This is a genomic window from Streptomyces sp. NBC_00554 (assembly GCF_041431135.1).
In the GTDB taxonomy this organism is placed as follows: domain Bacteria; phylum Actinomycetota; class Actinomycetes; order Streptomycetales; family Streptomycetaceae; genus Streptomyces.
The window spans coordinates 4,875,416-4,986,158 of the sequence record NZ_CP107799.1 but is presented as its reverse complement, the minus strand read 5'-3'; the positions used below and the strand labels follow the sequence as shown (position 1 = coordinate 4,986,158).

Here is a 110,743-nt window from a genome sequence, read left to right as displayed (position 1 = left end):
AAGGACCCGATCCTGCGCATGCGCACGTATCTCGAGGCCTCAAACCACGCGGACGAGGGATTTTTCGCGGAACTCGAAGCCGAGAGCGAGGCGTTGGGCAAACGAGTACGCGAAGTCGTACGGGCCATGCCGGACCCGGACCACTTCGCCATCTTCGAGAACGTGTACGCGGACGGGCACGCGCTCGTCGACGAGGAGCGGGCCCAGTTCGCCGCCTACCAGGCGTCGTTCGCGGACGAAGGGGAGGACAAGTAGCGATGACCGCGGAAAAGATGGCGCTGGCCAAGGCGATCAACGAGTCGCTGCGCAAAGCCCTGGAAACCGACCCCAAGGTCCTGATCATGGGCGAGGACGTCGGCAAGCTCGGCGGAGTCTTCCGGGTCACCGACGGACTCCAGAAGGACTTCGGCGAGGACCGGGTCATCGACACCCCGCTCGCCGAGTCGGGCATCGTCGGCACGGCGATCGGTCTCGCACTGCGCGGCTACCGCCCTGTGGTGGAGATCCAGTTCGACGGTTTCGTCTTCCCCGCCTACGACCAGATCGTCACGCAGCTGGCGAAGATGCACGCGCGGGCGCTCGGCAAGATCAAGCTCCCCGTCGTCATCCGCATTCCGTACGGCGGTGGCATCGGCGCGGTCGAGCACCACTCGGAGTCGCCGGAGGCGCTGTTCGCGCACGTGTCGGGCCTGAAGGTGGTCTCCCCGTCGACCGCGTCCGACGCCTACTGGATGATGCAGCAGGCCATCCAGAGCAACGACCCGGTGATCTTCTTCGAGCCGAAGCGGCGCTACTGGGACAAGTCCGAGGTCAACACGGAGGCGATCCCCGGACCCCTGCACAAGGCGCGCGTGGTGCGCGAGGGCACCGACCTGACCCTCGTCGCGTACGGCCCGATGGTGAAGGTGTGCCTGGAGGCCGCGGCGGCCGCCCAGGAGGAGGGCAAGTCGATCGAGGTCCTGGACCTGCGCTCGATGTCCCCGCTCGACTTCGACTCCGTCCAGACCTCGGTGGAGAAGACCCGCCACCTGGTCGTGGTGCACGAGGCACCGGTGTTCCTCGGCACGGGCGCGGAGATCGCCGCCCGCATCACGGAGCGGTGCTTCTACCACCTGGAGGCACCCGTCCTGCGGGTCGGCGGCTACCACGCCCCCTACCCGCCGGCACGCCTGGAGGACGAGTACCTTCCGGGCCTGGACCGGGTGCTCGACGCCGTCGACCGCTCGCTTGCGTACTGAGGAGAGGGTCGTGACGACGATGACCGAGAACGCGTCGGGACTCCGCGAGTTCAAGATGCCCGATGTGGGCGAAGGGCTCACCGAGGCGGAGATCCTCAAGTGGTACGTCCAGCCGGGCGACCAGGTCACCGACGGCCAGGTGGTCTGCGAGGTCGAGACCGCCAAGGCCGCCGTGGAACTGCCCATCCCGTACGACGGTGTGGTGCGCGAACTCCGCTTCCCCGAGGGGACGACGGTGGACGTGGGCCAGGTGATCATCGCCGTGGAGGTGGCCGGAGCGGCCGGTTCGCCCGTGGTCGAGGTCACCGCGGCCCCTGTCGAAGCGCCCGCCGCCGAGAAGCCGAAGTCCGAAGGCCGCACCCCGGTCCTCGTCGGCTACGGCGTCGCCGAGTCCTCCACCAAGCGCCGTGCCCGCAAGGGGACCGAGGTCCCCGCCCAGGCGCCCGAGCCGGTCTACGCGGCTTCGGCGATCCAGGCAATCCAGGGCGAGCTGAACGGCCACGGGCACTCCGCCTCCGGCACGGCCCGTCCGCTGGCCAAGCCCCCGGTCCGCAAGCTCGCCAAGGACCTCGGCGTCGACCTGGCGACGATCGTCCCGTCCGGCCCGGACGGCATCATCACGCGCGAGGACGTGCACGCGGCGGTGGCACCCGTACCAGCCGCCCCGGAGCCGGTCGTCCAGCGGACGCCGGCCGCCCCCGTCCAGGCCGCCGCCCCGGTCGCCTCGTACGACACGGCACGCGAGACCCGTATCCCGGTCAAGGGTGTCCGCAAGGCCACGGCGGCCGCGATGGTCGGTTCGGCGTTCACCGCTCCGCATGTGACCGAGTTCGTGACGGTCGACGTGACGCGCACGATGAAGCTCGTCGAGGAGCTCAAGCAGGACAAGGAGATGCAGGGCCTGCGGGTGAACCCGCTGCTCCTCATCGCCAAGGCCCTGCTGGTCGCCATCAAGCGCAACCCGGACGTCAACGCGTCCTGGGACGAGGCCGCCCAGGAGATCGTCCTCAAGCACTATGTGAACCTGGGCATCGCCGCGGCGACCCCGCGCGGCCTGCTCGTCCCGAACATCAAGGACGCGCACAGCAAGACCCTGCCGCAACTGGCTCAGTCTCTCGGCGAGTTGGTCTCCACTGCCCGTGAGGGCAAGACCTCCCCGGCCGCGATGCAGGGCGGCACGGTCACCATCACCAACGTCGGCGTCTTCGGCGTCGACACCGGCACGCCGATCCTCAACCCCGGCGAGTCCGCGATCCTCGCCGTCGGCGCGATCAAGCTCCAGCCCTGGGTCCACAAGGGCAAGGTCAAGCCCCGCCAGGTCACCACCCTCGCGCTGAGCTTCGACCACCGCCTGGTGGACGGGGAGCTGGGCTCCAAAGTGCTCGCCGATGTGGCGGCCGTCCTGGAGCAGCCGAAGCGGCTGATCACCTGGGCGTAGGGAACGAACGAGAAGGGGGCCCGCCGCACAAGTGCGGCGGGCCCCCTTCTCGTGTGCGACGGGACTGCGGGCCCGTACGCTCGCGAGCTACTTCTACGCCTGGGACCTACTTGGCGAAGGCGTAGTTCATCAGCTTCTTGGCGTCCGACTCACGGGCGGTGATGGACGTGGAGGCGAGAACCGTGCCGATGACGGTCTTGCCGTTGCGGGTGGCGGCGAAGACGAGGCAGTACTTGGCCTGGGCGCCGGAGCCGGTCTTCACGCCGATCGTGCCGCTGTAGGTGCCGAGCAGACCGTTTGTGTTGGTCCACGCGGCCATGGTGCGGGTGGAGCCGGTCTTCGTGACGGTCTTCGCCGTGTACGACTTCGTCTTCACGATCGTCTTGAACGTGGAGCTCAGCATCGTGCTGCTGGCGAGCTTCGTCAGGTCCTTCGGCGTCGAGTAGTTGGAGCCGTTGCTGATGCCGTCGAACGAGTCGAAGTGCGTGTTCGTCAGGCCGAGCTGGCTGGCCTTGCTGTTCATCTTGGCGATGAACGACTTCACGCGGGCGGAGCGCGTCGTGCCCGTGCCGAACTTGTCGGCGAGCGCGTACGCGGCGTCGCAGCCGGACGGCAGCATCAGCCCGTACAGGAGCTGGCGGACGGTGACCTTGTCGCCGACGATCAGGCGGGCCGAGGAGGCGTTGTTGGCGACGATGTAGTCGCTGTACGCCTTCTGGATGGTGACCTTGGCGTCCAGGTTGAGGTTCGCCTGCGTGAGCACGACCTTGGCGGTCATGATCTTGGTGGTGGAGCCGGTGGGGAGCTTGGTGTTCCCGGCCTTCGAGTAGAGGGCCGTGCCCGTGCCGTTGTTCATCACGTAGCCGCCCTTGGCGGCGATCGTGGGCGTGGTGAGGGCTTGTGCGGGAGCCGCGCCGAGGGCTCCGGTCGCGATCATGGCGCCGGTCGTGACGACTACGGCGGCAGCTCTGCGGACGCGCGTGCCCTTAATGCCGGTTATCAAGTTTCCTACCCCGATTACGTTAAATGCCCAAGGAGCGCGGCCACATGGGAGAGCCGCCTCTCGTGTGACACGTAAGTAGCACGAAAGGTTGTGCGCTTAATTGGAGAGACGTTCGATCGCGAATCCGGGCGTCCGCATTCTGGAATGACGCGACCATGCGTACGTGTTGTATCTATGCTGTGCCCATGTCCTCCGCCCCGTCCCCCGCGGCAACCCGGCCCGCGTCCGCGAAACAACCCCCCGCCGCCGAGCGCGTCTACGCGCACGTCAAGCAGGGTGTCCTGGAACGCCGTTACGAAGGCGGGACGCTGCTCACCGAGGGCGAGCTCGCCGAGGCCGTGGGGGTCTCCCGCACGCCGGTCCGCGAGGCGCTGCTCCGGCTCGAGGTCGAAGGGCTGATCAAGCTCTACCCGAAGAAGGGCGCGCTGGTCCTGCCGGTCTCCGCCCAGGAGATCGCGGACGTCGTCGAGACGCGGCAGCTCGTCGAGGGACACGCGGCGCGCAAGGCCGTACCGGCCTCGCCGCGGCTCCTCGCCCGCCTCGAGGAACTCCTCGCCAGGCAGAAGGAGCAGGCCGCCGCCGGGGATCTGGCCGGCGCCGCCGTCACCGACCGCTGTTTCCACGCCGAGATCGTCCGCAGTGGCGGCAACGAGATCCTCTCCCGGCTCTACGACCAGCTCCGCGACCGGCAGTTGAGGATGGGGGTGGCCGTGATGCACGCCCACCCCGACCGGATCACCAAGACGCTCTCCGAGCACGAGCAGATCCTGGAGGCGCTGCGCGCCGGTGACGCGGAGGCGGTCGTCGGCCTCATCCACGGGCACGTCAGCTGGTTCTCCAACCTGGCGCGGGGCGAGGTCCGATGAGTTCGTCAGCCACGCTGCCCGGGGATCCGCCCGGCGGGCGGCGCGCCCTCGCCGTCTGGGGCGTCGGCGTCTCCGTCTACTTCGTCGCCGTCATCTTCCGTACGTCCCTGGGCGTGGCCGGCCTGGACGCGGCGGACCGCTTCCACGTCAACGCCTCCGCCCTCTCCACCTTCTCGATCCTCCAGCTCCTGGTCTACGCGGGCATGCAGATACCGGTGGGCCTGCTGGTCGACAGTCTCGGCACCAAGAAGGTGCTGACCATCGGCGCGGTGCTGTTCACGGCAGGGCAGTTGGGCTTCGCGTTCTCCCCCTCGTACGGGATGGCGCTCGCCTCGCGCGCGCTGCTTGGCTGCGGCGACGCGATGACCTTCATCAGCATCCTGCGGCTCGGTACCCGGTGGTTCCCCGCCCGGCGCGGGCCGCTCGTCGCGCAGCTCGCGGGGCTTGTCGGGATGGCGGGCAACCTCGTCTCGACGCTGGTGATCGCCCGGCTGCTGCACGGAGTGGGCTGGACGGCGGCGTTCGCGGGCAGTGCGGGCGCCGGTGTCGTCGTCCTCGTCCTCATGCTGCTGTTCCTGAAGGACCACCCCGAGGGGCACGAGCCTGAGCCGTTCCCGCACCAGGGGGCCGCCTACGTACGGCGCCAGATCGCGGCGTCCTGGCGGGAGCCCGGGACCCGGCTCGGGATGTGGGTGCACTTCACCACGCAGTTCCCGGCGATGGTGTTCCTGCTGCTGTGGGGCTTGCCGTTCCTGGTCGAGGCGGAGGGGCTTTCGCGGGCCACCGCCGGTGAACTGCTGACGCTCGTCGTGCTGTCCAACATGGTCGTCGGACTTGTGTACGGGCAGGTCGTGGCCCGGCATCATGCGGCGCGGCTGCCGCTGGCGCTCGGCACGGTGGCCGCGACGGCGGTCGTCTGGGCGGGGGTGCTGGTGTACCCCGGTGTGTACGCGCCGATGTGGGTGCTGGTGGTGCTGTGTGTGGTGCTGGGTGCCTGTGGGCCGGCTTCCATGCTGGGGTTCGACTTCGCCCGGCCCGCCAATCCGCCCGAGCGGCAGGGGACCGCGTCCGGGATCACCAACATGGGGGGCTTCGTCGCCTCCATGACCACGCTGTTGGCGATCGGGGTGCTGTTGGACGCGACCGGGGACAACTACCGGGTCGCCTTCTCCGCCGTGTTCGTTCTTCAGGCGGTTGGGCTGAGCCAGGTCTTCCGGTTGCGGAAGCAGGCGGCTCGGAGGGAGCGGGAGCGGTTGGTTGCTAGTCGGGTAGAGACGGTGCACGTTCCGGCGTAGGGGGGTGGGGGTTGGGGGGTTGGGGGATTTTTCGCCCCCTCCGCCCCTACCCGTCCCGTTTCTGGGGCTCCGCCCCAGGCCCCGCTCCTCAAACGCCGGAGGGGCTGAAAACTACTTGGTGACCGTGAAGTTCCTCAGGATTGCCGTCGTCAGTTCCGGGTCGCCCTCCGTCTTGATGCGGTCGGCTACCGCCTCGGGGGTCACGCGGCCGCAGGCCAGGCGGTAGAACGTCTCCCAGTCGAGGGTGAGGGTGGCGGCCGGGCCCAGGGAGGGTGCGCCGTCCACCTTGCCGTTGCCCTCGGCGTCGACGCGGACCGTCCGGAGGAACTCGACAGGACCGTGTATGTCGAAGACCACCGCCGAATTCGCAGGCGCCCCCGCTTCCTTGGCGACGACTCTCGGGAGTGCGGCGAGCAGCCCGTCGCGGACGATGTATGCGCCCGGGGAGTCGAGGTTGCCCGGCCGTCCGAGGGCGGCGCGGAGGTCCTGCTCGTGCACCCACACGTCGAACGCCCGGTTCCGCATGGCGTGTTCGAGGGTGACCTCGGTGCCGAGGGGGCCGCGCACCTTGGTGTCGGGCTGCCGGTTCTCGTTCCGCAGCTGGCGGTTGCGGCGGATGATCGTGTACTCCAGCTCGGAGGTCATCTCCGGGGCGGTGTGGTGACGGCGTACGTCGACCTGCATCTCCATGTACCGCTGGTGTTCGTTCGTCACGTGGTACAGGTCGCGCGGGAGCGTGTGGATCGGGCGCGGATCGCCGAGCATCTCGCAGTCGAGACCGATGACGTGCGAGACGAGGTCGCGCACCGACCAGCCCGGGCATGGCGTCCGCCTGTTCCACTCGCCTTCCACAAGCGGGGACACCAGCTCGGATATCGCTTCCACGGAATGGGTCCAGGCGTCGGCGTAGGACTGAAGGCTGGGATGCAGACTCACGGAACGGGACCCCTCGGGCGGTTGGACGCGGGCAGTGCAGAGGCAGCGGGTGTCTTGGGACGCTAAGTTACGCTGCTGTGAGGCACCCCGGCAGTGCTTTGGTGTGACGATCGTAGGCCCGTATCAACGGCTCGAATGCCAGGACGGTGGTAGTGTGCGCGCCTCTCTCCTCCAGATCGACGTAAACGAGACCGAATCCGTCGATTCGCGGCGTGTACGTGTGGCGTCTCTGGTACGGGAGCAGGCCGGTGCCGATCTCGTGGTGCTGCCCGAGCTGTGGACCACGGGGGCGTTCGCGTACGAGGGGTTCGGCGCGGAGGCCGAGCCGCTGGAGGGGCCCACGTACGAGGTGATGGCCAAGGCTGCGAGTGACGCGGGTGTCTGGCTGCACGCGGGCTCGATTCCCGAGCGGGACCCCGAGGGGGCTCTCTACAACACCTCCCTCGTCTTCTCGCCCTCCGGTGAGCTGGCCGGCGCCTATCGCAAGATCCATCGGTTCGGCTTCGACAAGGGTGAGGCCGTGTTGATGGGGGCGGGGGCCGAGCTGGTCACCGTCCGGCTGCCGGAGACCACTCTCGGGCTTGCCACCTGCTACGACCTTCGCTTTCCCGAGCTCTTCCGTGGGCTTGTCGATGCGGGTGCCGAGACTCTTGTCCTGGCGGCCGGGTGGCCCGAGCGGCGTCGTTCGCACTGGACGCTGCTTGCTCAGGCGCGTGCGGTTGAGAACCAGGCGTACGTTCTTGCCTGTGGAACTGCCGGTACGCATGCGGGGGTTCCCCAGGCCGGGCACTCCATCGTGGTCGACCCTTGGGGTGAGGTTCTCGCGGAGGCGGGCTCTGGTGAGGAGGTCCTCACTGTGGAGTTCGACCCGGGGAGGGTCGGGGTGACCCGGGAACAGTTCCCGGCGCTGAAGGATCGGGTGCTGGGGCTGGAGACTCCTCGGCGCTGATTGCCTTGGCACCCGGGGTGGGGGCTGGGGTCGGAGTGGGTGCGCTTGCCTGCGCTTGCAGGGTGCCCGCTGTGCCCACCCGTGCCGCCCCTAGCGGCACGCATGCCCACAGCTAAGCCTCGCCCCGTTCCTTCTCCGCCAAGTGGATCACGCATACCGCCACCGCGATCATCAGTGCCGGGTCCGCGTCCTCGCGTACGACGTCGACGCCGTACGTCTCGCGGATGTGGAGCCAGCGGCGGGAGATCTGGGCGAGGAGTTCGTTGTCGTAGTCGACGGCGAACTCGCGGTCGAGGATCTTGCCGCTGACGTCGAGTTCGGTGCCGTCCACCAGGGACACGCGGTAGTGGTTGCGCAGCAGCGACAGCCGCTTGCGCTTGATCGTGGCGAGCGGGTCGCCGTCGCGTTCGATGATCATCGTGTCGCGCAGGGCGAGCATCTTCTGATGGATGTCGATGAGGACACGCCCCCGCGTGTCCTTCAGCTCGAAGGTGTCCCGCAGCCGCATGGCCTTGCCGTCGACGAGGAAGACCTTGTTGCCGTGGTCGTCCTCGATCCAGTAGTCGTCACCGAAGCCGAGCAGCCGGTCGCGTACGAGGTATCTCATGCCATCACCGCTTCCCCGGCGGGCGGTCCGAAACGCCGCCGATAGGCCGACGGGCTGAGTCCGGTCGCGCGCCGCACCCGTTCCCGCAGGTTCGCGGCGCTCCCGAGACCGCTGCGTTCGGCGACGACGTCGAGCCGTTCCTCCCCGCGCTCGATGAGCCGGCAGGCCAGCGCGACCCGCTCCCCGGTGAGCCACGCCAGCGGGGTCGTGCCGAGCTGCGCTCGGAAGCGCCGGTGCAGTGTCGCCGGGCTGACCGCCGCGCGGGCCGCCAGGCCCGCCACCGTGAGCGGTTCGCCGATCCGCCCTTGCGCCCACGCCAGCAGCGGGGCGAGCGACTCGTCCGGTACGTCGGGCACCGGCCGCTCGACGAACTGCCGCTGCCCGCCGTCGCGGTGAGCGGCGAACACGAGCCGCCGGGACACCGCGTTGGCGATCTCGGCGCCGTGGTCGCGCCGGATGAGGTGCAGCCCGAGATCCAGTGCGGCCGCGCTGCCGGCCGCCGTCAGCACGTCGCCCTCGTCCACGAAGAGCACGTCGGGCTCCAGCAGGACCTTCGGATGGAGCTCGCGGAAGGAGTCCGCCCAGCGCCAGTGCGTGGTGGCCCGGCGCCCGTCGAGCAGCCCCGCCTCGGCGAGCGCGAAGGTGCCGGTGCAGAAGCTCACGACACGGGCGCCGCGTGCATGGGTGCGCCGGATGGCCTCGCGCACGGTGCTGTCACGCGGGACGACGTTGTCGGGGCGGCCCGGGACGATCAGGGTGTCCGCGGCGTCCACCGCCTCCAGCCCCGGCACTCCGGTCAGGGTGAAGAACCCGTGGTTCATCCGGACCCCGGGCGTGGGCGTGCACAGGGTCAGGTCGTACAGCGGCTGAGGCAGCCCGAGTTCGGGGCGCGGCAGCCCGAACAGCTCCGTCGAGACGCCTACCTCGAAGGGGTTCGTGCTCTCGTCGACGATCACGGCGACCCGGTGCGGCCGGGTCGCGGGTACGTGCTGCGAGGATCCTTGCGGCATGTGCGATTTCTAGCACTCACCGGGATGCCGGGCCACCGCCGAGGATGACGGCATGGCCAACGAACCGATCGCCCTCCCCACCGCCCTCGCCTCCTTCACCGACCTGTGGAGCCCCCGCATCGTCACCTCCGTCAACGACTACGACGTACGCGTCGCGAAGGTCGAAGGGGAGCACGTCTGGCACGTGCACGACCACACGGACGAGTTCTTCCTGGTGGTCGAGGGCGAACTGCACATCGCGCTCCGGGAAACGGCCGGCGAGCGGACCGTCGTACTCCCGAAAGGCTCCCTCTTCACCGTCCCCCGAGGCACCGAACACAGGCCGTACGCGCCACAGCCCACCTCGATCCTGATGTTCGAGCCCACCGGCACCCTCACCGTCGGCGACCGCCACGACGAGGTCCCGGACCACGTGGACGCGACGACGGGGCACGCACTCGCGTAGGGGCAAGCTCTCGCGTAGGGCCCGGTCCGCCTCACCGAAGGCGGGACGGACCGGCTGCCGCCCGTGCTTGCGGGGATGTACGCCCGACAGGGACGGACCTCGGGCTTACGAGCCCTGCCCGTCGCGGTAGCTGCCCCGGTGCGGGCGTTCCTCGTCGATCACCGGGGTGCCGGCCCCCATGACCACGCGCCTTCGCCTGGCGACGCTGCTGAACGTCGCCACACCGATCAGTCCGACGATCATGAAGATGATGCCGACCAGGTCGAGGTTGACACCTTGCATGTCCCAGTCGGTCGCGAACGTGAGGATCGCTCCTGCGGCGATCAGAATGATGCACCCGCCCAGGCCCATGGGTTTCGCCTCCTTGTGTTCGACTCGGCGTCGTTCTGGCCAACTCCGGGTACCCGACCCGGCCCTGGACATGCGGACGCACGCGGAGGCATCCGGTGGGCTATCCCTCCAGGAAGGCGACCATCGCGTTCGCCAGCAGGAACGGGTCGTCCGCGCCGCACAGTTCACGCGCGCTGTGCATGGACAGGATGGCGACCCCGATGTCGACGGTCTTGATGCCGTGGCGGGCCGCGGTGATCGGGCCGATGGTGGTGCCGCAGGGCATCGAGTTGTTGGAGACGAAGGACTGGAAGGGCACGCCGGCCTTCTCGCAGGCGGCGGCGAAGACCGCGCGGCCCGAACCGTCCGTGGCGTAGCGGTTGTTGACGTTCACCTTGAGGATGGGGCCGCCGCCCGCGCGCGGGTGGTGCGTCGGGTCGTGCCGCTCCGCGTAGTTGGGGTGGATGGCGTGGCCGGTGTCCGAGGACAGACAGACGGTGCCGGCGAAGGCGCGCGCCCGGTCCTCGTACGAGCCCCCGCGCGCGAACACCGAGCGTTCCAGGACGCTGCCGAGGAGCGGCCCGTCCGCGCCGGTGTCGCTCTGCGAGCCGTTCTCCTCGTGGTCGAAGGCGGCGAGGACGGGGATGTACGGGAGGTACGGCTGACCGGCGTCGGCCGTCGCGACCGCCGCGAGGGCCGCAGTACCGGCGTGCACGGACAGCAGGTTGTCCATGCGCGGTCCTGCCAGCAGCTCCCTGTCGCGGCCCAGGTAGGACGGCGGCTCGACGGAGTGGGTCATCAGGTCCCAGCCGGTCACCTCGCCGGCGGCCAGGCCCGACTCCTCCTCCAGGAAGGCGATCAGGTCGCCGTCGCCTACCTCCTCGCCCAGGCCCCAAATGGGCTGCAGATGACGCTGCTTGTCCAGCTTCAGGCCCTCCGTGGACACGGAACGGTCCAGGTGGACGGCGAGTTGGGGCACCCGCAGCAGCGCGCGGTCGATGTTCACCAGGCGCGTCGAGCCGTCCCGCAGCGAGAGGCGCCCCGCCAGGCCCAGGTCCCGGTCCAGCCAGGAGTTCAGCAGCGGCCCGCCGTAGATCTCCACGGCCACCTGCCGCCAGCCGTGCGCCCCGCTGTCCGGGCGCGGCTTCACCCGCAGGTTGGGGGAGTCGGTGTGCGCGCCCACGATCCGGAACGGGGTGTGCGGCTCGGCGCCCTCAGGGACGTACCAGGCGACGAGCGCACCCCCGCGCAGCACGTACTTCCCGCCGCTCGTCCCCTCCCACGCGTCGGTCTCGGCGACCTGACGGAATCCGGCCTTCTCCAGCCGCTCGGCGGCGTTCGCCACGGCGTGGTACGGCGTCGGACTCGCCGCCAGGAAGGGCATGAGGTCGTCGGTGTGGCCGCGGTCGAAGCGGGAGGGAGTGCTCATGGGGTTCACCTTAACGACGCCCGAGGGCCCGCTCCCGGGGATGGGAACGGGCCCTCGTAACGGGGTTGTGAAGGGCGGACACCTGACTGGAAGGACAGGTTCCAGTCAGGTGTCCGCCCTGTCCCGGAGTGCGCCGCGGCGCGGCTTTGGTGCGACGCGGCAAGACTCTGGAGGACTTAGAAGGCCGCCTCGTCCAGCTCCATCAGGTCGAGGTCCACGCCCTCGGCGAGCTTGCGCGCGCCCGTGACACCCGGCAGGACGGTGGCGGCGAAGAACTTCGCGGCCGCGATCTTGCCGCTGTAGAAGGGCTTGTCCTTCGCCGAGGCCGTCTCCAGCTTCTCGGCGGCGACCGCGGCACCGCGCAGCAGCAGGTAACCGACGACCACGTCACCGGAGGCCATCAGCAGACGGGTCGTGTTGAGGCCCACCTTGTAGATGTTCTTGACGTCCTGCTCGGTCGCCGCGAGGTCGGTCAGCATCAGGCCGACGATGGCCTCCAGCTCGACGGCGGCCTTGGCGAGCTGCTCGCGGGCCGCGGAGAGCTCCTCGCCGCCCGTGCCGAGGGCGAGGAACTTCTTGATGTCCTCGGCGAGGGAGTTCAGCGCCGCGCCCTGGTTGCGGACGATCTTCCGGAAGAAGAAGTCCTGGCCCTGGATCGCGGTCGTTCCCTCGTACAGGGTGTCGATCTTGGCGTCGCGGATGTACTGCTCGATCGGGTACTCCTGGAGGAACCCGGAGCCGCCGAAGGTCTGCAGGGACTGCGCGAGCTGCTCGTAGCCCTTCTCGGAGCCGTACCCCTTCACGATCGGCAGGAGCAGGTCGTTGAGGGCGTGCAGCTGCGAGGTGTCCTCGCCCGCCGCCGTCTGGACCGCGATCTCGTCCTGGACGGCCGCGGTGTGCAGCACCAGGGCGCGCATGCCCTCGGCGTACGCCTTCTGCGTGATGAGGGCGCGGCGCACGTCCGGGTGGTGCGTGATGGTGACCTTGGGCGCGGCCTTGTCCATGAAGTTCGCGAGGTCGGGACCCTGGACGCGCTCCTTGGCGTACTCGAGGGCGTTCAGGTAACCCGTCGACAGCGTCGAGATCGCCTTCGTACCGACCATCATGCGAGCGAACTCGATGATCCGGAACATCTGGCGGATGCCGTCGTGCTTGTCGCCGATCAGCCAGCCCTTGGCGGGGTGCCGGTCGCCGAAGGTCATCTCGCAGGTGTTGGAGGCCTTGAGGCCCATCTTGTGCTCGACGTTCGTGGCGTAGGCGCCGTTGCGCTCGCCCAGCTCGCCGGTCTCGAAGTCGAACAGGTACTTCGGGACCATGAAGAGGGAGAGCCCCTTGGTGCCGGGACCGGAGCCCTCGGGACGGGCCAGCACGTAGTGAAGGATGTTCTCCTCCATGTCGTGCTCACCGGAGGTGATGAACCGCTTCACACCCTCGATGTGCCAGGAGCCGTCCTCCTGCTCGATCGCCTTGGTACGGCCGGCGCCCACGTCGGAGCCCGCGTCGGGCTCGGTGAGGACCATGGTCGAACCCCAGGTGCGGTCCACCGCGATCTGGGCGATCTTCTTCTGTACGTCATTGCCCTCGTCGAAGAGGATCCCCGCGAAGGCCGGGCCCGACGAGTACATCCAGACAGCCGGGTTCGCGCCCAGGATCAGTTCCGCGAACCCCCAGATCAGGGACGCGGGGGCGGTCGTACCGCCGATCTCCTCGGGCAGGCCCAGACGCCAGTACTCGGAGTCCATGAAGGCTTTGTACGATTTTTTGAAGGACGCCGGTACGGGAGCGGTGTTGGTCTCCGGGTCGAAGACCGGCGGGTTGCGGTCGGCGTCCGCGAAGGACTCGGCGAGCTCGTTCTCCGAGAGCCTGGTCAGCTCCCCGAGGATGCTCTTGGCGGTATCGACGTCCATCTCCGCGAACGGGCCGGTGCCGTACACCTTGTCGCGCCCGAGCACCTCGAAGAGGTTGAACTCGATGTCGCGGAGATTCGACTTGTAGTGCCCCATGGCGACGGCTCCGTAAGGGATCGGGGAGGCCGAAGCACTTCGGAGAACTCGCAGCCTCGTTTCACGTACCAGCAAGTAGCTACGATGATGCTACCCGTCGGTAATAAGACGCAACCCCGAACGGGCATCTGTGACGAGTCCGACCGCGAGCCGCACGACGCGCGGGGTCGTGCGCCGGGCCCTACACCGGAACCGTGAGAGTGGCCGTGTAGCCCTTCTCGACGCTACCCGCCATGGTCGCCAGCTGCTGGTCGTAGCCGTCGCTGAAGATGCCGTCCGTCTCCAGCGAGAGCTGGCTCAGGTTGGACACGCTCTTGCTGTAGCCGTCCGTCGCGTACACCGTGTCGCAGACGTCCTTCGGGAACGCGAGCTGTGAGGTGTTCGTGATGGACGTCGCCGCCGTGGCGTCCGCCAGGCTGCCGTAGACCTCGAAGTGGATGTGCGGCCAGCGACCCGAGTAGCAGGCGGGGAAGATGCTGGTGAAGGTGACCTGGCCCTTGTCGTCCGTCTCCTGGACCCCGCGCAGGTAGTTCTCCTCGGTGACGCCCTCGGAGTACAGGGAGTAGTTCCCCTCCCGGTCGCAGTGCCACAGATAGACGGCCGCGCCCTCCTTGGCCGTGCCGCAGCCGGAGGCGGCGTCGACGACCGTGAGCGTGATCGTCAGGGGCACACCCTCGGCGGTGCCGCCCGCCGAGTCGCCGAAGCTCGCCCTGATGTCGCTCCGCACGACACCGCTCTCCTTCAGGACGTTCACGCCGTTCGAGCCGTCACCGGGGTACGGGCCGGCCGTCTCGTTCGGGATCGTCGCGCACTCGGCGGACGAGGAGGAGGAAGACGAGGACGAGGACGAGCTGCTGGAGGAGGAAGCAGATGAGGTGGAGGTCTCGTCGTCGGCCGAGCAGCCGACCAGCGGTATCAGGCTCGCCCCCGCCATCAGCCGGATCATCCGGCGCCGGGCGAGGACGGGGAGGTCGTAGGAGAGACCCCTGTCGTGCTCGTGGACTTCGTCGTCGTGGTGTCCGTGTCCGTGCATGGCCCTGCCCCCTGTTGCTGGTTGCCCGATCTTTGCCGGTGCGTGGTGCGTTCTTTGATGAGGCAGAAGCTATGAGCGCCCGCTGTGGGAAACCAGGGCGGTGTCTGTGAACTCCCCATGGGTGTGCCGGGTTCCCGGGCGTCCCGTGCGCGCCCTGTACCGGCCGGCCCGGTCGGTCACCCCGTACCGGCACGCCGGGGCGGTCGCCTCGGTACGCTTGCGCGCATGTACGGCTATGACCAGAACGCGGGTGCACAGCAGGGGTACGCCGCGCCCCAGCAGCAGATGCCCGGGCAGATGCCGGGCGGCCAGATGCCCGGTGGGTACGGGCAGCAGCCGCCGCTCTACCCCGAGCCGTCCCCGCCGTCCCTCGCGGACGCGGTCCGCGCGTTCACCACGGGATCGATGGCCGCCGAGGACTTTCAGCAGGTCTTCGCGACCTCGAAGGTCTACTGCCCGCGCGGCGACAACCCCGGATTCCTGGCGCTGCACAACACCCAGCAGCCGGTCATCCCCATGTTCACCTCGCTCAAGGAGCTCCGCCGGTACGCCGGCAAGGAGTCCAAGTACTTCGTGATCACCGGCGCCGAGGTGATCGACCTGCTTCCCACCGGCTACGGCTTCGTGGTCGACATGGAGGGCGAGCACCGCATGGTCTTCGACGCCAAGGCGGTGGAGCAGATGGTGGACTTCGCGATGCGCCGTATGTACGGCTGAGGCTCACCTGCGCCTGTACTCATCCCGGACGCCCGGAGGGAATGCCCTCCGGGCGTCCGTCGTTACGGGTAGCAGAAAGTTCAACAATCAACTAAACTGAACGCACAAGGAGGTACCGACATGCCTGCAGTGACCGTCGAGAACCCGCTGACCCTGCCCCGCGTAGCCGCGTCCGCCGACGCCGTGGCCCGCCCGGTGCTCACCGTGACGACCGCGCCCAGCGGCTTCGAGGGCGAGGGCTTCCCGGTCCGCCGTGCGTTCGCCGGGATCAACTACCGCCACCTCGACCCGTTCATCATGATGGACCAGATGGGCGAGGTGGAGTATGCGCCCGGGGAGCCGAAGGGCACCCCCTGGCACCCCCACCGCGGCTTCGAGACCGTGACCTACATCCTCGACGGCATCTTCGACCACCAGGACTCCAACGGTGGCGGTGGCACCATCACCAACGGTGACACTCAGTGGATGACCGCGGGCTCGGGCCTCCTGCACATCGAGGCTCCGCCGGAGTCGCTCGTCATGTCGGGCGGTCTCTTCCACGGCCTGCAGCTGTGGGTGAACCTGCCTGCCAAGGACAAGATGATGGCCCCGCGCTACCAGGACATCCGTGGTGGCCAGGTGCAGCTGCTGACCACCCCCGACGGCGGCGCGCTGCTTCGCGTCATCGCCGGTGAGCTCGACGGCCACCAGGGCCCGGGCGTCACGCACACGCCGATCACGATGGTCCACGCGACCGTCGCGCCCGGCGCCGAGGTCACGCTGCCGTGGCGCGAGGACTTCAACGGTCTCGCGTACGTGCTGGCCGGCCGCGGGTCCGTCGGTGCGGACCGCCGTCCGGTGCACCTCGGACAGACGGCCGTCTTCGGCGCGGGTTCCTCGCTGACCGTCCGCGCGGACGAGCAGCAGGACGCCAACACCCCGGACATGGAGGTCGTGATCCTCGGCGGCCAGCCCATCCGCGAGCCGATGGCCCACTACGGCCCCTTCGTCATGAACACCCGCGAGGAACTCCAGCAGGCGTTCGAGGACTTCCAGAAGGGCCGCCTGGGCACGGTTCCGGCGGTACACGGCATGACCGAGGGCGGGCTGTAACCACTCCCGGTCCGGTACGGCACGACTCCGGTACGGCACGACAAAGGCCCGAAGCCGCGACTACACGTCGCGGCTTCGGGCCTTTTTCGCATTGCCGGTTGACGCTACTTGCGCCCCCGGAGCCGCACCCGCGCCGGCCCCGTCGCCTGGAGGGTGATTCCGGCGGCGAGGGGGACCTCGGTGTCCACCGCCTCCAGCTCGTACGACCGTAGAAGCACGGCCAGGGCCAGGACGGACTCCAGCATCGAGAAGTGCTGGCCGATGCAGGCGCGGGGGCCGCCGCCGAAGGGGAACCAGGCGTAGCGGTGTCGGGAGGCTTCCTGTCCGGGGGTGAAGCGGCCGGGGTCGAAGTGGTCCGGGTCGGGCCAGAGGCCGGGGTGGCGGTGGGTGACCCAGGGGGCGATCAGGACGTCGGCACCGGCGGGGATGAGGTGGCCGTCGATCTCGGCGGCCTCGACGGAGCGGCGGCCGATGACCGGAGCGGCCGGGAACAGGCGCATGGCCTCCTTCAACACCGCTGTCAGGTACGGGAGTCGGTCGAGGTCGGTGGCCGTGAGGGGGCGGTCCGGCGGCAGGGCGTCGGCCTCCTGGCGGGCCTTTGCCTGTTCCTCGGGGTGCAGGGCGAGGAGGTGGAGGGCGAAGGCCATGGAGGTGGCGGTCGTCTCGTGGCCCGCCAGCAGGAAGATCAGGACCTGGTCACGGATCTCGGCGGGGTCCAGGGTGCCGTCCTGCTCGCTGCCCGCCCTGGAGAGGAGGGAGAGGAGGTCGTCGCCGTCGTCCTCGCCCTTGGCGCGGCGCTCGGCGATGATCCGGTCGCAGACCGCGTACACCTCGCCCGTCGCGGCCCCGGCCCGCCGGTTGGCCGGGGTGGGCCAGTTGCGCGGCGGGTTGGCGGGTGAAAAGCCGCGCTGTGTCACGTAGTTGTTGATGACGGGGAAGTTGCGGTCGATGACGTCGACGGCGGCCTCGACGTCGGCGCCGAAGAGGATGCGCGAGACGGTGCGCAGCGCGAGGTGGTTCATCTCCTGTACGACGTCCACCTCGGCGGTGTCGCGCCAGCTCTCGGCGGTGGCGGTGGCCTCCAGGGTCACCGCGTTGGCGTAGCCGTCCACTCTGCGCTTGGTGAACATCGGCTGGATCAGGCGGCGTTGGCGCAGGTAGTCGGCGTCCTGGCTGGTGAGCAGGCCGTTGCCGGCGGAGAGCCGCAGCTCCTCGTAGAACTGGTTGTCCTTGCGGAAGTTGGCCGCCTGCGAGGCCAGGATCTGCTGTGCGCCTTCCGCGGAGAAGACGCAGTGCAGCACGGTACGGAGTCCGGGCGGGCCGGCGGAGACGCGGACGACGTCGCCGTACTCCTGCCGTATGCGGAGGAAGGTTCCCAGCGTGTCGCGCCGCAGATCGAGTATGGAGCCCAGTACGGGAAGGCCCTTGGGGCCAGGTATCTCGGTGATGACCGCCATGGCCCCCATCATCCCGCAGCCCAGGCGAATTCACCGTTCCCCCTTTCGGACCTCCCCATGTGACGCCCCGCCTGACGCATGATCAGCTGGGGCGCGTGCAGCTACTTCCCGAAGGTGCCCGGCGGCTGGCCGGCTGGTGTGCCGTCATTCTGCTGGCCGCCGCCGTCGGCTGGGTCGGGATCGAGCTGTGCTCCCAGGTCAGGACGGCGGTCGTGCCGGTGCTGCTCGCGCTGCTCGGTACGGCGTTGCTGGGGCCGCTGTTCCAGCGGCTGGTGAAGGCCGGGGTGAACCGGTCGGTCGCGGCCGGGCTGACCTGTGTCGCGGTGGTGGCGGTGGTCGGCGGGACCGTGTACATCGTCGTCGCCGCGCTCGTCGGCACCGGTGACGAGATCGTGGCCTCGCTCAAGCAGGCCTCCGAGTCGGTCGCCGAGCACTTCGGCGCGGCGGGCACCTCGCTCGACGACATCGCGACCAACTCCAAGGACCTGCTCGCCAAGTTCGGCGGTACGGCGGCCTCAGGGGTCATCAGCGGGATCAGCGTCGTCGGCGAGGTGATCGCCATGGCCGTGCTCGCCCTGCTGCTCGTCTTCTTCTTCCTCCGGGACTCCCACCGGGCCACGGGAGCCCTCCGGTCGCTCGCCCCGCGCGGCACCGCCGACACGGTCGAGGCCATGGCCCGCCGTGCCTTCGAGGCCGTCGAAGGCTTCATGCGCGGGACGACGATCATCGCGCTCATCGACGCCACGTGCATCACCGTCGGGCTGCTGATCCTCGATGTTCCGGGCGCGGTGGGCCTGGGAGCGCTGGTCTTCGTGGGGGCGTACATCCCGTATCTCGGCGCGTTCCTCTCCGGAGCGGTGGCCGTGCTGGTCGCCCTCGCGGACCGTGGGGCCGTCATCGCGACGTGGGCGCTCGGAGTCGTCGTCGCAGTGCAGGTGCTCGACGGGCATGTGCTGCAGCCGATGGTGCAGAGCAGGACCGTGCAGATGCATCCGGCGGTGGTGATGCTGGCGATCACCGCGGGGGCGTCCGTCGCGGGGGTTCTGGGCATGCTGCTGGCCGTACCGCTGACGGCCGCCGTGTTCGGGGTGCTCTCCGAACTTCGTACGCGCTACTCCCCGGACTCCGCTGTCGAATCCTCTGCAGACGGCTCGTAGAACTCGAACCAGATGCTCTTCCCCTCCCCCCGCGGGTCCACCCCCCACAGGTCCGCGAGGAGTTCCACGAGCACCAGTCCACGTCCGGAGGACGCCAGTTCGCCGGGGTGTCTCTTGTGCGGCAGGTCGTCGCTGGCGTCGGTGACCTCCACCCGCATCCGGCGCTTGCCGCTGTCGCCGGCCACCTCGGCGACGAGGAGGGCGTCGGCGTCCGTGTGCACGAGGACGTTCGTCATCATCTCGGAGACGAGGAGGACGGCGGAGTCGAGCTGGTCCTCGGAGGCCCAGTCGTGGAGGAGTTCCCGCACCTGCTGGCGGGCGGCCGCGATGCCCTCGGGCTCTGCCTGCGCCACGGTCAGCACGGTGCGGCGCGCGAGGGGCCGTACGTCCGTGACCGTGTCGCCGCAGCCGCACCCCGGCCCCAGCCGGCACAGCAGCAGCACCGCTATGTCGTCCTCACGCCGGTCCACCAGCGGGCCGGGGGTGTGGTGCGAGGAGGGCCCGTGCACGGCCTGGACCAGGGCGTCCGCGAGGGACTCCATGTCGCCGTTGTGGGATTCGAGGGTCCGGCGGATACGCCGCCAGCCGGTGTCGAGGTCGTGGCCGCCGGTCTCGATCAGCCCGTCGGTGCAGATCAGCATGGTCTCGCCGGGCTCCAGTACGAGCCGGGTCGTCGGATAGTCGGCGTCCGGGTCGATGCCGAGCGGCAGTCCGCCCGCGACCGGGCGGGTCAGCACGGTCCCGTCCGCCATGCGTATCGCGGGGTCCGGGTGCCCGGCGCGGGCGATGTCCAGCGTCCCGGTCGCCGGGTCGACCTCCACGTAGAGGCAGGTCGCGAAGCGCATGTCCCCGGCGTCGCCCTCGCTGTCACTGCTGCCGCTGGAGCCGTACGTCACCGAGTCCGTGACCCCGTACAGGAAGCGCGAGGCCCGTGAGAGCACCGCGTCCGGGCGGTGGCCCTCGGCGGCGTACGCGCGCAGGGCGATCCGGAGCTGGCCCATCAGGCCGGCCGCGCGGACGTCATGGCCCTGGACGTCGCCGATGACGAGGGCGAAGCGGCCGGTCGGGAGCGGGATCATGTCGTACCAGTCGCCGCCGACCTGGAGCCCGCCGCCGGTGGGGACGTAGCGCGCGGCGACGGTCATGCCCGGCATCTGGGGGCCCAGCGTGGGCATCATCGAGCGCTGGAGGCCGTCGGTCAGCTCCCGCTGGGTCTCGGCGGCGCCGGCGCGGGAGAGCGCCTGGGCGAGCATGCGGGCCACGGTCGTCAGGACCGCCCGTTCGTCGGGCGTGAAGGTGACGGGGTACGCGAAGGCCGCCATCCACGCGCCCATCGTGCTGCCCGCGACGGTGAGCGGCAGGAACGCCCACGACTGCCGGCCGAAGTGCTGGGCCAGCGGCCAGGAGACGGGATAGCGCTCCTTGTACTCCTCCGGGGATGAGATGTAGACGGCGCGGCCGGTTCGTACGACTTCCGCGGCCGGATAGTCCGTGGCCAGCGACATGTGGGAGAAGGGTCCCTCGTCCCCCGGCTGGTGCCCGTGGTGCCCGATGACCGTCAGCCGGTCGCCCTCGGCGCCGAAGACCGCGAGCCCGTCGGGCGAGAACCCCGGCATCGACAGGCCCGCCGCGACCCGCAGCACCTCCGCCGTGGACCGCGCCTCGGCCAGCGCACGCCCCGCGTCCAGCAGGAACGCCTCGCGCGAGCGCCGCCAGTCACCCGTGATCGGTGTGCGCGCGACGGTGGCCGGCGTGGGTTCGGTGACCTCCTGAAGGGTGCCGATCAGCTCGAACTCCCCGCTCTTCGGGTCGACGACCGGCTTGGAGCGGCTGCGCACGGTACGGATCACCCGGCCCTGCACGTCCATGACCCGCATCCGGACCTCGGCGAGGGTGTCCTCGACCAGGGCGAGCTGGACGACTCCGTAGACCTCGTTCCAGTCGACGGGGTGGAAGCGGGAGCGCGCACCGGCTTCCGTGAGCGTCACCTGCTCCGCGGGCAGCCCGATGAGCCGGGCGGCCTCGGCGTCGAACGTGACCTGCCCCTCGGCGTTGTCCCAGCGCCACAGGCCGGTCGCGAGGGCGGCCAGGACGTCCCCCACGGCGGGCAGGGGCTCACCAGTGCGCATTGACCCACTGTAGGGAGAGGTGATCCATGCCTGCCACCCAGGACCTGTCCGGCCGACCACGGCGGAGACGCGGGGTGTGGTGCGCACATCTGCCGCGTTGTCGTCGGTCACCGACTCCCCCACTCTCGGCTTCGCTCGAGCGGGGGGACCCCCATCGCGTCGACTCCCTCCTCCGCCTTGCAGCTGCACGCACCACACCCCGCTCACCGGCACCACCAGGGCACCGCTGCTTTCCTCCACCGTGATCGGCCGGACAGATCCTGACCATGGCGGGGCTGCCTCCACCTGGACCCCGGCGGGGTTATCGGGCGGAGTGATCTTGGCGTGGCCGGTACCCTTGTGGGGTCCGGGCCCCGGCCCGGCTGTTTCACGTGAAACAGACCCCGATCCGCGAAGACTGGATGACACGACGATGCATCGGTACAGGTCCCACACCTGCGGCGAGCTCCGCTCCTCTGACGTCGGCAGCGACGTCCGGCTGAGTGGCTGGCTGCACAATCGGCGCGACCTGGGCGGCATCCTCTTCATCGATCTGCGCGATCACTACGGCATCACGCAGCTCGTCGCCCGCCCCGGCACGCCCGCCTACGAGGCCCTCGACAAGATCTCCAAGGAGTCGACGGTCCGCGTCGACGGCAAGGCCGTCTCTCGCGGCACGGAGAACGTGAACCCGGATCTGCCGACCGGCGAGATCGAGGTCGAGGTGAGCGAGGTCGAGCTGCTCGGCGCCGCCGCCCCGCTCCCGTTCACGATCAACGCCGAGGACGGGGTCAACGAGGAGCGGCGCCTCGAGTACCGCTTCCTGGACCTGCGCCGTGAGCGCATGCACCGCAACATCCTGCTGCGTACGGCCGTGATCTCCGCGATCCGTCACAAGATGACGGCGCTGGGCTTCAACGAGATGGCGACGCCGATCCTGTCCGCGACCTCCCCCGAGGGCGCGCGTGACTTCGTTGTCCCGTCCCGTTTGAACCCGGGCAAGTTCTACGCGCTCCCGCAGGCGCCGCAGCAGTTCAAGCAGCTGCTGATGATCTCCGGCTTCGACCGCTACTTCCAGATCGCGCCCTGCTTCCGCGACGAGGACGCGCGTGCGGACCGTTCGCCGGGCGAGTTCTACCAGCTCGACGTGGAGATGTCCTTCGTCGAGCAGGAGGACGTCTTCCAGCCGATCGAGAAGCTCATGACGGAGCTCTTCGAGGAGTTCGGCGGCGGCCGCCATGTCACCTCCCCCTTCCCGCGCATCCCGTTCCGCGAGTCGATGCTGAAGTACGGCTCCGACAAGCCGGACCTGCGGGCCCAGCTGGAGCTGGTGGACATCACCGATGTGTTCGCGGGCTCGGAGTTCAAGGCCTTCGCCGGCAAGCACGTGCGCGCGCTGCCGGTGCCGGATGTCGCCGGCCAGTCGAGGAAGTTCTTCGACGGCCTCGGTGACTACGCGGTCGAGCAGGGTGCGAAGGGCCTGGCCTGGGTGCGGGTGACCGAGGACGGCTCGCTGACCGGCCCGATCGCGAAGTTCCTGACCGAGGAGAACGTCGCCGAGCTGACCAAGCGCCTGTCGCTGGCCGCCGGCCACGCGGTCTTCTTCGGCGCCGGCGAGTTCGACGAGGTCTCGAAGATCATGGGCGCGGTGCGGGTCGAGGCCGCCAAGCGCGCGGGCCACTTCGAGGAGGGCGTCTTCCGGTTCTGCTGGATCGTCGACTTCCCGATGTACGAGAAGGACGAGGAGACCGGCAAGCTGGACTTCTCGCACAACCCCTTCTCGATGCCGCAGGGCGGTCTGGAGGCCCTGGAGACCCAGGACCCGCTGGACATCCTGGGCTGGCAGTACGACATCGTCTGCAACGGCGTCGAGCTGTCCTCCGGCGCGATCCGGAACCACGAGCCCGACATCATGCTCAAGGCCTTCGAGCTCGCGGGCTACGACCGTGACACCGTCGAGGAGCAGTTCGCCGGCATGCTCCGTGCGTTCCGCTTCGGCGCCCCGCCGCACGGCGGCATCGCGCCCGGCGTCGACCGCATCGTCATGCTTCTCGCCGACGAGCCGAACATCCGCGAGACGATCGCGTTCCCGCTCAACGGCAACGCGCAGGACCTGATGATGGGCGCGCCGACGGAGCTGGACGAGACCCGCCTGCGTGAGCTGCACATTTCGGTGCGGAAGCCGCAGCCGAAGTAGACCCTCGGCCGCGTCCCGGCACGTTTGAATGGCTCGGAATCGGTGTCGATTCCGAGCCATTCTTATGTGGTGCTCAGGAAACCCCGTGAATCACAGCCTTTTGACAGGTTCACTTCATAATCTTCACGGCCATGACTGAGACCCCCCAACACCCCCAACAGACAGCAGCAGAACGGGAATTGACGCGCCGTCGGGTCGTCGTCGCCGGCGGTGCGACGGTCGCGGCCGCGGGTCTGGCGGCCGGCCTGGGCGCGAACGCCTTCGCGGGCGACTCGACCGCCGCCCGTCCCCTGCCCAAGGACTCCGCCGACCCGTCCGGCACCCCGGAGGCCTGCTACCTCCTGACCACGGAGACCACCGAGGGCCCGTACTACATCGACGCGGACAAGCTCCGCCGGGACGTCACCGAGGACGAGGAGGGCATCCCCCTCACCCTCCGGCTCAAGGTGATCGACGCCGAGACCTGCAGACCGGTACGGAACGCCGCCGTCGACATCTGGCACTGCTCGGCGCTGGGCATCTACTCGGGCTACGAGGACATGGGCAACGGCGGTGGCGGTGGCGGCGGCACCCCGCCCACCGACGCTCCCACCGGCCCGCCCCCGACGGGCGGTCCCGGCGGTCCGGGCGGCCACCAGGAGCCGACCGACGACGAGCGCTATCTGCGCGGCACCTGGCGGACGGACCGGCACGGGTTCGTCACCTTCAGGACGGTCTTCCCGGGCTGGTACCGGGGCCGCTGCGTGCACATCCATGTGAAGGTCCACGTGGACGGCACCTGGACGGACGCGGGGTACGAGGGCGGCCACACCTGCCACACGGGCCAGCTGTTCTTCGACGAGGAGTCGGTCCTGGCCTCCGCCGAGGTCGAGCCGTACTCGACGAACACCGCCACCCGCACGACCCTCGACGAGGACACGATCTACCCGGACAACGGCGCCGAGGGCGGCCTGCTCCACCTCAAGTACGACAAACGGCGCATCGCCCGGGGGGTTCACGCCCACTTGACGATGGGGGTGGCTCCGGAGGAGACGCACGACAGCGCGGAGTAAGGGCAAGAAGTGGAGCGAATTAAGTAAGGGAAGCCTTGCCTAATTCCATTATCAGAAGGGGCGCGAAAGTGCCGTACATTTCGGGCCCCTTCAGCTCTCTCATGGAAAGCCACAGTGATTTCCCACGGTATTGACAGGCGTCTTACCTAGCGTCCGGGCCATGACTGAGACCCAGGGACCGGCACACAAACGGAATATGACGCGACGCAAGGTCGTCGTGGCGGGTGGCGCGGCGGTGGCCGCGGTGGGCGTGGGCGGCGGGATCGCCGCGACAGCGAACGCGGGCCAGGTGAAGAGTGCGACTCCGAGCGCCTCCTCCAGCTCCGCGGAGGCGTGTTACACGCTCACCTCGGAGACCACCGAGGGCCCGTACTACATCGACGCGGACAAGATCAGGCGGGACATCACCGAGGACCAGGAGGGCATTCCGATGACCCTCAAGCTCAAGGTGATCGACGCTGACACCTGTAAGCCCGTGAAGAACGCGGCGGTCGACATCTGGCACTGCACGGCGATGGGCGTGTACTCCGGCTACGAGGCGATGAGCAGCGGTGGCGGCGGTGGCGGCGCACCGACGGACGCGCCTTCCGGTACCCCGACGGACGGGGCTTCCGGCACTCCGACCGGTGAGCCCCCGTCCGGCGCGCCCTCCGGCGGCACGGGCGGCGGCCACTCCGAGCCCACCGACGACGAGCGCTACCTGCGCGGCACCTGGAAGACCGACAAGCACGGATTCGTCACCTTCAAGACGGTCTTCCCGGGCTGGTACCAGGGCCGCTGCGTCCACATCCACGTGAAGGTCCACGTGGACGGCACCTGGACCGACGCGGGCTACGAGGGCGGCCACACCTGCCACACCGGCCAGCTCTTCTTCTCCGAGGAGTCCGTCCTGGCCTCGGCGGAGGTGTCCCCGTACTCCACCAACACCACCACCCGCACCACGCTCGACGAGGACACGATCTACCCGGACAACGGCACCGAGGGCGGGCTGCTGAAGCTCAAGTACAAGAAGAACGACATAGCCAAGGGCGTCATCGCCTCACTGACGATGGGCGTCGCCCCTGACGAGACCCACGACAGCACGGACACGGTGCCGAGCACGACGGCTTCGGCGTCGGCCAGCTGACTCGTGTAGGTACGTGAAGGGTCCGGAACTCCACTGGTTCCGGGCCCTTTGGGCTGCCGTGTCGAGTCGGTCCGGGTGGCCGGAGGAACGTTCACGCCGCCGAAGTCAGTTCGCACCAGATGTACTTGCCGGTGCCGGCGATGTTCCAGGTGTCCCGCTGCTGGACCCATCCCCAGGTGTCCGCGCAGCTGTGGACGAGGGCGAGGCCGCGGCCCGTTTCGGCGTCCGGGGCGGTGTGTCGGGAGAGGCGCGGCGGGGTGGGGTCCGCGTCCCAGATGCCGATCCGCAGGGTGCCGCCCTCCGCGCGCAGCCGTATGGCGGCGGGGCCCTTCGTGTGCTGTACGGCGTTGGTGACCAGCTCGGTCGCCACCAGTTCGGCGGCTGCCGTGAGGTGGGGGAGGCCGTGGGCGGCGAGGATCAGACGGAGGGTGCGGCGGCAGATGGTGACGGCTCGGGGGTCGTTGGGGATGTAGAGGGTGTACTCCCAGGGGGTCGGGGAGGGTGCTGCGGCTGGGGTTTCGGGCATGCGGAACTCCGGTTCGTGGTCAGTGAGTTGGAGTACGCGGCGGTCGTTCGGGCGGTGGCAGTGTCGCCGTCGTCATGGCGTGACGGGGCGGTGCGCTTCCGGTGGTCCCGGGTTCGCAGCGTGTGCGTCGCGTCACTGACGGTAGGGCATTAATTTCTGCCTCGGCAAGCCGCTCGCGTAATCTGACCCCGGATGAGGGATGCCAACATGGCTGCACGCACGGCCTGTTGAGAGGAAGAGATACGCATGCCACCGAGGAGTCAGCCGACCGCGCGCCAGGTCCGCCTCGGCACCGAGTTGCGTCGACTGCGGGACGCCGCCGGCATGACGGCCAGGGAGGTGGCCGGCTTCCTGGGATCGACCTCGGCCCAGATGAGCCAGATGGAGGCGGGGATCGCGGGGGTCAGCGAGGAGCGGGTACGCAGGCTCGCGGCTCACTACTCCTGTGCGGACGAAGCGTTGGTCGACGCGCTGGTCGCAATGGCGATGGAGCGTACGCGCGGGTGGTGGGAGCAGTACCGGAGTGTGCTGCCGCCCGTGTTCCTGGACCTCGCGGAGTTGGAGCATCACGCGACGTTCATCGAGGAGATTTCGACCGCGCACGTCCCGGGGCTGCTCCAGACCGAGGACTACGCGCGCGCCGTCATCGAGTACTGGCGTCCGGAGCTTCCGGAGAGCGAGTTGGCGCCGCGAGTTGAGCACCGTATGCGGCGCAAGGTGGTCCTCGCGGCGACCCCGTACACGGTCGTGCTGCATGAGCCCGTGCTGCGTACGAGGGTTGCCGACCGTCGCGCGGCGCGAGGCCAACTCACCGCGATCCTGGAGCAGTCGGAGTCTCCCAGCGTCACTGTGCGGGTGATTCCCTTCGACGTGGACGGCTTTGCGGGGGCCAGTGCGGAGCTGTTGTACGCGGGCGGCAGGGTTCCCGCACTGGACACCGCACAGCGAGACACCCCAGAGGGCTCGGCGTTCATGGACGCGGCGGCACGACTGCGTTCCATGCGAACGCTCTTTCGTAGGGTGGAGGCAGTGTCCCTTGAACCCACCCGTTCGCGGGACTACATCCACCGTCTGGCGAAGGAGCTGTAGGACGTGACTCAGTGGCAGAAGTCGACCTTCTCCAGCGGCACCGATGGAAGTAACTGCGTGGAACTCGCCGCAAAGGACGGGAAGTTGCTGCTCCGGGAAAGCGACGACCCCGACCGAATACTCCCCCTCAGCCGCACCGGCGTGACCGCCCTCCTCCGGCACCTCGACGCCGACCCCTGCTAGTTCCGCAGAGCCTTCAGGGTGGTGGCGAGATCGGCCCGACTGGGCTGGTTGTGGGGGAGTTTGGCGAGCGCGGCGGCCATGCCGCACGTGTTCGTGGTGGCGGAGAAGACCAGGCCGGCGCCGATGGCGGCGGAGAGCCAGCGGGCGGGGCGGTAGTGGGTGCCGGCGGCGAGGCCGAGGACCACGAGGGAGCCGGCGGCCAGGCGGACCTGGCGCTCCATGGGCCAGACGGCGCGCGTGCCCTCGGGGCGGTGGAGGGCATGGCCCTGCTGCGCCCAGGCGGTCGTGCCGCCGGTGAGCGTGGCGGCGGGGATGTCCGCTTCGGCGAGTTCCCGGCAGGCGGTGGCGGAGCGGTTGCCGGAGGCGCAGACGATGAGGAGGTCGCCGCGGGCGGCTGCGTCCTTGAGGGCGGGCAGCGCGGCAGGCAGGTGGTCGAGGGGGATGTTGTGGGCGCCGGGGACGTGGCCTCCGGCGTATTCGCCGGGGGTGCGCACGTCGATGACGGTGTACTGGGCCAGGCGGGCGACGGCCTGGGCGGGGAGCAGGGCGGTCGGAGTGGTCATGCCGGGTTGTCCTTTCAGGCTTCCGGGGACGGATGCCCGAACCCGGTAGGATACCCATAGGGGTATCTGTGGAGGTGGAAGCGTGGAGCTTCAGATGGCGGCCGATGAGTTGAAGTCGGTCTTGAACCGGCTGCGGCGGGCCCAGGGGCAGATCGCCGGGATCATCAAGATGATCGAGGACGGCCGCGACTGCGAGGACGTGATCACGCAGCTCGCCGCGGTCTCCCGCGCCCTGGACCGTGCGGGGTTCGCGATCATCGCGACCGGACTCCAGCACTGCATGGCCGACGGCGGGCAGGAGGCCGGTGACCGGGACCAGATGCGGGCCCGGCTGGAGAAGCTGTTCCTCTCCCTGGCCTGAACGACGCCGGTCGTACGGAGACCGGCGTACGGCGCCTTCCCTGCGAACCGGCCTGAACGGCGCCGGTCATACGAAGAAGACGTCGATGAGCATGAACGCGGCCACCGCCAGCAACACGGCCGCGAACAGGCGTTGCAGCAGCGGTCCGGAGACCTTGGCCGCGAGGCGTTTGCCGTCCCAGGCGCCCAGGATCGCCGCGCCGGTGAACGGCGCCATGACCGCCCAGTCGATGCCGGCCGCGCCGCCGGAGCGGCTCAGCAGGGAAGCCAGCGAGTTGGTGGTGATGACCAGCAGGCTGGTGCCGATCGCCGCCTGCATCTCGAAAGCCAGGACGGTGACCAGGGCGGGCACGGCGAGGAACCCTCCGCCGACGCCCAGCAGACCGGTCAGCGCACCCAGCCCCGCCCCCGTGCCTGCGGCCTTCACCGGCCGCGCCTGCCGGGTGGCGGTGGCGGTGGCCGATGGTGCGGGGCCCAGCATCCTGATCGCGGCGAGGGCCGCGATACCGGCGAACGCGGCGGTCAGGACGGACTGCGGCAGCCGGGCGGCGACGGCCCCGGCCATCGCCGCGGGGACGATCCCGGCGGCGGCGAACGCGGCCCCGGCCTTCCAGCGGACGTGCCCGGCGACGGCGTGGGCGTAGAGGGCGGTGGCGGAGGTGGCGGTGACGATGATGAGGCTCGCGGTGGTGGCCGCGGCCGGCGAGAAGCCGAGCAGGTAGATCAGGGCGGGCACCGCGAGGACGCTGCCGCCGCCGCCCAGCGCGCCGAGTGCCAGACCGACCACGGCCCCCGCCACGAGGGCCAGGATCAGTACGCTCACGCTGTCGAGCCGCCCTTGCCGCGTTCGTCGACGACCGGCAGGCCCGCCTTCGCCCAAGCGGTCATGCCGCCCCTGACGTCACTTGCGTCGATGCCCTGTGCGGCGAGATGTTTCGCCGCCCGCTGCGAGCGCTGACCGGGGCGGCAGATCGCCACCACGGGTCTGCCGACCGCCTCGGGCGGCAGCGCGGTGCCGGTGAGCAGGAGGGACAGCGGCAGGTGGCAGGCACCGGGCGCGTGCCCGGCCTTCCACTCCGGTATTTCGCGGACGTCCAGCAGCAACGCCTCTCCGTTGTCGGTGCGCTCACGAGCCTGGCCGGGGGTGAGGCGGCGCAGGCCGCGGCGGAAGAGGAACATCGTCGGGATCTCCTTGTGTACGACGGGCTGTAGGGCTGGCTGCACGGCGCGGCCGTAGGACTGGCTGTACGGGGCGGCTGTAGGGCTGGCCGTACGGCGCGGCTGTACGGCGGGCTCAGCCGCCCCCGGTGACGGTCAGCCCGGCCTGTTCGGCCGCGGCGAATCCGTCGTCGACGGCGACCACTTGCCGCCCCGCCGCGTCGAGCAGCGACGCGGCGATCGCCGCGCGCATCCCGCCGGCGCAGTGCACCCACACCGTCCCCGCCGGGACCTCCCCGGCGCGGTCGTGCAGCTCGTGGACGGGGATGTGCACCGACCCCTTCACATGGCCGCCGGCGCGTTCGGAGTTGCGGCGCACGTCCAGCACGACCACCTTCTCGCCGCGTTCCCGGGCCTTCTCAAGAGCGGCGAAGTCGGCGCGCGGGAAGGACCGCAAGGTGTCGCCCGCGCGCAGCCAGGCGCTGGGGTCGCCGGTCGCGGCGGCCGCGGGCCGGTCGATGCCGATCCGGGACAGCTCCCGCTGTGCGTAGGCGAGTTGGGCGGCGTCTTCGGCGAGGAGGGTGACGGGTTTGCCCCACGGGATGAGCCAGGCCAGGTAGGTGGCGAGCTTGCCCTCGGCCTCGAAGTTGAAGGTGCCCGACACGTGCCCTTCGGAGAAGGCGGTGCGGGCGCGCAGGTCGACGACCCATTCCCCGGCGGCGAGGCGCTCGGCGATCTCCCGGCCGTCGGCGGCCTCCGGCGGCGTCAGGTCCACCGGCGCGGGCCCGGCGGCGTTGACCGGGCCCATGTGGGCGTAGTAGGCCGGTACGTCGTCGAGACCGGCCAGCAGCTGTGCCACGAACGTGTCCACGTCCCTGGTCAGCGCGTCATTGGTCCTGTGCTCCTGGCCGATGGTGCCGGCGTCGCCCTCGGCCTGCGAGGAGGAGCAGAAGCTGCCGAACCCGTGTGTGGGCAGCACACGTACGGCGTCGTCGAGCTCCGCGGCCAGCCGGTGTGCGGAGGCGTGCTGGGCGCGGGCCAGCTGTTCGGTCAGCCGCGGCTCGACCAGGTCGGGACGGCCCACGCTGCCGATCAGCAGGGACCCGCCGGTGAACGCCGCGACCTCCTGCCCGTCCTCGACGAGCACGTAGGAGGTGTGGTGCGGGGTGTGCCCCGGGGTGGCCAGCGCTCGCAGGGTCAGTCCGGCATCGACGGTGACGGTCTCGCCGTCGGCGATGGGCGTGCGGGCGAAGGACACGCGGGCGGCGGCGGGCACCAGGTAGGTGGCGCCGGTCAGCCGGGCGAGCTCCAGGCCGCCGGAGACGTAGTCGTTGTGTATGTGGGTCTCCGCCACGTAGGCGATCCGCACCCCCCGCGCGGCCGCGGCCGCCACCACCCGCTCCGCATCCCGCGGCGGATCGACGACGACGGCTGTCTCGCGGCCGCCGGCCAGGTAGCTGCGGTTGCCCAGACCCTCGGTCTCCAGGATGTCCACGAAGAACACGGATGGGCCCCTTTCTCGGATCGGTGTACCCCGGGGGGTATCTTGTTTTCACTGTAGCACCCATACCCCGGGGGGTATTTTGGGGACTGTGGATCTCTCCGGACCCGCATCGCCCGTACGCCCTCACCGCCACCCCTCGCACGCCGCGGAGGCCGGGGCCAGACTGGAGAGAGGCGGAGATCGTCGGGACCCCGCCGTGAACCGGCCTGGAGGAGTCATGACGGCGACCACGCGGAATGAGACTCCCGTCGCGATCGAAGGTGGCGGCGTGGAACTGCGCGCGCAGGAGATCGGGGGAGACATGAGTGTCGCCTTCGCGCGGCTTCCCGGGGGTACGGACATGACGCCGGCGGTCAAGGGGCTGCCCGGTGACGCTTGCCAGTGCCCGCACTGGGGCTACCTGCTCAAGGGGCGGCTGCAGATGCGGACCGAGCAGGGGGACGAGGTCTACGAGGCGGGGCAGGCCTTCTACTGGGCGCCGGGGCACGTCCCGGTAGCGCTCGAGGACTGCGAGTACGTGGACTTCTCGCCGACGAAGGAGTTCAACGAGGTCATCGACCACGTCAAGGCGCAGTTGGGGTGACTCCGGCAGCGAGGCGCAGTTGGGGTGACTCCGGCGGCGAGGCGCTGCGCGGCGGACCCTCATAAACGGGCGTAATCGCGCCCGCTTCGTACCCGCTTCATCGTCGAGTTCGCCCGGCTCGCAATCACCGGACCGAAAGCCGAATTCGTCACCCGCGCTGATCGATGCTCGCGCGGTCAGATGTTCGGCTATTCGGAGGGATTCTGCCCACACGGGAGATGATTCGGAGTCGAGTGCAGGAAAATGCTGGCATCTTGAGGGGCCTTCGGACGCTGTAGCCGCTTCTGGAAAGGCCCGGTCATGCAGGCATCCCCCGCCGACAGCGCCACGCTCCCACCTCAGCAGTCACAGCCCGACAAACAGGCGCGAGCAGGGGATTCCCCCAGGGATCGCGACGGGATTCCGTGGTGGCTCTGGGTTCTCGTGGGGGCGCTGTTCTTCACGTACATGACGCTGTCCCTCCGCATCCATCAACGGCTGCTGTCCAACGCCTTCGACCTGGGAATCTTCGAACAGGTCATCCGGTCCTACGCGGACGGGCACCTTCCCGTGTCCGAGGTGAAGGGGCCGGACTACCCCGTTCTGGGGGACCATTTCCACCCTGTTCTGGCCCTTGTCGCCCCCTTCTACCGGCTCTGGCCCTCGCCGCAGGTCCTGCTCGTGGTGCAGGCGGCGCTGATCGCCGCGAGCGTTCTGCCGCTGGCCCTCTGGGCCCGTCGTGCACTGGGCTCCGGCGCGGCGGCGGTCATCGGCACTTGCTACGGCCTGTCCTGGGGCCTCGCGAACGCCGCCGGCTTCGACTTCCATGAAGTGGCCTTCGCCGTTCCGCTGCTCGCGTGCTCACTGGCCGCTCTGGGGAGCGACCGGCTGCGTGCCGCGGCGTTCTGGGCCCTGCCCTTGTTGCTGGTCAAGGAGGACCTCGGCCTCACCGTGGCCGTGATCGGCTTCCTCATCGCCCTGCGGGGGGACCGCAAGCTGGGGATCGCCACCGTCGCGGCCGGTCTGGTCGGGACGGCCCTGGCGATGCTGGTGATCCTGCCGGCCTTCAACCCGCAGGGGTCCTACGCGTATACGCACTGGCTGACAGGTCCAGAAGGCGGCGCCGAAAGCGGGCCGTTGGACCTGCTGTACAAGGCCACGATCGGTCTCATCACCCCCGAGGCCAAGGTCACGACTCTGCTGTTCCTGCTGGCCCCCACACTGTTCCTGGCCCTGCGGTCCCCGCTGTTGTGGGTCGCGCTGCCGACCCTGGCCTGGCGCTTCGCCTCCGGGCTCTGGACCCACTGGGGCACCAGCTACCACTACTCGGTCGTGCTGATGCCGATCGTCTTCGCCGCCTTCATCGATGCCCTGATCCGGAGGCAGTCGAGCACAGTGAGCCTGCGGCGCTACCTCGTGGGCTCGGCCGCGATCACGGCCTTGCTCCTTCCGCAGTTCCCGCTATGGCAGTTGGCGAAGCCGGAGACCTGGCGTGCCGATCCGCGCATCGCCGTCGCCCACAAGCTCATGGACCGGATCCCCGACGGCGCGACGGTCCAGGCGTCCAACCAACTCGTGCCCCAGCTCACCGACCGCACGAGTGCCAGCCTCTACGGCTGGGCCGACAGCCGCCCCGACCCGGAGTGGATCATGGTGGACACCGAGGTGCCGCAGCAGCGGCGATGGCCGTTGAGTCCCGGGGAGGAGAGGATCTCCCTGGACCGTGCCCTCACGCAGGGGTACCGCACCGCGGCGGAACAGGACGGCTTCGTGCTGCTCACCCGCTCGGGCTGACGCCCCCCGGCCGACGCGAGCCAACGCGAACCGACGCGAGCCCCAGACCTACCGCACGAGCACCGACTTGATGATGACGGGCAGCTGGGGCCTGCCATCGGTGGATCCGTCCGACGTCCCCGTCTCGCCGATCTTCCGCAGTACGTCCATTCCGTCGACGACTTTCGCGAACGGAGTCCACTGGGGCGACATGGCGACGTCCGGATCGGCGTAACTGATGAAGAACTGGCTTCCATTCTTCCCCGGTTCCACCTTGGCCATCGCCACGGTGCCCGCCGGATAGCTCGCTCCGTTCAGATTTTCGTCGGAGAAGAAGTATCCGGGGTCGGCTTTGCCGTCCCCTTTGGTGTCTCCGCATTCCAGAACGTAGATCCCCTGAGTGGTGACGCGGTGGCATTCGCTGCCGTCGAAGTACCCCTTGCGGGCCAGGAAGGAGAACGAGTTGGTCGTGCAGGGCGCGTCGCCGGTCAGGGCCTTGAGCGTGACCTCTCCCCGGTTGGTGACCAAGGTGACCGTGAGCGGACGGGCGGCCTTCTCGGCGTCGAAGACGGGGAGGTCGGAGCGGGTTCCGCGCTCGGTTGGCGTGTAGGAACACGATGCCTGCGGCTTGGAGTCGGAATCCTGTGTGGCCAGGGAGACCGACATCCAGGTCAGCGCCGAGCCGACCCCCGTGACGGCGAGAGCCATCGTCGCGGCCGCCGCCACACGGTTCTTGGGCCGTGCACCGGCCCTCAGTTTTCCTGACCATTTCCTGATGGGCATTCATTCCCCGATCGTGGTGGGTTGCGTTGGCCGAAACGACGCCGAGAGCGTATCCAGGCGTATTTGGATCAGGGCCAGCGACACACACCATTCCCGTTTCGGCTCGGCGCGCCTCAGCCATTCATGCCGGGGAGCTGGAATTGGATGAGGATTGTGAATCCAACGGTATGCCTGAACATGATCGTCAAAGACGAAGCGCCGGTGATTCGCCGCTGTCTTGAATCCGTCCGTCCCCTGATCGATACCTGGGTCATCCTGGACACCGGCTCCAGCGACGGCACTCAGGACGTCATCCGTGAGGTCTTCAAGGATCTGCCCGGTGCTCTGCACGAGAGCCCCTGGAAGGGCTTCGACGGGAGCCGCAGCGAAGCGATCGACCTCGCCCGCGACCGTGCGGACTATCTGCTGTTCATCGACGCCGACGACCTGATGGAGGTGGAGCAGGGGTTCCGTATGCCGGAGCTGACCCACGACGCCTACCGGGTCGCCCTCCACGACGGGCCGATCATCCACTGGCGCCCCGCCCTGGTCTCGACCCGGCTGCCCTGGCGCTATGTCGGTGTCCTGCACGAGTACCTCGAATGCGGAGAGCCGTACAGCCGCGGGACGTTCACGGGCGCCAACATCCTCTCCGTGGGAGGCGGCGCCCGCCTGCGCGACGGCCAGCGGAACAAGTACCTGCGCGACGCGGAGATCCTTGAGGAAGGCCTGGTCAAGGAGCCCGACAATGCCCGCTACGTCTTCTATCTCGCGCAGAGCTGGCGCGACGCCGGCGAGCCCGAGAAGGCACTCGCCGCCTACGACCGCCGGGCGGCCATGGGCGGATGGGGCGAGGAGGTCTTCTGCGCCCACCTCTACGCCGCGCGGCTCGCGGCACGTCTCGAAAGGCCCGCCGCCGAGGTGATGGACCGCTATCTCCGCGCCCACGAGAGCCGGCCCTCACGCGCCGAAGCACTCGGCGATCTGGCACGCTACTGCCGCGAAAACGGCCCGCGCTGGCCGCTGGCCCACCTCTTCGCGAAGGCCGCGGCGCGGATCCCGTATCCGAGCGACATCCTGTTCGTCGAGTTCGACTGGTACAACTGGCGCGCTCTCGACGAACTGGCGGTGGCGGCGTACTGGACCGGGGAGTACGAGGAGACCATGGCCTGCTGCGAGCAGCTTCTCGCCGACGGCAAGCTCCCCGAGGCGCAGCGCGAGCGCGTGACCCGCAACCTCGAATTCGCCCGGAGCAAGCGGGGCTCGAGTGAGCTGGTGGACGCCTGACCCTGACGATCGCGTACGGGTTCGAGGCAGTGTTCGAAGCGCTCGACCCGCTCCTGACGATCACGCACAGGCAGATCGACGGCCGCACGGCAACACCGCTCCCGGCGATTCGACGCGGGAGACCATAGGCACAGGAGTCACGGGCCTTGCGGCGGCTCGCCGGTACGCGGCTGCGAATTCGCTGTCGTGCACGCATCCATCGGGGGGTGGCCGGTACGCCGATATGTTGATAACCCCTCCGAGCACTCAAGGCGTTGCTTCTGCGATCCGATGTTGCCCAGGGAGGCTCGAACGCGCTTCCGGAATGGAATCTCGAACGTGCTTCCGGGACATCACTCGATCCGAAATCATGAGGAGCAGTGCATGAGTCCTGAACACCGGAACCGATCCCCATTCGGTCCGCTGCCTGTACGGAACGCCTGGCTGACCGGGGGCACCATCGCCTCGCTCGCACTCGTGCTCTCGAGCATCGCGAGCCCCGCGGGCGCCGTGGCGCGCACTACCGATCCGGCCACCGAGACCGCCGTGTCGAGCCCGTCCACCGGGGACCCGTGCAAGAAGCCGCGGCCGAAGCCGAAGCCGAAGCCGAAGCCGCACAGGCCGCACAGGCCGGAGGGGAAGTCCGTCGAGCCTGCGGCCGGCGGCGACCACGACAAGTGCAAGGTCGGGCCTACGGGTCCGACTGGGGCCACCGGTGCCACGGGCGCGACCGGTGCCACGGGTCCGACCGGGCCCGCAGACGGTGCGACGGGTGCGACGGGTGCCACGGGTGCGACCGGTGCCACGGGTCCGACTGGGCCTGCAGACGGTGCGACGGGTGCGACAGGTGCCACGGGTGCCACGGGTGCGACTGGGGCCACCGGCGCAACGGGCCCGTGTACTGACATCGACACCTACGAGCCCTCGGACTCGGAGGAGTTCAGCGCGCTGCTCATCGACGGTGTGGCGTACGCCGGGCGCAGGGACAACCAGCCGGAGCTGGGCGACTACACGTGGACGGACCTCAGCGACAACGAGGACTACCCCGAAAACGTCTGCGGCATCTCTATCGCGGCCCAGGGCAACGACTCTTCGATCAAGGTCGTGACCACAGAGGGTGACATCTGGGAGACGCTGGGCGACACGAACGGCGACAACTTCGACTGGGACGGGGACTGGGACCCGGTGGATGCACCGACGGCCGTGAACCGCGCCATCATCAAGTCCAAGGGCGACCTGAACATGATCGGTTCCCTGAACGGACTTCCGACGAACAGGAACGGCTCCTGACCCCCTCCTGATACCCGCGGCTCGCCGCGCGCGCCCATCCGTACGCGCGCGGTGAGCCGGGGCACCGCCCGCCCAAAACCCACGGCAACCTTTCAACTCCCCGCGCCCACTGATGAGTCGAAGCCCCGCACCGGAGCTTCACACCGCACGTGACCCACCACCACGTAAAGGACTCATCCGTGGCATCCCCCTCCCACCGCCGGTCCCTCCGCAAGCGGCGCACGATCGTCGTAGCCTCCGCCGCCGTCGCGGCGACAGGCCTCGGCGCCGTCGCCTTCGTGATGAACGCGAACGCCGGAGCCGTCGACCTGGCCCACCAGACGCTGCCCGCCAAGGACGGCTGGGCGGCCTCAGGGTCGGGCACGACCGGCGGCTCGCAGGCCGACTCGGCGCACGTGTTCACCGTCAGCACCCGGGCGCAGTTGGTGAAGGCGCTGGGATCCAGCACCAATTCAACGGCGAAGATCATCCAGGTCAAGGGCACGATCGACGCCAACACGGACGACGCCGGCAAGAAGCTGACCTGCGCCGACTACGCCTCCGGTACGGGCTATTCGCTGGCCGCCTACCTCAAGGCGTACGACCCGGCCACCTACGGCACCTCCAAGCTGCCCTCGGGCACGCAGGAGTCCGCCCGCGCCGCCGCCCAGGCCAAGCAGGCGAAGAGCGTCGTCCTCAAGGTGCCGGCCAACACCACCATCGTGGGCGTGCCGGGGACCAAGGCCGGGATCACCGGCGGGAGTCTGCAGGTGAAGAGCGTGGACAACGTCATCATCCGCAACCTCGCCTTCTCCGCCACCGAGGACTGCTTCCCGCAGTGGGACCCGACGGACGGTTCCACCGGCAACTGGAACTCCGCCTACGACTCCGTCACCCTGCGCGGGGCGACCCATGTGTGGGCCGACCACAACACGTTCACCGACGCGCCGCACCTCGACAGCGCCAACCCCAAGTACTACGGCCGGGAGTACCAGATCCACGACGGCGCCCTCGACATCACCAACGGCTCGGATCTGGTGACCGTCGAGCGCAACCAGTTCACCAGTCACGACAAGACCATGCTGATAGGCAGCAGCGACACCGACAGCACCGGCAAGCTGCGCGTCTCGATCCACCACAACGTGTGGAAGGGCATAGTCCAGCGCGCCCCGCTGGCCCGCATCGGCCAGATCCACATCTACAACAACTACTTCGACACGACGACCCTCAACGGCTACGCGCCCCTCTACAGCATCAACTCCCGCGCCAAGGCCCAGGTCGTCGCCGAGAACAACTACTGGAAACTGCCGTCCGGCGGCAAGGCCGCGAAGCTTCTCAGCGGCGACGGCACCGGCTCGGTCGCGGGCGGCGGCAACCTCGTCAACGGCACGGCGACCGACCTCGTCGCCGCGTACAACGCCGCCAACTCGAAGAAGCTGAAGACGACGGTGAACTGGACCCCGGCGCTCACCGCCGGCCTCCAGACCTCCGCGAAGAACCTCCCCACGGAACTGGCGACCACCACCGGCGCCGGGATCCTCACCAACTAGAGCCACACAAAAGGGCGCCCGGGGTCGGAAGACCCCGGGCGCCCTTCAACTTTGCGGTCAGGACAGGGACTTGTATCCGCCCCAACCCGTCGCGATCTTTGTGCGGGCTCCGAACGACCCTGCGCCGTTGCCGTAGTTGCGCCAGAGGTTGCCGGCCGTGTCACGCGAGACCAGGTCGGCCTTGCCGTCGCGGTTGAGGTCGCCCACGCCGACGATGACGTTGTAGGAGCCACCCCAGTTGGCGAAGACCTTCACGCGGGCCGCGAAGGTGCCGTTGCCCTTGCCGTAGTAGCGGTAGAGGTTGTTGGCCTTGTCCTGCGCGACCAGGTCACCGATGCCGTCACCGTTGAGGTCGCCGGTGCCGACGATCTTCTTGTACGTCTTCCAGTTGTCGTAGAGCTTCACGCGGGCGGAGAGCTTGCCCGCGCTCGTGCCCTTGTACAGGTAGACCGCGCCGGTGGAGGTGTTGCGGGCGATCAGGTCGGGACGACCGTCGCCGCTGACGTCTCCGGGCGAGGTGAGGATGTCGTACTGGTTCCAGCCGCTCGCCCCCAGCGACGTGTACGAGGTCGTCGGCTTGACCGCGCTGCCGCAGCCCGGCTTGTAGAGGCGCAGGGCCCCACTGCTCAGCCGTACCAGGACGTCGTTGCAACGATCGCCGCTCAGATCCCCGAACGGGACCGCCTTGATGCTGGTGGCCCAGCCCGAGCCGGTCGTCTTCTCGGAGAACTTGCCGCCGCCGGTGCCGTGTTGGTAGCTCAGGCCACCCGAGGAGTTGAGGGTGAGGACGTCGCCCACGCCGTCCGGTTCGCCTTCGATGCTGTTGAAGTCGTGGCGTACCGCCGAGCCGCCGAACACCGTTCCCGTGCCGCTGGTCAAGGTGGTCGCCGCGGTGCTGCCGAGGCCGGTCACCTTGAGGGTCCACTTGAAGCGGCCGTTGGGGAAGTAACTCCCGTTCGTCGCCTTGCCGTTCCAGGTCGGCGCCAGCCATGCCGTGGCTGCTCCGCCGGTGACCGTGCGCGTGGCCTTGCCGGTCTCGCCGCTCTCCACCGAGGTGAAGGTGAGGGACCAGGAGGAGATGGGACGGGACAGCAGCCAGTTGCCGTTCCACGTCTTGGAGTCGGTGTCCGACGACTTCGCCCAGACGAGGTCGTCGGCGGTCTTGGTCTCGAACACAGTTGTGGTGGACGGGGTCACCCCGGTCGTCGCCACGTGCGTCCGCTCGTGCAGGTCGAACCAGGCGACCAGGCCCGTGTACTCGTCCACCGTCCACCGGTAGCGGCGGTCGACGGCCAGACCGGAGTCCGGGAGCCCGGAGGCGATCGCGCGGGTGGCGCCGGTGGTCGCGTCCGTCAGGACGAGCTCGTCCGTGGTGTGGTCGTGGCGCACGGCGAATCCGTCGCCGAGCAGCACGTCACCGGGCGTGGTGGCGACCGACGTACCCGCCTTGGTGTCGTACACGCCCGCCGAGGCGGTCCCGCAGGCCCAGTACACCCAGCGGCCCGCCGCCTGCAGCTCGGTCGGGACGCAGCCCGCGCCCGGGATGGTGACCGTGGAGAGGGTCTTCGCCTCGGGCAGGCTGTACGAGGTGATCTGGCCGGCGGTGGTGGTGGCGCTCCAGAGCGTGGGGCCGTTGAGGGCGGCGGCGCGCACCGAACGCTTCAGCAGCTGACCGTCCTGGAAGTTGCCGACGTACTGCGTGGGCGTGGTGCCGCCGGAGTTGTACACCGCGTAGTCGTCGGAGACGTCGACGATGGAGCCGCCCTGGGTCGCGAAGTCCAGTTCGAGGCCCGGGATGGCGATCAGCCTGTCCGAAGCCGAGGTGTCGCTGTCGTCGGCCGTGCTGAGGTAGACGTCCCTGGGAGTGCTGCCGCTGTTGCCCCACAGCACCGAGCAACTGGTGACGGCGTACGGGCATGCGGAGCTGACCCCGGAGGACGCCGTGGCGGCGGAGGCGGTCAGCGTGGTGCCGCCGTCCGTGGTCAGGGTCCGTATCGACGTGTCGTCACTGGTGGTGGAGGCGGGGTCGTCCTCCGCCACGCGCAGGCTGCCCCGGCTGAGCGCGAGGCCCGTCTTGGCGTTCTCCGTCGCCGGGATCTCGGACACCTTTGCCAGCTCCAGGGAGCCGTCCGCCGCCTGGCTCGCGCGCTGCACCCACCAGTCGGTTGCGCTGGTGCCGCCCGTGACGAGGGCGTCGTCGCCGGCGGTGTGGATCGCGTACCCGTCCGCGTCGGCCAGCAGGGTCCGCGTGGAGCCGTCGGCGAGCGAGTGGGCCGTGATCGCGGTGCCGGTGCGCGTGTGCGTGGGCAGCAGCAGCCAGTCGCCGATCAGGACCGGCTCGCCGTCGAGGGAGCCGAGGGCCGGCTGGCCGATGATCGTGACGGGCGGGAGGTCGACGACCTGTTCCGTCCCCGCAGGGTCGGTACGGGACTTGAGGTGGAGGTCGCCGGTGCCGGGCTCGTACCAGCCGAACCGGTCCTCGCTCTGTACGTAGAACACGTTGGAGCCGACGTCGGTGAAGGCCTGGGTGGCGACGGCCGTGTCGACGTCGACGTAGGACAGGTAACTGCCGTACCCGTACAGCACACCGGCGGAGTCCGCGGCCACGACCTCGGAGGCCCCGATGCCGTACACGCCGTCGATGCCGGTAATGGTCCGAGAGCGCCGTACGCCGTCCACGGTGTCGATCAGGGTGTGCGCGGTGACGACCGTGTCACCGGCCAGCGCCCGGTATTCGTAGGAGGACGTGAAGGTCGACGTCTTGCGGGTCGCCGGGTCCCAGAGGGTGACGGACTTGGTGGTCGCGGCCGTCGGCAGGGCGACCAGGTCGCCGTCCGAGCCGAACCAGGCGGTCGAGCACTGCGAGCCGAGGGACGCGCAGGGCGCCGAGGGCGTGTAGACGCCGCTCGCGTTCTCCACGGTGACCGTCGTGCCGGTCGCGTAGTCCGTCCACAGCAGTCCGGCGACCCCGCTCTGCCGGTGCAGGAAGCCGGTCGTGCCGGCGGTGAGCGGCCGGTCGTCGCGATGCGTGTCCGAGTTCGGGTCGGTGAGCGTGATCCCGGTGGTGGCCGCGGCTTCGGTGGTGGCCGCCTCGGCGGAACCGCCGGCCTCGGAGTAAACGGTGACGGCCGCGACGGCGACCGCGAGTGCGGAGACGGCTGCGGCAAGACCGCCCCGTCTCAGGGCGTGTCTGCCCACGTGAATATCCCTCCCCGCGAGGGTCCCCGCCCTCGCACAAGTGAACGGATGCTACCAGCGGGTTCTTTGTGGGTTGTACGAGGTGGCGGACCGGGCCCGGACATCTGTCAGGGGCGGTCGACGCGGCCCGAACATCCGCCGCGGCACGCTCAGTTCACCCGCGTTTTCCGTTCCGTACTTCTCAAGTTTCGTTAAGGGGAGGCAAAGGTAACTCAAAGGGTTACCCACGATTGTCAGTGACATGTTGCTTCTTGTCGCCGCTGACCTGGTCGCCGTCTCCGTGCTGGCCTTCGGGATCTACTTCCCCCGCCACCACCGCCGGGACCTGGTGGCCGCGTTCCTGGGCGTGAACGTCGGCGTGCTCGCCGTGGCGATGGTGCTCGGCTCCACCTCGGTCGGCATCGGCATGGGGATGGGCCTGTTCGGGGTGCTGTCGATCATCCGGCTCCGCTCGTACGAGATCGCGCACCACGACATCGCCTACTACTTCTCGGCGCTGGCCATCGGCCTGCTGGCCGGTCTCTCCGAGTCTCTCGACCTTCTGCACGTCGGGCTGATGCTGCTGGTCGTGGGCACCCTCTTCGTCGGCGACCACCCCCGGCTGTTCCCGCGTTACCGCCAGCAGAACCTGCGTCTGGACTCCGCGTACACCGACGAGGACGCCCTGCGCGCGGACCTCGAAGTGCTGCTCGGCGGACGGGTGGTGAACCTGTCGGTGCGGAGCATCGACCTCGTCAACGACACGACTCAGGTCGAGGTGCGGTACGTCGTTCCGGCCGCCTCCCGGGCTCCCAAGGCGGCGAAGGCGGCCAAGGCACCGGGCTCCCGTACCGAGCGGAGGGTGGGGGCGTGACCGCCCTCGACTCCGTCGACGCGGTCATCGGCACACTGCGGCCGATCGGTCTCGATGAACTCCTCACGCGGGCCTCGCTGTTGACCCGGCTCGACCGCAAGTACATGCTGCCCCTCGCCGATCTGCCCTTCGTCCTCGGCGGTCTCGACGAGGACTCGCAGGTCCTGGAGATGGACGGGGCACGGCAGTTCGCCTACCGGTCCGTCTACTTCGACACCCCGGAGATGGACGGCTACCTGGGCGCCGCCCGCAGCAGACGGCGCCGGTTCAAGCTGCGGATCCGCACGTATCTCGACTCCGGCCAGCACTTCTTCGAGGTCAAGACGCGGGGCCCGCGCGGCACCACCGTCAAGCAACGCATTCCGTACGAGGGTGAGTTGGGGCGGCTCGGTGCCGAGGCGCGGGCCTACGCGGACACGGCGCTCGCCGAGTCCGGGATCGACTCCGGCCGCTTCCGGTTCGTGCCCACGCTGACCACGTACTACCGGCGCACGACCCTCTTCCTCCCGGCCACCGGAAGCCGGCTGACCGCCGACACCGACCTGACCTGGACGCTGCCCGACGGCACCGCCCTGCGCACCCCCGACCGGACCATCGTCGAGACCAAGGCGGGCCGGGCGGGCTCGGGGGCGGACCGGCTGCTCTGGTCGCTGAAGCACCGGCCCTGCCCGGTGTCGAAGTACGGCACCGGGCTCGCCGCCCTGCGCCCCGAGCTTCCCTCGAACCGCTGGCTGCCCGTACTGCGGCGCCATTTTCCGACGGCACTGGACGGGAGTCCGGCATGAGCACACGTACACGTATCAGAACGACGGCACGAGGATTTCGTACGAAGGCGGTGGGCGCCCTCGCTTCGGCGGTGCTCGCCGCGGCGGCGCTGGCCGGGTGCTCCTCGGGGAGCGACACCGCGGGAGATTCCGCCACGCCGAGTGCGAGCAGCGGATCGTCGGCCGCAGCAGTGGACGGTGGCCAGGGCGCAGCCGCCGTGCTCGCCGACAACAAGGAGTCGCACGCGGAGGCCTCCGACGGCGACTGGGACGAGTCCGCCGCCGTCGGGATCGAGCTGGACGGCGACTCGGCGTCCGCCGACGGCGACGGGGTGAAGGTGGACGGCTCCACGGTGACCATCACCGCGGGCGGTACCTACCGGGTCAGCGGCACCCTCACCGACGGGCAGATCGTCGTCAACGCCCCTGACGAGAAGGTGCAGTTGGTGCTCGACGGCGCCTCGGTCTCGCACTCCTCCGGCGCCGCGATCGAGGTCACCGCGGCCGACGAGGCCGTCGTCGTCCTCGCCGACGGCAGCGAGAACACCCTGAGCGACGCCGACTCCTACGCCGACGACGCCGAGGCCAACGCCGCGCTCTACAGCGCCGCCGACCTGACGGTCACGGGCGGCGGCCAACTCACCGTGCACGGCAACGGCAACGACGGCATCGCGAGCACGGACGGTCTGGTGATCTCCTCCGGCACGATCGTGGTCGACGCCGCCGACGACGGCATCCGCGGCAAGGACTACCTGATCGTCGAGGGCGGCCGGGTGACGGTCACCGCAGGTGGCGACGGCCTCAAGGCCGACAACAGCGAGGACACGGACTCCGGTTACGTCGCCCTCGGCGGCGGGACGGTGAAGGTGACCGCCAAGGGCGACGGTGTCGACGCCGCCACCGACCTGGTGGTCACCGGCGGCACGCTGACCGTCGACAGCGGCGAAGGGAGCGGCACTCAGCCGTCCGACGACACGTCCACGAAGGGGCTGAAGGCGGGCGTGATCAACGTGCTCGAGGGCGGCACCGTGTACGTCGACTCCTCCGACGACGCCGTGCACAGCGACGGCGCGGTCCACATCAGCGGGGCGAAGGTGACGGCCGCGAGCGGCGACGACGGGGTGCACGCCGAGGGCGACCTGATCGTCGACAAGGGGTCGTTGAAGATCACGTCGGCGGTCGAGGGCGTGGAGGGGGCCGACATCGCGGTGAACGGCGGCACGGTGGAGATCCACTCCAGCGACGACGGGATCAACGCGGCGGGTGGTACGAGCACTTCGGAGGACGGCGGTGGCGGCGGGGGCTTCGGAGGCGGCGGCGGAGGAGGCGGCAGTGAAGTGGGCGACTTCAAGCTGACCGTCACCGGTGGCACCCTCGTGGTGAACGCCGACGGCGACGGCCTCGACTCCAACGGCACCGCCGAGATCACCGGCGGCACGGTCGTCGTCAACGGACCGGAGCAGGCGGGGAACGGCGCCCTCGACGTCAACGGCAGCTTCACCGTCAGCGGCGGCACCCTCCTCGCCGCGGGCAGCGCGGGCATGGCCGTCGCACCCGGCACCGAGTCCGAGCAGGGCTGGCTCTCCGCGACCCTCGACTCGGCGGTCGACGCGGGCACGACCCTCCACGTCGTCGACTCCGACGGCAAGGTCCTGGCCACCTTCGTCACTTCGAAGTCCGTCCAGAACGTCGTCTACTCCTCCTCCGCCGTCAAGAGCGGCGAGGAGTACCGCATCTACTCCGGCGGCTCAGCCTCGGGCACGAGTACCGGCGGTCTGACCGCGACCGGCGAACTCGGCTCGGCCGAGGAGATCGCCACGGTGACGGCGGGCGAGGCTCCGGAGGGCGGCTTCGGCGGCGGTGGACCGGGCGGCCGGGGATAGCACGGGTAGCACGCGAGGGGTGCCCAGGACTTGAACTCCTGGGTGCCCCTCAGGTGTCGTACGAGCCGTCCCAGGGCTCGCCGAAGCCGAGGCGGTCCGGGTAGAGCTCCGCCCAGCTCTCGCCCTCGTCCTCCCTGATCACCAGGCCGAACAGGACGCCGTCGACGGTGAGTTGGAAGGGGCGGATCGCGATGTCCATGTAGCGGCGCCGGGGGAGACTTCGCAGCAGTTTCCCCAGGTGGGCCTCGGCCCTGGCAAGGACCGAGCCCTCGGCGTGCGGGGCGCGGTGCTGCTCGGCCCAGGTGCCCGCGCACCAGATCTCCGAGTCGCGGTACCGGCCCTCGGCGTCGAAAGTGTGAAGCACCGTGTAGAGGCGCTTGTGCTCTTCCCAGCCGTCGTCGGGACGGAACCCTTCGGGAAAGGCATACGTGACCGACGCCAGGAACTGGCCATCCGCGTACCGGCCGATGGCCTCGGTGCGGTGGTGCGGTTCATAGGCGATCGGGATGACCTCGGGGACTGCCATGGCGAAACCATACGGGTGGGCGCGAACATGCCAGCGCCGGGGGCTGTTTCCAGCCTGGCGGATTTTGTGAAGAGGCCCGGCACCGAATGGTGCCGGGCCCTCCTCACAACGTCCTGACTACTCCGGACAACGTCCTGACTACTCCGGTGCGCCGCCGAAGCGCTCCTTGTACGACTCCAGGTCCTCGTCCGTGATCTTGGCGAAGAGGACGGGGGGCACGGTGAAGGCCGTACCGGCGGGGACCGCGGTCAGCGCCTTCGCCTCCTCCGCCGATACCCAGGTCGCGGTGTCGTCGGGAAGGGAGAAGGCCGAGCGCATAGCTGCGGCCGACGCCGGGATGAAGGGCTCCGACACCACCGAGTAGAGGTGGATCAGGTTCATCGCCGTACGCAGGGTCAGGGCCGCCCCTTCCGGGTCGGTCTTGATCTCCAGCCAGGGGGCCTTCTCCTCCAGGTAGGAGTTGCCGGCCGACCACAGGGCGCGCAGCGCGGCGGCCGCCTTGCGGAACTGGAGGGCCTCCATCTGGGTCTCGTACTCCGCGAGCAGGCCCGCGATCTCCTCGCCGAGCCGCGTCTCCGCCTCACCGGCAGCCGTGCCCGCCGGTACTTCGTCGCCGAAGCGCTTGCGCGAGAAGGAGAGGACCCGGTTGACGAAGTTGCCCAGCGTGTCCGCCAGGTCCTTGTTCACCGTGGCCGTGAAGTGCTCCCAGGTGAAGGACGAGTCGTCCGACTCGGGGGCGTTGGCGATCAGGAAGTAGCGCCAGTAGTCGGCGGGGAGGATGTCCAGGGCGGCGTCGGTGAAGACACCGCGCTTCTGGGACGTGGAGAACTTTCCGCCGTAGTACGTCAGCCAGTTGAAGGACTTCAGGTAGTCGACCTTCTTCCACGGCTCGCGGACGCCCAGTTCGGTCGCCGGGAACATCACCGAGTGGAAGGGGACGTTGTCCTTGGCCATGAACTCCGTGTAGCGGACCGGGTTCTCGCCGGAGTCGGCGTCGTACCACCAGGACTTCCAGTCCCGGTTCTCCGGGTCGAGGTCCGACCACTCCTTCGTCGCGCCGATGTACTCGATCGGGGCGTCGAACCAGACGTAGAAGACCTTGCCCGCGGCGGCCAGCTCCGGCCAGGTGTCGGCCGGGACCGGGACACCCCAGTCCAGGTCACGGGTGATCGCGCGGTCGTGCAGGCCCTCGGTCAGCCACTTGCGGGCGATGGAGGAGGCGAGCTGCGGCCACTCGTCGCCGACCTCGTCGATCCACGCCTCGACCTCGTGCTGCAGCTTCGACTGGAGGAGGAAGAGGTGCTTGGTCTCCCGGACCTCGAGGTCGGTGGAGCCGCTGATGGCGCTGCGCGGGTTGATCAGGTCGGTCGGGTCCAGGACGCGGGTGCAGTTCTCGCACTGGTCGCCGCGGGCCTTGTCGTAGCCGCAGTGCGGGCAGGTGCCCTCGACGTAGCGGTCCGGGAGGAACCGGCCGTCCGTCGGCGAGTACACCTGACGGATCTCGCGCTCCTCGATGAAGCCGTTCTCGTTCAGGCGGCGCGCGAAGTGCTGGGTGATCTCGCGGTTCTGCGGGCTGGAGCTGCGGCCGAAGTAGTCGAAGGCCAGCGCGAAGCCGTTGTACACCGCCTTCTGCGCGTCGTGCGCCTGCGCGCAGAACTCGTCGACCGGGAGGCCCTGCTCCTTCGCGGCCAGCTCGGCCGGGGTGCCGTGCTCGTCCGTCGCGCAGATGTACAGCACGTCGTGGCCGCGCTGGCGGAGGTACCGGGAGTACACGTCCGCCGGGAGCATGGACCCCACCATGTTGCCCAGGTGCTTGATCCCGTTGATGTACGGAAGGGCGCTGGTGATGAGGTGTCGAGCCATTGCGGGCTGCTCCCAAGTCGGTACGTGGGGTGACGATCGTCGGTTCAGATGGTGACGTCGGTCGTCTTACGAACCTTGAAATCGTATCCGACATGGGTGGGCCGCCCGCCTCCCGTTTAACCGGGTGGGAAGCGGGCGGCCGTTGTGCGGTGCCGGTGAGGGTTACGGGCGCCAGTTCGCCAGTACGCCCTCGTAGATCTCGGCGTCCGTCAGTTCGCGCGGGGTCGGGCCCGCGTGGAAGAAGGCCGTGTTCTCGGTCTTCAGCTTGCGGAGGTAGTCGAAGGCCTTGTTCTCCGTCTCTCCGAAGGCGACGAAGGAGAAGAAGACGGAGGGGTGGCTCTTCGCCGCGTCCGTGAGGGACTGGGTGGCGGGGGTCTTGGCGTCGGGGGCGCCGTCCGTCTGGAAGACGACGAGGGCGGGGGCCGTGGTGTCCGACTTCTGGTAGTGCGTGAGGATTTCCTCCACGGCCGCGTGGTAGCTCGTACGTCCCATGCGGCCGAGGTCCGCGTGGAGCTCGTCGACCTTGTTCTCGTGGTCGGTGAGGGTCAGCTCGCCGGTGCCGTCCAGCTCCGTGGAGAAGAAGACGACGTGGACCGTGGCCTCGGGGTCGAGGTGGGCGGCGAGGGCGAGGGTCTGCTCGCCGAGGGCCTGGGCGGAGCCGTCCTTGTAGTACGGGCGCATGCTCGCGGAGCGGTCGAGGACGAGGTAGACCTTGGCACTCGTGCCGGTGAGCTTCTGCGTTGTGAGAGCTGCGGCTGCCTCGGTGTAGGCGGTGAGGAGGCTTGCGGGTACGTCTGCCTGGGCGGCGGCCGGGGTGAGCTTCTCCGCCTCCGGCTCGGGGGTTTCTTCGGCCTCGGGCCGGGGGGTGGGCACCCGGCCTTCGGCCGGGTCGTTGTTCCCACCCGCACCACCCGTGACAGTCTCGTCGTCGGCTGCGGGTGGCCCCGGTGGGGCCTCATCGCCGTCGGCGGCCGCGGGCTCGTCCGCCTGTGCGGCGGCGGGAGCGGGCTCCTCGGCGACGACCGGCTCGGGCTCGGCAGCGGGCTCGGGCTCAGCCGCGATCTCGGGCTCCGGCTCGGCCTCGGCCACAGTCTCGGGCTCGGCCACGACCTCCGGCTCGGCCACGACCTCCGGCTCGGCCACGACCTCGGCCTCCGGCTCCGCCTCGACCACGCTCGCGGTCTCCGGCTCGGCCACGATCTCGGCCTCGGGCTCCGGCTCGGTTTCGGCCGCAACCTCGGCCTCCGCCTCCGCCTCCGCGACGACCTCCGGCTCCGGCTCGACCACAGCCTCCGCCGCGACCGCGGGCTCGACGACCGGCTCGGGCTCGATCACCGGTGCGGGCGTCTCCGCCTGCTCGGGCTCGATCACCGGCTCCGGCTCCGGGGTCCGTGCCGGCGGAACCGTCACATTGTCGAAGGCCGCTGACACCAGCTCGTCCACGACGGACGGCTTGGGCTCGGTGGCAGGTGCGGGGACCTCCACGGCCGGTGCGGGTTCCGGCTGGAGTTCGGAGGACGGTGCCGGAATCCTCGGCTCGGTCTCCTGTGCGGGGACCCGTTCGGGAGCCGTCGGAGTCGAAACCTCCCGCGAGGTCTCCCCGTCGGCGTCACGACCCTTGCGTGAGCGGCCGAACGCATTCCGCAAGACGGTGAGAATGCCCATGTGCGCAACCCTTCGCGTGAGTTGGTGCCCGTCAATCCCTGGCCAGGACGGACACGTAAGGTTAGCGGTCACAGCTGGTGATCTTTGGCAGGGGCAGAGTACGGGGGCGACAGCCGTCAACACCGCGTCGCCGACGCTACCCGCGTAACCCCAACACCCCTGCGGATCCCATGGGTTCACCCCCCGTTCATCCCGCTGGCCTGTTTCCGCACATACGCACCACCTAGCGTCACGCTGAAACCAAGGGACCGCATGGGGAGAGCAAAAGTGCGCAGACTTCTGCCGTTGATCGGAACGCCCGACTCGCATCCCGGTGGCAGGTCGGCCATGACCTGCCTGTACCGCTGTGGCAACGCCTGTTTCCACGAGATACCGAACACCAGCGACAACGAGTACGTCGGTGACGTCATCGCCACCGCGCTGAGCCGCCGTTCGATGATGCGTGCCGCGGCCGTCGTGACCGTCGCCACCGCGGCGGGCACCGCCGTCATCGGCACCGGCGCCCAGCAGGCGCAGGCGGCCACCGAAGCTGCCGCGACGACTGCCAAGAGCGACAAGGCGGCCCGCGGCCTCCGCTTCACCGCCGTCGCCCCCAACCTCACCGACGCCGTGGTGATCCCCGACGGGTACGCCCAGAACGTCGTGATCCGCTGGGGCGAGCCCATCCTCCGCGGCGCCCCGGCCTTCGACCCGGACAACCAGACCGCCGCGGCACAGGCGGCCCAGTTCGGCTACAACAATGACTTCCTGGCGCTGCTGCCGCTCCCCGGTGAGCGAGGCCGTCAGGTGCTTGTGGCGAACCACGAGTACACGGACGAGGTCCTGATGTTCAAGGCGTACGACGCCGCGAACCCGACCCGTGAGCAGGCCGAGATCGCCTGGGCGGCGCACGGCCTGTCCGTCGTGGTCGTGGAGGAGGACAAGCGGAGCGGCAAGCTGACCGCGGTCCCCCGCCACCACCTCAACCGCCGTGTCACCGCGACCACCGAGTTCAAGGTGACGGGACCGGCCGCCGGCTCGGACCTCCTCAAGACCTCCGCCGACCCGACCGGCAAGAAGGTCCTCGGCACGCTCAACAACTGCGCCGGCGGCGAGACCCCCTGGGGCACGACGCTGCACGGCGAGGAGAACTTCAACCAGTACTTCGCCAACAGCAGCCGCCCCACCGACGCCCGCTACGGCATCGGCACCGGCGCCACCGAGCGCAAGTGGGAGCGTTTCGACAAGCGCTTCGACGTCGCCCAGGAGCCGAACGAGGTCCACCGCTTCGGCTACGTCGTGGAGCTGGACCCGTACGACCCCACCTCCACGCCCCGCAAGCGCACCGCGCTCGGCCGCTTCAAGCACGAGGGCGCCACCGTCCGCCTCACGGACGACGGCCGCCCGGTCCTCTACACCGGTGACGACGAGCGCTTCGACTACTTCTACAAGTTCGTCGGCAGCAAGAAGATGAAGAAGGGCAGCTCCCGCTCCGCCCGCGAGCACAACCTGACCCTCCTCGACGAGGGCACGCTCTACGTCGCCAAGCTCACCGGCGACTCCCCGGTGGCCGAGATCGACGGCACGGGCAAGCTGCCGGCCGACGGCGAGTTCGACGGCGGCGGCGTGTGGATCCCGCTCGCGACCGCCACCGCGAAGGGCGCCGTCTCGCACGTCGAGGGCATGACCGCCGAGGAGGTGTACGTCTTCACGCGCCTCGCCGGTGACAAGGTCGGCGCCACGAAGATGGACCGCCCCGAGGACATCCAGCCCTCCCCGACCACCGGCAAGGTGTACGTCGCCCTGACGAACAACACCAACCGCGGTGTCGGCAGCAACGCCAAGGCCGACGAGGCCAACCCGCGCAACGCCAACAAGCACGGGCACATCCTCGAACTCACCGAGGGCCGCAACCGCCCCGAGAGCCTGACCTTCGCCTGGTCGCTGTTCCTCGTCGCGGGTGACCCGACCGACCCGGCCACCTACTTCGCGGGCTTCCCGAAGGAGAAGGTCAGCCCGATCTCCTGCCCGGACAACGTGGCCTTCGACCCGCACGGCAACCTGTGGATCTCCACCGACGGCAACCAGCTCGGTTCGCACGACGGCCTGTTCGGTGTCGCGACCAAGGGCGACCGGCGCGGTGAGCTGAAGCAGTTCCTGACCGTCCCGACCGGCGCGGAGACCTGCGGCCCGCTCGTCCAGGACCGGCGCGTGCTCGTCGCCGTCCAGCACCCGGGCGAGATCAGCGGCGCGACCGTCGAGAAGCCTGCGAGCATCTGGCCCGACGGCGCCGGCAAGATCGTCCGCCCGGCGGTCGTCTCGGTGTGGCGCAAGGACGGCTGCGACATCGGCGTCTGACAGCAGTAGTAGTGCAGTAGTTACGAGGATGGGGGCGCCCCCTGGCTCAGGGGGCGCCCCCATCCTCGTAACAGGAGATGTCAGTGCGGCGACGTGATCGCCCGTGCCGCCGCGACCTCCTGCCGGAGCGGTTCGAGGACGCTCCCCGACGGCCCGGTGAGATCCGTACGGACCTCGAAGAGCACGTCGGTCTCGCGCAGGCCATCGGACAACTCCCGCAATTGCAGGGTGACCTGGCCGACCTCGGCGGGCGAAGGGCGGGAAGCCCCGTGCCTGATCCGTACCCCGGCCGCCGTCGTCGCGTCGACGATCCGCTCGACGGCGACGACGAGCGGGAGCCAGGCGGCGGCGCGCCGTCCGCCCGGTGGCGGTTCGGTCAGGGCGCGCTGGAACTCCGTACGGATGGCGGAGAGGTCGCGGTAGAGGCGGCGGCGCATCCGGGAGCGGGCGGCGGGGTCGGCGCCGTCGCCGAACGCGTACTCCACGTACCCGGCGGTTTCCGCGACCGCGTCCGCGAGCCGGTCGCCGACCCGGGTGTGCCAGCTCTCCGGCCACAGCAGGTACCCGGCGACGATGGCGATCGCGCACCCCATGAGGGAGTCGACCAGGCGCGGTACGAGGAGTGCCGTGCCCTGGTGGTTGAGGACGTCGGAGAGGAGGAGGATCACCGGGGTGACGGCGGCGGTCTGGTAGCCGTATCCGCGCGGGGTGAACGCGGGGATGAGCGGGGCGAGGACGAGCATCACGGGCACGTCCCACCAGCCGAGCGGTACGACGGCGAGGACGCCGGCCGCGACGACGAGCCCCACGACCGTGCCGAGGGCGCGCAGCAGCGCCCGGGAGAAGACGGAACCGAAGTCGGGCTTCATCACGAAGGTGATGGTGAGGGCGACCCAGTAGGAACGCGGCACCGGGACGATCGAGACGAGGGCCTGCGCGAGGCCGATACACAGGGCGAGGCGCAGGCCGTAGCGCCAGGAGGCGTTGGACAGGACGACGTTGCGTGCGGCGCGTGCGGCGCGGACGCGGAGCGCGGCGGGCCTGCCGAGCCGGTCGTCGACGTTGCCCGCGTTCGGGGCCTGGTCCGTCACCACGTCGGCGGCGTACCGCAGGGCGTGGTCGACGGCGCGCGCGGTCTCGCTCTCGGGCACCGGGAGCTTGAGCCCTATCGGGCCGCTGTAACCGGTCTCCACCGCGTCGGCGAGATGGCGTACGGCGGCGGGGACTTCGGCCGGCAGCGGCTTGCCGTACTGGTGGGCCGCCGGAGCCGCCTCCACGACGGGCGTCACGGCGTTCAACTGGGCCAGCAGGCGCACGAGTTCGGGGCTGCGGCCGTGCTGGAAGGCGCGCCGGGCGAGGACGAGGTCGTAGGACTTGTTGAGGGACTCGGTGACGGCCAGGCGGAGTTCGTCGTACTTCTCGGTGCCGCTCGAGGCGAGCAGATCCGCCACCGTCCGGTAGCTCGCGGCGACCGCGGCCCGCTCGGGCACCCGCGACCGCAGCGGCCAGGCGAGCAGCGCCAGGACGAGCACCAGGAGCCCGCCGCCGGACATCAGCAGCGGCGTGATCCACCACTCGCCCGGCAGTGGAAGTCCGGCGCCGATCACGCAGTTGAGGAGCAGTAGCAGGCCGGACACGGAGGCCACGGCGCCGATCGACGAGATCATCCCGGAGAGGAGCGCGATGACGGTGACCGTGACGACGGTGACCCAGCCGTGCCCGTACACGAGTGAGCCGATGGTGACGCCGATGGCGCCGAAGAGCTGGGGGACGGCGATGTTGAGGATCCGCATGCGGTAGGCGTCGGCGGTGTCGCCGATGACCCCCGACAGGGCGCCCATGGAGGCGAGCGCGCCGTACTCCGGCTGTCCCACGGCGAGGCCGATGACGAGCGGCAGGGTCATCGCGATCGCGGCGCGGGCGACGGCGGCCCAGGGGATGGGAGCCCGCTGCGGTTGGAGGTTCCTGACCAGCCAGTCGGGAGGGGTGAGGCGGCTGATGGGGAACTGGCGGAACATGCCCACAGTATGGCGGGCGGGTCTCCCGCAGCCGTCGCGGCCGTCTCAGCCGCGCTGGTGGAGGGTGAGATCGACGACCAGCGCGCGGTGGTCGGAATCGCTGAGGTCGAGGAAGGTGGCCTTGTTCGCCGAGAAGTCCGCGGAGACCAGGACGTGGTCGATCTGGGCGCCGAGGACCGGGGTGGTCCGGGAGGGCCAGCTGGGGGTGCGGGACTCTCCGGCGAGGCGGGAGCCGTCGCGCAGGCCGGTGTCGAGGATGCGGCGGAACGCGGCGTGGTCCTGGGAGGCGTTGAAGTCCCCGGCCAGGATGGTGGGTTGGTCGCCTGCCGCCGCGTAGTCGCGCAGCTCGCCGAGCTCACGCCGCCAGACGCCGACCTGGCCGGGGAGCGGGGGCATCGGGTGCGCGAGCTGCAGCCGTACGTCGTGTCCCTTTACGTCGGCCACGGCGCCGGGCATGCCCATGGTGGTCCCGGGCAGGCCGTCGGCGCCCTTGAGCGGGAACCGGCTGAGGATCACGGACCCGTCGGATCCGGCGCCCTCGACGGCCTCCCGGTACGGGAACGCGCCGCCGCTCCCGCCGAAGGCGTCCTCCAGCGCGCGGGAGCACGCGTACTCGCACTCCTCCACGAACACGATGGCGGGTTTCTCCCGCTCGACGGCGGCGATGAGCGCGTCGGTCGCCCGCCCGAACTGCACGTTGGAAGTCATCACACGGAGTTCGGCGACGGCCGCCCCGGTCGGCTCGCTGATCTTCCCGTACGGGTCCATGTACCAGATGAGGCCGAAGACAACGGCCATGCCCCACACCATCCCGGTCCGCCAGAGGGCGAGCGCCGAGATCGCGAGTCCCAGCCCAGCGGGCGCGAGCAGCCAGGGCAGGAACGCGAGCAGCTGCGGCACGGGAGTGATCCCGTCGCTGTCGCCCACCCGGAACCCGAGGACCACACTCACCGCGGCCAGCAGCGACCCCGCGAACCAGAGGCGCCCGCGCCGCCGCGGCGTGACACTCTCCCACTCCGGAGCAGACCACCCCGCCGGCGCAGTATCCAAGTCCTGGTCCCGGCCTTCCGTTCGTCCGCATGGGGTGTCGGAATTCTCCCCTGAGGACCCTAAGGACGGGGTGAGGCGGTGGAGGGTTGCCCTGTGAACGGGAGGACCGTGGACGCTACTTCGTCGTCGACGGGCGTCCTGCCGTCGCCAGGGCCCAGATCACGAACACCGCGATGGCGATGGAGATGATCGACCAGAAGGGGGCGTAGGGCAGGAACATGAAGTACTCGATCATGGACAGGGCGGCGAGGCCGATGCCGACGCCGCGGGCCCAGTCCATGCCCTGGAGGATGCCCCAGCCGGTGATGGCGACGAGGACGCCGATGACGAGGTGGATCCAGCCCCAGGTGGTGAGGTTGAACTCGTACACATAGCTGCCGAGGCGTGTGTAGACGTCGTCGGCCGCGATGCCCGCGATGCCGTTGAGCACGCTCAGGATGCCGGTGACCATCATCAGGACACCGGCGAAGACGGTGCCGCCGGAGGCCCAGTCGGAGCCTCCGGTCGAGGCCGTGCGGTGCTTGGGGTCGACGGGCGGCGCGGCGTGGTCGGTCATGGGGTCTCCTCGGGGCGGGCCTGGAGTTCCCTCGCAGGTTCGCCCCGGGGGGCGGGGGCTCGCATCAGGGGTGGGCCGAACGGGTGAGCCGCCGCTTCGGGCGTCGCCGTGTCAGCCGTCCATCGGTGTCAGCCGTCCAGCCGTGTCAGCCGTCCAGCCGTGCCAGGAAGCCCGCCAGTGCCTCGTTGAACTCTTCCGGGCGCTCCAGGTTCGGCATGTGCGCCGCCGAGTCGATCACCTGGAGCGTGGAGTCGGGGAGCGCCGCGTGCATCGCCTCCGCGTCGGAGACCGGTGTGAACTCGTCGTCGGCGCCCACGACCACGAGGGCCGGGACCGTGACCCCGGTCAGCAGTGAGCGGTAGTCGGGGCGTTCCGCGCGGCCGCGCAGGGCCGCCGCCGCGCCCTCGGGTGAGGTTGCGGTCATCATGCGGTGCACGTGCGCCGCGACCTCCGCGTCCGCGTACGGCGCGACCATCTTGCGCAGCACCTCGTCGGCGTATCCGCGCATCCCCTCGCGCAGCAGCCGGTCCGCCATCGCGTTCCGCGTCTTCTTGCCCTCCGGCGTCTCGGCGGCCGGGAAGGTGTCCGCGAGGACCAGACCCCGGATGCGCTCGGGGAACTGCCGGTAGCACTCCATGACGATCTGCCCGCCCATCGAAAGACCGGCGAGGACGAACTCCTCGACGCCCAGGTCGTCGAGGAGCGCCGCGATGTCCTCGGCGAACGTGGAGAGCGGGGTGACGCCGGGCACCACCGGGGACGCGCCGTAGCCGCGCAGGTCGGGGGCGACGACCCGCCGGGAGGGGGCGAACGCGGTGATCTGCGGGGCCCACATCGTGCGGTCGAAGGGGTGGCCGTGGATGAGGACGAGGGGGAGCGCCGTGGAGTCGGCGTCGCCTTCGTCCGCGTGGGCGAGGTACGAGGAGTCGTGGGGCGGGACTTCGGATGCCATGGTCACGACCCTAGACACACCAACTCCCCAGTGCAATAAGGTCTTTGGTCTAGTGCAATGAGAGGGGTGTGGGTGCGGTCAGGCCCGGACCCGCGACGCTCCTTCCACCGGAGCTTCCGCGGGCACCTCCTCCGTGCCCGCCCGCCGGTGCCGTGCGTACGCGCCCGTGAGCAGTGCGGCGGCGGCCACGGTGACGCCGAGTGCGAGGAGCAGCCAGCAGGCCAGGCGGAGCGTGGACGTGAGGGCGTCGTACACCGCGCCCGCCGCCGTGGGGGAGACGCCGGGCGGCAGGTCGGCGAGGGTGAGCCGGCGGCCGACGGCGATCGCCACGCCGAGCAGCGCGGCGCCCAGCGCGGTGCCGAGCCCTGTCGAGAGCACCGCGCGGCGGCGGCACACCGCGACGAGGATCCCGGCGAGGGTGAGGACGACCGAGGCGGCCGGCAGCCAGAACGCGGCGACTTCGAGCACGTGGAAACCCTTCCGGAGCCGGGTCAGATCCTCGGCCGCGAGCACCGTGAGCCGGGTGTGCTCGACGGGGATACGGTTCGCCAACGGCATGTGGTCGTCGGCGAGTTGGCGCTTCACGCGCTCGGTGACGGTCGCGAGGTCGACGGTCACCGGGCCCTCGCTGTCGTCGCGCAGCGCCCGCATCAGGGCGTCGTGCGCGGCGATGTTCGCGGCCTCCCAGGCCGTGCGGTACGCCTCGGTCTGCGTGAACGAGCGCACCGCGTCCCGCACGAAGGAGTTCACCGGACCCTGCATCCGCGGCCGTACGTGGACCTCCCGCATGATCCCGTCCGTGACCCCGGCCGCGATCGCGTCCCGTACGTCCGCGTCGGCGGCCAGCGGCGCCATCGTGGCCTCGTAACGGGCCGTGTCGCCGATCCCGTACAGCGCCCAGGCCGAGAGCGCGCCCAGCGGCGTGAGCAGGCAGGCGAGGACGATCAGCGCGGCCGAAAGGGCGCTGCGGGCACGGTGGGACACCCCACCAGGCAAGGCCTCGGGGGCGCCTCGCGCGAGCGGTTTGGCTGCAAATGGGCGCATATGACAAGCCGTACGGGGGCCAGGGACCCCGGTATGGGATCACCGCGCGCCCGGCACCCGCCCACAGCCCAGTAACCGCACGGCCCGCACGCTCTCCGGTGGAGGCCTCACCCGAACGGGTGTTACCTGGTTCTGGGGAAAAGGAGGCCGATATGCGCACCACCCCGGCCCTGCGGACCCTTGCCGTGGCCCTGTTCACCGGCGGCGTCATCACCGTCGCCGTGGCGGGCACCTCGGCGGCGGCGGTCCCGTCGGCTCACACCTCCGGTGGCGGCGGCTCGGACAGTCCCATATGGGGCACCGTCGTCTCCCGAGGCGATCTGAACGTACGACAGCAGCCCAACGCGAACTCGTCCCTGGTCGACAGGCTCTCGCCGGGCAGTCAGGACCGCGTCCTGTGCGCGGTGCAGGGACAGAGCATCTTCGGCAACACGGACTGGTACTGGCTCGTCGGGGCGCAGGGATGGGCAAGCGCCGCCTTCGTGGACACCGGCAGGCAGTGGGTGCCCAGCTGTCAGGACCCGTGCCCCGGCTGGAAGGACGGGGCCTGGGACGACGACAACTGGAAGAACGGCGACAACAGCTGGAACAACGACAGCAACAGGAACAGCGGCTGGAACAACGGTGACTCCGACTGGAGTTCGTCCAGTTCGTCCAGTTCAGGTTCCTGGAGTTTCAGCGTCTCCGGCTCGTGGAGCTTCAGCGCTTCCGGCTCCTCTTCGAGCTCCTGGGACTGGATCCCAGGGGGCAGGTGAGTGAGGGACAAACACGAGGCCCCGGCTGCTGCGCCGGGGCCTCGTGTGTGCCGTACGTCGGGGGTCGGCGGGTCAGTTCACCCGGTGACCCTCGGCGTCCTCGTGGGTGTAGTAGCGGTAGAAGAGCACCACGTACACGCTCGCCGCGACCGCGAGGGACATGAGCACGGACCGCAGGATGGTCGCGCCGGTCTGGCTGTAGATGAAACCGAACGCGATACCCGCGAACGCCATCCACATCAGCGCGTGCAGCTCGCGCCTCATCAGCGGAGCCATCATGCGTACGCCGATCCAGGCCGCGGCGAACGCGATCGCGCACACGAACCCGAACAGCACGTTCCAGCCCGTGATCGCGCCGGTGTCGCGGTTGATGGCCGCCGCCCAGAAGCCGTAGATGAGCCCGCCGACCACGGGCATCGCCCATTTCACGATGCTCGCGGCCCGCGGGCCCATGAGGTCGTACAGGAAGCCGGGCTGATCCGCTCCGGATGTACGTGGCCGGGAACGCGGTGTCCCTGACGCCGGTGATGCGGGTGCTGCCTGAGCCATGGGAGCACTCCTCTCTCTCCTCGCCCCTGCCTCCAGGGCACACCTCGCCCGGGCGGCTGGCAAGTCGGGATGCGGTGGTCGGGGCAGCGTGTTTCGCTGGGCTTCATGAAGCTCGTACTCTTCGGCGCCACCGGCATGGTCGGCAGCCGTATCGCCACGGAGGCGTCGGCACGCGGACACCAGGTCATCGCCGTGAGCCGGTCCGGGCAGTCCCCGGTCCCCGGTGTCATCACGGCGGCGGCGGACGTCTCGGACCCGGCGAAGGTGACGGAGCTGGCGGCGGGCGCGGACGCGGTGGCGTCCGCGTGCGCGCCGCCCAGGGACGGCACGGATCCCCGCGGCCCCTACCTCGCACTGACCCAGTCGCTGGTGGAGGGCGTCCGGGCGGCCGGTGTACGGCGGCTCGTGGTCGCCGGTGGCGCGGGCAGCCTGGAGGTCGCCCCGGGGCAGGCGGCGGCGGACCAGCCCGGCTTCCCCGAGGCCTACCTCCCCGAGGCCCTCGCCCAGCGCGACGCCCTCACCTACTACCGTGGCCTCGACGACGGCCTCGACTGGACCTACGTCTCGCCCGCCGCGGCGATCGCCCCCGGCCAACGCACGGGCCGCTTCCGCATCGGCGGCGACCAGCTGCTCACCGACGAGCACGGCAACAGCCGGATCAGCGCCGAGGACTACGCGGTCGCCTTCGTCGACGAGCTGGAGAAGGACGCCCATCCGCGCGCCCGTATGTCGGTCGCGTACTGACGGGCGCGAGGAAGAGACGGAAGGGCGAGGTGGGCGGCCGGCGGACCGTCATCGAGCAACTGCCTCCCGCCGGACGGACGGACCCGGTCCAGCGGCAGAGGATCCTGCGGCTGCGCGGCCACAGCGTGGCCTGGGTGCCGCCGCTGCTGCTCCTCATCGGCATCACGCTCGCCGACGCGAACACCTCCGGCGAGTTCCGGATCATCTCCTGGATCGTGCTCGTGCCGGGTATCGCGGCGGCGATCTGCGGGGTGTGGGGCACCGGGGCGTTCGCCGTGCTCTCGCTGCTCACCTACTTCGCCGTGGACACCTCCTGGCCGCACCAGTACCAGACCGGCCTGCCCGACTTCATCCTCGTCGCGGTGGGCGGCATCCTCGCCACGCTGGCCTGCGCGGTCCGGGTCCGCGGCGAACAGCGGATGCTGCACATGAAGGACGTCGCCGAGACCACCCGGCGCACCCTGCTGCGCCCGCTGGCGCCGGGCTGGGGCGGCCTCGACCACGCGGCCGTGTACCTCGCCGCCGACAGCGAGGCCCGCGTCGGCGGCGACTTCTACGACATCCAGCCGGGCCTTCACGGCACCCGCGTCCTCCTCGGCGACGTCCAGGGCAAGGGGCTCTCGGCGGTGGAGGCGGCGGCCGCGCTGCTTGGCACCTTCCGCGAGTCGGCGTACCACGAGCCCCGCCTGCGCACCGTCTCCGACCGCCTGGAGACCCGCATGCTCCGGCACGTCCACTACTGCGCCTCGCTCGGCTACGACGACGACGACCGCTTCGCGACGGCGATCCTGGTCGGCTTTCCCAGGACCGAGTGGCGCGGCCCGACCCGGCGGGACGGTACGAGCGAGCCGGAGCCCGAGGCTCCGGTTCTGCCGGTCTCCCCCGGCACCGTCGAGGTCATCAACTTCGGCCACGAACCGCCGCTCGTGATCTCCCACGGCGGGGTGCGTTCGCTGCCGCCCGGCGACGGACTCCCGCTCGGGCTCAGCGAGTTGACGTACCATCCGCCGCCGCTGATCACCGTCCCGCTCGCCCCCGGCGAGACCCTGCTCCTCGTCACGGACGGGGTGACCGAGGCCCGCGACTCCGCCGATGTCTTCTACCCGCTCCGCGACAGCGTGGCCCGCGCCGCTGCCGAGGACCCGGACATCGCCGATCCGCAGCGCCTCGTGCAGTTCGTCCGCGACGCCACCCTGCGGCACTGCGGCGGCCGCCTCGCCGACGACACGACGATCTTCGCCGTACGACGTCGGCTGCCACCCCCGGGCGAGGTACAAGCCCCGTCATAGCCGGGCGTTTGCACTCCTGCCGCCCCCCTTTGCAGGCGCAGCGGTTACGGTGCTGGCGTACGTGATCGATGGGGAGGGAACCTATGCCCGGAACCGTGCTGCTTCTCGCGGCCTCGCCGGTGGGCAAGGGGCGTCTGGTGGACGCGGCGTCCGTGCTTCCCGTACTCGCGGCGGTGTCCCCCGCGGTGCTGTCCGGCGCGGACACCGCGAACGTGGTGGAACTGGCCGATCCGCTGGAGCCGCAGGCCGTGCTCACCCGGCTGCGGGCTGCGGCTGCGGCCCCCGGACCGCTGACGGTGTTCGTGACCGGCCAGCTTCAGCTGGACCGGCGCCAGCGTCTTCCCCACCTCGCTCTCGCCCGGACCACGGCGGCGACGGTTCGCTATACCGCCTTTCCCTGGCACTGGATCGCCGAGGAGCTGCGGTTGCGGCCGCCGGGTACCAGCACGCTGGTGGTCGACCTGCACGCCGATCCGGAGGCCTGGCAGCATCTCGCCGCCCACCCGCTCACCGCGGGGCCGACCTGCGCTCTGTACGGGCGCGTTGCTCCGCCGCCGCCGCGCCGGACGGTGGCTTCACCGGCGTACATGAAGGCGGTCGCCACGCTTCTCCGTAGTGGGTACCGGCCGCCGGTTGCGCAGCTTCACCAGCAGGCGCTGTCGCGGATCGTGGGGGAGGGTGGGTACGGGGATGTCGTGCTGGAGCCCGGAGTTGGTGCCGGGGTGGGGTTTTTCGCCCCCTCCGCCCCTTCCCAGCCCGTACCTGGGGGCTTCGCCCCCAGACCCCCTTATCGGCCTGAACGGCCTCGTCCTCAAACGCCGGACGGGCTGGATGACCCCCACGCCGTCATTGCCGCGGCCGTGCAGGCTGAGCGGCATGGTGCCGCCGACACCCTGGCCGCCCAGTGTGAACAGGACGCGCTGCGCACGCACGGGCCTGCCTCCGAGCAGGTGCTGCACTGGATGGAAGTCCGTGCGGATCTGGCGATGTTCGCGGGGGATCCGGTCCGTAGCTGCCGGACCTGGCTCGCGGTTGCGAACGCGCGGCTCGGGGCGGGGCAGTCCCCGGACGCGGCTGCCGTCGAGACGGCCGCCGACCGTGCCCATCATCAGTGGGGCAGCATTCGCGACGCGGCACGGGCCCGTGAACTCGGGCCCGCACTGGCCGAGTTGCGCCGCCGGGTCCCCGGGCGTCGTGAGGGCGCGTTGAGTCACGTGCAGCGGCACCTGAACGAGCTGCAGGCGACGGAACAACTCGCCGGCTAGTTGGCGGGGGCGAGGTACGCGAGCGCGCCGGACACCAGCGTGCGTACGCCCGGTGCGACCACGGACAGGTCGGGGGCGAAGAGCGGGCTGTGGTTGCTGGGGACGGCGTCGAACTTCGTCATCAGGTCCTCGCCCGGCGCCTCGTCCCACACCGCGGCCGGGGTGCTCGTCACGAACCAGTAGGCGTACGGCAGTTTGCCCTCCGCGAGCTGCGAGAAGTCCTCGCTGCCCATCGCCGGGCCGGGGTCGAAGACGGTGGCCTCGCCGAACACCTCGCGGTGGACGCCGGCGACACGGTGGTCGGTCTCCGCGTCGTTCACCGTCGCCGGGAAGCTGTTGCCCAGCGTCACCTCGGGCTCGCGCGGGCAGCCCGCGGCGTGGCACTCGCCCTCGGCGATGCGGCGGATGGCGGCGAGCATCCGGTCCCGGACCGCCTCGGACTGCGTACGGAGGTTGAGGGAGATACGGGCGGTGGCGGGGATGATGTTCGAGGCCGTGCCCGCCTCGATGCGGCCGACGGTCAGCACGGTCGACTCGCGCGGGGCGATCTCGCGGCTGACGACGGTCTGCAGTCGGGTCACGATGTACGCGGCGGTCACCACCGGGTCGACGGTCGTCTCCGGCCGCGACCCGTGCCCGCCCCGCCCGTGCACCACGATGTCGACGTCCGTCGTCGCCGACATGATCAGCCCCGGCACATGCGCGTACAGGCCCGCGGGCCCGGGCGCGACATGCTGTCCGAGCAGGACGTCGGGGCGCGGAAAGCGGTCGTAGAGCCCGTCCGTGACCATCGCGGCGGCGCCCTTGCCGGACTCCTCGGCGGGCTGGCCGACCACCAGCAGCGTCCCGGACCAGGCGTCGCGTCCGGCGGCCAGCGCCGCCGCCGCGCCGGCCAGCCAGGTCACGTGCATGTCGTGCCCGCAGGCGTGCATCACACCGGGCGCCTCGGAGGCGTACGCAAGGCCGGTCTCCTCGGTCACCGGCAGCGCGTCCATGTCGGCGCGCAGCAGCACGGTCGGGCCGTCGCCGTTGCGCAGCACCCCGGCGACTCCGGTACCGCCGATGCCCTCGGCCGTCTCGAACCCCGCTTCGGCGAGCCGCTCGGTCAGTTTGGCCGCCGTGCGGTGTTCCTGGAAGGCCAGTTCCGGGTGGCGGTGCAGGTCCCGGTAGAAGTCCTCCAGGGCGGAGACCGGGAGGCCGTCGGTGAGTTCCAGTGCGGCGCGTGCGGCGGCAGAGGTCATGAACGCAGCGTAGACCGGCTGGCTGTGACCTGTATGGCGGCGTTCACCACGGTCGGCGCAGCCGCCCGCCGCCCGGCGGTGGATCCCGCTTGACGTGACACTCGAACCACACCGTCTTCCCCGCCCGTCCCGGCAACGGAGTCCATCCCCACCGGTCGGTGACCGCCTCCACGATCACCAGCCCCCGCCCGCCCTCCCCGAGCTCGTCCACAGCTGTGGACAACGGTGGCCGCGGGCACGTGTCGGTCACCTCCACCCGTACGCCGTCGGCCGACCACAGCATCAGCAGCGCGGCCCGCCGGCCCGGCACATGCCGTACGACGTTCGCGACCAGCTCGGTCAACGCGAGCCCGGCGGCGTCGTTCAGTTCCGTCATCTCCCAGGCGATCAGATACGCCCGCAGGATGCGCCGCAGGTGCCGCGCCGAGTGCTCACCGACGGTGAAGCTGATGCCGTACCTCGCGGCAATTGCCGTAGGTGGGGGGTCAGTTGCGTGATTCATGTCACCAGCGTGGAGTGGAGTGATTACGCTCGGCTACAGAACGAATTGAACGCCGCCCGGCGTTCGGACCTGGGGGTGACCGCCCATGCCCAACATCCGCGAACTGGATCCCAGCGCTTCCCCGTTGGACTACTTCGGCTCGGAGCTGCGCCGGCAGAGAGAGGCGGCGGGTCTGAGGCAGGGGCAGTTGGGCGACGTCATCTTCTGCACGGGGTCGCTGATCGGGCAGGTCGAGACGGCCCACAAGGTCCCGACCCGCGAATTCGCAGAGCGGATCGACGCGGCGCTGATGACGGACGGGGCGTTTTCGCGGTTGGTGGGGTTGGTTTTGCGAAGCCAACTGCCTTCTTGGTTTCAGCAGTATGCGGAGATGGAAGCGAGGGCCGAGTACATCTCGACGTACCAGTGCCAGCTCGTCTACGGGCTCCTCCAGACGGAGGCGTACGCGCGAGCCGTGCTCGGCGTCGAGCAGACGAGCAAGCTCGACGAGATGGTGGCCGCGCGGATGGAGCGCCAGCGCATCCTGAAGCGTGAGCATCCTCCGGTGGTCTGGACGGTGCTGGACGAGGCCGTCCTGTACCGGGCGATCGGTGGCAAGGCTGTGATGCGTGAGCAACTCACCCATCTGTTGGGTCTCTTCGGCCAGCCGTGGATGGAGCTTCAGGTGCTGCCGTTCTCGGCGGGTGAGCACGCCGGAATGATGGGCTCGTTCACACTCCTGCGCTTCGACGACGACCCGGCCCTGCACTACAACGAGAGCTACGACTCGGGCCACATGACCGCCAACCCGCAAGTGATCAGGGAGCGTTCGGTCGGTTACGCTCGCTTGCAGGCCGAGGCACTCTCTCCGAGGGAGTCGGCGGCACTGATCGCTCGCGTGATGGAGGAACGCTATGGGGAGCAGCCAGGACCTGACGCGCGCTCAGTGGCGTAAGTCGTCGTACAGCGGATCCAGCGGCGGCGACTGCATCGAGTGCGCCCCCATCGGCACAGCCGAGTGGCGCAAGTCGACCTACAGCGGCAGCAGCGGCGGCGAGTGCCTCGAAGTCGCCGACCTCACCCCCCACATCGCCGTCCGCGACTCCAAGAACCCCGCCGGCGGCACCCTCACGCTCTCGCCGGAGGCGTACGCGGCCTTCGTGAGCCACGTCTCCGCGCGGTAGCCCAGCGGCAGTGAGCCTGCTCCAGATTCCGTGTGCGGGCTGCTTGTCTACTCTGGGAGCGTGGCGCTGAGCGAAGGAGGTCTGTCATGGCGACGGCGGAGCCGATCATCTGCCGGGGTACCAGGGCGAGGCCTTTCAAGGCCCCAACGACGACCCTGACGGCGACTACGAGATGCCCTTCTACATGGGCGGCGTAGGCGTGGAGCAGGCCTTCGAGCTGTTCAGTGCTGCGGCTCCGGAGGGCTGGCGCGTGGAGCTGGTTGAAGGGGAGATTTGCGTGTCGCCACCGACGAATGGGGCGCACGAGGAGATTGTGTCGGAGCTCAGCGAGCAGTTCTGGGACCATGACAAGGGGCTGGGTCGTTACACCGGCATCGGCCTGAACATCCCCGGTGCCTCCGGGACCGGTCACGTCATCCCCGACCTGGCGACCGCCCTCAAAGGCAGTTTCCATGACGAGGAGGAGTGGCACGACCCCTCCGCCGTCCTCCTCGTCGCAGAGGTCACCTCGACCAGCACGGCCGACCGCGACCGGGAGAAGAAGATCCACGGCTATGCCCGTGCCGGCATCCCCGTCTACCTCCTCATCGACCGGGAAGAGGCCGAGGTGACGGTCTACTCCGACCCGTCGGGCGACGGCTACGCCAAGGGACCGAAGCACAAGCTCGGCCTGACCGTGCCACTCCCCGCCCCCCTCGGGTTCGAGCTCGACACCAAGGAATTCTGAACTCGGCGTGCCACTCCCCGACGCCCTCGGGCTCGGCTAGAACAGGAACACCAGCCCCGCCGCGATGAGAATGTCGAGGACCCCGCACCACTCCGCGTAAGTGCGCGACACCACCTTGTCGAGCTTGATGTACGCGAAGTCCCAGACCCCGTGCAGCAACCAACCGGCGGCGATCAGCCAACGGCCGACGTCCGGGTCCACGATCAGCCCGGCCAGGGCCACCGCACCGAAGCCGAGCATGCCCAGGGTCTGGACCCGGAACGGGTCGGGCCGGGAAAGCTGCCCGTCGAGCGCGCCCCAGACCAGGACGACCAGCGCCACGGCGGCGAAGACGGTGGACGGCGGGACCACGTCCACCGCGCCCAGGATCAGCGTGAGCGCGAACGCCACGCTGATCACCGGCCAAGTGGCCCGGCGGTTGCTCAACTTGGCGACGATCAGGTACTCCAGGGGCAGGAGCGGGAGTATGTGCGCGAGCTCGCTGTCGGCGTCGGGACCGTTCAGGGTGAGGGCCGCGACCGCGACGGCCAGGGCGGTGGGCCAGCGCCCCAGCAGCCAATGGGTCCAGCCCGTGCGGGCGGCGGGCGTCGTGTCAGCCATGAGAGCAACCTCCGTACTCGGCGCGGCGGCGGAGCATGAGCAGGAACATCAGCGGGAGCATCAGGACGTGCTCCAGGAGGAGCAGGGACTCGCCCGAGAGCGCGCCCAGCCACAGCAGCGGGAACAGCACGAGGAACGGGGCGAACATGGCGCCCGCCATTTCGAGGGTTCCGGCCCAGGCGTGACCGCGGTGGCGCATCCAGACGACCATCCCTGCCGACATGTCGAAGGCCATCTCCAGGCAGACCAACTCCGCGTACTGCGATGGGAATTCAAGGCCTGCGAGCCACAGGACGCCTCGCAGCGCCGGGCCGAGGACCACCATTCCGACGGCCATCGCGGCGACCATCTCCAGGTAGTGGCGGAGGAAGCGTTTGTTCGTCGTCAGGGTTTTCACGGGGCAGCTCCTGAATACCGGGGCGGGGTATCTCGTGCTGCCCAGACTGGCGAAGGCGGACCAGCGCCAGTAGTGCCGAACCCGCATGAGTGGACGTGGAGTTGTCACGTCGTCGTGTGACAACTGTCATCCGCGGCGGACCCGTTGCGACAATGACCGCGTGCGTGACGCGCCGAACGACCAGGGGGCAGGACCGGCAGGGCTGACGGGCTTCCACCGCTACACCTGGTGGAGCCTCATCGGCACCACCGAGTTCTTCTTGGTCTTCCTCGTCGGGGAGTGGGTCCTCGACGAGGACGTCGCGGCCTGGGCGCGGATCTCCGGCGCGGTCGGCCTGGCGGCCACGGCGGTGGCGAGTGCGGTGCTGCTCAGCCGCCGGGTGGCGATGGCACCCGCTCCCGACACCTGGCCCGACCGGCCGCCGGTGGCGTGGCTGACCGTCGGGAGCGTGGGCGCGGCCCTGCTCGGCGGAGTCGCGCTCGCCGTCCGGAACTACGAGCTGTGGTCGTACGCCCCGGCGACGATGGTCACGGTCGCGGCGACGTTCCTGTCGCCAAGGCGGAGGCGGGAGTTGATCGCCGGAGCGGTGGCCGTTGCAGCGGTGCTCGGCGGGATCGTCGCCCTGGCTTCCGGCGACGGGTTGGTCCACGCGACGGCGTTCCCGGCCGTGATGGTCGCCTCCGTCGCCTGGATCACGCTGGGCATGCTGTGGGGCTGGGACGTCGCCGGGCGGCTCAACCGGGCCCGCGGGCTCGCCGCCGAACTGGCGGTCAAGGACGAGCGCCTGCGCTTCGCCGCCGACCTGCACGACATCCAGGGCCACCATCTGCAAGTGATCGCGCTCAAGGGCGAGTTGGCCGCACGGCTCGTCGAGGCCGACCCCGCGCGGGCCGCCGCCGAGATGAAGGACGTGCAGCGGCTGGCCACCGACGCGCTCACCGACACCCGCGCCGTGGTGCAGGGCTATCGCCGTACCTCCCTGGACGCGGAGATCGCCAACGCGGCCAGGGTCCTCGCCGCGGCCGACATAGACGCCCGGCTGCACATCGAACCCGCCGACGCCGACCGCCTCCCGACCGCCGGACGGCATCTCCTGGGCCTGGTGATGCGGGAGGCCACCACCAACGTGCTGCGCCACAGCCAGGCGCGCCGGGCGGAGGTCGACTACCGCCTCACGAACGGCTTCGCCCGCCTGCGGGTGAGCAACGACGGCGCGGCAGGACCGCCCCGCTCGGGCATGGACACCGGAACCGGGCTGCGCACCCTGGCCGAGCGCCTGGAGGCCGCCGGAGGCGAACTGACCTGGGAACACGAGGAGGACAGCTTCGTGGTGGCGGCCTCACTGCCGGTGAAAGCAGGCACAGACGGGCACTCTGAGGGGGAGGCGGGATGATCCGGCTGCTGCTGGCCGACGACGAGGAGCTCCTCAGGAGCGCACTGGCCGCCCTGTTGGACCTGGAGGACGACCTCAGCGTGGTCGCCCAGGCGGCCACCTCCACCGACGCCGTACGGCTGGCGCGCGAGCACCGGCCCGACATCGCCGTCCTCGACCTGGAGATGCCCCCGGCCGACGGCCTGACCGCCGCCGAGCAGATCCGCGCGGAACTGCCCACCCGGATAGTCATGGTCACCCGGCACGCGCGGCCGGGAGTGCTGCGCCGTGCCCTGGCTGCCGGGGTCAGCGGGTTCGTGCCCAAGACGACGCCTGCGGTCAGGCTGGCGGAGATCATCCGTGACGTCGCCGCAGGCCGCCGGTACGTCGATTCCGACATCGCCGCATCCGCGCTGACCGAGGACGACTGCCCGCTCAGCGACCGGGAGCTGGACGTACTGCGGGCGACCCGGACCGGCGCCTCGGTCAAGGAGATCGCCAAAGAGGTCGGCCTCGCACAGGGCACGGTCCGCAACTACCTGTCGGCGGCCATGTCCAAGCTCAACGCCAACTCACGGCACGCGGCCGCCCACCGGGCCTGGGAGGAAGGCTGGATCTAGCGGGTCAATGGATCTAGCGCGTCACGGCCAGGACCGGTACCGGTACCGGCTCGGCCGCTCGCGCGGGCCCCGCGTTCGCCGCGAGCAGCAGAGCTGCGATGGCGATGACAGCGGCGCCGAAGCCCCTTGAGTAGCGGACGGTAATACGTCGGAGCATGGCGACCTCGCAACGACAGCGGCGTATTAAGCGGGCTTAATCTCGCGCTTAACGTAGGGGTTAGGAGTGTCAAAGGGCAAGGGGGACAAGGGGAGTTGGATATTAGTCAGGACTTGACCGAATGTAACTCGGCTTACTGGCATGCTTAAGTCATGGCGGAGCGTGACGGACCGGAGATCATCGGGCGCAGGGTGCAGCAGCTGCGTACGGCACGCGGGTTGACCCAGAAGCAATTGGCGGAACCCGTGTATACGCCCGCCTATATCTCCACGTTGGAGGCCGGGCGGGTGCGGGCCTCCGAACCGGCGCTCAGGCACATCGCCGAACGGCTCGGGGTGGCGTACGAGGAACTGGCCACAGGGCGCCCCGCCCACCTCGCCACCGACCTGCGGCTGCGGCTCACCGACGCGCAGCGCACCCTCGCCACAGGCGAGGCCGAGGTCGCGGCGGAGCAGTACGACGGGCTTCTCGCGGAGGCGGAGGCGCACGGGCTGGTCGCCGAGCAGGCGGCTGCGTTGCTGGGGCTGGGTGAATGCGCCCTGGAGACCGGTGACCTGGAAACCGCGCGTAAGCGGTTCGAGGAGTCCGAGGGGCGGTTGGGGGACGCCCCGCTGCCGAACCGCGTGCCGGCCATTCGCGGCCGTGCCGTGTCCCACTATCTCGCCGGTGAACTCCGTTACGCCTGCTACCTGTTCGAGTCCACCCTCGACGAACTGAACCGCACCGGAATGCACGACCCGGACGCCCTCCTGCTCCTCTACACCGGCATCATCGCGCCGTACATGGACATGGGCGCCCAGGCCCGTGCCGCCCAGGCCGCCGAGCTCGCTCTCGCGCTGGCGCCGCAGGTGGGCGATCCCGCGCTGGTCGCCCGGATGCACCGGTCGGTTGCCCGGACGATGATCGCCGAGGGGCGGATGGCGGAGGCGGACGCGTCCCTCGCCAAGGCCGCCGAGCTCTATCGCCAGCTTCAGATCCGTACGGAGCTGGCCAACTGTCACTGGATGCGCGGGTATTTGTACGCCCAGAACGGCGAACTGGCGCGGGCCGAGGGTGAGTTGCGGGAGGCGCAGGCCATGCTCTCCGCCAAGCGGGCCGCGCTCTACACCAGTCAGGTCGCCGTCGAACTGGCCGATGTGCTGCACCGGCGTGGCAAGTCGGAGGAGGCCGCGACGCTTCTCCACGAGGTGCTCGGTGACCTCAGTCCCGAGCGGGGCGCCGTCCACTCCGCCGGTGCGCACCGGCTCCTCGGGATCATCGCGGAGGATGCTCGGGACACGGAGTCCGCCGAGGAGCACTACGTCCGAGCCCTCAGCCTCCTGGAACGCGCCGGCGCGGCGGGCGACCTCGCGGACCTGTGCCGCCTCCTCGGCGACCTGCTCCGCCGCACGGGCCGCGTCGAGGCAGCCCTCGACGCGTATCGCACGGGCCTGGGCCACCGCACGGCCCCGGGCACCACCACCCTGGGCCCGGCCCCTGCCCAGCCCCCGCTGTGACTTTTTTCGCCCCCTCCGCCCCTACCCGTCCCGTACCTGGGGGCTGCCGCCCCCAGACCCCCGCATCGCGCTGACGCGCTCGTCCTCAAACGCCGGACGGGCTAGGGGTAGCCCCTCCGGCGTTTGAGGAGCGGGGTCTGGGGCGGAGCCCCAGGAACAAGGGACGGGTAGGGGCGGAGGGGGCGAAAAAACCACCCCCAACCCCACCCCAGCCCGCCCGCACAGCCCCCTCTTCGACGATTACAGGCCCCCGCACAGCGCCCCCAGCTAGCCTGCGGATGGCGTACAACCAGCACACCCAAGGGCAGGCGGGAACCAGGCGCGTGGAGAACCAGCACTACCCGGCGCCCCGGCGCGGGCTGGCCGACGGTGCCCGCCTCGCCGTCCGGACCGTCTTCTACCTGGTCGTCGGCGGCCTTGCGCTACTGGCGATAGGCACCGTCGTCTCGGTGCTGGGCCCCATGGTCGCCCTCGACCTGGCCACCCCCGCGATGTCGGCATGGTGGACGGTCTTCACGGCGGTCACCGTGCAGGGCGTCCCCTTCCTCCTGCTCGGCACCCTCGTGTCGGCGGCGATAGGCGCGTTCGTCCCCGAGCGGGTATTCAACAAGCTGCTCCCCAGCAACCCGGCCCTGGCGGTCCCCGTGGCCGGAGCAGCCGGCGTCGTACTGCCGGGCTGCGAGTGCGCCTCGGTCCCGGTCGCGGGAAGCCTGATGCGCCGCGGAGTCACCCCGGCCGCCGCCCTGGCGTTCCTGCTGTCGGCCCCCGCGATCAACCCGGTCGTCATGGTCGCCACGTCGATCGCGTTCCCGGCCAACCCGATGATGGTCCTCGCCAGGCTGCTCGCCTCCCTCGCGACGGCAGTCGTGATGGGCTGGCTGTGGATCCGCTTCGGACGGGAGGAGTGGATCCGGCTGCCGAAGCCGGCCCGCAGGAAGTACACCGGCTCCCGCTGGGACGGCTTCCGCACCGGCCTCCAGCACGACTTCCTGCACGCGGGCGGCTTCCTCGTCCTCGGCGCGGCGGCCGCCGCGACCTTCAACATCGCGGTCCCGAGGTCGGTCCTCGACCTCTTCACCGGCTCCCCGTGGCTGTCGGTACTGCTGCTCGCCGTACTGGCCGTCGTGCTGTGCGTGTGCAGCGAGGCCGACGCCTTCGTGGCCGCGTCCCTGACGGGCTTCTCGCCGACCGCGCGGCTGGCCTTCATGGTGGTCGGCCCGATGGTGGACCTGAAACTGATCGCCCTCCAGGCGGGCACCTTCGGCAAGTCCTTCGCCGTGCGCTTCTCCTCCGTGACATGGGTGGTGGCTCTGGTGAGCAGTGTCCTGGTCGGGTGGTGGCTGCTGTGAGGCGCTACGGGCCCGCGTTGCTGTTGCTGCTCAGCGGGGCGGCGGTACTGAGGATCACCGTCTTCAGCGACCTGTACCTGCGGTACGTGCAGTCGGGGCTGAAGGTGTACCTGATCGCGTCCGGCGTACTGCTGCTGACGCTGGGCGCCCTGAGCGCCGTACGAGCAACGCGACCGCACGACCACGAAGCCGAGGACGAGGACCTCGAAGAGGACCACGACGACGACCACGGCCACAACCACCACCGCACCCCCCGAATCGCCTGGCTCCTCGCCATCCCCGCCGCCGCCCTCCTCCTCTTCCCGCCCCCCGCCCTCGGCTCGTACAGCGCCGACCGCGAGGCCGAACAGCGTGCGGCCCAGGGCGTGGGAACCTTCCCGGCGCTCCCCTCCGGGGACCCCGTCGCCCTGACCCTGGGCGAGTACACCTCGCGGGCGATCTACGACAGCGGCAAGTCGCTGACGGGCCGCACGGTCCGGATGACCGGCTTCGTCACCCGGGGAGACAACGGCACCTGGTACCTGGCCCGGCTCCTCATCACGTGCTGCGCGGCCGACGCGAGCACGTACAAGATCGAGATCAAGGGTGCCGACGCCCCCGTGAACGACACCTGGGTCACCGTCACCGGCACCTGGCACCCCAAGGGCAAGCTCGGCTCGGACGAGGCGTGGCCGCCCGTACTGGACTCGACCTCGGTGAAGACGGTGAAGGAGCCGGCGAACCCGTACGAGCGCCGCTGATCCCCGCGCGCGTCAGGGCGTCACGACGGGGAAGGCCTTGTCCGGCGGCTCCGAGGCGTACGAGAGGAGCCGGGACAGGAGTTCCGGGTCGCCGTCCGTCTCGATGCCGGTGAGGCCCTTGCCTGCGAGGACGCCGAGCAGCTCGGCCCTGGTGAGGATGAGGGTGAGGCCGGCGTGCGGTTTCGGGGTGTGGTGGACGGGCATTGCGCGGTGGGTGAGGGCGCCGTTGTGGAGGTTCACGCGGTGGCGGCGCTGCTCGTCGATGACGACGAGGTCGAGGGTGAGACGGTCGTTCCAGGCGCGGGGGCCGTCGATCCGCACGGCGAGGGAGTCCAGGAGCATGCTCACGGTGAGGGCGGAGGCCATCTCGGCGTTGGCGGTGTCGAGGGTGACGCGGCCCGCCCCCTTGCGCAGCTCCATGGCGGCGGTCAGATAGAAGTTGCGCCAGGGCCCGTTCTCGGAGCCCTGCCCGAGCCTGTCGTAGACGCCCGCGAGGGTCTCCTTGGCCTCCGTGTTCTCGGGTTCGGCGAAGACCACGTGGTTGAGGAGCGTGGCGGCGAAACGGAGATCGCCTTCGTCGACGTACGCACGGGCCTTCGCGAGCGCCCACTCCGCGCCGCCCGCCAAGTCCACGTAGCGCCGCGCGAGTTCGACCGGGGGATGTTCCCAGAGGTGGGCGGGGTTTCCGTCGTACCAGCCCATGTACCGCTGGTAGACCGCCTTGACGTTGTGACTCAGCGAGCCGTAGTAGCCGCGCGCGTGCCAGGACTGCTCCAGCGCGGGCGGCAGCCGCAGCTCCTCGGCGATCTCGGTGCCCGTCAGGCCGTTGTTGAGCATGCGCAGGGTCTGGTCGTGCAGGTACGCGTACAGGTCGCGCTGCTCGGCGAGGAAGCGGATGACGTTGTCGCGTCCCCAGGTCGGCCAGTGGTGGGAGGCGAAGGCGACGTCGTACGTGTCGCCGAAGAAGTCGATGGCCTCGTCGAGGTAGCGGGCCCAGATGCGCGCGTCGCGGACGACGGCTCCGCGCAGGGTCAGGATGTTGTGCATGTTGTGGGTCGCGTTCTCGGCCATGCACAGCGCGCGCCGCTCGGGGAACAGGAAGTTCATCTCGGCCGGCGCCTCGGTGCCGGGGGTGAGCTGGAAGACGATCCGGACGCCGTCGACCGTCTCCTCCTGGCCGGTGTGCGTGATGTCCACGGTCGGCGGGATCAGGCTGATCGTCCCGGTGGACGTCGTCGTGCCGAGGCCCGCGCCGATCTGCCCGTCCGGCGCCTTGGGCAGCCGGTCGCCGTACATGAAGCTCGCGCGGCGCGTCATCGCGTTGCCCGCGTAGACGTTCTCGCTGACGGCGTGCTCCAGAAAGCCCGCCGGAGCCAGAATCGGCACGCCCTCCTCGGCACCGTGCGGCAGTACGCCCCGGGCGCCGCCGAAATGATCGCCGTGCGAGTGCGTGTAGACGAGCCCGGTGACGGGCCGCTGCCCCCGGTGCTCGCGGTACAGCGCGAGAGCCGCCGCCGCACACTCCACGGAGATCAACGGATCGACGACGATCACACCCCGCTCGCCCTCGACGACCGTCATGTTCGAGAGGTCGAGCCCTCGCACCTGATAAACACCCTCGGTGACCTCGTACAACCCCTGCCGCGCACACAACCGCGCCTGCCGCCACAGACTGGGATGCGCACTCCCAGGACAGTCGTCCTCCAGAAACCCGTACGCGTCCCCGTCATAGACGACCCGCCCCTCCCCGTCCCGCACCACCCCGGGCACCAACGCCGCGATGAACCCCCGATCAGCGTTCTCGAAGTCGGTCAGGTCCTCGAAGGGCAACTCATCGCGCACCGGGGCATCCATGAACCCAGCCTCTGCGGCACCCGGGCGAGGAGCTAGCGGGGTGGGCCGTTCGGGCTGGGGGCACCGGCGCCGACTCGTCGAGGGCCGGCGCACGAACGCAGTAGTCCACCTCGACCGCCGCGCCCCGCGGGCTCCGCAAGGTGTGGAGGCGGGTGGCGCGGGGGTGAGGTGGACAGGGGTCGAGGTGGACGGGTGACGGACCAGTCACTGCGTGTGGGTCAGAGACGGTCCATCCGGGTGTAGGGGCTGAGGACGCGGACCTGGCGGGCGCCGAAGTCGACGAGCATCGCAATGCCCTCTTCGACGCCGACGATCGTGCCCAGGCCGTACTGGTCGTGGGAGACACGGTCTCCGAGGGCGAACTCCTTGGCCACGGGGACGACCGGGGCGGCGAAGGGGCTGGTGGGCAGGTGGCGCCGGGGCGCGGATGGCTTCGTCATCGTAGAACCAGTATGGGCCCTAATTTTTCGCGCGGTAGAGCTTGAAGGTCTCGATCCCGGCTCTGGACGGAGTTCGCGGGCCAGAGGATGGCTGGCTGATCTTGGCAGGGGTGCGGGGGTCTCACGGCCGGTCACTCTGAGTTCTGCTCGGGCTCGGATGTCGGTTTCGGGGCCGGAATCGCCGCGCCCCAGGGGGAGGGAACCAGGCGGTTGCGGACGTCCGAGTTGACGCGCAGGGCCAGCTCGGAGGTGCCGGAGGGGAGCTGGGCCGTGCGGGCCGGGAGCTTGCCCTCGGCGGGGTGCTGGGCGAAGAGGGCGACGGTGACGGTGAGCTGTTCGTCGTACGTGGTCTGCCAGAGGGTGCGGGTTCCGGCGCCGCCGGTGTGCGTGGCCAGGGGGCCGGCCTCGCTGTACGCGTATTTGGCGATCACGTCTGTGGCGTACGGCTCCATCGCGGTGCGGGTGCGGGGATGCGCCGTGTACACGGCGTGTCCGGCCCGGGTTATCTTCCCGACCGTGTACGGCGCGGCGTACGTGCCGCGGGCCGCCGCCGTGGCCCACGCCGACGCCAGCCGCAGCGGCGTCGGCGCGGCCTCGCGCGGCAGGCCGGACAGCGGGTCGCCGAGCTTCGTCCAGGCGAACGGCTCGAGCGCGGTGCCCGCCTCCACCGCGCCGTCGAGCGCGTCGTTGAAGGGCTGCCTGGCGTAGTCCGCGCCGCCGTACAGCACGCGGACCGCGCCGTCGCCGGGCACCAACGCGACGACAGAGGTGTGGAGTTGGAGATCTTTCGCCGATGGCTTGGCGTCGTCCACCAGTTCCGCCGCCGCGTTCTGGGCCGTCAGGTCGAAGGTGGTGTGGACTGTGTAGCCGCCGCGGGCCAGCTCGTCCTGGGTGATGCCGAGGCGGTCGGCCGCCTCCGCCGCGGCCGCGTCGATCAGGTACTGGCGCTGCCCGTCCGTGTCACCCGGCGGATAGAAACGGAAGGCGGGGAAGCGCGCCGAGCCCCGCTGCGCGGCCGTGATGGCACCGCTGTCGGCCATCGCGTCGAGCACCCACTCCCACCGGCTCACCAGCTTCGCCGTCACCTCAGGGTCGGAGCCCGCCTTCTCGTAGTACGAGGGGATGTTGACGATGCTCGCGAGCGCCGCCCCCTGACTGACCGTCAACTCCTTTGCGTCCACGCCGAAGTAGTTCCGCGCGGCGGCCTGGATGCCCGCCGCTCCCCGCCCGAAGTAGACCGTGTTGAGATACCCCGCGAGGATCTCGTCCTTCGACCGGGTCCGGTCCAGCTTGACCGCGATCAGCGCCTCCCGCGCCTTGCGGGACAAGGTCTGCTCGGGGCTCAGCAGCGCGTTCTTCACATACTGCTGCGTGATCGTCGAACCGCCCTGCGGGGCACCCCCGGTCACCGCCGCGAGCGCCGCCCGCGCGATCGCGGTCGGAGCGATCCCCGTGTCCGTACGGAAGGACCGGTTCTCGGCGGCGATCACCGCTTCCTGTACATGCCGCGGGACCTGGGACAGCGGCACCTCCTGCCGGTCCACCGGACCGCGCCGGCCCAGGTAGTCGCCGTGCGAGTCGACGAAGACCGTGCTCTGCATCGCCGTCTCGGGGTGCGGCTCGGGGATGTCCGTCATCTTGTACGCCACCACGGCCGCGCCGACGAGGGAGAGGAGGAGGACGAGGAGTACGGCGAGGGCGCGGCGCAGCCGGCGGCCACGGGTGCGGCGAACCCGCGTACGGCGGGTACGGACCCGGCGTACGAGACCCCGTACCGCCGCCCGTACGGCGCGCGCAGCCGCGTGCACGCAGGCCTTCAGCCTCACGCTGCCGCGCCTCACGAGGAGAACTCCTGGCTCGCGATCACACCGCCCGCCGAGTCGTACACCGTCACTCTCTCGGTGACACCGCCCAGGAAGTCCGAGGACGACCTCACGGACTCCGGCACCTTCACCTCCGCGTACCAGACCCCCCAGCCGGGCTCGCCCGCCAGCGTGAGCGCCGTACCGTCGATGTCGCCCGCGACGATCCTGATCTCGACGAGGGCCGGTTCGCCCGCGCCGTAGAAGATGCCGGAGAGGAAGACGGTGCCGTCCTCGCGCCCCGACTCCTGGAGGCTGACGCCGGGACTGCTCAGGTCGAGGTTGCCGTCGGTCACGCTGCGGAACTGGGTGGGCTGGTCCGGCTCCGTCCAGTGCTTGCCGTCCTCCGTCAGCCAGATCTTGGTGCCGGGCGAGACCGTCACCCGCTCGCCGGGGGTGACGACCCGCACCTTCCCGGCGTGCGGCATGGACATGGAAGGCGACGGAGAGACGCTCGCGGCCGGGGGCGTGACCTGCTCGCGCTCGCCCTGCCCGCCGGGCACACCCCCGCGGAGCATGACCACGGCCAGCGGCACGAGCAGCACCCCGCAAGCGGCACCGAGCACGGCTGCCGTACGACGACGCCTGCGCCGGCGGCCCTCGCGCGCGATGGCGGCGATCGGGACGACGGAGGGCGTGACGTCGTACGCGACCTCGGCGAACGCCTCACGCAGCCGCTCGGCCTCGGCCGCAGGACTCTGGGGCTGCTGGGAACGAGAGGGGTGGTTCATGGGCGGGCTCCGGAAACGGGGTGGCGGCCGGCGAACAAGGGGTGGACGCGCAGGGCCTCGAGGCCACGCCGGGCATGGGTCTTCACCGTGCCGACCGAGCAGCCGAGCAGCTGCGCGATCTCGGCCTCGCCCAGGTCGTCCCAGTAGCGCAGCACCAGCACGGCACGCTGCCGCGCCGAAAGGGAGTTCAGCGCCTGGCTGAGGGCAGCCCGCTGTTCGACGTCCTCGGCGTGCCCCGGTACGCGCTGATGCATCCGCTCGGGCAGGAACGGCGTCAGCAGATGGACGACCCGTCTCCTGCGCACCCGGCTGAGGTTGTTGTTGACCAGCGAGCGGCGTACGTAGAAGTCGACGTCGTCGCGCGGGATGCGCCGCCAGCGGGCGTACACCTTGGCCAGCGTGGTCTGCACGAGATCCTCGGCCTCGTGGAAGTCACCGGTGAGCATGTGCGCGGTGCGGACGAGGCGGGGCCAGGCCGCGGTGGCGTACTCGGCGAAGTCGCCTTCCACCGAGGTGGCAGGGACTTCGGGGGCGTCGGATGAGGTCTGCTGCACGGCCGGCGGGGTCCCTCGGAATCGGGTACGTGGGGGGAGGAGGGGGAACGGGGTGGTGCGGGGGAGTCGAGACCTGAACGACCCGACTCCCCCGCCCGCGAACTCAGCTCCGCGGCAGCTGGGCGTAGACCTTGCCTCTGGTGTCGTACACGGTGATGTCGCCGAGGGCGCCGAGGCCCCCGTCGTCACCCACCGGCACGTCGGCGGTGGCGTACCAGACACCCCAGCCGGGCTTGCCCGCCAGCTCGAGGAGCTTGCCGCGCACGGTGCCGACGGAGGTCTCCACGGTGACCCGCGAGGCGGTGCCCTTGCCGCCGTAGTAGAGGCCGGAGAGCGTGATGTGCCCGTTGTTGCCCTCCGCCTGCATCGACACGCCCGGCTGGCTGCGGTCGATGTTCCCGTCGATCACACTGCGGAACTGCGGGTCCGGATCCCCGGGCGTCGTCCAGTACTTGCCCTCCTCGGTGAGCCAGAGCTCGAAGCCGGGTTCACCGCCCGAGACATGCTCACCGGGGGCGACGATCTGGGCCGAACCGGCATGCGTACCGGTGCCGTACGCCGCCCTCCCCGGCGCGGCGGCGTACGACACCGTGGGCGCCCCCACCAGCGCGGCGGCGACCACCGCGGCGGCCATGTACTTCTGCATCCGTGTCATGAACGGACAACTCCTCGTGGTTCGCGGACCGTTGGGGATCCGCATGAGCGAGATGAGCGATACGGGACGGAGGGCGCCTCTCCACTCCTACAAACTCCCGGGGGCCCCAGCCGGGATGACACAGGCGCAGGATTTCTTCGGATCGTGTGTCACGCCGGCGCGCAGGCGGCCGCCGCGCTCATGGCGCGGGCGAGCCGCCCGCTCCCGGCTCCTCTGGTCCCCGTGTTCATCGCGATCCCCCTGTGGTGTGTTTCCATGTGCGACGTACGGGACCTGTACGCACGGCACGGACCGCCGGGTTGCACGGGACTTCGGAATTTCCGCGAACTCCGGCGAGGGGCATGACCGAGGAAGAGTTCGACGCGTTCTACGCGACCGCGTTCCCCCGGCTGACCGGCCAGCTCTACGCCTTCACCGGGGACCACGGCGAGGCGCAGGACGTCGTCCAGGAGGCGTTCGTACGCGCCTGGGACCGCCGGCGCGAGTTTCTCGCCGACGGTGCACCGGAAGCATGGATACGGACCGTGGCGATGCGGCTCGCGGTGAGCCGCTGGCGCCGAGCGCGCCGCTGGCTGGAACTGGTACGCCGGAATCCGCCGCCGGAGCACGTCCCCGGGCCCGGCCCCGAACACGCCACCCTGGTCGCCGCGTTGCGCACACTGCCCGAGCCGCAGCGGATGGCCATCGTCCTGCACCATCTGTGCGACCTCAGTGTCGAGCAGGTAGCCTCCGAAACCGGCGCCCCCGTGGGGACGGTCAAGGCCCGGCTGTCCCGTGGCCGGGCGGCGCTGGCACGGGAGCTTTCGGCGGGCGACGCGGACTCGGCCGACCCGGCCGGTACAGGGGAGAGGGAGGACAACCGTGTCCGATGAACTCACCTCCGAACTCACCGCGGAACTCCACGAGTTGGCTGCCACCGGTGAGACGCCTCCGCCGCTGTCCGGCGCGGAGATCCGCGGCAGGGCGGTACGCCGCAGACGCCACCGCCGTACGGCCGCCGCCGTCGTCGGCGCCTCCGCCGCGGCGGCGCTCGCCCTGGTCGTCATCCTGAACCTGGGCGGTGGCGACACGGACCGGCACCCCTCCCCCGCGGCGAGCCCCACCGGCACGCCCACCACCCCCGCGACGCCCGACGCCTCGGTCGACCTGTTCCGACGGGTGGTCACGGTCGCGGGCCGCGAACTGCCGCTCTCCTCCGGCTCCCCGCTCACCCCCACGCGCGCGGGCCGCATGACGGTCACCGCCAAGGTGAGCATGAAGCTCGTCCCCGCCGAGGAACTCCGCTTCGAGGCCTACGACATGAAGCTCCCCTGGTTCATCGAGCTCCGCGCCTCCGACGGCAAGACCAACTACATCGCCGGCCTCACATACGACGAGAAGGCCCCCGGCTACTACAACACCACGTCCGGCTGGATCGGCCTGCGCGAGAGCGACGCGGAGTGGCTGTACGGGCAGCTGAAGGAGGGGTCGGTGGTCGACATCGAGGGGACCGCGCCGACGCCGACTCCCGTGTCGACGCCGACCGCATCGCCCACGGACACGGCCGCCGAGGGCGCGGGCACACCGACGGCTAGGCGGTCGTGACGTCCAGGTAGGCGTCGAGCGCGGCGAAGGACGCGGCGGGCTGTTCGAGGTGCGGGAGATGACCGGCCTCGGGCACCGTCACGAACCGCCCCCCGGGAAGCGCCGCCGCGAGCGCGCGCCCGTACGCCGGGGTGACGATGCGGTCGCTCTCTCCCCACAGCACGAGGGCCGGAATCCGGACCCGGCCGAGCCGGTCCAGGAGCGTCGGGTCGTGCATGTACGGGTCACCGGCCAGGGCCCGTACGGTCGCCATGTTGGCCTTCTGGGCCGCGACCTGCTCCTGAGTGACGGTGGCGGGGTCGACGGCGAAACGGGCCGGGTCGTGGAAGGAGTACGCGGGGATCTTCCTGGGTTCGAGGCCGAAGATGTCACGGATGGGCTCCCCCGGAACGGCCACGCCGACGGAGTTCACCAGCACGAGCCCGGTGATGAGGCCGCCCTCGTCGCGCACGGCCATCTCGGCGCCGGTCCACCCGCCGAGCGACGAGCCGACGACGAGCACGTCCCGGTGCCCCTCGTCCCTCAGCAGGTCCAGATAGGCGGCGGCCATGTCGCCGATACCGGTGAACCAGTCGGGACGCTCGGTCCCGTTCCATCCGGGGTGCGTCGGGACGACGACTCTCATGCGCCGGGCCAGATGCGCGGCTATGCCCCGCACGCTGACGGGCCCGCTGCCGCCGTGCAGGACGAGTGCGGTACGGCCGCCGCGCGGGCCGCTCTCGGTGAGGGTGAGGGGGAGACCGGGGCGGGGACGGACGGTACGGGTCACGGGGGCGGTGGGGTTGTCGTCGGGCGTGTCGTTGAGAGCGCCATGGAGAGTGTCATTGAGAGCGTCAGCCATACGGGAGAGGCTATCTACGCATGCGTATATAAGCAAGCGTATTCGCTGGGCTAGTATCGCGGCATGACTGCGAACGACCACGACGAGATACACGACGAGACAGTGGACCTGGAGGTGCTGGGCCGGGCTGTGAAGGGGGCGCAGTACCGGCATCACCGCACGCTCGACACTCGCCTCTCGGCGGTCGGTACGACCCTCGCCCAGTGGGACGCGCTGCGCGCGATCGCCCGCGCCCCCGGCGCCTCCGCGCACGAACTGGCCGTCGCCACCTTCCAGGGCGACCAGTCCTTCGGCACGCTGGCCACCCGGCTCGCGGCCCAGCAGCTCATCGAACGCCGCTCCGGCCGGGGACGCCGCAACGAACACCACCTCACCGAGGAGGGCGAACGCGTCCTCGCCGCAGGCCGCGCCGTCACCCTCGACGTCCTCGGCGCGTCCTTCGCTCCGCTCACCGAGGCCGAACGGGTCACGCTGCTGGGCCTGTTGAGCAAGGTGGGCGCTCTCGTCGACGGCCCCTAGGATCCCTCACCATGGAAATGACAGGACTCCTGGTCATCGCCGCGATCATGATCGCGAGTTTCGCCGGGCTCGAGACCAAGCTGAGCCGGGCCGACCGCAGAATCGCCCGCGTCGAGAAGAAGATCGACCTGATAATCCGCCACCTCGGCGTCCACGCGGACGATCCCGAGCTGCCGGAGGTCGCCGCGTTCCTGCGGGACGGCAAGAAGATCCAGGCGATCAAGGCCTACCGGGCGGCCACGGGCGCCGGTCTCCAGGAGGCCAAGGAAGCCGTCGAGCGCATGGAGTGAACTCCCTTACCAGTCAGCCTTCTTCAGCCTTCTTCAGCGGATTGCTGATCGGCGGGCACGCCGGTTGGCTGGTCTGCGGGCTGGTCTACGGGCTGGTCCGCGGGCCGGTTTGCGGGCTGGTTCGGGGTCGTGCGACCGGCGAGGACGTTCTGGAGGCGCTGGGTGCCCAGTTGGACGGCCTGGTTCGTGAAGTCCTCCTCGGCGCCGCCGAGTCCGCCATTGGTGAGGGAGACCGCCCTGTCTCCGACCCGCACGGCGGCGAAGTCCAGTGTCAGCGTCGGGGTCTCGCCGTACAGGTCGCCCTCACCGCTCATGGTCATCCGCAGACCCTCGCGGGCGTCGCCCACGCCGGGCAGCGCCGCCGGGACGACCCGTACCGTCTGCCGCTCGCCCCTGACATCGGTGGCCGTGAACTCCGCGCACTTCTCCGGCAGCGTCCGCAGCCAGGCCATCTTCGCGTCCACCTCCGCCGGTCCGCCGTACGCGGCGACCTGGTAGCGCAGTTGTGCCTCGGTGTCGCTCTGGTCGAGGCCGACGACCGCGCCGGCCCCCTTCGGCTTGCCCAGCAGATCCTCCGCGTACAGCCCGTCCAGGAGCCGCTGACAGTCCGCGACATCCGTCCTCCCCTTGAGGAGCCCGTCCCGCCAGGTCGCCCCGCCCTGCGTCGCGGACCACCGCTCACCCAGCTCGGCGGGGCCGAGGAGGGCGTCGCGGGCCTGGGCGTCGGTGAGCGACGGGGTGGCGGAGGTGGTGGGGGAGGCCGTGGCGGTGGGGGACGCGGGCGACACGTCGAACTTCGCGGTCTCGGGGCGCTCTAGGAGCGAGCAGGCGGACAGCGAGACCAGGACGCCTGCCGTCAGGGCGGAGGCGAGGGCGCGGGAGGGGAGGGCGCGGGAGGCGAAGACGCGGGAGGCAGGCACGCGGGGCGGGCGACGGGTCATGGCGGGGGCCTCCTGGGGGCGTGACAGTTACCCCCACGCCACCACTGGAGCCCGGACGCCACCAGCGCACCGGGCCGTCCGGGTGAGCCTGGGAGACCGAGCGAGGTCCTGGGGCGGGAGGTCCCGACGCCGCGCCGCCTCAGCCGGCCGACACTCGGACCCGCCGGCTCCCGCACACCGCGCACACCGCGTCGGTCAGCGGCGACCTGATGGCGGCGCCGTCCTCGTCGACGTACTCCTGCGTGCCCTGCCCGGTCGGGTCGAGCGGGTCGGTGAAGAACATGACCTTGAACGTCGCCCGCCAGGTGTGTCCGCAGTTCCCGCAGGCGAACGCGAAGGTCTCGGAGACCGCGCCGGGGTCGGTCGTCATGGGTCCAGCGCACCCCGGGCGGCGGGGTCAGGCAAGTCGGGGCGGGCCCGTCGGCGGCGGGCGGCGGGTGATCACTGCCTCCGGCGGGGGCGAATATCTGTCGTGACAGATGGAGAAATTGGTTCGCAGTGCGGGGAGTTTCTTTATTCCCCCGAGTGGGGTGAGATAGTGCGCCCCCCTTCCCGGCCGTCCCGTGCTAGTGTCGATATCAGTTGCAGTTGTGGTTCCCAAAGTCTTGGAGCCTACTTACCGGTCCGTACCGGGAAGTGGGCTTCTGAATATCCGGTGCTTTTTCCGGAGGGGGCAACATCGCGCAGACGCGGACCCACACAGTGTGGGTCCTCGAGCTTTGCCCCGAAGGAGATTTGACATGGCTACTGGCACCGTGAAGTGGTTCAACGCGGAAAAGGGCTTCGGCTTCATTGAGCAGGATGGCGGCGGCGCCGACGTCTTCGCCCACTACTCGAACATCGCCACCCAGGGCTTCCGTGAGCTCCAGGAAGGCCAGAAGGTGACCTTCGATGTCACCCAGGGCCAGAAGGGCCCCCAGGCGGAGAACATCGTCCCCGCCTAGTCCGGGACCCCCGCTGACGCCTGACTTTTGAGTCGGCCGACGCTTACAGGTGGCCGGGACCTGCACCCTGAGGTGCGGGTCCCGGCCACCTGCTTTTTGTTTATTCCCGCATTAAATTTCCGGCGAATTTCCCGTGACGCCGTGCCCGCTTTCCGGTGCTGGGAAACTTCCCCTGCGGAGGCACCCATGCGTTGTGTGATCGCCCGTTTCCCGTTCGACCTCATCAAGGGTGAGGTCGAACACTCGATGGCGGACGTCCAGCCCGAACCCGTCACCGGTCAGTCCGTGGTCATCGGTTCGCGTACGTACCCCGTCAAGCAGGTCGGGGAGGTCATCACCCGGCAGGACCGCCGCGACTTCACCGAGTTCGAGGTGGCCCGTGCGTTGACCCGTCTCGGGTTCGTGTGCCAGCCGGCGGCGCCGGCGCCGGCGCGTGCTGCGCTCAGCGACTGGTCTGCTGAACCGGCGTAGCGGGTGCGGGGGGTGGGTTTTCGCCCCCTCCGCCCCTACCCGTCCCTTGCTTCCTGGGGGCTCCGCCCCCAGACCCCCGTGTCGCGCTGACGCGCTCGTCCTCAAACGCCGGACGGGCTGAAAGATCTCCGGCTCGGGCAGGATTTTCAGCCCCTCCGGCGTTTGAGGAGCGGGGTCTGGGGCGGAGCCCCAGGAACGGGACGGGTAGGGGCGGAGGGGGCGAAAAACCCACCCCCCAACCGTCACTGGCGCCCCGGCCTCCCCTCCCACGGCGCGCCCGGAACCCCCGCTCGGACCCGTTTCGCCGCGAAGTCGATCGTCGCCTTCCGGCCGGGGGCGACGCGGGCCGTGATGCGGCGCAGGTCACCGGCGGCGTCGAGCACGTAGGTCGGCGGAGTCGTGGGGCGCGCAGAGGCTTTGGGGTGGATGGCCGGGCCGTCGGCGCGTGACCACGAGCGCCGGTCGGCAGGGCGGTCCGCGGTCACGGACAGTGCCAGTTGCAGCGCCTGGTCCAGCGGAGCGCTGCCGTAGGGGCGACGCGTCCACTGGCCCGGAGTCAGGCTGCTCGCCCGACGCGCCGCCTGGACGGCGGTGGTGACAGGCCCGGGGGCGGCCGGCCGCGTGGAGGACCCCGAGGTGTCGTCGGTCGACGCCACCGGGGACCCGGCCACCGCGACGCCCTCAAGGTCCCAGGCAAGCAGCCCCCGCATGACGTGCCCCTCGTCCATCACCTCGTACACGCCGACCGCCCGATGAACCCGGTAGTCGGCCACGGCGCGCACCGTCACCGCCCCGCCGCCCGCCGAGGGAAGCCGCACGGTGACCTCCGATGGACCGGCCTGGGACGCCGTCCGGAACCGGGTCAGCGCGATGGCCGTGCGCTGAGCCTCGTCCGCGGCAGCAGCGGTCCGGCGGGAGCCCTCGCTCCCGCTACCGCCTCCGGTGACCAGCAAGGCGGCCAGCCCGCCCGCGACCGCCGTCGCCGCCACCCCCGACACCCAGACTCTTCGAGAAAAGCGCATGGTTCGTCTCTACATGCGGGTGGGGTGGCCCTCGGCCGACGCCGGTCGGCGGGCCGTTCCGCGTCACCCGCCCGGGCGCACCCCGTCATCGCGCGCAGGCGGAGCCTCGGGCCTCACACTGCCAGAACCGCGCGGACCGTCTTGCCGCCGAAGCCGGTGCTGACGATCTCCAGGCGGTTGGCGAGATGCTGGACCATCGCGAGACCGCGGCCGCTCTCCGAGTCGGTGTCCATCGGGCCGACACTGGGGCGCCCGGGGCTGTCGTCGTGCACCTCGACGGTCACTTCGCCGTGGCCCACCTGGAGGCGGAGCCGGCAGCCGGTGCCGCCGTGCCGGACGGCGTTGGCGACGAGTTCGGAGGCGATCAGCGTGGCGTCGTCGACCTGGTCGGCCGTCGGCGCGTTCATCCGCGGCCGGGTGAGGAACGCCGACGTGAGCCTGCGGGCCCTGCCCGCCGACACCGCCGTGCGCGGCAGTGTGTACTCGACGCGGGCGGTCGGCCGGACGGCGCGCTCATGCGCACGCATGACACCTCACTCCCCTCCAGGACGGTCGGTACTCCCGGCGGTCGGACCCCCCGCCGGCCGGGACCCGCGCGATAGGTGCGCGGCCGGTCCTGCCTACGGGTGATGCCCACGCCGAGTGATCCACAACCGGCGTCGAACGTCACAAAGGCGCTAAGGAAGTTACGGGAGTGGCGGCACTCGTCGGCCCGTGCGTGTGAGCAGATCCCGTACCGCCTTCGTGACCTCTGCGGGCGCCTCCTCCGCCATGAAGTGACCGCAGGAGACGGTGGAATGGCGCAGATCGGTCGCCCAGGCGGACCACCGCGCGGCGGCGTCGAAACCGAGGGCGGCGCCCCAGTCCTGCTGGAGGACGGTGACCGGCATCCGCAGGCGGTTTCCGGACTCCCGGTCGGCCAGATCGTGTACGACGTCGATGCCGGCGGAGGCACGGTAGTCGGCGACGATGGACGGCACCGCCTCGCGGGACGCCTTCAGGTACGCGGCGCGGATGTCGTCCGGGATCGCTGTCGTCCCCGGGTCCGTTGACTCCGTCTGCCGCGCCCACTGGTCGAGGAAGTGGCCGAAGAACGCGTCCGGGGCCGCGCCGATGAGTTGTTCCGGCAGACCGGGCGGCTGGGCCATGAGGTACAGGTGGAAGGCGACCGCCGCGGTCGTGCCGTGCAGGACGTCCCACATGTCCAGCGTGGGCAGGACGTCGAGCGAGGCGAGGTGTGTGACCGCGCCGGGATGGTCGAGTCCGGCGCGGAACGCGACGAGCGCGCCTCGGTCGTGGCCGGCCAGGGCGAAGCGCTCGTGGCCCAGGGCGCGGGCGAGGGTGACGATGTCGGCTGCCATGGTGCGCTTGGAGTACGTCGACCCGGCGTCGGTTTCCGTGAGTTCGGCGGCTTCGGCCGGCTTGTCGCTGGCGCCGTAGCCGCGCAGGTCGGGGCAGATGACCGTGTGATCGGCGGCGAGGTCGGTGGCTACGTGTCGCCACATCAGATGGGTCTGCGGGAAGCCGTGCAGGAGGACGACGGGGGTGCCGCCAGAGCCGCCGACGGCGACGTTCAGGGACACGTCGGCGGCGACGGGGATGCGGTGGTAGGCGAAGCCGGGGATGGTCGGAGGCGTGGTCGAGGGCACGGGTTTCTGCCTTTCGGAGGGGGCGGGGCAGGGACGACTCGAGCTTGCCGGGCGTGAATCAGCGGCGAATCAGCGCGCGTACGGTGGTGGCGTGGAGCAGCGGATCGACTTCGGGGTGCTCGGGGCAGTCGTGGCCGCGCGCGGCGGGGGCTCGCTCGCGTTGAAGGGGCCGCGGCACCGGGCCGTGCTCGCCCGGCTGATCGTGGCCCGGCGGCGGGTCGTGTCCGTCGCCCGGCTGGTCGAAGACCTGTGGGAGGAGCCGCCCCCGGGTGCGGTGGGTGCCGTACAGACCTTCGTCGGTGCGCTTCGGCGGGCGCTGGAACCGGAGCGGCCGCCGCGTGCGCCGGCTCGGTTGCTGGTCACCGAGGGGCCCGGGTACGCGTTGCGTGTTTCGCCGGATGCGGTGGACGCGTGGCGGTTCGAGGCGGTCGTCGGGGGTGCCGTGGAGCTGTCGGCCGAGGAGGCGCTCGGGGGGCTGGAGGAGGCGCTCGGGTGGTGGCGGGGGCCGGCGTACGCCGAGTTCGCGCACGAGGGCTGGGCTCGCGGGGAGCGGTCCCGGCTTTCCGAGCTTCGGCTACAGGCCGTTGAGCGTCGCGCCGCTGCCCAGCTCGCGCTCGGTCGTGCCGCCGAGGCGGTGCCCGACCTCGATGCGCACGCCGCCGGGCATCCCTGGCGCGAGGACGCCTGGTGTCTGCTTGCCCTGGCGCTCTATCGGGCGGGGCGTCAGGCGGATGCGCTTGCGGTGGTGCGGCGGGCGCGGGTTGCGCTGGCGGACCAGTTGGGGCTGGACCCCGGCCCCGCTCTGCGGCGCCTGGAGGCGGACATCCTGGTGCAGGCTCCCGGGTTGGAGGTGGGTGGCTTTTCGCCCCCTCCGCCCCTACCCATTCCCGTCACTTGGGGGCTCCGCCCCCAAACCCCCGCTCCTCAAACGCCGGAGGGGCTACCCCTAGCCCGTCCGGCGTTTGAGGACGAGCGCGTCAGCGCGATGCGGGGGTCTGGGGGCGGAGCCCCCAGGAAGCAAGGGACGGGTAGGGGCGGAGGGGGCGAAAAGACCCCCACGCCCGCCCCCGACGCCGCCGCGCAGATCTGGACACGGGCCACCGCCGCCTACGACCGCGCCGCCGGAGCGGGGTCACGCGCCCGGCTTGAGTCGGCCGTCGGGCTGATGCGGAACCTCGCGGTGACCGGGGGCGGTGGGTTGGAGGCGGCGCGGGAGCATCGTATGGCGGCCGTCGACGCGGCGGAGGAGTCCGGCGACGCGGAACTGACCGCCCGCGTGATCGGCGCGTTCGACGTCCCCGCGATCTGGACGCGCGTCGACGATCCGGACCTGGCCGAGCGGCTCGTCGCGGCCGCCGAGCGCACCCTCGCGGCCCTTCCGCAGGCCCCGGCGTACGACGCGGCGCGCTGCCGCCTGCTGGCCACGATCGCGCTGGAGATGCGCGGCACCCGTTCCTCTCGCGGACCGGAGGCCGCCCGCGAGGCGGAGGAGACCGCTCGCCGCCTCGACGACCCGGCGCTGCTGGCGTTCGCCCTCAACGGCACGTTCATGCAGTCCTTCGACCGCGCGGGACTCGCCCCGCGCCGTGACGAGATCGGCGCGGAACTGGTCACCCTCTCCGCCCGTCACGGTCTGACCACCTTCGAAGTCCTGGGCCACCTCATCCGCCTCCAGGCCCGCAGCGCCCTCGCCGACTTCGCGACGGCGGACGAACACGCCGCCGCCGCAGACCGGCTGGCGGAGCGTCACGAACTGCCGCTGGTAGGTGTGTTCACCGAGTGGTACGGGGCTCTGCGGACGGCCGCGTCCGGGCAACGGCGGGCGGAAGCCGAGGCCGCCTATCGGGCCGCCGCCGCAAGGCTGGACGGCGCCGGCATGCCGGGACTGGAGCGCGGACTCCTCCCCCTCGCGTCGCTGTGCCTGCGCTTGGCGCACCGGGCGCCGGCGACGGGGGTGGACCTGCGCGCGGACTGGGGCCCGTACCGCCCCTGGGCCGAGCCGCTCGCCCTCCTGGAGACCGGCCGCCGCACCGAGGCGGGCACGGCACTGCGCGCTCTGCCGGAACCACCCCGGGACCTGCTGTACGAGGCCCTTTCCTGCCTGGAGGCTGCTGCCGCGCTCCGACTCGGCGACCCTCTCGTACTGAAGCGGACCTATGCCCGCCTCCTCCCGGCCGCCGACGAACTCGCGGGCGCGGGCAGCGGGTTGATCAGCCTCGGCCCGGTGAAGCAGTGGCTCGCGGAGATCGCGACGCGCCTGGGGTCTCTGGGGGCGGCGGCTGCCCCGAGGACTCAGGCCCCCGAGTCGATGAGGTGGAAGTCCTCGTAGTCGAAGCCGGGGGCCACGATACAGCTGACCAGGACCTCCTGGTCTGTGGCCGGGCGGGCGGACTGCCAGATGCCGCCGGGTACGAGGGCCTGGGGGTGTTCGCCGGTTTCGATGCCGGGGCCGACGCGGACGACCGTCGGGTTCGGGTCGGGGGTGTCGGCGTCGCCTCCGAGGAGGAGTTCCAGGGGGCCGCCGCGGTGCCACAGCCACAGTTCGTCGGAGCGGACCTTGTGCCAGGCGGAGGTGTCTCCGGGGGCGAGGAGGAAGTAGATCGCGGTCGCGGCGGCGCGGGGGCCGGGGTAGCCGTCCGGGCGGAAGGTGTGTGTCGCCTTCCATGTCTCGATGAACCAGCCGCCTTCCGGGTGCGGCTGCATACCGAGGGCTTCGGCCAACGCCGGTGTCTTGGAACGGGGTTCAGGTGAGGTCATTGCATGCGTCTACCACGCCGAGCGGAAGCGGATCAATGTACGGCGGGCGTGTTCGGGTCACGCCGGATACGCGTGCGTCTGTGCCGCCTTCACCGTCGCCCAGACCGGCGCGCCCTGGTGCAGGTCGAGTTCGGCGGCGGCGACGGTGGTGAGGTCGGCGGCCAGGGGGAGTTCGCCGGTGAGGTCGGCGCGGATCTGGTCGCCGTGGGTTTCCAGGCCGCCGACCTCGCACTGCCAGAGGTTGCGGGCGCTGGAGCCGGTGGGGCGGTCCCGGTAGAGGGTGACGGCGCTCGGCGGGAAGGCCACGAAGACGGGGCCGGTGAGGTTCTCGGTGGTCGTGATCGTCGTGGTCGCCGGGCTCGCTTCGAGGTCTTCGACGCCTTCGAGGTGGACCGTGTGGCCTTCCGCCCGGCCCTTGTAGAGGTTGAGGCCGACCAGCTGCGCGATGTAGTCGGTACGCGGGTGGCGGGCGATGTCCGACGGGGTTCCGTCCTGGACGACCCGGCCGTCCTCGACGACGACCAGCCGGTCCGCCAGCACCATCGCGTCCAGCGGGTCGTGCGTCACCAGTACGGCCACGGCCTCGAAGTCGGCCAGATGGCGCCGGAGTTGGGCCCGTACGTCGAGGCGGGTGCGGGCGTCGAGGGCGGCGAGCGGTTCGTCGAGCAGGAGCAGCCGGGGGTGGGTGGCCAGCGCGCGGGCGACGGCGACGCGCTGGGCCTGACCGCCGGACAGGCGGCGGGGCTTGGCGCCCGCGTGGTCGGCCAGGCCCATGCGGTCCAGCCATGCGGCGGCCTGGGCGCGGGCTTCCGCCTTGGGTACGCCCTGGCAGCGCGGCCCGAAGGCGACGTTGTCGAGCGCGGTGAGGTGCGGGAAGAGCAGGTAGTCCTGGAAGACCACGCCGACCGGGCGGGACTCGGGCGGCGTACGGTCCAAGTCGGCGCCGTCCAGGCGCAGATGCCCGCCGGCGGAGAGCGGGGTCAGCCCGGCGAGGGCGCGCAGCGCGCTGGTCTTCCCGGCGCCGTTCGGGCCGAGGAGCGCGACGACGTCGCCGGGGGCGGCGGTGAGCGTGACGTCGAGGTGGAAGGAGCCGCGGTCGACGACGAGGCGGGTGTCGAGACCCTTGTCGGACGGCTCGGACGGCTCGGACGGCTCGGACGGCTTCGACGCCTCGGGCGGCTCGGACGCCGACACCAGGGGTACGTCGGTCATGACACCCCCGTCATCCAGCGGTCCCGCAGCCCCGCAAGCACCGCGATGGACACGGCCAGCAGCACCAGGCTCAGCGCGATCGCGGCGGCCGGGTCGCTCTGGAGCGCGAGGTACACGGCCAGCGGCATGGTCTGAGTACGGCCGGGGAAGTTGCCCGCGAAGGTGATCGTCGCGCCGAACTCGCCGAGCGCGCGCGCCCAGGCCAGCACGGAACCCGCCGCGATACCGGGCGCGATCAACGGCAGGGTGACCCGGCGGAACGCGGTGAAGCGGGAGGCGCCGAGGGTCGTCGCGGCCTCCTCGTAGCGCGGATCGGCGGCGCGCAGCGTGCCCTCCACGCTGATGACCAGGAACGGCATCGCCACGAACGTCTCCGCGACCACCACGCCCGCCGTGGTGAACGGCAGCGTGATCCCGAAGGCCGAGTCCAGCCACTGCCCGACGACGCCGTTGCGGCCGAGGGCCAGCAGCAGCGCGACACCGCCGACCACCGGGGGCAGTACGAGGGGCAGGGTGACCAGGGCTCGTACGAAGCCGCGTCCCGGGAAGTCGGTGCGGGCCAGCAGCCATGCGAGGGGCACCCCGAGGACCAGGCTCACCGCGGTGGCCGCCGTCGCCGTGACCAGCGACAACTGCAGGGCCTGCCAGACCTCGGGGCTGGTCAGCTGCTCCGGGAGGCTCCGCCAGGGAGCCCGTACGAGGAGGGCGATCAGGGGGAGCAGCAGGAAGGCCAGTCCGACGAGGGCCGGCAGCAGGAGGGGGAGCGGCACCCCACGCCGGAGACCCGGAACTCCACGCCGGACACCCGGTACCCCGCCCCGGACACGCCGACGCCGTGGCCCACCGGTCAGCCGGTCGGTCACGGCGTCGGCCTTGCCCAGGTCGGTCACGGCTTGAGGAACCCCGCCGCCGTCAGCACCTGCTGGCCCTCGGCGGACTGCACCAGCGCGATGAACGCCTTCGCCGCGGCGGCGTTGGGCGCGTCCTTGAGCAGGGTGATCGGGTAGTCGTTGATGGCGTCGGCCGACTCGGGGAAGTCCACGCCCTCCACCTTGTCACCCGCTGCGTTCACATCGGTCTTGTAGACGACGGCGGCGTCGGCCTCCTTCAGCTCCACCTTCGTCAGGGCGCTCTTGACGTCCTGCTCGTAGGAGACCGGGGTGAGCTTGAGGCCGCTCGCGTCCAGTGCCTTCTGCGCGGCGGCGCCGCACGGCACGGTCTTGTCGCAGAGCACGACCTTGAGGCCGGACTTGGTGAGGTCCTTCAGGGAGGCGATCTTGTCGGGGTTGCCGGGCAGGGTCGCGATCTCCAGCTGGTTGCGCGCGAAGGTGGCGGGGGTGCCGGACGCGTCCTTCGCGTCCGTCACGATCGCCATCGTCTTGGGGCTCGCGGAGGCGAACACATCGGCCGGGGCACCCCCGGTGATGCTCGCGGCGAGCGTGTCGCTGCCGCCGAAGCTGAACGTCACCTTCGTACCGGGGTGGGCCTCCTCGAACTCCTTGCCCAGCGTCGTGAAGCTCTCCTTGAGCGAGGCGGCGGCGAAGACGGTCACCGTGCCGGTGAGCTCCGGGGAGGCGGAGGACGAGGTGTCGGACTTCACCGAGGAGTCGTCGGAGTCGGAGGAGGAGCAGGCGCTCAGGGCCAGCAGCGCGGCGGCACCGGCACCGGCCACTCGCAGGGTCCGGCGGGTCCGACGTGCGTAACGGGTCTTCACGGGGCTACTCCCTCTGACGCTTCAGATGAGCATGCTGGCTACTCGGGCGGGCATGCGCCGATCATACTGCCGCATATGCAAGGCGTAAGTCTCCTGTCACATCGCATGAGCTGCGTGATTGCCGCAGGGTGCACGCATGTGCGTTTGTACGGGACCGTGATCTGGGTACCGTCTTCCGGGAGGTGGTGCCCATGAGCCGGCCCCTGACGGAAACCCCCGCTCACGCTTCGGCGAAGCTCGCCCTGACCGGCGACGTCGCCCGCCCGGCCCGGCTGACGGTGGCCGACCTGATGGCCTGGCCCCAGCACCGGGTGCGGGCCAGCTTCGAGTGCGCCACCAGCGGCGTGCAGCACCACCGCTTCGGAGGCCCGCTGCTGCACGACGTCCTCACCGACGCCGGACCCGGGTTCGACCCCGTCCGCCGCAAGGACCGCCTGCGCTTCCTCATCGCCGTGACGGGAACGGACGGCCACCACGCCCTCCTGACCTGGGCCGAGATCGACCCCGACTTCGCCCACGCCCCGGTCCTGCTCGCGGTCTCCATCGAGGAAACCCCACTCGACCTGGCGGGCCCCCAACTCGTCCTGCCCCAGGACCGCTGCGGAGCCCGGCACATCAGCGGCATCAACGCGATACGGGTGGACGGCGGCTATTCGTCCTGGCTGTCGGGCGACGCCCTCGGCCGTGCCTGACCTGCGAGCCGCCCAGGGCGTCTACGGTGACAGGAGCGCCCGACGTCTGCGACGCTGACCGGCCGGCGGAAACCCGCCGAAACGGACCTCGCCGACAGGAGGTGACGCATGCTGTTGCGCCAGCTGGAGTACCTGGTCGCGCTCGCCCGTGAGCGGCACTTCGCGCGGGCGGCGGCCGCCTGTTTCGTGTCGCAGCCGTCGCTGTCCGCCGCGATCCGGCGTCTTGAGCACGAGCTGGACGTGCCGATCGTGCGGCGGGCCAGGCGGTACGAGGGGCTGACCCCGGAGGGTGAGGTCGTGCTCGCCTGGGCGCACCGCATCCTCGCCGAGCGGGACGCCCTGCGCCAGGAGCTGTCGGCGCTGCGCGGCGGCCTGACCGGCACCCTGCGCCTGGGCATCGTCCCCACCGCGCTGCCCGCCGCCTCCCTCCTCACCAACCCGTTCTGCGAGCGCCACCCGCGGGCCCGGGTCAGCCTGCAGTCGCTGTCCTCCGCGGAGATCACTCACGGTTTCGCCGAGTTCGAGCTGGACGCGGCGATGACGTATCTGGACGACGACGAGCTCCGTCACGTACGACGGTTTCCGCTGTACGAGGAGCGGTACGTGCTCCTCACCCCGGACGACGGCCCGCTGGCCACCGCGTCGACGGCGCGCTGGGCGGACGCGGCGGCGCTGCCGCTGTGTCTGCTGAGCCCCCGGATGCGCAACCGCCGGATCATCGACGAGTGCTTCGCCGCCGACGGTGCGAGTGCCGAGCCCGCGATCGAGTCGGACAGTGTCGCCGGGCTGTACGCGCATCTGCCGGGCGGCCGCTGGTCGAGCGTGATCTCGCACGCGTGGCTGCACATGTTCGGCGTACCGGAGGGGATGCGGGTGGTGCCGCTGAAGGGTCCGGCGCACGGGCCGCGGGTGGGGCTCGTGGTGGCCGAGGGCGATCCGCAGTCCGTCCTCGCGGAGGCGCTGCTGAAGGTGGCGCGGGGCGCGGGCGTACGGGACGCGCTGGACGCGCTGCTCCACACCTATCTGGATGTACGGGAATGAGGCGGCCGTCGGCCGGACGCACCGGGCGTGCAGGTGTGGGACAGCCGTCGGCCGGAGCGTCGGGAGTGAGATAGCCGCCGTCTATCCCGGCATAGCAAGGAACGCTTTGACCTGCGGAATCGACCCCGAGGATGGTGAAGGGAACCTTCCGACAACGGAGTTGAGGAGAGCCGCGACATGGCCAAGGTGCTCTGCGTGCTGTACGACGACCCGACCGACGGATACCCCACGACGTACGCTCGGGACGACCTTCCCGTCATCGACCACTACCCGGGCGGCCAGACCACACCCACCCCGAAGTCGACCGACTTCACCCCCGGCCACCTGCTCGGCAGCGTGACCGGCGAACTGGGCCTGCGCCGCTTCCTGGAGGAGCGCGGCCACACCCTGGTCGTCACCTCGGACAAGGACGGCGATGGCTCGGTCTTCGACCGTGAGCTGCCCGACGCGGACGTCGTGATCTCGCAGCCGTTCTGGCCGGCGTACCTGACCCCCGAGCGCATCGCCGCCGCCAAGAACCTGAAACTGGCGGTCACGGCGGGCATCGGCTCCGACCACGTCGACCTCGACGCGGCCATCGCGCACGGCGTGACGGTCGCCGAGGTGACGTACTGCAACAGCATCAGCGTCGCCGAGCACGTGGTGATGATGACGCTGTCGCTCGTACGGAACTACCTGCCCTCCCACCAGGTGGTCCTGGACGGCGGCTGGAACATCGCGGACTGCGTGGCCCGTTCGTACGACCTGGAGGGCATGCACGTCGGCACGGTCGCCGCCGGGCGGATCGGGCTCGCGGTGCTGCGCCGCCTCGCGCCCTTCGACGTGAAGCTGCACTACACGGACCGGTACCGGCTGCCGCGCGAGGTCGAGGAGGAGCTGGGGCTGACCTGGCACGAGAGCTCCCAGGACATGGCCCCGCACTGCGACGTCGTCACCATCAACGCGCCGCTGCACCCGGAGACGGAGGGCCTGTTCGGGGACGAGCTGCTCGGCGCGATGAAGCGCGGCGCGTATCTGATCAACACGGCGCGGGCGAAGATCGTGGACCGGGACGCGGTCGAACGGGCGTTGGTGAGCGGGCAGTTGGCCGGTTACGCGGGTGACGTCTGGTATCCGCAGCCCGCCCCGGCCGACCACCCGTGGCGCACCATGCCGCACCACGGGATGACCCCGCACATCTCCGGCTCCTCGCTCTCCGCGCAGGCCCGCTACGCGGCCGGCACCCGGGAGATCCTGGAGTCGTGGCTCGACGGCACCGCGATACGCGACGAGTACCTGATCGTCGACGGGGGCGCCCTTGCGGGGACGGGGGCGCACTCGTACTCGACGTCCACCTGATCCAGGCGCGAGCTAGGTGCGGTCGATGTGCACGTTCGTCGACTTCACCCTCGCCGTGGCCTCCATGCCGACCTCCAGGCCCAGTTCCTCGACCGCCTCGCGGGTGAGGAGGGAGACCAGTCGGTGCGGACCGGCCTGGATCTCCACCTGGGCGGCTACGTCGCCGAGCTTGACGGCGGTGACGATGCCGGCGAAGGCGTTGCGGACGGAGGTGTAGGAGGAGGTCTCCTCCTCGCCTCCGGTCTTCGCCAGCTCGACGGAGAACGCGGCCAGATCCCGGCCGTCGATGAGCCGCCGCCCGCCGTCGTCCCGGTGGGTGGCCACCCGCCCGGCGTCCGCCCACCGCCGGGCGGTGTCCGGGCTCACGCCGAGCAGCCGGGCGGCCTGGCCGATTGTGTAGGACTGCATACGCGTCACGATACGTCGAGCCGCACCGGCCTTTGACCTCTACTGGACCCCGCGCCGGGCCTCCGGAACGGCGGGCGGTAGCTGGACGTCGGAGGTGACCTGTCCGCCCAGCGTCATGACGTTGAGGGTCGCGGAGTTCTCGTTGGCGATCGCCGTCTCCACGCGGGCGACCAGCGTCCGGAACGCCTCCTTCTGCGAGAGGCCGGTGTAGGGGCCGATCTTGGTCTCGAAGTAGATGCGCTCGTGCACGAGGAGCTGTTCGGTCGAGCGGTAGTTCTTCCACTGCTCGCGGTAGCGGTAGACGCTCTCCAGGGACACCGAGCCGACCACGACCAGGCTCAGCACGGTCGCGCCGAGCTTGGCGAACGACAGGTCGAGGTTGACAAGGACCGGCACCAGCGCGCCCCCGACGACGGACAGCGTCCGCATCCTGAGGTGCATGGCCTTCATCTTGACGGCTTTCCTGTCGTACCAGCCCCGGTACTGGTCCAGCCTGCTGTCCACATAGCCCTGCGCGGTGGCCGCCTCCGGCCCGGGGGTGGCGGGGTGGGCTTCGAGTAACTGGTCGTCGCGCTGGTCATCCGTCCCTGGCATGCGTGGGAGTACATCGGTGACCTTGGGCACAGTCAAGCCCCGCCAGCGCGCGGAGACGGTCCCGCAACCTGCGACGGTTATGGTGTCGACGCGAATCGAACATAAAGAACACAGCTACACAGCTACGGAGCTGCACAGCACAGGGCAAGTGGCGCGGAGAGAGTCGGCGAGGGCGCGTTGTGTCGGACGAGGGGCGGCTGATCGGCGGGCGGTACCGGTTGGCCGAGCAGATCGGGCGCGGTGGCATGGGCACCGTGTGGCGGGCCGAGGACGAGGTGCTCAGCCGGCATGTCGCGCTGAAGCGGCTGCATGTCCAGCGGCATCTCACCGACGACGAGCTCGGCACGCTCTACGAACGCACCCGCCGCGAGGCGCGCAGCGCCGCCCGGATCGCCCACCCCAACGTGGTCGTCGTCCATGACGTCGTGGACGACGAGGGGCTGCCCTGCATCGTCATGGAGTACGTGCCCTCGACCACCCTCGGTGCGCTGCTCAAGGGCGGCGGTGCACTCCCGCCCGGTGAGGCAGCGCGGGTCGGGCTCGGCATGGTCGCCGCTCTGCGGGCCGCGCACGCGGCCGGGGTGCTGCACCGCGACGTGAAGCCCGGCAACGTACTCCTCGGCGCCGAGGGCCGGGTCGTCCTCACCGACTTCGGCATCGCCATGGCGAGCGGCACCTCGACGCTGACGAAGACCGGCGAGATCGTCGGGTCGATCGACTACATCGCGCCCGAGCGGATGCGGGGCCGCAGGCCCGGACCCGCCGCCGACCTCTGGGCGCTGGGAGCGACCCTGTACCAGGCCGTCGAGGGACGGCCCCCGTTCCGCAAGGACACCGCGGTGGAGACGGCGTACTCGGTTGTCGCCGACCCGCTCGAACCGATGAAGCAGGCCGGGCCTCTCGAACCCCTCATCGAAGCGCTGCTGGCCAAGGACCCGGACGAGCGGCCGTCGGCGGAGGAGACGGAACGGGCGCTGCGGGCGGTGCCGCCTGTCGGGGCCGGGGAGGCGCCGACGCGGGCCCAGACGTACGCCCCGGCGCAGCCACCAACCGCGTTCACTCGGCGGGAGCCCGCACCGGCGCCGATCCCGGCTTCGGCTCCGGCGTCGGCTCGGCCGAGGAAGAAGCGGCGTGCGTTCGCCTGGAGCCTGGCCGCCGTGACGCTGGCAGCCGCCGTCGTGGCCGGTTGCATCCACGTCATGTCGCGCGACGAGGGCAGCGGTGCGGGCGGCACCGCCCAGGGCACCGCGACCACCCCCGCGCCGACGACCGCGTCCACCCCTCCCCCCGTCCCCAAGGGTTTCCACCTCGTCACGGACAAGACGCTGGGCGTCGCCTTCCCCGTCCCGGACGGCTGGAAGCGCGGCAACGCGACGAGCGAACAGGTCGACTACGCCGACAAGTCGGGCCTGGCGGGCCTCACGATCGGCATGGTGGAACCCGCGGGCGCGAGCCCCATGTCGCACTTCCTGACCATCGAGGCGAACACCAAGGTCAACTACCCCACGTCGTACCGGAAACTGCGTATGCAGCGCACCACGTTCCAGGGACTGCCCGCGGTCGTATGGGAGTTCACCTTCGAGGGACGGGTCCGGATGTTCCGCGCCATCGACTTCGGCTTCGGGCAGGAGGGCGGCCGGGAGTACGACATCTACCTGTCGGCGCCCGACAAGCAGTGGGACACTTTCCGCCCTGTCTTCGACAAGGTCAAGGCGGGCTTCCGCACGCTCCGTTGAGGGTTTCCCGCCGGAAGGGTCGGTCCCGATGGACGACGACGTCACCCTGCACGGCCCGGCGGGCTGGGAAGGATCCCCGCGCCGGTACGGCCCGGTCGCGCGGGTCGCCGTGCTCTCCGACATCCACGCCAACGTCCCCGCCTTTGAAGCGGTGCTCGCCGAACCGGACGTCGCCGCCGCCGACTTCGTCGTACTCAACGGTGATCTGACCTGGGGACCGCAGCCGCAGGAGACGTACGAACTGATCGCCGCGCTCGGCGACCGGGCCCTGTGCGTGCGGGGCAACTGCGACCGCTACGCCGCCGAGATCGGCACCGGCGTACGCCTGGCCGACACCCCGCGCCAGCAGTGGATCGCCGACCGGCACTCGCCCGAGGCCCTCGGCTTCCTCACGCGCGTGCCCTTCGGAGTCGTCGTCGAGATCGACGGACTGGGCCCGGTGCACTTCTGCCACGGCTCCCCGCGCAGCGACCACGAACTGGTCACGCCCGCAACGCCGTCCGAGCGGTTCGCGCGGCTGTCCGCGGCGATCGACGCACGCGTCCTGGTCACCGGCCACTCGCACCTCCAGTTCGACCGCGCGGTGGCCGGCCTGCGCAGCGTCAACCCGGGAAGCGTCGGGCAGCCGTACCACTCGGGCGAGCCGGGCACCGCGCACTGGGCGCTCCTCGGCCCCGACGTCCGGCTCAGGACCACCCGTTACGAGGTCTCGGACGCCGTCGCCCGCGCGCATCGGGCGGCCGACCCGGACGCGGATCGCTATGTCGCCGCCCTGCTCACTCCGCCGACTCCCGAGGAGATCGTCGAAGAGGCGGAGAGCCTGGTCTTCGTGAATTGAGTCGACTGACGGACGTCACTGGCCGGGGACGGCCGGCGCCGGGATGTCCGCGGTGTCGAAGTCGCCGGCGATGATCAGCGCGGCGAGGTCCGACAGCCGCAGCTGTCGTGCGCGCGCGTACGAGCGGAACGCGGCGAAGGCGTCGTCCACCGAGGTGTTCCAGCGCTCCGCCAGTACGCCCTTGACCTGTTCGACCAGGATGCGGCTGGTCAGCGCGTTCTCCAGCTGGCTCTTCTCGATGTGCGACTGCTCCAGCGTGCGCTGCTGGAGGATCGCGATGGTGGCCACGTCGGCCAGCGCCTGGGCGAGCGCGATGTCGTCGTCGCCGAGGCGGTGGGGCGTGGTCTGGAAGAGGTTGAGGGCGCCGACGACACGGTGGCGCAGGCGCAGCGGAATCGCGTGGGTCATCACGTAACCCGTCTCCCGCGCGCGTGCGGCGAAGCGCGGCCAGTCCGCCGTCACGTCCGGGCGCGACAGGTCTATGTTCGTCCGGGCCGCACCGGTGCGGTAGCACTCGACGCACGGGCCCTGGTCGTGCTGGAGCGCGAACAGCTCCAGCAGACGCGTGTGTTCGTCCGACGCGGCGATCAGCTGCAGTTCGCCGTGTGCGTCGACGAGCAGGATCCCGGCCGCCGACACCTTCAGCAGTTCCACGCAGCGGGTGGACAGCCGTTGCAGCAGATCGAGGACGTCGAAGTCCTCGACGAGGGAGTCCGCCACCTCCACGAAGATCTCCACCAGGCGTCGTTCGCGGGCCATTCCGATCATCCCTCTCCACCGTCGGGCGAAAAAGGCCCGCTCATGTCGTCCATATCGTCGTCGAAACGGAGCCTGCGGGCGACCACGTCGTCGGCCACCTCCCCGAGGGGACGCTCACTGCTGTAGGCGAAGGCCCGCAGGCGCAGCATGGCGTCCGCCATGGACACCCCGGCCTGGACACTGATCATGCCCGTGGCCTGGTGCACCTTCGCCCTGTGGAGCCCCGTCGGCCACGCCAGGAACGTGCCGGGACCCGGTGCGTATCCGCCGTCCCCCCGACGGTCCCCGTTGAGGAACGCGCCGGTCAGCGCGCCGGCCAGGGCCGTGGCATCCGTCCACTGCTGCTCGCTGATCCGCCGGTCCCCGTCGCTCAGCATGGTCAGTACGCCGATCCGGATGGCCCCGATGCTCAGCGGGAAGCAGCTCACACCGTGTACGCCCAGCTCCCGCGCCGACGGAAGCAGCGCGGGCCAGCGGTCGGGGCGTACCCGGTCCAGGTCCGGCTCCGTGACGGGGGTGCCGGTGCGGACCGCGTCCGGGCCCGGCCCCTCGCCCAGTGTGAACTGGAGTTCCTCGAAACGGGCGCTCACCTCGGGGTGGCACCAGAGCGGCTCGGGTGTCCGGCCGTCGCCCACGAGGAGCGACAGCGCGACGCCTTCGGCGCGCAGCGCCCGCGCGCACGCCTCGGCAGGATTCCCGCGCCCGCCGAGGCGCAACGACCGCAGAACGTCGGCCATGCCGTCGCTGATCACCGGATCCCGTTCCGCAGCGGCCGGGGCTCCTCGAGAGAGGCGCCGAGCGGCCTTCGCCCTCCGTACCCTACGCGGGCAGGTCTCCCGCCGCGCTGTACTCCTTCAGGGGTTCGGCGGCGACTCCGCGCCGGGCGTCGTGGGCGGTCGCGTACCGGGGGAACCGCTCGTCGACGGAGGCAGCGCGGAGCACCAGACCTATGCCCGGCCGGGTGTAGACGACGCGCGCCCACCCGCGCCGCTCCCGGCAGTCGTCCCACGCCGCGCACAGCGGGTCCAGGACGCTGCCGTCCATGAACGTGACGCGGCTCAGGTCGACGACGAGGAAGAGCCGCCCGGTGCCGTGGCGGACGTCTTCGAGGTCGCGGGTGAAGTCCGGCGCGGTCGTCAGATCCAGCTCGCCGTCGGCGCGGACCGTACGGCACTCGTCGTGCGGGTCGTGATGGTCGTAGGGGTGGCGCGGGTCGTGCGCATCGGGATGCGGGCTCATGTGCCCCATCTCCTTTGTCTGCCAGCCGGATGGCTTTCGCCTTGCGCAGTGCCTCTGTTGCGCGGAACGGGACTGCACGGAGAGGGCCGGGGGCAGGGGCTGCCGCACACTCAGCGTATTGCTCTGGGGGTGTGGGGAGTTGCTCGCTTCGGTATCTGGCCGAGTGGGTGATCGGCGGGTGATCGGAGAGGCTCTTCCCGTCCGGTTACCGGCGGTTCGGGGGCGAAAGGCGTCCGGTCTCCGAAGTCCGCCTCGGCCATGGGCGGGGTACGGTGGGTGAACCGAGGGCATGTCGTACGCCGGTGATCGAGCCGGTCTCGTTCTCGGCGCAGGACGACGCCGGGCCGATCGTCGCCCGTGGCAGGTTCCGCCCTATGACCGCCGTTCGGTCCCTACGCCGGCTCCTCGTCCTCGATGTCTCTGTTGCGTTCGACGGCTCTGTTGCGTTGAACGCCTCTGCTGCGTTCGACGGCTTCGATGTCCCTGACGGCTTCGAGGTGTTCGACGCCTTCTGTCAGTGAGCCTGTTCCGTCCCGCGTGCCGCGGTCCGCCGCGCACGAGCCACCGGCACGCCGAAGTCGTGCCCCCAGACAGGAGCGCTTCCATGGCCACCGCCGTCCAGCCGCTGCCCTCCCAGCCCCTCGCCCGCCTGAGCCTCCCGCCGCACAGCACCCTGCCCCGGCGCGTCGACGGGGCATGGTGGCCCCGCTCGCGCGACCTTCTGGTCGAACTCCCGCTGCTGATAGGCGAGTTGCCCCGTGCGTGGGGTCAGATCACCGGCGTGTCCGTGAACTCGGAGATGTGGCACGCCTCGCCCGGGCGGATGCTCGTCGCCAACCATGTCGTACGGCTGCACAGGACCTCCGGGCCGCACGGCCGCCACGTCCTGCGCCTGCTCAGCGGCCAGGGCAGGGGCCGCCGTGACCTGCTGGTCGTACCGCCGGAGCTCGTCGCGGCGGACGCGGAGCCGCTGATGGCGGCCGTGGCGGCTGCCGAGGCCGGCGGCGCCCGCTCGCCTCGCTGAAGTTCCGCGCGCGCCGCACTGAAGCCCTGCCCCCGGATCACCGCAGCGGTCTGCGGATCCACACATCCCGAGCAGCGGTTTCCCGCCCGGGAGTTGAGGCACCGGGGCCGAGTTCGCCGAGTTTCGACCAGCCCCAGGCGTGCAGGGTGCTCGCCCCCGCGTTCTCACGGGTGTAGCCCTCGGGACGCTCCACGGCGGCGACGACGAGGTCCGCACCGAGACGGAACAGCAGCCGCTCGCTCAGCCGTGTCGCGATGCCCTGGCGGCGGTGGGCCGGCAGCACCATCAGGCCGGCCAGCCGGAACGTCCGCCCGGAGACGGCGAGTTCCTCGATCTCCTTCGGCAGGTCGCCCCGGAATCCCGACCACCACTCGCCGGTACGGGCGAGCCGGAACCCGTAGGCGCAGCCGACAAGACCTCCCCCGTCGGCGACCGTCATGTCGAAACCGGGCTGCTGCACATGCTGTTCGAACCGGCGCAGAAAGCCCTGGCGGTCGCGGTACTCGGCACCCGCCACACCGTCGTACGCCGTGACATGGACGTCCGCGACGGCGTCCCGCTGCTGCTCGGCCTGCCACCGCGACAGCCCGCGCAAGTACACCTCGGTCATACGGGCCTCTCTGTCACTGTCATACGGGCCTTCGCCAACGGGGCCTCCGTGAAAGGGATCTCCCCCGGCCGCGGGACGGTCACTCGTCACCAGCGCCCCGGCTCCGTGCCGACGATCGGTTCGGAGGGCTTGCCGTCCACGCCGACCGGGACGTCACCGGTGAGCATGACGCGGTGCATGACGCGCGGGAAGTCCAGGTGGGCCAGGTCGTTCGGGGCCAGGTGGATGGTGGCGCGGTTGTCCCAGAACGCCACGCTGCCCGGCTCCCACCGGAACCGGACGGTGTACTCGGGCCGGACCGCCTGCTCGAGCAGCATCTCCAGCAACAGGCGGCTCTCCGCGCGGGACACGTCCTGGATCTGCTCGACGTAGTAGCCGTTGACGAACAGCACGCGCTCACCGGTCTCCGGGTGCACCCGCACCAGGGGGTGGCTGCAGGCGACCTGCCGGTCCAGCAGATGCCGCAGGTACGCGTCGTCGCCCGGCCGCGGCTGGTACCCGACCCCGAGCCGGTGCTCGGCGCGCAGCCCGTCGACGAACCGCCGCACCGGCTCCGACAGTCCCGCGTACGCCGCCGCCAGGTTGGACCACGTGGTGTCGCCGCCGTACGGGGGTACGGTCTCGGCGCGCAGGATGGTCGCGGCCGGCGGGTCGATCCTGGCGCCGTGGTCGCAGTGCCAGCCCCTCAGCAGGGTGTGGCGGCGCCGCTCCAGCCACTCGGCGTGGTCCATGCCGTACCGGCCGCCCAGCTCCAGCCGGTCGGCCGTCGTCTCCACCTGCGGGAACCCCTCCGGAGACGCGCTGCCGCGCTTCCCCAGCGTCACCGGCTCACCGAACCGCCGCGCGAACGCGACATGGCCCGCGTGATCCAGCCGCTGCCCCCGGAAGAACACCACCTTCCAGCGCAGCACAGCCGCCCGGACCACCGCGACCACCGCGTCGTCCAGCGGCCCGGCCGCCAGGTCCACCCCGGTGATCTCCGCGCCGATCAGCCCCGCGACCGGCTTCACCTCGACGCCTTCGACACCATCGACGCCTTCGACTCCGTCATCTGTCGTCATCTGCGCTCCGTTGACCGTGAGTCCGACCCCGTCGAAAGAATCATGGACCGCCGCCAGGCCTTCAGGACAGGGCGTGTGACGCCCACGAAGCGAGGAAGCGCAGGCCAAGGGGCGGCCGTAGGGTGAGAGGAAGGTTCGGCCCGACCCCCACTCAGGAGAGCCCCCGTGGAAATCCTCAAGCCGCAGTCCACCACCAAGGCCCCTGCCGACTGGTTCACCGGAGACGTCTGGTTCGACGTCATCTACGCGGGCCAGGAACCGTCCCGGATGCGCGCCAACATGGTGCGCTTCTCGCCCTGCGCCCGTACCGACTGGCACTCGCACGCCCTCGGTCAGACCCTGCACATCGTCTCCGGGACCGCGCTGATCGGTACCCGCGACGGCACGGTCATCGAGGCCCACCCCGGCGACACCATCCACACCCCGGCCGGTGAGGAGCACTGGCACGGTGCCGCTCCGGACCGCTTCATGGAGCACCTCGCCATGTGGGAGGGCCTCGGCGACGGCAGCCCCGAGACCGAGTGGCTCGAGAAGGTCAGCGACGAGGTGTACAGCGCTCCGCGCAGCAGTACCCGCTGAGCGGCCGGACCCGGAACGAACAAGTACGTCACGCCCCCGGCCACCGAAGGAAGTCCATGACCACCATCGCCATCATCGGGGCGGGCCCCGGTCTCGGAGCCGCCGTGGCGCGGCGGTTCGGACGGGAGGGCCACGACGTCGCCCTCGTCTCGCGCGACCGTGAACGCGTCGACGCCCTCGCCGCCGGCCTGACCGGCGCCGGCATCACGGCGCGCGGTTTCGCCGCCGACGTACGCGATCCGAAAGCCCTGGAAGCGGCCCTGGACGCCGCGGCCGCGACGCTGGGCCCGATCGAGATCCTGCAGTACAGCCCCATCCCGCACCGGGACTTCATGCGGCCGGTCCTTGATACGGCCCCCGCCGATCTCGTGGGCCCGATCGAGTTCTCCCTGTACGGACCCGCCACGGCCGTCCGCCAGGTGCTGCCCTCCATGCGGTCGCTGCGCCGCGGCACCATCCTCCTGGTGAACGGCGGCACCGCCGTGGTCCCGCACCCCGACCGGGCAGGCACCTCGATCGCCTTCGCGGCGGAGAGCGCCTACGGCCACCTGCTGCACGACACGCTCGCAGGCGACGGCATCCATGTGGCGCAGCTCGTCATCCCGGGCGCGATCATCTCGGGCCACGACAGGAAGGACCCCGCGGTGCTCGCGGACACCCTGTGGGGCATCCACAAGGAGCGGCACGGGTTCCGGCACTACGCGGACGACCTCGACAGCTGATCAGGAGCCCTGAGATGTCGTCGCCCAGGCGGACCGCTCAGAGCCGGCGGGTCCGCGATCCGGCGCTCAGCTGGAACCGTTGGACGATTCCTTCGCGGCGCGGCGGTACTCGGCGTTGATGCGCTGTGCTTCCTCGAGCTGGTCCTCGAGGATGACGATGCGGCAGGCGGCCTCGACGGGGGTTCCCTTGTCGACCAGCTCGCGGGCGCGCGCGGCGATCCGCAGCTGGTAGCGGGAGTACCGCCGGTGCCCGCCCTCGGAGCGGAGCGGAGTGATCAGCCTGGCTTCGCCGATGGCCCGGAGGAAGCCGGGCGTGGCGCCGAGCATCTCGGCGGCCCGGCCCATCGTGTACGCGGGGTAGTCGTCGTCGTCCAGACGGCCACTGAGCGGGGTATCTGCTGTCATTTCACCTCGATGTGCAACGCGTCGAGGGGCCCTGGCGCCGTACGGCACCAGGGCCCCGAAGGAAATTCAACACCATCGGCCGGCTCTACTGCTGCGCCGACCTTCTGTTTCCGCTGCCCGGCCTGTGAGAAGGACGGGACTGCGAGGATCGCGGATGCTTGACCGGGGACCACCTTCCATTCCGGGGTCTTGCGGTACCCGGGCCGCAAACTGCTCGGTCCGGGCGATCCGATGGCGTCTGCTCCTCCGTCCTTCCACTGAGTCGATCACTTGGCTATGAAAGAAACCTTAGCCACGACACCAACCAATGTCTACTCTGGCGAGCATAGATTTCAGAGCCCTAGAGGCGTAAATATTCTGCGGTCCCAGGGAGTGGGAGGCGTGGCGGCGAGTACCCGTCGAAAACGCGATGAGGGCCCTGCCGACGCGCGTCGGCAGGGCCCTCATGGCTGTACTGGTGGGGCGGCGTACTGGTGTGCCGGCTTTCGCCGGCTCTTCCTCAGACTTCCAGGGGCGCGGAGCTGCCGAGCATCGCCGACGCGTTCTGGAGCGGTGTGAGGGCGGGCGCGGGCGGTGCGGCCGGCGCGAGCGCATGGTCGTTGCGGCAGGTGAAGCCGAGGCGGGCCATGGCCCGGGTGACCTCCCCGGCGGTGAAGTCGCGGCGGTCCTGCCGGGTGATGACCTCGCCCACTTGCTTGACGGGGTAGTGGCAGCGGCCGATGATCACGGACTCACCCGTGATCGGCTCGGGCTTGACACCCTTCATCGTGTCCAGCACCCCGCTCTTCGTGAGGTCGAACGGGAAGCGGGCGATGACACAGCGCATGATGCCTCACAGGGGAGGGAGGAGGGGGAGGGGACAACGGGCTGCTGCTGACCGGGATTTCACCGGCGCTGCTATGCCGCCGGGTTGACGGCGGGCCGCCGGGGCCCGGTGCGACCGCGACGTCCGCGGGACGAGGACGACGAGGACGACGAGGATGCGGAGCGCCGGGGCCGCTCCACGACCGGCGCCTTGATGACGACCGGGATGCCCGAGGGGGCCTGGGCGCCCGTGATACGGCTCAGCTCCGCCTCACCCGAACGTACTTGGGTGTTCTGCGGGGTGATTCCGGCGGCGACCATGAGCCGGGTCATCTCGCGGCGCTGGTTGGGCGTCACCAGGGTGACGACGCTGCCCGACTCGCCGGCGCGGGCCGTACGTCCGCCGCGGTGCAGGTAGTCCTTGGGGTCGGTGGGCGGATCCACGTTGACGACCAGGTCGAGGTTGTCGACATGGATGCCTCGGGCGGCGACGTTGGTGGCCACCAGCACCGTGACGTGTCCGGTCTTGAACTGGGCCAGGGTCCGCGTGCGCTGCGGCTGGGACTTGCCGCCGTGCAGGGCGGCGGCGCGGACACCGCTGCTCAGCAGGTGCTCGGTCAGCCGGTCCACCGCGTGCTTGGTGTCCAGGAACATGAGGACCCGGCCCTCGCGCGCCGCGATCTCGGTGGTCGTCCGGTTCTTGTCCGCGCCGTGCACGTGCAGGACGTGGTGCTCCATCGTGGTGACCGCGCCCTTGGACGGGTCGACGGAGTGGACCACCGGGTCGGTCAGGTAGCGCCGGACCAGCAGGTCGACGTTGCGGTCCAGGGTGGCGGAGAAGAGCATCCGCTGCCCCTCGGGGCGCACCTGGTCGAGCAGCGCGGTGACCTGGGGCATGAAGCCCATGTCGGCCATCTGGTCGGCCTCGTCGAGGACGGTGATGGCGACCTGGTTCAGCCGGCACTCACCACGGTCGATGAGGTCCTTGAGCCGGCCCGGCGTCGCGACGACGACCTCGGCCCCGCCCCGCAGCGCACCGGCCTGCCTGCCGATCGACATTCCGCCGACGACGGTAGTCAGCCGCAGCCGCACGGCGCGGGCGTACGGGGTGAGCGCGTCGGTGACCTGCTGGGCGAGCTCGCGGGTGGGGACGAGCACGAGGGCCAGCGGCTGGCGCGGCTCGGCGCGCTGACCGGCCGTACGGGCAAGGAGCGCGAGGCCGAAGGCGAGGGTCTTGCCCGAACCGGTGCGGCCGCGGCCGAGTACGTCACGGCCCGCGAGGGAGTTCGGCAGGGTCGCCCCCTGGATCGGGAACGGCTCGGTCACGCCCTGCCTGCCGAGCTCGGCCAGCAACGCCGCCGGCATCTCGAGATCGGCGAACGCCTCGACGGCGGGAAGCGCCGGGGTGATCGTCTCCGGCAGGGCGAACTCGCCCTGCGGCGCGGCCGGCCGGCGTCCGTAACCCGAGCTGCGGCTCGGAGCGCCGGAGCGGCCGCCCCTGCTCGAGCCGGAGCCTCCGGAGCCGTATCCGCCGGAGCCGGAGCCGCCGGAACTGCCGGAACCTCCGGTGCGGGTGCGGGTGAAACGCTCGTTCGAGCGGCTGCGTGTGCGGTCGCGGTTCATGCGGAACCTTCCTTGATATGGCGCGTATCAAGGAATTCCCGCAGCAAATGAGCAGCGCAGAGAATCGCAAGAACGGGCCGATGAAAATGCTGAACCGAATCGGTCGGATTCGGTCGGCGGTAAATACTCGCGGGATGCGGCACCGAGGAAATCGGCGCGATCCCGGCAGTGATCTCGGGAATTCCATGCGGACGGCTTTGGTGATTCATCGCGTCCGCGTCCTGGAATGCAGCAAGCTGGGGCCCGCACCCCAAGGTGCGGGCCCCAGCTGCGAAGTAAGCGTCAGCGTCAGGCGGGAACGATGTTCTCGGCCGTCGGGCCCTTCTGGCCCTGCGCGATGTCGAAGGTCACCTTCTGGCCCTCCTGGAGCTCGCGGAAGCCCTGGGCGGCAATGTTCGAGTAGTGGGCGAAGACGTCAGCGCCGCCGCCGTCCTGCTCGATGAAGCCGAAGCCCTTTTCCGCGTTGAACCACTTAACGGTACCGGCAGCCATGTTGAATCTCCTTCGGGGGGTGCGTCGGAGTTCACACTGTGTGCACTCCGAGTCGCTGTGATGATTACCCCGCAGGATTTTTCTGGGGACCACAACTGCAACTGAGATCGACAGTAGCACGCTGCGATCGGCCATGTGCTCTCAATAACTCTGCTCCGCCTGTCGGCCGAATAACCCTCATCGCACGTCACGTCAATTTCTCACTTCGCGGACACAGATATTGACCTGCCTCGGGCGCAGCGTTCGGGTGCCCGTCGGGTGCGGGCGCCCCGGGCCGTACCGCCGGGTCCGTGACTTTGCGATTCCTTTACACTGGGTGGGGTGACCGAGATTCTGCTGTTGCTCCTGGCCCTGCTGCTCACGCTCGCGTGTGCGGTGTTCGTGGCGGCCGAGTTCTCCTTGACGACCGTCGAGCGGGGTGATCTGGAGCGGGCCGCCGAGGCGGGGGAGCGGGGCGCGGACGGTGCGCTGAAGGCCGTACGGCGGCTGACTCTGCAGTTGTCGGGCGCTCAACTCGGCATCACCGTCACCTCGTTGGTGATCGGCATGCTCGCCGAGCCGTCGTTCGCCGCGCTGTTGCGCGGTCCGCTGGAGGCGGTCGGCCTGGGTGGCGCGGCCTCCTCCGTGGCGACCGTGCTGGGAGTGGTCGTCTCCACCGTCGTGCTGATGGTGGTGGGCGAGCTGGTGCCGAAGAACTGGGCCATCTCGCGTCCGCTGGCGGTCGCCAAGGTGGTGGCCGGCCCGCAGCGGGGGTTCACGGCCGCGTTCGGGCCGTTCATCCACCACCTCAACAACACCGCGAACCGTGTCGTACGCCGCTTCGGCATGGAACCCGCCGAGGAGCTGGCCTCCGCCCGCAGCCCCGAGGAACTGGTCGCGCTCGCCCAGCACTCGGCCGCCGAGGGCGCGCTGGAGGCGGACTCCGCCGAACTCTTCGTACGCACCCTGCACTTGGGCGAGCTGACGGCGGAGAACGTGATGACCCCGCGGGTGGACGTGCGCGCGCTCGAGTCGCGCGCCACGGCCGCCGACGCCGCCAACCTCACCCACGCCACCGGCCTGTCCCGCTTCCCGGTCTACCGCGACAGCCTCGACGAGGTCGTCGGCACCGTCCACATCCGCGACGTACTGGCCCTGGAGCCCGCAAGGCGGGCCGTCACACCGGTCACCGAGCTGGCCACCGCCGCGCTGCTCGTGCCCGACAGCCTGCCCGCGGACCGGCTCCTGGAGCGGCTGCGCGAGAGCCGCACGATGGCCGTCGTCATCGACGAGTACGGGGGTACGGCGGGCGTGGCGACGGTGGAGGACATCGTCGAGGAGGTCGTGGGCGAAGTGCGCGACGAGCACGACCCCGTCGAGGTCCCCGACCTGCTGCCCGCGCCCGCCACGGCCGACGGCCGTTCGGTGTGGGAGGCGGACGGCGGCGTACGGATCGACGAGCTGACCGGCATAGGACTGACCGCACCCGAGGGGCCGTACGAGACCGTCGCCGGACTCGTCGCCACGCGCCTCGCCCGTATCCCCGTCGAGGGCGACACCCTCGACCTCGGCGGCTGGGCGCTGACCGTGCTGGACGTCGAGCACCACCGCGCCGACCGCGTCCGCATCACCGAACCGGTGACCGTGCCGCACCAGATCACCGAGGAAGCCCGATGACCGTCGTCCAGCTCGCCATCGGCGCCCTGACCCTGCTGACCAACGCGTTCTTCGTCGGCGCGGAGTTCGCCCTGATCTCCGTACGCCGCAGTCAGATCGAACCCCGCGCCCAGGAGGGCGACAAGCGTGCCCGGATGACGCTGTGGGGGCTGCGGCACATCTCCGCGATGATGGCCACCGCCCAGCTCGGCATCACCGTCTCCTCGCTGGTGCTCGGCGCGGTCGCCGAGCCCGCGATCGCGCATCTGCTGGAGCCCGCCTTCGAGACGGCGCACATCCCGCAGGGCCTGGTGCACCCGATCGCCTTCGTCATCGCGCTGACCGTGGCGACGTATCTGCACATGCTGATCGGCGAGATGATCCCGAAGAACATCGCACTCGCCGCCCCCGTGACGACGGCACTGTTCCTCGGTCCGCCGCTGGTCGCCCTCACCCGGGCCCTGAAGCCGGTGGTCTTCGGCATCAACGCCTTCGCCAACGTGCTGCTGAGGCTGATGCGCGTGGAGCCGAAGGACGAGGTGGAGTCGGTCTTCACCGACGACCAGCTCGCCCGCATGGTCGTGGACTCCAGCGCGGCCGGACTGCTCACGCCAGCCGACGGCGAGCGGCTGCGCGACGCGCTGGAACTGGGCACCCGCCCGGTCGGCGAGATCCTCGTCCCGGTGCCGAAGATGCGCACCGTGGACCACGCCGTGACCCCGGCGCGCCTCGAACGGGCGGCCGCCGAGGCGGGCTTCTCCCGCTTCCCGGTCACCGGCGAGGACGGCACCCTGCTCGGCTACCTGCACATCAAGGACACCCTGGGCGTCGCCGACCGCGACCGCCCCTTCCCGCGCAGCGCCCTGCACCCCGTCACCCGGGTCCGCATCGACACCCCGCTCGACGACACCCTCACCGCCCTGCGCGCCATGGGCAGCCATTTGGCCGCGGTCACCGGTGAGAAGGGCGCGGTGCTCGGGTTCGTCACGATGGAGGACGTGCTGTCGGAACTGGTCGGCCCGGCCCCCGCCACGCGTACGTGACCGGAACCGGGCCGCTTCAACTCCTGCTGATCCTCGACTAGTTGGAGAAGTACAGGTACTTCCACGGGCCGTACGTCGTCGAGTTCACCGTGTCGCCGGACGAGCTGTTGACGTACGTCGACCGCATCCGCGCCCGGATGCCGGACTCGCCGGGCGCGCCGAGGCTGACCGCCGACTTGCCGTTCGTGGCGAGTGCGAAGTACTGCGAGTCGCCCGAGTACCAGGTGCCCTGGTAGTAGACCTGGAGGTCGAAGCGCTGCATACGGCCCGGGTAGTACGTCATGGTCGTGGTGAGCAGCGGGTCGGTGTTCTTGTGGAACCAGTAGTACGAC

At 70.4% G+C, this 110,743-nt stretch carries 115 protein-coding genes (2 of these 115 cut by a window edge); 55 read left to right on the top strand and 60 right to left on the bottom strand.

Features of this window, described 5'->3' with window-relative positions:
- The 3 genes in view from pdhA to OG266_RS21810 are tightly spaced (at most 10 nt apart) and all read left to right on the top strand, a layout consistent with a single transcriptional unit that may run on beyond the window.
- Window positions 1-255, top strand: partial view of a pyruvate dehydrogenase (acetyl-transferring) E1 component subunit alpha gene (gene pdhA / locus OG266_RS21820; RefSeq protein ID WP_266458196.1) — the end only. 966 nt of this gene lie to the left of the window's left edge; 255 of the gene's 1,221 nt are visible here — the last part of the coding sequence; its start codon lies off the left edge, out of view; its stop codon occupies window positions 253-255.
- Window positions 256-257: 2 nt separating this feature from the next.
- Entirely contained in the window at window positions 258-1,238 is a 981-nt protein-coding gene (locus tag OG266_RS21815) for an alpha-ketoacid dehydrogenase subunit beta (RefSeq protein ID WP_266458193.1), read from the top strand.
- A gap of 10 nt (window positions 1,239-1,248) precedes the next feature.
- Window positions 1,249-2,676, top strand: a complete 1,428-nt coding sequence (locus tag OG266_RS21810; RefSeq protein WP_371547909.1) for a dihydrolipoamide acetyltransferase family protein — start codon at window positions 1,249-1,251, stop codon at window positions 2,674-2,676.
- A gap of 106 nt (window positions 2,677-2,782) precedes the next feature.
- Here OG266_RS21810 and OG266_RS21805 read toward each other — a convergent pair whose 3' ends face one another.
- Window positions 2,783-3,679 carry a D-alanyl-D-alanine carboxypeptidase family protein gene (locus tag OG266_RS21805; RefSeq protein WP_266458187.1) on the bottom strand — a complete coding sequence of 299 codons (897 nt, stop codon included), beginning with the start codon at window positions 3,677-3,679 and terminating at the stop codon, window positions 2,783-2,785.
- A 185-nt stretch (window positions 3,680-3,864) separates the two neighbouring features.
- Between OG266_RS21805 and OG266_RS21800 the strand changes: the two genes are divergently transcribed.
- Window positions 3,865-4,545 (top strand): GntR family transcriptional regulator, encoded by a 681-nt coding sequence (locus OG266_RS21800; RefSeq protein WP_266458184.1) that lies wholly within the window; start codon window positions 3,865-3,867, stop codon window positions 4,543-4,545.
- Window positions 4,542-5,840 carry a nitrate/nitrite transporter gene (locus OG266_RS21795; protein WP_371547907.1) on the top strand — a complete coding sequence of 433 codons (1,299 nt, stop codon included), beginning with the start codon at window positions 4,542-4,544 and terminating at the stop codon, window positions 5,838-5,840. The genes OG266_RS21800 and OG266_RS21795 overlap by 4 nt, the downstream gene beginning before the upstream one ends.
- A 111-nt stretch (window positions 5,841-5,951) precedes the next feature.
- Here the strand turns inward: OG266_RS21795 and OG266_RS21790 are convergent, their stop codons facing one another.
- A complete protein-coding gene (locus tag OG266_RS21790; RefSeq protein ID WP_329546589.1) occupies window positions 5,952-6,776 on the bottom strand; it encodes a maleylpyruvate isomerase family mycothiol-dependent enzyme in 825 nt (274 codons plus the stop codon).
- Window positions 6,777-6,930: 154 nt separating this feature from the next.
- Between OG266_RS21790 and OG266_RS21785 the strand changes: the two genes are divergently transcribed.
- Window positions 6,931-7,725, top strand: a complete 795-nt coding sequence (locus OG266_RS21785) for a carbon-nitrogen family hydrolase (protein WP_371547904.1) — start codon at window positions 6,931-6,933, stop codon at window positions 7,723-7,725.
- A 112-nt stretch (window positions 7,726-7,837) separates the two neighbouring features.
- Here the strand turns inward: OG266_RS21785 and OG266_RS21780 are convergent, their stop codons facing one another.
- Together OG266_RS21780 and OG266_RS21775 are read right to left on the bottom strand one after the other, a co-directional pair.
- Complete coding sequence (locus tag OG266_RS21780; protein WP_371547902.1) at window positions 7,838-8,332, bottom strand: LURP-one-related/scramblase family protein; 495 nt, start codon at window positions 8,330-8,332, stop codon at window positions 7,838-7,840.
- Window positions 8,329-9,342, bottom strand: coding sequence for a GlxA family transcriptional regulator (locus tag OG266_RS21775; protein WP_371547901.1), 1,014 nt, complete (start codon window positions 9,340-9,342; stop codon window positions 8,329-8,331). Before OG266_RS21775 ends, OG266_RS21780 begins: the two co-directional genes overlap by 4 nt.
- A gap of 52 nt (window positions 9,343-9,394) precedes the next feature.
- On the opposite strand from OG266_RS21775, the gene OG266_RS21770 reads away from it, so the two are divergent.
- A complete protein-coding gene (locus OG266_RS21770; RefSeq protein WP_266458155.1) occupies window positions 9,395-9,787 on the top strand; it encodes a cupin domain-containing protein in 393 nt (130 codons plus the stop codon).
- 105 nt (window positions 9,788-9,892) lie between these two features.
- Here the strand turns inward: OG266_RS21770 and OG266_RS21765 are convergent, their stop codons facing one another.
- The 4 genes from OG266_RS21765 to OG266_RS21750 form a co-directional block, all read right to left on the bottom strand.
- A complete protein-coding gene (locus OG266_RS21765) occupies window positions 9,893-10,138 on the bottom strand; it encodes a hypothetical protein (protein ID WP_266458153.1) in 246 nt (81 codons plus the stop codon).
- Window positions 10,139-10,238: 100 nt separating this feature from the next.
- Window positions 10,239-11,546, bottom strand: a complete 1,308-nt coding sequence (locus OG266_RS21760; protein ID WP_371547900.1) for a M18 family aminopeptidase — start codon at window positions 11,544-11,546, stop codon at window positions 10,239-10,241.
- A gap of 176 nt (window positions 11,547-11,722) precedes the next feature.
- A complete protein-coding gene (locus OG266_RS21755) occupies window positions 11,723-13,549 on the bottom strand; it encodes an acyl-CoA dehydrogenase (protein WP_266458147.1) in 1,827 nt (608 codons plus the stop codon).
- A gap of 181 nt (window positions 13,550-13,730) precedes the next feature.
- A complete protein-coding gene (locus OG266_RS21750; RefSeq protein ID WP_371547899.1) occupies window positions 13,731-14,582 on the bottom strand; it encodes an intradiol ring-cleavage dioxygenase in 852 nt (283 codons plus the stop codon).
- 225 nt (window positions 14,583-14,807) lie between these two features.
- Between OG266_RS21750 and OG266_RS21745 the strand changes: the two genes are divergently transcribed.
- Both OG266_RS21745 and OG266_RS21740 read left to right on the top strand, forming a co-directional pair.
- Window positions 14,808-15,299 carry an SseB family protein gene (locus tag OG266_RS21745; RefSeq protein ID WP_266458142.1) on the top strand — a complete coding sequence of 164 codons (492 nt, stop codon included), beginning with the start codon at window positions 14,808-14,810 and terminating at the stop codon, window positions 15,297-15,299.
- Window positions 15,300-15,419: 120 nt separating this feature from the next.
- Window positions 15,420-16,391: a pirin family protein gene (locus OG266_RS21740; RefSeq protein WP_266458139.1), complete on the top strand. Its 972-nt coding sequence runs from the start codon at window positions 15,420-15,422 to the stop codon at window positions 16,389-16,391.
- A 104-nt stretch (window positions 16,392-16,495) separates the two neighbouring features.
- On the opposite strand, the gene OG266_RS21735 is transcribed toward OG266_RS21740, so the two are convergent.
- Window positions 16,496-17,848: a cytochrome P450 gene (locus OG266_RS21735; protein ID WP_371547896.1), complete on the bottom strand. Its 1,353-nt coding sequence runs from the start codon at window positions 17,846-17,848 to the stop codon at window positions 16,496-16,498.
- A 95-nt stretch (window positions 17,849-17,943) separates the two neighbouring features.
- Here OG266_RS21735 and OG266_RS21730 point away from each other — a divergent pair, with 95 nt between their 5' ends.
- Window positions 17,944-19,005, top strand: coding sequence for an AI-2E family transporter (locus tag OG266_RS21730; protein WP_266458133.1), 1,062 nt, complete (start codon window positions 17,944-17,946; stop codon window positions 19,003-19,005).
- On the opposite strand, the gene OG266_RS21725 is transcribed toward OG266_RS21730, so the two are convergent.
- Window positions 18,960-21,134, bottom strand: a complete 2,175-nt coding sequence (locus OG266_RS21725; RefSeq protein ID WP_371547894.1) for a SpoIIE family protein phosphatase — start codon at window positions 21,132-21,134, stop codon at window positions 18,960-18,962. The genes OG266_RS21730 and OG266_RS21725 overlap by 46 nt on opposite strands.
- Window positions 21,135-21,546: 412 nt before the next feature.
- Between OG266_RS21725 and aspS the strand changes: the two genes are divergently transcribed.
- From aspS to OG266_RS21710, 3 genes are all read left to right on the top strand, one after another.
- Window positions 21,547-23,310, top strand: coding sequence for an aspartate--tRNA ligase (aspS, locus tag OG266_RS21720; RefSeq protein WP_266458126.1), 1,764 nt, complete (start codon window positions 21,547-21,549; stop codon window positions 23,308-23,310).
- Window positions 23,311-23,441: 131 nt separating this feature from the next.
- On the top strand, window positions 23,442-24,362 hold the full coding sequence (locus tag OG266_RS21715; RefSeq protein ID WP_371547891.1) for an intradiol ring-cleavage dioxygenase: 921 nt from the start codon (window positions 23,442-23,444) through the stop codon (window positions 24,360-24,362).
- Window positions 24,363-24,558: 196 nt separating this feature from the next.
- Window positions 24,559-25,488, top strand: a complete 930-nt coding sequence (locus tag OG266_RS21710) for an intradiol ring-cleavage dioxygenase (protein WP_371547889.1) — start codon at window positions 24,559-24,561, stop codon at window positions 25,486-25,488.
- Window positions 25,489-25,579: 91 nt separating this feature from the next.
- Here the strand turns inward: OG266_RS21710 and OG266_RS21705 are convergent, their stop codons facing one another.
- On the bottom strand, window positions 25,580-26,014 hold the full coding sequence (locus OG266_RS21705) for an ATP-binding protein (protein WP_266458119.1): 435 nt from the start codon (window positions 26,012-26,014) through the stop codon (window positions 25,580-25,582).
- Between the two features lie 246 nt (window positions 26,015-26,260).
- On the opposite strand from OG266_RS21705, the gene OG266_RS21700 reads away from it, so the two are divergent.
- Both OG266_RS21700 and OG266_RS21695 read left to right on the top strand, forming a co-directional pair.
- Window positions 26,261-27,103 (top strand): helix-turn-helix transcriptional regulator, encoded by an 843-nt coding sequence (locus OG266_RS21700; protein WP_266458116.1) that lies wholly within the window; start codon window positions 26,261-26,263, stop codon window positions 27,101-27,103.
- 3 nt (window positions 27,104-27,106) lie between these two features.
- Window positions 27,107-27,286: a DUF397 domain-containing protein gene (locus tag OG266_RS21695; protein WP_266458113.1), complete on the top strand. Its 180-nt coding sequence runs from the start codon at window positions 27,107-27,109 to the stop codon at window positions 27,284-27,286.
- Here OG266_RS21695 and OG266_RS21690 read toward each other — a convergent pair.
- Complete coding sequence (locus OG266_RS21690; RefSeq protein WP_371547888.1) at window positions 27,283-27,849, bottom strand: rhodanese-like domain-containing protein; 567 nt, start codon at window positions 27,847-27,849, stop codon at window positions 27,283-27,285. The two genes, OG266_RS21695 and OG266_RS21690, sit on opposite strands and share 4 nt — an antisense overlap.
- 82 nt (window positions 27,850-27,931) lie before the next feature.
- On the opposite strand from OG266_RS21690, the gene OG266_RS21685 reads away from it, so the two are divergent.
- On the top strand, window positions 27,932-28,210 hold the full coding sequence (locus OG266_RS21685; protein ID WP_266458107.1) for a metal-sensitive transcriptional regulator: 279 nt from the start codon (window positions 27,932-27,934) through the stop codon (window positions 28,208-28,210).
- Between the two features lie 66 nt (window positions 28,211-28,276).
- Here the strand turns inward: OG266_RS21685 and OG266_RS21680 are convergent, their stop codons facing one another.
- The 3 genes from OG266_RS21680 to OG266_RS21670 form a co-directional block, all read right to left on the bottom strand.
- Entirely contained in the window at window positions 28,277-29,032 is a 756-nt protein-coding gene (locus tag OG266_RS21680; protein ID WP_371547887.1) for a sulfite exporter TauE/SafE family protein, read from the bottom strand.
- A complete protein-coding gene (locus tag OG266_RS21675; RefSeq protein ID WP_371552895.1) occupies window positions 29,029-29,388 on the bottom strand; it encodes a rhodanese-like domain-containing protein in 360 nt (119 codons plus the stop codon). Before OG266_RS21675 ends, OG266_RS21680 begins: the two co-directional genes overlap by 4 nt.
- 115 nt (window positions 29,389-29,503) lie before the next feature.
- Window positions 29,504-30,871: a rhodanese-like domain-containing protein gene (locus OG266_RS21670; protein ID WP_371547885.1), complete on the bottom strand. Its 1,368-nt coding sequence runs from the start codon at window positions 30,869-30,871 to the stop codon at window positions 29,504-29,506.
- Between the two features lie 217 nt (window positions 30,872-31,088).
- Here OG266_RS21670 and OG266_RS21665 point away from each other — a divergent pair, with 217 nt between their 5' ends.
- Both OG266_RS21665 and OG266_RS21660 read left to right on the top strand, forming a co-directional pair.
- A complete protein-coding gene (locus tag OG266_RS21665; RefSeq protein ID WP_326721870.1) occupies window positions 31,089-31,454 on the top strand; it encodes a hypothetical protein in 366 nt (121 codons plus the stop codon).
- 300 nt (window positions 31,455-31,754) lie between these two features.
- Complete coding sequence (locus tag OG266_RS21660) at window positions 31,755-33,227, top strand: DUF2079 domain-containing protein (protein ID WP_371547883.1); 1,473 nt, start codon at window positions 31,755-31,757, stop codon at window positions 33,225-33,227.
- A gap of 48 nt (window positions 33,228-33,275) precedes the next feature.
- Here the strand turns inward: OG266_RS21660 and OG266_RS21655 are convergent, their stop codons facing one another.
- Window positions 33,276-33,989, bottom strand: a complete 714-nt coding sequence (locus OG266_RS21655; RefSeq protein ID WP_371547881.1) for a peptidylprolyl isomerase — start codon at window positions 33,987-33,989, stop codon at window positions 33,276-33,278.
- 177 nt (window positions 33,990-34,166) lie between these two features.
- On the opposite strand from OG266_RS21655, the gene OG266_RS21650 reads away from it, so the two are divergent.
- The 3 genes from OG266_RS21650 to OG266_RS21640 all read left to right on the top strand — a co-directional run bounded on the left by OG266_RS21650 (window position 34,167) and on the right by OG266_RS21640 (window position 38,053).
- Entirely contained in the window at window positions 34,167-35,255 is a 1,089-nt protein-coding gene (locus OG266_RS21650) for a glycosyltransferase (protein WP_371547880.1), read from the top strand.
- 363 nt (window positions 35,256-35,618) lie between these two features.
- On the top strand, window positions 35,619-36,524 hold the full coding sequence (locus OG266_RS21645) for a hypothetical protein (protein WP_371547879.1): 906 nt from the start codon (window positions 35,619-35,621) through the stop codon (window positions 36,522-36,524).
- Window positions 36,525-36,703: 179 nt separating this feature from the next.
- The gene (locus OG266_RS21640) at window positions 36,704-38,053 is read left to right on the top strand and encodes a polysaccharide lyase family 1 protein (protein ID WP_371547878.1); all 1,350 of its coding nucleotides are present in this window, start codon (window positions 36,704-36,706) and stop codon (window positions 38,051-38,053) included.
- Between the two features lie 57 nt (window positions 38,054-38,110).
- On the opposite strand, the gene OG266_RS21635 is transcribed toward OG266_RS21640, so the two are convergent.
- Window positions 38,111-41,251 carry an FG-GAP repeat domain-containing protein gene (locus OG266_RS21635; protein ID WP_371547877.1) on the bottom strand — a complete coding sequence of 1,047 codons (3,141 nt, stop codon included), beginning with the start codon at window positions 41,249-41,251 and terminating at the stop codon, window positions 38,111-38,113.
- 241 nt (window positions 41,252-41,492) lie between these two features.
- Between OG266_RS21635 and OG266_RS21630 the strand changes: the two genes are divergently transcribed.
- From OG266_RS21630 to OG266_RS21620, 3 genes are read left to right on the top strand one after another with little or no spacing between them, the layout of a single operon-like run.
- Window positions 41,493-42,104 carry a DUF4956 domain-containing protein gene (locus OG266_RS21630; RefSeq protein ID WP_266829859.1) on the top strand — a complete coding sequence of 204 codons (612 nt, stop codon included), beginning with the start codon at window positions 41,493-41,495 and terminating at the stop codon, window positions 42,102-42,104.
- On the top strand, window positions 42,101-42,889 hold the full coding sequence (locus tag OG266_RS21625) for a VTC domain-containing protein (protein ID WP_371547876.1): 789 nt from the start codon (window positions 42,101-42,103) through the stop codon (window positions 42,887-42,889). Before OG266_RS21630 ends, OG266_RS21625 begins: the two co-directional genes overlap by 4 nt.
- Complete coding sequence (locus OG266_RS21620) at window positions 42,886-44,751, top strand: carbohydrate-binding domain-containing protein (RefSeq protein WP_371547875.1); 1,866 nt, start codon at window positions 42,886-42,888, stop codon at window positions 44,749-44,751. Before OG266_RS21625 ends, OG266_RS21620 begins: the two co-directional genes overlap by 4 nt.
- 49 nt (window positions 44,752-44,800) lie before the next feature.
- Here OG266_RS21620 and OG266_RS21615 read toward each other — a convergent pair whose 3' ends face one another.
- The 3 genes from OG266_RS21615 to OG266_RS21605 form a co-directional block, all read right to left on the bottom strand.
- Window positions 44,801-45,277 (bottom strand): hypothetical protein, encoded by a 477-nt coding sequence (locus tag OG266_RS21615; protein WP_266458072.1) that lies wholly within the window; start codon window positions 45,275-45,277, stop codon window positions 44,801-44,803.
- Between the two features lie 138 nt (window positions 45,278-45,415).
- Window positions 45,416-47,140 (bottom strand): methionine--tRNA ligase, encoded by a 1,725-nt coding sequence (gene metG, locus OG266_RS21610; protein ID WP_371547874.1) that lies wholly within the window; start codon window positions 47,138-47,140, stop codon window positions 45,416-45,418.
- A 162-nt stretch (window positions 47,141-47,302) separates the two neighbouring features.
- A complete protein-coding gene (locus tag OG266_RS21605; protein ID WP_371547873.1) occupies window positions 47,303-48,805 on the bottom strand; it encodes a VWA domain-containing protein in 1,503 nt (500 codons plus the stop codon).
- A gap of 267 nt (window positions 48,806-49,072) precedes the next feature.
- Here OG266_RS21605 and OG266_RS21600 point away from each other — a divergent pair, with 267 nt between their 5' ends.
- Complete coding sequence (locus OG266_RS21600; protein WP_371547872.1) at window positions 49,073-51,142, top strand: PhoX family phosphatase; 2,070 nt, start codon at window positions 49,073-49,075, stop codon at window positions 51,140-51,142.
- Between the two features lie 80 nt (window positions 51,143-51,222).
- On the opposite strand, the gene OG266_RS21595 is transcribed toward OG266_RS21600, so the two are convergent.
- The 5 genes from OG266_RS21595 to OG266_RS21575 form a co-directional block, all read right to left on the bottom strand.
- Complete coding sequence (locus OG266_RS21595) at window positions 51,223-53,160, bottom strand: FUSC family protein (RefSeq protein ID WP_371547871.1); 1,938 nt, start codon at window positions 53,158-53,160, stop codon at window positions 51,223-51,225.
- Window positions 53,161-53,205: 45 nt separating this feature from the next.
- Complete coding sequence (locus OG266_RS21590) at window positions 53,206-54,210, bottom strand: endonuclease/exonuclease/phosphatase family protein (RefSeq protein ID WP_371547870.1); 1,005 nt, start codon at window positions 54,208-54,210, stop codon at window positions 53,206-53,208.
- Window positions 54,211-54,325: 115 nt separating this feature from the next.
- A complete protein-coding gene (locus OG266_RS21585) occupies window positions 54,326-54,766 on the bottom strand; it encodes a hypothetical protein (protein WP_266458056.1) in 441 nt (146 codons plus the stop codon).
- 145 nt (window positions 54,767-54,911) lie between these two features.
- Window positions 54,912-55,718, bottom strand: coding sequence for an alpha/beta fold hydrolase (locus OG266_RS21580; RefSeq protein WP_371547869.1), 807 nt, complete (start codon window positions 55,716-55,718; stop codon window positions 54,912-54,914).
- Window positions 55,719-55,796: 78 nt separating this feature from the next.
- The gene (locus tag OG266_RS21575) at window positions 55,797-56,702 is read right to left on the bottom strand and encodes a hypothetical protein (protein WP_266458050.1); all 906 of its coding nucleotides are present in this window, start codon (window positions 56,700-56,702) and stop codon (window positions 55,797-55,799) included.
- Between the two features lie 212 nt (window positions 56,703-56,914).
- On the opposite strand from OG266_RS21575, the gene OG266_RS21570 reads away from it, so the two are divergent.
- Window positions 56,915-57,517: an SH3 domain-containing protein gene (locus OG266_RS21570; RefSeq protein ID WP_266458047.1), complete on the top strand. Its 603-nt coding sequence runs from the start codon at window positions 56,915-56,917 to the stop codon at window positions 57,515-57,517.
- A gap of 72 nt (window positions 57,518-57,589) precedes the next feature.
- On the opposite strand, the gene OG266_RS21565 is transcribed toward OG266_RS21570, so the two are convergent.
- Window positions 57,590-58,066, bottom strand: coding sequence for a hypothetical protein (locus tag OG266_RS21565; protein ID WP_266458043.1), 477 nt, complete (start codon window positions 58,064-58,066; stop codon window positions 57,590-57,592).
- 105 nt (window positions 58,067-58,171) lie between these two features.
- Here OG266_RS21565 and OG266_RS21560 point away from each other — a divergent pair, with 105 nt between their 5' ends.
- The 3 genes from OG266_RS21560 to OG266_RS21550 all read left to right on the top strand — a co-directional run bounded on the left by OG266_RS21560 (window position 58,172) and on the right by OG266_RS21550 (window position 61,364).
- Window positions 58,172-58,810, top strand: coding sequence for an NAD(P)-dependent oxidoreductase (locus OG266_RS21560; protein WP_371547868.1), 639 nt, complete (start codon window positions 58,172-58,174; stop codon window positions 58,808-58,810).
- 29 nt (window positions 58,811-58,839) lie between these two features.
- Complete coding sequence (locus OG266_RS21555) at window positions 58,840-60,099, top strand: PP2C family protein-serine/threonine phosphatase (RefSeq protein WP_266458039.1); 1,260 nt, start codon at window positions 58,840-58,842, stop codon at window positions 60,097-60,099.
- An 83-nt stretch (window positions 60,100-60,182) separates the two neighbouring features.
- Complete coding sequence (locus tag OG266_RS21550) at window positions 60,183-61,364, top strand: hypothetical protein (protein WP_371547867.1); 1,182 nt, start codon at window positions 60,183-60,185, stop codon at window positions 61,362-61,364.
- Here OG266_RS21550 and OG266_RS21545 read toward each other — a convergent pair.
- Window positions 61,361-62,605 (bottom strand): amidohydrolase, encoded by a 1,245-nt coding sequence (locus tag OG266_RS21545; protein WP_371547866.1) that lies wholly within the window; start codon window positions 62,603-62,605, stop codon window positions 61,361-61,363. The genes OG266_RS21550 and OG266_RS21545 overlap by 4 nt on opposite strands.
- A gap of 43 nt (window positions 62,606-62,648) precedes the next feature.
- Entirely contained in the window at window positions 62,649-63,107 is a 459-nt protein-coding gene (locus OG266_RS21540) for an ATP-binding protein (protein WP_371547864.1), read from the bottom strand.
- An 85-nt stretch (window positions 63,108-63,192) separates the two neighbouring features.
- Between OG266_RS21540 and OG266_RS21535 the strand changes: the two genes are divergently transcribed.
- From OG266_RS21535 to OG266_RS21525, 3 genes are all read left to right on the top strand, one after another.
- Window positions 63,193-64,041, top strand: a complete 849-nt coding sequence (locus OG266_RS21535) for a helix-turn-helix domain-containing protein (RefSeq protein ID WP_371547863.1) — start codon at window positions 63,193-63,195, stop codon at window positions 64,039-64,041.
- On the top strand, window positions 64,001-64,270 hold the full coding sequence (locus tag OG266_RS21530; protein WP_371547862.1) for a DUF397 domain-containing protein: 270 nt from the start codon (window positions 64,001-64,003) through the stop codon (window positions 64,268-64,270). Before OG266_RS21535 ends, OG266_RS21530 begins: the two co-directional genes overlap by 41 nt.
- 277 nt (window positions 64,271-64,547) lie before the next feature.
- Window positions 64,548-64,997 carry a Uma2 family endonuclease gene (locus OG266_RS21525; RefSeq protein ID WP_371547861.1) on the top strand — a complete coding sequence of 150 codons (450 nt, stop codon included), beginning with the start codon at window positions 64,548-64,550 and terminating at the stop codon, window positions 64,995-64,997.
- A 36-nt stretch (window positions 64,998-65,033) separates the two neighbouring features.
- Here OG266_RS21525 and OG266_RS21520 read toward each other — a convergent pair whose 3' ends face one another.
- Together OG266_RS21520 and OG266_RS21515 are read right to left on the bottom strand one after the other, a co-directional pair.
- Window positions 65,034-65,597: a hypothetical protein gene (locus OG266_RS21520; RefSeq protein ID WP_371547860.1), complete on the bottom strand. Its 564-nt coding sequence runs from the start codon at window positions 65,595-65,597 to the stop codon at window positions 65,034-65,036.
- On the bottom strand, window positions 65,590-65,994 hold the full coding sequence (locus OG266_RS21515; RefSeq protein WP_371547858.1) for a hypothetical protein: 405 nt from the start codon (window positions 65,992-65,994) through the stop codon (window positions 65,590-65,592). The genes OG266_RS21520 and OG266_RS21515 overlap by 8 nt, the downstream gene beginning before the upstream one ends.
- 160 nt (window positions 65,995-66,154) lie before the next feature.
- Here OG266_RS21515 and OG266_RS21510 point away from each other — a divergent pair, with 160 nt between their 5' ends.
- Window positions 66,155-67,387, top strand: coding sequence for a sensor histidine kinase (locus OG266_RS21510; protein WP_371547857.1), 1,233 nt, complete (start codon window positions 66,155-66,157; stop codon window positions 67,385-67,387).
- Complete coding sequence (locus OG266_RS21505) at window positions 67,384-67,986, top strand: DNA-binding response regulator (RefSeq protein WP_371547856.1); 603 nt, start codon at window positions 67,384-67,386, stop codon at window positions 67,984-67,986. The genes OG266_RS21510 and OG266_RS21505 overlap by 4 nt, the downstream gene beginning before the upstream one ends.
- Window positions 67,987-67,999: 13 nt before the next feature.
- Here OG266_RS21505 and OG266_RS21500 read toward each other — a convergent pair whose 3' ends face one another.
- On the bottom strand, window positions 68,000-68,143 hold the full coding sequence (locus OG266_RS21500) for a hypothetical protein (RefSeq protein ID WP_266457990.1): 144 nt from the start codon (window positions 68,141-68,143) through the stop codon (window positions 68,000-68,002).
- A gap of 152 nt (window positions 68,144-68,295) precedes the next feature.
- On the opposite strand from OG266_RS21500, the gene OG266_RS21495 reads away from it, so the two are divergent.
- The 3 genes from OG266_RS21495 to OG266_RS21485 all read left to right on the top strand — a co-directional run bounded on the left by OG266_RS21495 (window position 68,296) and on the right by OG266_RS21485 (window position 71,728).
- Window positions 68,296-69,639, top strand: coding sequence for a helix-turn-helix domain-containing protein (locus OG266_RS21495; RefSeq protein ID WP_371547855.1), 1,344 nt, complete (start codon window positions 68,296-68,298; stop codon window positions 69,637-69,639).
- 278 nt (window positions 69,640-69,917) lie between these two features.
- Complete coding sequence (locus OG266_RS21490; RefSeq protein ID WP_371547854.1) at window positions 69,918-70,988, top strand: permease; 1,071 nt, start codon at window positions 69,918-69,920, stop codon at window positions 70,986-70,988.
- Entirely contained in the window at window positions 70,985-71,728 is a 744-nt protein-coding gene (locus tag OG266_RS21485; RefSeq protein WP_266463968.1) for a TIGR03943 family protein, read from the top strand. Before OG266_RS21490 ends, OG266_RS21485 begins: the two co-directional genes overlap by 4 nt.
- 12 nt (window positions 71,729-71,740) lie before the next feature.
- Here OG266_RS21485 and OG266_RS21480 read toward each other — a convergent pair whose 3' ends face one another.
- From OG266_RS21480 to OG266_RS21455, 6 genes are all read right to left on the bottom strand, one after another.
- Window positions 71,741-73,582 carry an alkyl/aryl-sulfatase gene (locus OG266_RS21480; RefSeq protein WP_371547853.1) on the bottom strand — a complete coding sequence of 614 codons (1,842 nt, stop codon included), beginning with the start codon at window positions 73,580-73,582 and terminating at the stop codon, window positions 71,741-71,743.
- A gap of 218 nt (window positions 73,583-73,800) precedes the next feature.
- Entirely contained in the window at window positions 73,801-74,022 is a 222-nt protein-coding gene (locus OG266_RS21475) for a hypothetical protein (RefSeq protein ID WP_266457980.1), read from the bottom strand.
- A 131-nt stretch (window positions 74,023-74,153) separates the two neighbouring features.
- Window positions 74,154-75,863 (bottom strand): transglycosylase domain-containing protein, encoded by a 1,710-nt coding sequence (locus OG266_RS21470; RefSeq protein ID WP_371547852.1) that lies wholly within the window; start codon window positions 75,861-75,863, stop codon window positions 74,154-74,156.
- Entirely contained in the window at window positions 75,860-76,615 is a 756-nt protein-coding gene (locus tag OG266_RS21465; protein WP_371547851.1) for a hypothetical protein, read from the bottom strand. The genes OG266_RS21470 and OG266_RS21465 overlap by 4 nt, the downstream gene beginning before the upstream one ends.
- Window positions 76,612-77,169, bottom strand: a complete 558-nt coding sequence (locus tag OG266_RS21460) for a SigE family RNA polymerase sigma factor (protein ID WP_371547850.1) — start codon at window positions 77,167-77,169, stop codon at window positions 76,612-76,614. The genes OG266_RS21465 and OG266_RS21460 overlap by 4 nt, the downstream gene beginning before the upstream one ends.
- Window positions 77,170-77,272: 103 nt before the next feature.
- Entirely contained in the window at window positions 77,273-77,824 is a 552-nt protein-coding gene (locus OG266_RS21455; protein WP_371547849.1) for a hypothetical protein, read from the bottom strand.
- A 341-nt stretch (window positions 77,825-78,165) separates the two neighbouring features.
- Between OG266_RS21455 and OG266_RS21450 the strand changes: the two genes are divergently transcribed.
- The gene (locus tag OG266_RS21450; RefSeq protein WP_371547847.1) at window positions 78,166-78,696 is read left to right on the top strand and encodes a SigE family RNA polymerase sigma factor; all 531 of its coding nucleotides are present in this window, start codon (window positions 78,166-78,168) and stop codon (window positions 78,694-78,696) included.
- Complete coding sequence (locus OG266_RS21445) at window positions 78,686-79,408, top strand: L,D-transpeptidase family protein (RefSeq protein WP_371547846.1); 723 nt, start codon at window positions 78,686-78,688, stop codon at window positions 79,406-79,408. The genes OG266_RS21450 and OG266_RS21445 overlap by 11 nt, the downstream gene beginning before the upstream one ends.
- Here the strand turns inward: OG266_RS21445 and OG266_RS21440 are convergent.
- A complete protein-coding gene (locus OG266_RS21440; RefSeq protein ID WP_371547844.1) occupies window positions 79,395-80,249 on the bottom strand; it encodes an alpha/beta fold hydrolase in 855 nt (284 codons plus the stop codon). The two genes, OG266_RS21445 and OG266_RS21440, sit on opposite strands and share 14 nt — an antisense overlap.
- Before the next feature lie 63 nt (window positions 80,250-80,312).
- Between OG266_RS21440 and OG266_RS21435 the strand changes: the two genes are divergently transcribed.
- Both OG266_RS21435 and OG266_RS21430 read left to right on the top strand, forming a co-directional pair.
- Window positions 80,313-80,768: a MarR family winged helix-turn-helix transcriptional regulator gene (locus tag OG266_RS21435; protein WP_266457954.1), complete on the top strand. Its 456-nt coding sequence runs from the start codon at window positions 80,313-80,315 to the stop codon at window positions 80,766-80,768.
- 11 nt (window positions 80,769-80,779) lie between these two features.
- Window positions 80,780-81,058 (top strand): ribosomal protein L7/L12, encoded by a 279-nt coding sequence (locus OG266_RS21430; RefSeq protein ID WP_266457951.1) that lies wholly within the window; start codon window positions 80,780-80,782, stop codon window positions 81,056-81,058.
- Window positions 81,059-81,081: 23 nt separating this feature from the next.
- On the opposite strand, the gene OG266_RS21425 is transcribed toward OG266_RS21430, so the two are convergent.
- Together OG266_RS21425 and OG266_RS21420 are read right to left on the bottom strand one after the other, a co-directional pair.
- Window positions 81,082-81,999 carry a hypothetical protein gene (locus tag OG266_RS21425; protein WP_371547843.1) on the bottom strand — a complete coding sequence of 306 codons (918 nt, stop codon included), beginning with the start codon at window positions 81,997-81,999 and terminating at the stop codon, window positions 81,082-81,084.
- A 139-nt stretch (window positions 82,000-82,138) separates the two neighbouring features.
- Entirely contained in the window at window positions 82,139-82,369 is a 231-nt protein-coding gene (locus tag OG266_RS21420) for a hypothetical protein (RefSeq protein ID WP_266457946.1), read from the bottom strand.
- A gap of 370 nt (window positions 82,370-82,739) precedes the next feature.
- On the opposite strand from OG266_RS21420, the gene OG266_RS21415 reads away from it, so the two are divergent.
- Window positions 82,740-82,943 (top strand): cold-shock protein, encoded by a 204-nt coding sequence (locus tag OG266_RS21415; RefSeq protein ID WP_010986199.1) that lies wholly within the window; start codon window positions 82,740-82,742, stop codon window positions 82,941-82,943.
- A gap of 186 nt (window positions 82,944-83,129) precedes the next feature.
- Entirely contained in the window at window positions 83,130-83,414 is a 285-nt protein-coding gene (locus OG266_RS21410; RefSeq protein ID WP_266457943.1) for an SCO5918 family protein, read from the top strand.
- A gap of 242 nt (window positions 83,415-83,656) precedes the next feature.
- On the opposite strand, the gene OG266_RS21405 is transcribed toward OG266_RS21410, so the two are convergent.
- The 3 genes from OG266_RS21405 to OG266_RS21395 form a co-directional block, all read right to left on the bottom strand.
- A complete protein-coding gene (locus tag OG266_RS21405) occupies window positions 83,657-84,436 on the bottom strand; it encodes a hypothetical protein (protein ID WP_371547841.1) in 780 nt (259 codons plus the stop codon).
- Window positions 84,437-84,549: 113 nt separating this feature from the next.
- Complete coding sequence (locus OG266_RS21400; RefSeq protein WP_266457937.1) at window positions 84,550-84,963, bottom strand: ATP-binding protein; 414 nt, start codon at window positions 84,961-84,963, stop codon at window positions 84,550-84,552.
- 159 nt (window positions 84,964-85,122) lie between these two features.
- Window positions 85,123-86,085, bottom strand: coding sequence for an alpha/beta fold hydrolase (locus OG266_RS21395; RefSeq protein ID WP_371547840.1), 963 nt, complete (start codon window positions 86,083-86,085; stop codon window positions 85,123-85,125).
- A 91-nt stretch (window positions 86,086-86,176) separates the two neighbouring features.
- Between OG266_RS21395 and OG266_RS21390 the strand changes: the two genes are divergently transcribed.
- Window positions 86,177-88,414 (top strand): BTAD domain-containing putative transcriptional regulator, encoded by a 2,238-nt coding sequence (locus OG266_RS21390; RefSeq protein ID WP_371547839.1) that lies wholly within the window; start codon window positions 86,177-86,179, stop codon window positions 88,412-88,414.
- On the opposite strand, the gene OG266_RS21385 is transcribed toward OG266_RS21390, so the two are convergent.
- From OG266_RS21385 to modA, 4 genes are read right to left on the bottom strand one after another with little or no spacing between them, the layout of a single operon-like run.
- The gene (locus OG266_RS21385) at window positions 88,378-88,842 is read right to left on the bottom strand and encodes a cupin domain-containing protein (protein WP_266457929.1); all 465 of its coding nucleotides are present in this window, start codon (window positions 88,840-88,842) and stop codon (window positions 88,378-88,380) included. The two genes, OG266_RS21390 and OG266_RS21385, sit on opposite strands and share 37 nt — an antisense overlap.
- Before the next feature lie 57 nt (window positions 88,843-88,899).
- Window positions 88,900-90,054, bottom strand: coding sequence for an ABC transporter ATP-binding protein (locus OG266_RS21380; RefSeq protein ID WP_371547837.1), 1,155 nt, complete (start codon window positions 90,052-90,054; stop codon window positions 88,900-88,902).
- Window positions 90,051-90,944, bottom strand: a complete 894-nt coding sequence (locus tag OG266_RS21375; RefSeq protein WP_371547836.1) for an ABC transporter permease — start codon at window positions 90,942-90,944, stop codon at window positions 90,051-90,053. Before OG266_RS21375 ends, OG266_RS21380 begins: the two co-directional genes overlap by 4 nt.
- The gene (gene modA, locus OG266_RS21370; RefSeq protein WP_371547835.1) at window positions 90,941-91,768 is read right to left on the bottom strand and encodes a molybdate ABC transporter substrate-binding protein; all 828 of its coding nucleotides are present in this window, start codon (window positions 91,766-91,768) and stop codon (window positions 90,941-90,943) included. The genes OG266_RS21375 and modA overlap by 4 nt, the downstream gene beginning before the upstream one ends.
- A 191-nt stretch (window positions 91,769-91,959) precedes the next feature.
- Between modA and OG266_RS21365 the strand changes: the two genes are divergently transcribed.
- The 3 genes from OG266_RS21365 to OG266_RS21355 all read left to right on the top strand — a co-directional run bounded on the left by OG266_RS21365 (window position 91,960) and on the right by OG266_RS21355 (window position 94,839).
- Window positions 91,960-92,460: a molybdopterin-dependent oxidoreductase gene (locus OG266_RS21365; RefSeq protein ID WP_371547833.1), complete on the top strand. Its 501-nt coding sequence runs from the start codon at window positions 91,960-91,962 to the stop codon at window positions 92,458-92,460.
- Between the two features lie 108 nt (window positions 92,461-92,568).
- Complete coding sequence (locus tag OG266_RS21360; protein ID WP_371547832.1) at window positions 92,569-93,501, top strand: LysR substrate-binding domain-containing protein; 933 nt, start codon at window positions 92,569-92,571, stop codon at window positions 93,499-93,501.
- Between the two features lie 177 nt (window positions 93,502-93,678).
- Window positions 93,679-94,839 carry an NAD-dependent formate dehydrogenase gene (locus OG266_RS21355; RefSeq protein WP_371547831.1) on the top strand — a complete coding sequence of 387 codons (1,161 nt, stop codon included), beginning with the start codon at window positions 93,679-93,681 and terminating at the stop codon, window positions 94,837-94,839.
- 12 nt (window positions 94,840-94,851) lie between these two features.
- On the opposite strand, the gene OG266_RS21350 is transcribed toward OG266_RS21355, so the two are convergent.
- Both OG266_RS21350 and OG266_RS21345 read right to left on the bottom strand, forming a co-directional pair.
- The gene (locus tag OG266_RS21350; protein ID WP_371547830.1) at window positions 94,852-95,247 is read right to left on the bottom strand and encodes a molybdopterin-binding protein; all 396 of its coding nucleotides are present in this window, start codon (window positions 95,245-95,247) and stop codon (window positions 94,852-94,854) included.
- Between the two features lie 39 nt (window positions 95,248-95,286).
- Window positions 95,287-95,841, bottom strand: a complete 555-nt coding sequence (locus OG266_RS21345; protein ID WP_371547828.1) for a DUF4231 domain-containing protein — start codon at window positions 95,839-95,841, stop codon at window positions 95,287-95,289.
- Between the two features lie 179 nt (window positions 95,842-96,020).
- Between OG266_RS21345 and OG266_RS21340 the strand changes: the two genes are divergently transcribed.
- Together OG266_RS21340 and OG266_RS21335 are read left to right on the top strand one after the other, a co-directional pair.
- The gene (locus OG266_RS21340; RefSeq protein WP_371547827.1) at window positions 96,021-97,577 is read left to right on the top strand and encodes a protein kinase; all 1,557 of its coding nucleotides are present in this window, start codon (window positions 96,021-96,023) and stop codon (window positions 97,575-97,577) included.
- A 28-nt stretch (window positions 97,578-97,605) separates the two neighbouring features.
- Complete coding sequence (locus OG266_RS21335; RefSeq protein ID WP_371547826.1) at window positions 97,606-98,415, top strand: metallophosphoesterase; 810 nt, start codon at window positions 97,606-97,608, stop codon at window positions 98,413-98,415.
- A 15-nt stretch (window positions 98,416-98,430) separates the two neighbouring features.
- Here the strand turns inward: OG266_RS21335 and OG266_RS21330 are convergent, their stop codons facing one another.
- The 3 genes from OG266_RS21330 to OG266_RS21320 form a co-directional block, all read right to left on the bottom strand.
- Window positions 98,431-99,183: a GAF domain-containing protein gene (locus OG266_RS21330; RefSeq protein ID WP_371547825.1), complete on the bottom strand. Its 753-nt coding sequence runs from the start codon at window positions 99,181-99,183 to the stop codon at window positions 98,431-98,433.
- Entirely contained in the window at window positions 99,180-99,911 is a 732-nt protein-coding gene (locus tag OG266_RS21325) for an ANTAR domain-containing protein (protein WP_371547824.1), read from the bottom strand. The genes OG266_RS21330 and OG266_RS21325 overlap by 4 nt, the downstream gene beginning before the upstream one ends.
- 82 nt (window positions 99,912-99,993) lie before the next feature.
- Window positions 99,994-100,413, bottom strand: coding sequence for an STAS domain-containing protein (locus tag OG266_RS21320; protein ID WP_371547823.1), 420 nt, complete (start codon window positions 100,411-100,413; stop codon window positions 99,994-99,996).
- Window positions 100,414-100,715: 302 nt separating this feature from the next.
- Here OG266_RS21320 and OG266_RS21315 point away from each other — a divergent pair, with 302 nt between their 5' ends.
- Both OG266_RS21315 and OG266_RS21310 read left to right on the top strand, forming a co-directional pair.
- Window positions 100,716-100,934, top strand: coding sequence for a hypothetical protein (locus OG266_RS21315; protein ID WP_371547822.1), 219 nt, complete (start codon window positions 100,716-100,718; stop codon window positions 100,932-100,934).
- A gap of 83 nt (window positions 100,935-101,017) precedes the next feature.
- Entirely contained in the window at window positions 101,018-101,437 is a 420-nt protein-coding gene (locus tag OG266_RS21310) for a DUF5994 family protein (protein WP_266457892.1), read from the top strand.
- A 37-nt stretch (window positions 101,438-101,474) separates the two neighbouring features.
- On the opposite strand, the gene OG266_RS21305 is transcribed toward OG266_RS21310, so the two are convergent.
- Together OG266_RS21305 and OG266_RS21300 are read right to left on the bottom strand one after the other, a co-directional pair.
- Window positions 101,475-102,047, bottom strand: a complete 573-nt coding sequence (locus tag OG266_RS21305) for a GNAT family N-acetyltransferase (protein WP_371547821.1) — start codon at window positions 102,045-102,047, stop codon at window positions 101,475-101,477.
- An 86-nt stretch (window positions 102,048-102,133) separates the two neighbouring features.
- The gene (locus OG266_RS21300; RefSeq protein WP_371547820.1) at window positions 102,134-103,108 is read right to left on the bottom strand and encodes a TauD/TfdA dioxygenase family protein; all 975 of its coding nucleotides are present in this window, start codon (window positions 103,106-103,108) and stop codon (window positions 102,134-102,136) included.
- Between the two features lie 165 nt (window positions 103,109-103,273).
- Here OG266_RS21300 and OG266_RS21295 point away from each other — a divergent pair, with 165 nt between their 5' ends.
- Both OG266_RS21295 and OG266_RS21290 read left to right on the top strand, forming a co-directional pair.
- Window positions 103,274-103,687, top strand: a complete 414-nt coding sequence (locus OG266_RS21295) for a cupin domain-containing protein (RefSeq protein WP_371547819.1) — start codon at window positions 103,274-103,276, stop codon at window positions 103,685-103,687.
- Window positions 103,688-103,743: 56 nt separating this feature from the next.
- On the top strand, window positions 103,744-104,409 hold the full coding sequence (locus tag OG266_RS21290) for an SDR family NAD(P)-dependent oxidoreductase (RefSeq protein WP_371547818.1): 666 nt from the start codon (window positions 103,744-103,746) through the stop codon (window positions 104,407-104,409).
- A gap of 66 nt (window positions 104,410-104,475) precedes the next feature.
- Here OG266_RS21290 and OG266_RS21285 read toward each other — a convergent pair whose 3' ends face one another.
- The 5 genes from OG266_RS21285 to OG266_RS21265 all read right to left on the bottom strand — a co-directional run bounded on the left by OG266_RS21285 (window position 104,476) and on the right by OG266_RS21265 (window position 107,733).
- A complete protein-coding gene (locus tag OG266_RS21285) occupies window positions 104,476-104,814 on the bottom strand; it encodes a MerR family transcriptional regulator (protein WP_266457881.1) in 339 nt (112 codons plus the stop codon).
- A gap of 499 nt (window positions 104,815-105,313) precedes the next feature.
- Window positions 105,314-105,640, bottom strand: a complete 327-nt coding sequence (locus OG266_RS21280; protein ID WP_266457879.1) for an SCO5918 family protein — start codon at window positions 105,638-105,640, stop codon at window positions 105,314-105,316.
- Window positions 105,641-105,711: 71 nt separating this feature from the next.
- Complete coding sequence (locus tag OG266_RS21275) at window positions 105,712-107,241, bottom strand: DEAD/DEAH box helicase (protein ID WP_371547817.1); 1,530 nt, start codon at window positions 107,239-107,241, stop codon at window positions 105,712-105,714.
- A complete protein-coding gene (locus OG266_RS21270; protein WP_371547816.1) occupies window positions 107,238-107,450 on the bottom strand; it encodes a hypothetical protein in 213 nt (70 codons plus the stop codon). The genes OG266_RS21275 and OG266_RS21270 overlap by 4 nt, the downstream gene beginning before the upstream one ends.
- 79 nt (window positions 107,451-107,529) lie before the next feature.
- Window positions 107,530-107,733, bottom strand: coding sequence for a cold-shock protein (locus OG266_RS21265; protein ID WP_055611897.1), 204 nt, complete (start codon window positions 107,731-107,733; stop codon window positions 107,530-107,532).
- Between the two features lie 321 nt (window positions 107,734-108,054).
- Between OG266_RS21265 and OG266_RS21260 the strand changes: the two genes are divergently transcribed.
- Together OG266_RS21260 and OG266_RS21255 are read left to right on the top strand one after the other, a co-directional pair.
- The gene (locus OG266_RS21260) at window positions 108,055-109,389 is read left to right on the top strand and encodes a hemolysin family protein (protein WP_371547814.1); all 1,335 of its coding nucleotides are present in this window, start codon (window positions 108,055-108,057) and stop codon (window positions 109,387-109,389) included.
- Entirely contained in the window at window positions 109,386-110,411 is a 1,026-nt protein-coding gene (locus tag OG266_RS21255; protein ID WP_329546507.1) for a hemolysin family protein, read from the top strand. Before OG266_RS21260 ends, OG266_RS21255 begins: the two co-directional genes overlap by 4 nt.
- A gap of 37 nt (window positions 110,412-110,448) precedes the next feature.
- Here the strand turns inward: OG266_RS21255 and OG266_RS21250 are convergent, their stop codons facing one another.
- On the bottom strand, window positions 110,449-110,743 hold the end of the coding sequence (locus OG266_RS21250; protein ID WP_371547813.1) for a YncE family protein. 1,649 nt of this gene lie beyond the right edge of the window; the window shows 295 of its 1,944 coding nt (coding positions 1,650-1,944); the start codon falls outside the window, past its right edge; its stop codon occupies window positions 110,449-110,451.

Coding starts and splice junctions, on each gene's coding strand:
- OG266_RS21495 (WP_371547855.1), top strand. CDS start 68,296: ATGGCGGAGCGTGACGGACCGGAGATCATCGGGCGCAGGGTGCAGCAG.
- OG266_RS21760 (WP_371547900.1), bottom strand. CDS start 11,546: ATGAGCACTCCCTCCCGCTTCGACCGCGGCCACACCGACGACCTCATG.
- OG266_RS21410 (WP_266457943.1), top strand. CDS start 83,130: ATGCGTTGTGTGATCGCCCGTTTCCCGTTCGACCTCATCAAGGGTGAG.
- OG266_RS21690 (WP_371547888.1), bottom strand. CDS start 27,849: ATGACCACTCCGACCGCCCTGCTCCCCGCCCAGGCCGTCGCCCGCCTG.
- OG266_RS21630 (WP_266829859.1), top strand. CDS start 41,493: ATGTTGCTTCTTGTCGCCGCTGACCTGGTCGCCGTCTCCGTGCTGGCC.
- OG266_RS21270 (WP_371547816.1), bottom strand. CDS start 107,450: ATGAATCACCAAAGCCGTCCGCATGGAATTCCCGAGATCACTGCCGGG.
- OG266_RS21815 (WP_266458193.1), top strand. CDS start 258: ATGACCGCGGAAAAGATGGCGCTGGCCAAGGCGATCAACGAGTCGCTG.
- OG266_RS21615 (WP_266458072.1), bottom strand. CDS start 45,277: ATGGCAGTCCCCGAGGTCATCCCGATCGCCTATGAACCGCACCACCGC.
- OG266_RS21505 (WP_371547856.1), top strand. CDS start 67,384: ATGATCCGGCTGCTGCTGGCCGACGACGAGGAGCTCCTCAGGAGCGCA.
- OG266_RS21275 (WP_371547817.1), bottom strand. CDS start 107,241: ATGAACCGCGACCGCACACGCAGCCGCTCGAACGAGCGTTTCACCCGC.
- OG266_RS21320 (WP_371547823.1), bottom strand. CDS start 100,413: ATGAGCCCGCATCCCGATGCGCACGACCCGCGCCACCCCTACGACCAT.
- OG266_RS21645 (WP_371547879.1), top strand. CDS start 35,619: ATGAGTCCTGAACACCGGAACCGATCCCCATTCGGTCCGCTGCCTGTA.
- OG266_RS21705 (WP_266458119.1), bottom strand. CDS start 26,014: ATGCCCGAAACCCCAGCCGCAGCACCCTCCCCGACCCCCTGGGAGTAC.
- OG266_RS21710 (WP_371547889.1), top strand. CDS start 24,559: ATGACGCGACGCAAGGTCGTCGTGGCGGGTGGCGCGGCGGTGGCCGCG.
- OG266_RS21455 (WP_371547849.1), bottom strand. CDS start 77,824: ATGACACGGATGCAGAAGTACATGGCCGCCGCGGTGGTCGCCGCCGCG.
- OG266_RS21700 (WP_266458116.1), top strand. CDS start 26,261: ATGCCACCGAGGAGTCAGCCGACCGCGCGCCAGGTCCGCCTCGGCACC.
- OG266_RS21740 (WP_266458139.1), top strand. CDS start 15,420: ATGCCTGCAGTGACCGTCGAGAACCCGCTGACCCTGCCCCGCGTAGCC.
- OG266_RS21345 (WP_371547828.1), bottom strand. CDS start 95,841: ATGCCAGGGACGGATGACCAGCGCGACGACCAGTTACTCGAAGCCCAC.
- OG266_RS21605 (WP_371547873.1), bottom strand. CDS start 48,805: ATGGGCATTCTCACCGTCTTGCGGAATGCGTTCGGCCGCTCACGCAAG.
- OG266_RS21465 (WP_371547851.1), bottom strand. CDS start 76,615: ATGAACCACCCCTCTCGTTCCCAGCAGCCCCAGAGTCCTGCGGCCGAG.
- OG266_RS21420 (WP_266457946.1), bottom strand. CDS start 82,369: ATGACGACCGACCCCGGCGCGGTCTCCGAGACCTTCGCGTTCGCCTGC.
- OG266_RS21535 (WP_371547863.1), top strand. CDS start 63,193: ATGCCCAACATCCGCGAACTGGATCCCAGCGCTTCCCCGTTGGACTAC.
- OG266_RS21655 (WP_371547881.1), bottom strand. CDS start 33,989: ATGCCCATCAGGAAATGGTCAGGAAAACTGAGGGCCGGTGCACGGCCC.
- OG266_RS21565 (WP_266458043.1), bottom strand. CDS start 58,066: ATGGCTCAGGCAGCACCCGCATCACCGGCGTCAGGGACACCGCGTTCC.
- OG266_RS21405 (WP_371547841.1), bottom strand. CDS start 84,436: ATGCGCTTTTCTCGAAGAGTCTGGGTGTCGGGGGTGGCGGCGACGGCG.
- OG266_RS21415 (WP_010986199.1), top strand. CDS start 82,740: ATGGCTACTGGCACCGTGAAGTGGTTCAACGCGGAAAAGGGCTTCGGC.
- OG266_RS21475 (WP_266457980.1), bottom strand. CDS start 74,022: ATGACGAAGCCATCCGCGCCCCGGCGCCACCTGCCCACCAGCCCCTTC.
- OG266_RS21290 (WP_371547818.1), top strand. CDS start 103,744: ATGACCACCATCGCCATCATCGGGGCGGGCCCCGGTCTCGGAGCCGCC.
- OG266_RS21755 (WP_266458147.1), bottom strand. CDS start 13,549: ATGGGGCACTACAAGTCGAATCTCCGCGACATCGAGTTCAACCTCTTC.
- OG266_RS21735 (WP_371547896.1), bottom strand. CDS start 17,848: ATGGCGGTCATCACCGAGATACCTGGCCCCAAGGGCCTTCCCGTACTG.
- OG266_RS21330 (WP_371547825.1), bottom strand. CDS start 99,183: ATGATCGGAATGGCCCGCGAACGACGCCTGGTGGAGATCTTCGTGGAG.
- OG266_RS21595 (WP_371547871.1), bottom strand. CDS start 53,160: ATGTTCCGCCAGTTCCCCATCAGCCGCCTCACCCCTCCCGACTGGCTG.
- OG266_RS21360 (WP_371547832.1), top strand. CDS start 92,569: ATGCTGTTGCGCCAGCTGGAGTACCTGGTCGCGCTCGCCCGTGAGCGG.
- OG266_RS21775 (WP_371547901.1), bottom strand. CDS start 9,342: ATGCCGCAAGGATCCTCGCAGCACGTACCCGCGACCCGGCCGCACCGG.
- OG266_RS21385 (WP_266457929.1), bottom strand. CDS start 88,842: ATGACCTCACCTGAACCCCGTTCCAAGACACCGGCGTTGGCCGAAGCC.
- OG266_RS21500 (WP_266457990.1), bottom strand. CDS start 68,143: ATGCTCCGACGTATTACCGTCCGCTACTCAAGGGGCTTCGGCGCCGCT.
- OG266_RS21520 (WP_371547860.1), bottom strand. CDS start 65,597: ATGGCTGACACGACGCCCGCCGCCCGCACGGGCTGGACCCATTGGCTG.
- OG266_RS21620 (WP_371547875.1), top strand. CDS start 42,886: ATGAGCACACGTACACGTATCAGAACGACGGCACGAGGATTTCGTACG.
- OG266_RS21715 (WP_371547891.1), top strand. CDS start 23,442: ATGACTGAGACCCCCCAACACCCCCAACAGACAGCAGCAGAACGGGAA.
- OG266_RS21675 (WP_371552895.1), bottom strand. CDS start 29,388: ATGTTCCTCTTCCGCCGCGGCCTGCGCCGCCTCACCCCCGGCCAGGCT.
- OG266_RS21585 (WP_266458056.1), bottom strand. CDS start 54,766: ATGACCGACCACGCCGCGCCGCCCGTCGACCCCAAGCACCGCACGGCC.
- OG266_RS21550 (WP_371547867.1), top strand. CDS start 60,183: ATGCCCGGAACCGTGCTGCTTCTCGCGGCCTCGCCGGTGGGCAAGGGG.
- OG266_RS21450 (WP_371547847.1), top strand. CDS start 78,166: ATGACCGAGGAAGAGTTCGACGCGTTCTACGCGACCGCGTTCCCCCGG.
- OG266_RS21765 (WP_266458153.1), bottom strand. CDS start 10,138: ATGGGCCTGGGCGGGTGCATCATTCTGATCGCCGCAGGAGCGATCCTC.
- OG266_RS21490 (WP_371547854.1), top strand. CDS start 69,918: ATGGCGTACAACCAGCACACCCAAGGGCAGGCGGGAACCAGGCGCGTG.
- OG266_RS21305 (WP_371547821.1), bottom strand. CDS start 102,047: ATGACCGAGGTGTACTTGCGCGGGCTGTCGCGGTGGCAGGCCGAGCAG.
- OG266_RS21255 (WP_329546507.1), top strand. CDS start 109,386: ATGACCGTCGTCCAGCTCGCCATCGGCGCCCTGACCCTGCTGACCAAC.
- OG266_RS21440 (WP_371547844.1), bottom strand. CDS start 80,249: ATGGCTGACGCTCTCAATGACACTCTCCATGGCGCTCTCAACGACACG.
- OG266_RS21725 (WP_371547894.1), bottom strand. CDS start 21,134: ATGCGCACTGGTGAGCCCCTGCCCGCCGTGGGGGACGTCCTGGCCGCC.
- OG266_RS21325 (WP_371547824.1), bottom strand. CDS start 99,911: ATGGCCGACGTTCTGCGGTCGTTGCGCCTCGGCGGGCGCGGGAATCCT.
- OG266_RS21800 (WP_266458184.1), top strand. CDS start 3,865: ATGTCCTCCGCCCCGTCCCCCGCGGCAACCCGGCCCGCGTCCGCGAAA.
- OG266_RS21780 (WP_371547902.1), bottom strand. CDS start 8,332: ATGAGATACCTCGTACGCGACCGGCTGCTCGGCTTCGGTGACGACTAC.
- OG266_RS21745 (WP_266458142.1), top strand. CDS start 14,808: ATGTACGGCTATGACCAGAACGCGGGTGCACAGCAGGGGTACGCCGCG.
- OG266_RS21795 (WP_371547907.1), top strand. CDS start 4,542: ATGAGTTCGTCAGCCACGCTGCCCGGGGATCCGCCCGGCGGGCGGCGC.
- OG266_RS21425 (WP_371547843.1), bottom strand. CDS start 81,999: ATGACCCGTCGCCCGCCCCGCGTGCCTGCCTCCCGCGTCTTCGCCTCC.
- OG266_RS21355 (WP_371547831.1), top strand. CDS start 93,679: ATGGCCAAGGTGCTCTGCGTGCTGTACGACGACCCGACCGACGGATAC.
- OG266_RS21280 (WP_266457879.1), bottom strand. CDS start 105,640: ATGCGCTGTGTCATCGCCCGCTTCCCGTTCGACCTCACGAAGAGCGGG.
- OG266_RS21650 (WP_371547880.1), top strand. CDS start 34,167: ATGATCGTCAAAGACGAAGCGCCGGTGATTCGCCGCTGTCTTGAATCC.
- OG266_RS21335 (WP_371547826.1), top strand. CDS start 97,606: ATGGACGACGACGTCACCCTGCACGGCCCGGCGGGCTGGGAAGGATCC.
- OG266_RS21530 (WP_371547862.1), top strand. CDS start 64,001: ATGGGGAGCAGCCAGGACCTGACGCGCGCTCAGTGGCGTAAGTCGTCG.
- OG266_RS21660 (WP_371547883.1), top strand. CDS start 31,755: ATGCAGGCATCCCCCGCCGACAGCGCCACGCTCCCACCTCAGCAGTCA.
- OG266_RS21750 (WP_371547899.1), bottom strand. CDS start 14,582: ATGCACGGACACGGACACCACGACGACGAAGTCCACGAGCACGACAGG.
- OG266_RS21580 (WP_371547869.1), bottom strand. CDS start 55,718: ATGGCATCCGAAGTCCCGCCCCACGACTCCTCGTACCTCGCCCACGCG.
- OG266_RS21300 (WP_371547820.1), bottom strand. CDS start 103,108: ATGACGACAGATGACGGAGTCGAAGGCGTCGATGGTGTCGAAGGCGTC.
- OG266_RS21380 (WP_371547837.1), bottom strand. CDS start 90,054: ATGACCGACGTACCCCTGGTGTCGGCGTCCGAGCCGCCCGAGGCGTCG.
- OG266_RS21435 (WP_266457954.1), top strand. CDS start 80,313: ATGACTGCGAACGACCACGACGAGATACACGACGAGACAGTGGACCTG.
- OG266_RS21365 (WP_371547833.1), top strand. CDS start 91,960: ATGAGCCGGCCCCTGACGGAAACCCCCGCTCACGCTTCGGCGAAGCTC.
- OG266_RS21310 (WP_266457892.1), top strand. CDS start 101,018: ATGGCCACCGCCGTCCAGCCGCTGCCCTCCCAGCCCCTCGCCCGCCTG.
- OG266_RS21770 (WP_266458155.1), top strand. CDS start 9,395: ATGGCCAACGAACCGATCGCCCTCCCCACCGCCCTCGCCTCCTTCACC.
- OG266_RS21570 (WP_266458047.1), top strand. CDS start 56,915: ATGCGCACCACCCCGGCCCTGCGGACCCTTGCCGTGGCCCTGTTCACC.
- OG266_RS21480 (WP_371547853.1), bottom strand. CDS start 73,582: ATGGATGCCCCGGTGCGCGATGAGTTGCCCTTCGAGGACCTGACCGAC.
- OG266_RS21285 (WP_266457881.1), bottom strand. CDS start 104,814: ATGACAGCAGATACCCCGCTCAGTGGCCGTCTGGACGACGACGACTAC.
- OG266_RS21545 (WP_371547866.1), bottom strand. CDS start 62,605: ATGACCTCTGCCGCCGCACGCGCCGCACTGGAACTCACCGACGGCCTC.
- metG (WP_371547874.1), bottom strand. CDS start 47,140: ATGGCTCGACACCTCATCACCAGCGCCCTTCCGTACATCAACGGGATC.
- OG266_RS21540 (WP_371547864.1), bottom strand. CDS start 63,107: ATGAATCACGCAACTGACCCCCCACCTACGGCAATTGCCGCGAGGTAC.
- OG266_RS21265 (WP_055611897.1), bottom strand. CDS start 107,733: ATGGCTGCCGGTACCGTTAAGTGGTTCAACGCGGAAAAGGGCTTCGGC.
- OG266_RS21350 (WP_371547830.1), bottom strand. CDS start 95,247: ATGCAGTCCTACACAATCGGCCAGGCCGCCCGGCTGCTCGGCGTGAGC.
- aspS (WP_266458126.1), top strand. CDS start 21,547: ATGCATCGGTACAGGTCCCACACCTGCGGCGAGCTCCGCTCCTCTGAC.
- OG266_RS21430 (WP_266457951.1), top strand. CDS start 80,780: ATGGAAATGACAGGACTCCTGGTCATCGCCGCGATCATGATCGCGAGT.
- OG266_RS21560 (WP_371547868.1), top strand. CDS start 58,172: ATGAAGCTCGTACTCTTCGGCGCCACCGGCATGGTCGGCAGCCGTATC.
- OG266_RS21400 (WP_266457937.1), bottom strand. CDS start 84,963: ATGCGTGCGCATGAGCGCGCCGTCCGGCCGACCGCCCGCGTCGAGTAC.
- OG266_RS21665 (WP_326721870.1), top strand. CDS start 31,089: ATGACGGCGACCACGCGGAATGAGACTCCCGTCGCGATCGAAGGTGGC.